This is a genomic window from Dysgonomonas sp. 25 (genome assembly GCF_010501075.1).
Classification (GTDB): domain Bacteria; phylum Bacteroidota; class Bacteroidia; order Bacteroidales; family Dysgonomonadaceae; genus Dysgonomonas.
On sequence record NZ_QVMN01000007.1, the window covers coordinates 1 to 115,343 of the forward strand.

Sequence of the window (115,343 nt, forward strand, 5' to 3'; positions counted from 1 at the left end):
GAAAAGAGATAGATTTAAGCGTGTAGTACAGATTGTTTGTATTTCGGTATAAATAATCGACAAGTATCAATTCTTAAAAGGATAAAAGAACCAGAGCCAATCAAAGGATTAAGAAAAAAGTAAAATATACAAAGAAGAGTTTGATCCTGGCTCAGGATGAACGCTAGCGACAGGCCTAACACATGCAAGTCGAGGGGCATCAGGGAAGTAGCTTGCTACTTTTGCTGGCGACCGGCGCACGGGTGAGTAACACGTATGCAACCTACCCACTACAGGGAGATAGCCCGTTGAAAGACGGATTAATATCCCATAATACAGGGACTCCGCATGGAGATATTTGTTAAAGAATTTCGGTAGTGAATGGGCATGCGTTCCATTAGCCAGTTGGTGAGGTAACGGCTCACCAAAGCAACGATGGATAGGGGAACTGAGAGGTTTATCCCCCACACTGGAACTGAGACACGGACCAGACTCCTACGGGAGGCAGCAGTGAGGAATATTGGTCAATGGTCGGGAGACTGAACCAGCCAAGTCGCGTGAAGGAAGACGGTCCTACGGATTGTAAACTTCTTTTATACAGGGGTAAAAAAGGGGACGTGTCCCCTCTTGCAAGTACTGTATGAATAAGCATCGGCTAACTCCGTGCCAGCAGCCGCGGTAATACGGAGGATGCGAGCGTTATCCGGATTTATTGGGTTTAAAGGGTGCGCAGGCGGGAAATTAAGTCAGTGGTGAAATTCCGACGCTCAACGTCGGCCCTGCCATTGAAACTGATTTTCTTGAATATGGATGAAGTAGGCGGAACTCGTTGTGTAGCGGTGAAATGCATAGATATAACGAAGAACCCCGATTGCGTAGGCAGCTTACTAAACCATTATTGACGCTCAGGCACGAAAGCGTGGGTATCAAACAGGATTAGATACCCTGGTAGTCCACGCCGTAAACGATGATTACTAGTTGTTTGGGATTCATTTCAAGTAACCAAGAGAAATCGATAAGTAATCCACCTGGGGAGTACGCCGGCAACGGTGAAACTCAAAGGAATTGACGGGGGCCCGCACAAGCGGAGGAACATGTGGTTTAATTCGATGATACGCGAGGAACCTTACCCGGGCTTGAAATGCATCTGAATAACTTGGAAACAGGTTAGCTAGCAATAGCAGATGTGTAGGTGCTGCATGGTTGTCGTCAGCTCGTGCCGTGAGGTGTCGGCTTAAGTGCCATAACGAGCGCAACCCCTATCGTTAGTTACTAACAGGTTAAGCTGAGGACTCTAGCGAGACTGCCCGCGCAAGCGGCGAGGAAGGCGGGGATGACGTCAAATCAGCACGGCCCTTACGTCCGGGGCGACACACGTGTTACAATGGGAGGTACAAAGGGCAGCTACCTGGCGACAGGATGCCAATCTCTAAAACCTCTCCCAGTTCGGATTGGAGTCTGCAACCCGACTCCATGAAGCTGGATTCGCTAGTAATCGCGCATCAGCCATGGCGCGGTGAATACGTTCCCGGGCCTTGTACACACCGCCCGTCAAGCCATGGAAGCCGGGGGTATCTGAAGTACGTAACCGTTAAGGAGCGTCCTAGGGTAAAACTGGTGACTGGGGCTAAGTCGTAACAAGGTAGCCGTACCGGAAGGTGCGGCTGGAACACCTCCTTTCTGGAGATGACTCTGGTCGAGATACTTGAGTACTACACACTTGCTTAAATCAACTATTTCTTTAACTAATATGACGATATAAAAGAAAGTCTGTAATTCTAACGAGTTACAGACTTTTTTTGTTTCTGATTTCTTAAAACGGATAACCTATCCCGAAGTGCCATGCCATGCGCGACCATGCCGGACGGTGTATCACAAGGCGGTCGCCTATTTCGCGCGAAGGGTCGTAAGCCCTGACACCCGTATCTAAGCGGAGCAGGAGGAAGCCTAAATCGAAGCGTATCCCCAAGCCGTAGGCAACGGCTATCTCTTTGTAGAAGTTGCTGAATTTGAAATGTCCGTTTGGCTGTTCCTCGTAATCCTTTACAGTCCAGATGTTACCGGCATCCACAAAGCCTGCCAGTTCGAACATACTGCCTAACTTGTGGCGGGATTCGATGCTCGTTAAAAATAGGATATCCCCCGTTTGATTGACAAAATCGTTCGTTACCCCGTTCCTTTTGCGGTACGAACCCGGTCCGAGTGAGCGAGTGTTCCACCCCCGGATGCTGTTTGCTCCCCCTGCAAAGAACCTGCGTTCGTATGGCAGGATATTCGAATTGCCGTAAGGATAGGCAAAGCCGATTCCGATATGGTAGGCGACTGTATGGCTGCGCGAAACTGGCAGCGTTTGCGAGAAGTCGGCTGTTCCCTTTACATACTCGGCATAGGAGACGCCGAATAATTTTTTGCTTCCGTCGTCATCCCTTTTCGCACCATTTATATCTGTTATCAGTCGCGGAAAAGCTCCGGCCACTTCTATCGATGCTCTTGCTCCCGTCGAACGAGGACTTTTTCTGAAGCGTTGCCTGCCAAAGTAGGAAATAGTATACGTCGTTCCGGCAATCAACTGGTCTTTATAGCTTTCGCGCAATAATTGGTTCGGGTAATTCCCTGTAGAATCCGGCTCTATGTACATCTCCTTGAATTTGTCCGACATCCACGGCATACGTACATAATTGACATTTATCAGGTCGAGGTTGTGATGGAAAATCCTTCCTTTAGTGTCCCATCCATAGCCGACTGCCCCGCTAAAGAACTGCCGGGTATACTCCGGGCGGTGCTGGTTGTTTAGCCCGAGCGAAAATTTAGTCGAAGCGCCGGTTTGTTCCCTCCATCTCTTTTTCAACCAAGGGAAAAGGAATTGAGGAAATGTCAGGCTTGTTTCTGTACCATATTCGTAATAGTTCTGGTTGAGCAGGTCGGTACTCTTGCTTCCGGTGATGAATTCGTAAGCTCCTTTGAGCGTTACGGAGAATATCTCGCCTCCATTGAATAAATTCTGATGTTGGTAGGAGACCGACGGAGCAATACCTATATCCCCCGCCGAATTTGTCCCTTCGAGGCTCGCTTTGAACCAATGCGCATTGGCAGGCGACAGGATGATGGTGACATTTAATAGGTTGGCACTATCCTTTTTTATCGGGACGATTTGGATATTTGTTTGCTGTATAGCTCCCAGATTATTGAAATTCTCGTAGGTACGGGAATAAAGGTAGTCGGAATAATTCATCCCTTTCCACAAATAATTATTTCGCTTCAATGTGCTGTTGCGCAGGAAAGGACGATTCTTATTCTTTATAATACGCATCCCGCTGATATAAGTTGTGTCGGGATGCCTGAAATATTGTCCGGCAGGTATTGTATCCCTCACCCTGAATCCTGAAACCACTGTCACATCATTTATCTTGTAACGGGCATGGGGGAGGCTGTCCGGCGCAGGATAAACATTCAGGTACAAATCAGCCTGATGCGAATTGAGGGTGGTGTCGACTTTGAAATAAACAAAATCCTTCGAAAAGTTATAATATCCCACATTACGCAAGATATTATTGATGTTTACCCGTTCATTTTCGAGCATCTCCTGATTATAGAGGTCACCTTCGTGCAATAGGGAGATAGACGATGCTATACGCTTTGTTATACGGTTCAGTGTGGTATCTTCCACCGTATTGGCGTAGTTGCGTATACGATAAGGTATCCCCGTGGTGATGTTGTAAGTGACTATCGCTTTCTTTTTTTTGAATTGCTGGGTAGTATCTACTTTTGCCTCCAGATAACCGATATTTTGCATGGCAATCCGTATCTGTTCGGCAGACTTCGCTGCCTGCTTGGGATTGTAAATAACGGGCTCGCTCCCAATCTTGCGGATAGTGCGGTTTATCCATTTGGTCGTATCTTTCCCTGCCAGGCTGTGCACTTTCAGCCCTACCTTACCGATGAGTGGCAGGCTTCCGTTCGGTTGCTGTCGAACGTAATCCTCCAACTCGGGAGAAGTTTCTATCTTATTATCACTTTTTATTTTTATCTCGTCGAGCAGGTATTTGCCATCAGGGACGTTCTTGGTTGTACTACATGCGCCCAAGATAAAAATCAGAAAAATGAATATAAAATATTTAATGCTTCTCATACTTAATTAATGAAACGCAAAATAACAATAAAAAGTTTGAGAGTCAACTTAAATTTGCGCTAAAATTTTCAGTCAGACTCTGGCAAAAGGTTTGGCCGCGACAATAAATTTTTTCTGGTGATTCTGCTGCCTATGGCTTTTTCTTATTGTCTACCTTTTGCCGGTCGATCCCCAGTGCATTCGGGACATAGATAACCGCATGGTTCGTGCCGTGCGTTTTTTTAACATTTAATTTTATTTTCTTTCCTCAGGCGGTTCAAGGCTGACGCTCGTCCCCCAAGAAAGAGCGGAAAGGCTTGAATGCGCCGTTGTCTGAAATCCTGCTCTTTTTCTCTTTCTTTTTTCTTTTATTTATTTTCTTTTTTCTTTCTCTTTTTTGGAAACGAAAGAACAAGAAAATATTTCTTTCTTTTGCTACTTTTCTTTCTTTACCGGGTGGCGCATGAAAAATATTTTTGTTAAAAAATTAATTATTCCCAACCAAAATTATCTATGCTTCGGAAGCGGGATATATCCGCGTAATTATGTATCTTCGCAATGATTTTGGATGATATGACAAAGACGATTTCGATCAACGGCGTAAATGTCCGCTACAAAGAAACTGGCGAGGGACAACCCATTGTGTTGCTGCATGGATGGGGCTGTTCGCTGGATATTTTTGCCCGGATGCAGAAAATGCTCGAGCACGATTTCAAAGTCTATTCGTTGGATTTTCCGGGATTCGGACAAAGCGACGAGCCGCCTGTGGCATGGGGCATGGAGGAATATACGCAACTGTTCGAATCGTTTGTCAGGGAGTTGAAAATCGAAAATCCTATCTTGCTGGGACACTCGTTTGGCGGGCGCGTATCGATTATTTATGCTTCGCGGAACAAGGTACACAAGGTGGTTTTGGTGGATGCGGCAGGCGTAAAACCGTCGCGCAGCCTGAAATATTACCTGAAAGTTTATTCGTTTAAGCTCTATAAAAAATTGTTGCCACTATTGGTTGGTAAGCGAAAAGCAAATCAAAAAATTGAGGCGTACCGCAACAAAGCCGGTTCGTCCGACTACAACTCCGCATCGCCGATGATGAAAAAGGTGCTGATAAAGGTTGTGAATGAAGATTTGAGGCATTTTATGCCGAAGATAGAAGCGCCTACGCTTTTGCTTTGGGGCGAAAACGATACGGCAACCCCCGTAAAAGATGCGCAGAAGATGGAAAAGCTGATTAAAGGTTCGGGCTTGGTTGTTTTCAAAGGAGCAGGACATTATAGTTTTCTGGATGCAGCTTTCCAGTTCGATGCGGTGCTGAATAGTTTTTTAGAAAAAGATAAACAAAAGAAATAAAGAAAAAAATGTCTCTTCTGTATTTTTTATATCCCTTCTTATTGATTATTGTATTTGTATTTTACTCGCTTGTTGCGCTAAAATATGAATTGCACATGATGCAGCAGAACTCATACCGTAACGAACGCTACTTGAAGTGGTTGAAGCGGGATTTTTTCAGTTTTAGCCGTATAATGGATTTTGTTTGCTTGATTCTATTATTTTCCGCTGAATTTTTCCTTTCCTCATCCATCTATATGATAATGGCAGGGACGATAGGCGCAATCTTATTGGTGAAAGCAATTATTATATTGAAGCGTAAGTCGAAGAAGCCTTTAGTTTTCACTGCCCGTGCAAAACGTTTGTATATTGCCGCCTGCGTATTGCTTTTAGTTATAGATTATATTTTATCTATTCCTTTCCGCTCGAATGTTTTTTTTGCATTAATGTTGATGGCTTGGCTTTCGTTTGCCGTCATCATGCTGGCAGTCATTGTGATGCAGCCGATAGAATCGTCTATCAACAGAGGCTACTACAACGATGCCAAACGCATCCTTGCCGGAATGCCCGACCTGAAAATAATCGGCATCACAGGCAGTTATGGCAAGACAAGCACGAAACACTATCTGTATCGCATGCTTTCGGAGAAATACAATGTACTGATGACGCCGGGTAATTTCAATACTACGTTAGGCGTAATCCGCACGGTGCGCGAACATATGAAGCCCTATCACAATGTTTTCATCTGTGAGATGGGGGCGAAGCAGTTGAACGATATCAAAGAGATTTGCGACTTGGTGAATCCGCATATCGGTATCATCACGGCAGTAGGCGAGCAACATTTGGAGTCGTTCAAGACGATAGAAAATATCCAAAAAACGAAATTCGAATTGGTTGACGCCTTGCCGAAAGACGGCTTAGCTGTTTTGAATGCCGATTTCCCATATGTAGCCAATCGCCCCGTATCGAATGTAGACAAGGTTGCTTACTATTCGATGGAAGAAAATAATCCGAAAGCTGAATATTGGATAGCCAATGTTTCGTACAGCGCCGAAGCTACCCGCTTCGACATCAAAAACAAATCGGGCGATTCCGAGACATTCGAGACGAAACTGATAGGCAGCTACAACCTTTCCAACTTGCTGGCGGGCTATATCGTTTCCAAAGAGCTGGGACTAACCACGCAGGAGATAAAGTACGCCATGGCTCAGATAGAGCAGGTAGAACACCGCCTCAGCCTGAAATATACGGCCGCCGGATTTACTATCCTCGACGATGCTTATAATTCTAACCCATATGGCGCGCGCATGGCGATGGAAGTTATCAAAAGCTTCACGACAGGTAAGCGGATTGTGGTTACACCCGGTTTTATCGAATTGGGTGATAAGCAGTACGAACTCAACTACGAGCTGGGCAAACAGATGGCTTCGTCGTGCGATTTTGCTATCGTGGTGGGTGAGTATAATCGCGCAGCACTGACCAACGGTTTGAAAGATGCCGGATTTGCAATCGAAAATCTTTACGAAGCTCCGACATTCAATGATGCAACATTGAAATTGCAGACAATAATTACACGCGGCGATGTGGTCTTGTACGAGAACGATTTGCCGGATGTGTTTAAATAATATTAGGGTAGTCTGCTATCTAATAAACTACCCAATAAACTACCCTGATTGGAAATAATTGCTATCTTTGTAAAGCTATGGCATATATTCCTCCTTATCAAATAACACCCAGAATAATCGACCTCGTTTCGCAGATAAGTGAGGCTATCGGCAGTTTCTACGGGCAGGAAGATTTACGCTTACATCGGGTAAACAGGATAAAAACCATTCAAGGCTCTCTTGCTATTGAAGGGAATACCTTGACTACCGACCAAATCACTGCTATTCTGGAAGGAAAGCCGGTTATCGCTCCGATAAATGAGGTGCAGGAAGTAAGAAATGCTATTAAAGCCTATCAATTACTCGACGAGCTGAATCCGTATTGTGTAGACGACTTGCTAAAAGTTCATCTGGCTATGGAAGCCGGATTGATTGATGATGCAGGGCACTTCCGTGCGAAAGGCGTCGGTGTGGCGTCGGGCGACGATATTATCCATTATGCTCCACCGGCAGAACGGGTGCCGCAACTGATACAAGATTTGTTCGATTGGTTGAGCAGAACGGATGAGCATCCGCTGATAAAAAGCTGTGTATTTCATTATGAGTTCGAATTTATCCATCCTTTTTCGGATGGTAACGGGCGAACGGGGCGGCTTTGGCAAACGCTTATTCTTAGCCGGTGGCGTGCTATTTTCAAGGATCTACCTATCGAAAATATTGTTTATAAATACCGTAAAGAGTATTATGAAGCAATTGCTATCAGTGGCGGAGAAAGTGGTTGTACACCGTTTATTGAATTTATTCTGGAAGTCATTAACGAGACGTTAGCCATGGAAAAAGCGATTCCTCACACCACTCGCGATAGGATATTGGCGCAAATGCGTAATAATCCTAAAATCACCCGCAACGAGTTGGCCGCTATATTGAATTTAACAGCAGACGGTATTAAGTATCATTTGCAAAAAATGACCAAAGAAGGCCTTATTATCCATCGCGGATCGCCCCGAAATGGATATTGGGAGGTCGTAAATGATTTGCCGTAATGATATTTCTATCTTTTTAGGGCTGCTTTCATCTCTTTAAATATTACTTTTGCAAAAGCGTTTAAGAAACGAACAATTATTAAAAGGAATATATAAACAAACAATTATATGAAAACGAATGTAGGCGTATTTTTCGGTGGATGTTCGGTCGAACACGAAATATCGATAATCTCTGCTTTGCAGGCAATCAATGCTTTCGATACGGCAAAATATACGGTGACACCTGTATATATGACCAAAAAGGGTACATGGTACACCGGCCCGGCATTGCTCGAAGTGGATAATTACCGCGATACCGAGGCTTTGCTCAAGAAATGTACGCAAGTCTACCTCCGCCCCGAACTGGGGAACGGAACACTCTACACCGCTAAAAAGAAACTGTTCGGTTCGGACGAATATGCCCGATTGGATATAATCTTCCCGGTATTGCATGGTACAAATGGCGAGGACGGTTCTTTCCAGGGATTGTTGGAACTGATTGGCCTGCCGTATGTCGGTTGCCCGCCGTTGGCTTCGGTGAACGGGATGGATAAAATCACGATGAAAATGATTCTGCGCGAATGTAATATTCCCGTTGTCGATTTTCAGTGGTTTACCGATAAACAGTGGTTTACACACAAAGACGAACTGATAGCGAAGATAGAAGATACATTAGGCTATCCCGTTATTGTGAAGCCTGCCAATTTGGGTTCGAGTGTCGGCATTTCGCGGGCACAAGACCGCACGGCGCTGATCAAAGCGGTGGATATGGCCGTTAAATTTTCGGCGCGTATCATTGTAGAGCATATGGTTGTCGATTTGAAGGAGATTAACTGTTCAGTATTGGGCAACAACTTCGAATGCATCACTTCGGTATGCGAAGAGCCGGTGAAGACGGACGAAATATTGAGCTATACGGATAAGTATATGGGTGGCAGCAAAAACTCCGGCCCATCCAAAGGGATGCAAAGTACACAGCGTAAGATTCCTGCCGATCTTTCATCCGAAATGTCGGAAACCATTCGCAGCTATGCCGCCGAAACTTTCCGCGTATTGTCGTGCGACGGCGTTTCGCGTATCGACTTCATCGTGGACGAAAAGACCAACGATATCTATGTGAACGAAATCAATACAATACCCGGTTCGCTTTCTTTCTATCTGTGGGAGGCTACCGGATTGAGCTTCGATAAACTGATGGATAAGCTGATAGATTTAGCGCTCAAGCGCAATCGCGATGCTTCGCTGAAAACGACAAGCTACGATGCCAATATCTTCAACCTGAAAGGGGGCGCCAAAGGCGGCAAGTTCGGAGCGAAGAGATAATAAAAAAAATCCGGCCTTTCGAGCCGGATTCTTTGTTTATCGTCATTTGTCAATCGTTTTCATGTTCTGTATCGGTGACATTACCTTTCATATCGAAATATACTGTCGCTTTCTTTTTGCGGTCGTCTTTGTCCTGCACAACCATGAATAACGTATTTTCGGCATCTTCGTCCTTCTCCATTTTAAAGCTTTGCACATAGCATTTATCTTCGGCATAGCCCGATGCTTCAATGGCTTTCTTATACATATTTTCGAATTCCGAGAACGGAGGCATTTCGCTTTGCTTGAAGAGGTACTCTTTGTACTCGTCGTATGCCAGGTCTTTGCGTCCGCCTCTGCCTGTATGCTCGTAGATAGTGATTTCGCTCGGGCTACCCCAACCCGTTTCGAAATTGTAGTAGTACTCAGCCATCTTATCTACACTTTTCGATGTGCGCAAGGTGATCTCGAAAGTGGAAGTACCTGTGTAGCCTTCGTAGCTTCCCGGCTTGAAAGTACCCGACATTTCGTATATTTCGGGATCTTCTACGCCGCAAGTCTTAGATATTTGCTCGAAAAGTAGCTGGTAATCTTTGCCCGGAGGGATGCTGTAGTGTTCTTTTGTTACTCCATTACACGATTGAAGTGCTAAAATGCTCAGGGTAATAATTGCTAATTTAAATAGTGTCTTTTTCATACAACGTTAATGTTTAATAATTTGTAAATGAATTTTAATTTAACAAAGATAAAAAAACTCTTTGACAGGTACAATGATAAATCGAAATTAACAGAGAAAAAAGTAGTATCGGCAGTGTGTCGTTTGGTCTTGCAAATAATAGGGATCTTTACCCTATCGAAAGGTTAAAAATTATAAATGCCTTTTCCCCTTTTATCACCCCCGGATCGTTTATTTTACCAAGAATTAATACTTGAAAAAAGGCATCAAAAAAAATGTTAATAATTAGAGCAAAGTTGTACTTATTATAAGTATGCTTATTATATTTGCAGTCAATTTTAGATAAACGTATAGAAACGATGACAGACGAATTACGGAAGATATGCGAACTGGCAAAAGAAGATGAGGTTTCGAACCTTGCGCGGAAGGTATTGAAACTATGGCAGCGGGTAATTCATCGTTGTATCGACGACTTGAATGTGACTGTTCCCCAGCTCGAGTTGATGGGGGCGATTATTCAACTGAAAACAGACAACATCGAAACAACGCAGATTGCTCTATCTCAAGAAACCGGAATCGATCCGATGACAACTTCGACTATCATCCGGAATTTGCAGAAAAAAAAGCTGATAACCCGCAAGGAAAGCAAAACGGATACGCGTGCGCGCATCGTGGAGCTGACCAAAGAAGGCAGCGATATTATGCTGAAAGCTGCTACCCGTATACGCACACTGCATGACGAAATGATACAAAACGGAGTAGACCGTGAGGTCATGCGCGAACAGTTAAGCATATTATACAATAATATGAAAAATATAAAATAATCACTTAAACAACAATTAATAAAAGGTATGAAGTTAAAAAGGTTAAGTATTGGTTTTCTCTCGTTATTATTATTAGCCTCCTGCAGTGGTGACCAGGGGCCAAAAGAGACTGTGATACCCGAGTATGAAACGCTGGCTGTCACAAAACAAAGTGTAGAATTATTATCTACCTATCCGGTTACCATAAAAGGGCGGGAAGATGTTGAAATCCGTCCGCGTATCGATGGCTTTATCGATAAAATATATATCGACGAAGGATCGGTCGTAAGAGCAGGGCAAACACTCTTCAAAATCAATTCTCCGTCGAGTGAACAAGCTCTGACTACCGCCAAAGCCGCAGTAGAAAGCGCGAAAGCAACTGTTAATACCGCTAAACTGAATGTAGATCGTTTCCGCCCGTTGGCAGAAAAGGGTATCGTCAGTAAGGTACAACTCGATACATACGAAAACTCATACCAGTCTGCTCTGGCATCTTTGGCTCAGGCTGAAGCTCAATTGAAAAATGCTCAGGCAACAATGAGTTGGACAGAAGTGTCGAGCCCTGTGAATGGTGTGGTAGGACAAGTATCGTTCCGTTTGGGTAGCTTGGTGAGCAAAGAAAATGTGCTGACAACTGTTGCCAATACAGGGAATGTTTTTGCCTATTTCTCGCTGAATGAGAGAGATGTGATGTCTTTCCTTTCGAATGTAGAAGGAAAAACACAGGCCGAAAAAATCAAAAATATGCCTCCTGTACGATTGACGCTCTCTAATGGAGAACAATACGCTGAAGAAGGAAAGATAGAAACGATCAGTGGAACGATTAATGTCGTTACCGGTACAGCCAACTTCCGTGCAGAGTTCCCGAACAAAAACGGTATACTGCGCAGCGGAACAAGCGGACGCATTTCTATCCCTAAACAAATGGATGATGTTGTTGTTATCCCTCAAAAAACAACCCGTTCGTTGCAGGATAAAATAATAGCCTTCAAAGTACAAGGTGATACAGTGGCAGTGCAAACAATTATTTCGGTTATCCCTACACCTGACGGACAAAGTTATGTAGTGACCGACGGATTGTCTCAGGGAGATAAGATTGTCTCTAACGGATTGTTGACAATCCAGGATAAGATGAGAATCCAGCCTAAATAATAGAAATCGTTTGCACATAAGGAAAAATATAAAATAAGACAAAAATGTTAAAAACATTCATAGAAAGACCGGTATTATCTACCGTTATATCCGTATTCATTGTCGTGCTGGGGATAATAGGGATGTTTTCGTTACCTATCGAACAATATCCTGATATTGCTCCGCCTACCGTGCAGGTGAGTGCCAATTACCCGGGTGCGAATGCTGATGTGGTAATGAATAGTGTAATTATCCCACTCGAAGAACAAATAAACGGGGTGGAAGGGATGACTTACATGACCTCCAAAGCCATGAGTAATGGTTCGGCTCAGATACAAGTATTCTTCCAGCAAGGTATCAATCCCGATATTGCTGCCGTGAACGTGCAGAACCTTGCAGCAAGAGCCAACCCTTTATTGCCGAGCGAGGTTACCCAGACAGGGGTTACCGTTCAGAAACAGCAAACCAGTACCATTCTGGGTTTGACGCTCTCTACGACCAACCCCGATTATGACGGACAGTTCTTGCAGAACTACGCCAACATCAATATCATACCTCAAATCAAACGTGTATATGGGGTAGGGGATGCAGCCGTATATGGAGCGAAAGACTACTCGATGCGTATCTGGTTGAAACCGCAGGTATTAGCAACCTATAAAATATCAGTAGGAGAAGTTATTGCTGCCCTGCGAGATCAGAATATTGAAGCTGCTCCCGGTGAGCTGGGACAAAACTCGGGTCAGACTTTCCAGTATATCCTGAAATATACAGGACGTCTCAAAACAGACGAGCAGTTCGGTAACATCATTGTACGTTCCAACAATGGACAAATCGTACGTGTAAAAGATATTGCCGATGTCGAACTCGGTTCGTTGAACTATAGTGTAGGTTCCAGATATACAGATGAAAAAGGAAAAGCCGAGTCGGTCTTTATGGGTATCAGCCAGACGGCAGGTTCCAATGCGACACAGGTTATCGATGATGTGAAGAAAGTGCTGGACGATGCTGAGAGATCTTTACCTGATGGCGTATCCATTAACTATGTGATGGACTCCAGTGAGTTCTTGGGTGCATCTATTAACAAGGTGATTTCTACGCTGTTGGAAGCGTTCCTGTTGGTGTTTATTGTAGTGTTTGTCTTCCTGCAAGACTTCCGTTCGACACTGATTCCGGCTATTGCCGTTCCGGTGGCGATTGTCGGTACATTCTTTTTCTTGCTGGTGTTCGGATTCTCTATTAACATCCTGACACTCTTTGCCCTCGTGTTGGCAATCGGTATTGTGGTGGATGACGCCATCGTCGTCGTCGAGGCCGTCCATGCCCAATTGGATGCCGGAGAGAAAGACCCGAAAACGGCCACCATCAATGCGATGAAGGAAATTGCGCCTGCTATCGTTTCCATCACACTCGTTATGGCATCGGTATTTATTCCGGTCAGCTTTATCGGGGGAACATCAGGTATCTTCTTCAAACAGTTCGGTCTTACGCTGGCTGTATCCATCCTCATTTCGGCTGTCAATGCCTTGACGTTGAGTCCCGCACTTTGTGCCCTCTTCCTCAAAGGCCATAGCGACGAACACGGAAAGAAGAAAAACTTCCTGCAACGCTTCTATTATGGATTCAACGTGCTGTTTAACTCGGCAACACAAAAATATAAAAAGAGCCTGCACTTCCTTGGGAAGAAAGGTCACCGCTGGATAACAGCAGCAATCATTATTTTTGCTTCAATCGTATTGTATGCTATTACATCCTTTATACCAAAAGGTTTTGTGCCGAATGAAGATAGTGGTGCCGTGATGGGATTCGTTACCATGCCTCCGGGAACTTCGTTGGAAAGAACAGAAGAAATCATGTCCGAAGTTGTTGCCATAGCAGAAGGAATCGAAGGAGTATATAGTGTAACCAACCTTTCCGGTTACAGCTTCATGGCGGGAGCCGGTAGCTCGTACGGTACGGTTATCATCAAGATGATTCCGTGGAAAGACCGTAAGATAAAAACAGATGAGGTTTCGACACAAATGACGCAGAAAACAGCCAAAATGCAAGATGCAAAATTCATGTTTATGGCTACTCCGACCTTGCAAGGATTCGGTCTGGGTACAGGGGTGTCGCTTCAGATTCAGGACCGTATGGGTGGCGATATTCACGAGTTTTATGCTATAACAACCAACCTGATTAAGAAATTGCAGGAGCGTGATGAGGTGATGGTGGCGATGACTACATTCGACCCTAACTTTACGCAATATCAGGTCGAAGCGGATATGCCGAAAATAAAAGATGCAGGCCTCACGCTGACGGATATAATGACTAATTTGCAGGTATATATCGGTAGTTACTATGCATCCAACTTTAACCTGTTTGGTAAACAATTCAGGGTAATGATTCAGGCATCTCCCGAATATCGTGCCCAATTGGACGACCTCAATGGCATATATGTGAAAACGGGCAGTGGCGAAATGGCTCCTATAACAGAGTTTATCAAGCTCGAAAAAGTGATGGGACCTCAGACATTGACGCGTTTCAATATGTATCAGGCAATGGACTTGACTGTTATTCAGAATTTCCAGGGAGGATATTCTACCGGGGATATTATGAAAGTGATCGACGAAGAGTTTGCGCATGACAAATCTATCTTCCCTGACGGATACAGCTACGAATATTCGGGTATGAGCCGCGAGGAATCGGGTAGTGCCGACCAGACAACTATTATCTTTGGTATCTGTTTGATCTTCGTTTACCTTTTGCTTTCAGCTCTTTACGAAAGTTACTTGCTGCCATTGGCCGTGTTACTTTCATTACCTGTCGGTTTGGCCGGAGTGTATATCTTCCTCTTACTGTTCGGTGTTAGCCAAGGTATTGTAAACAACATCTATGTGCAGATATCAATGGTGATGCTCATCGGGTTGCTTGCGAAGAATGCCATTCTGATTGTGGAATATGCCGTGCAGCGGCGCGAACAGGGTATGAGTATCGTGGAAGCTGCTGTCAACGGAGCCGTAGCGCGTCTACGTCCTATCCTCATGACATCTTTCGCCTTCATTGCAGGTCTGTTCCCACTGGCTATTGCTACAGGTGCAGGTGCCGTAGGTAACCGCTCCATCGGTCTGAGTGCCGTAGGAGGTATGTTCATCGGTACGATGATTGGGGTACTTGTGATACCGACCTTGTATATCATTTTCCAAAGTTTGCAAGAGCGTTTCAGCGGAAAAGATCCGAGAGCTAAAAAAGAAGTAACAGAATAGTATTTAAATAATTATGAATAAAATATATACAAAAGGAATCGTATTATTGGGGCTTATAGCCTCAATGATACTCCCGTCCTGCCAATTGGTGAATGGCTATAAAACGCCGGAAGTAGATACCGAAGGGCTGTTTCGCGACGAGAATCCGACAGATACAACTACTATAGCATCTATTCCGTGGCGTCAATACTTCAGCGATCCGATATTGCAAGGATTAATAGAAGAAGGACTGACAAACAACTTCGACCTGTTGATGGCCGAATCGCGCATCAAACAAGCCGAAGCCAGCCTGACAATGGCACGTGCTTCTTATTTCCCGAGCGTGGCGCTGGTCGGACAGGTAGATCAAACCCGTTTGAGTGCCGCTGATCCGCTTACAGGAGCTTCGCGTCCACGCAACAGCTTGGCCTATCATAAAGAAACTTATACATTAGGTGTTTCTGCCAGCTGGGAATTGGATGTATGGGGAAAATTGAACCGTGAGCATCGTGCTTCTTACGCACAAATGCTGAACAGCAAAGCCGGCAGAAATCTGATACAGACTTCGCTCGTTTCCAATATTGCAACTTCGTACTACTCGCTTCTGGCATTGGACGAGCAATTGCGCATATCTCTCGAAACCATTGAATTGTTGAAGGAAACGACCGTTACGATGCAATATCTGATGGACGCCGGTATGCCGAATGTCAATGCTGCTGCCGTAGAGCAAAGCAAATCGCTCCTTTACAATACCGAAGTCAGCATTCCTGGCTTGAAAAGTAATATTCAGAGCATGGAAAATTCACTGAGCTTATTATTAGGACGTAAGCCGGGACCGATTTTCCGTTCTTCTATGAAGAATCAGCGGATTGTACCTCAATTGGCGCACGGTGTGCCTGCCCAGATGCTGGCTCGCCGCCCGGATGTACAACAAGCCGAATTGAGTTTTCGTAGTGCTTTCGAATTGAAAGTGGCTGCACAAGCCAGTTTCTATCCTTCTATTACACTTTCGTCCGGTCTGCTCGGATATTCGACAGTCAACGGGTTATCTAATTTCTTCAAACCGGAGAATCTGTTTGCCAGCATCGTTGGTGGATTTACACAGCCATTGTTTGCTAAAACGCAATTGATAAGCCAGTTGAATATACGGAAAGCGCAGGAAGAAGAAGCTTACTTAGGATTCCAGAAAGCTGTATTGAGTGCCAGCCAAGAGGTTTCGACTATCCTTTATGGTTACGAGCAATCTCTTTCCAAAAACAATATGCGTGACAAACAAGTGGGCTCGTTGGTGAAAGCTGTCGATTACACACACGAATTGTTGAAGGCAGGCGAGGCTAACTATACGGAAGTATTGACAGCCGAACAAAACCTGTTGCAGGCTCAATTGGGACAAGTATCTGATAAATTGGAGCAATTGCAATACAGCGTGAATTTGTATCGCGCTTTAGGTGGTGGATTAGAATAAGCTGGGCTTATTATTAATTGATATGAAATGTAGAAGGGCTACATCCGTAACAGGATGTAGCTTTTTTTCTTATATTTGATTGGTTTACGATTAATAAATATAGAGAAATGACAGAGAAAGAAAAAATGTTGGCAGGCGAAATATACGATGCCGGAGATGAGGAATTATTGACCCGATGGCATTTGGCCAAAAGTTATGTAAAGCAATATAATGACGCAGATACGACGAATAGAGAGTTGTTAAATGGCATTCTGGATAAACTTTTGGGGACAAGGGGTGAGAATGTTTGGATAACTGCGCCGTTTTTTGTCGATTACGGAGAGAATATACATATCGGGAATAATTGCGAAATCAATATGAATTGCGTTTTTCTTGATTGTAATAAGATAGTCATTGGTGAAAACTCCGGTATAGGGCCCAATGTTCAGATTTATACTGTTACTCACCCCGTTAATCCTGAAGAACGGCTATCTTCGTCTCCTGATGCCGATTTCCCTTTTTGGAAGTCTTACACGGCACCTGTTTATATAGGCAGGAATGTTTGGATAGGTGGTGGTTCTGTTATATTACCCGGAGTGACTATTGGAGATAATTCGGTGATAGGTGCGGGAAGCGTTGTTACTAAATCCATTCCGGCAAACAGTCTTGCGTTGGGAAATCCGGCAAGAGTTGTAAGGGACTTATCTGTCCGTCCGGAAAATTAAATGGGGAACTCCATCGTAGGAGTATTTTCCGTAGCCGCTTCTATATTGTCTCCGAATGCATTCAGCATCTCTTTTTCGCCTGCCAGCCAGAGTATATCGCCTTCCTGAAAGATGAAACGCGCATCAAAATTGGTTATCGATTCGTCATTCCGGTCGATGCCGATTATCATACATTCGGTTTTGTCCCTGATATTCAATTTTATGATTGACTTGCCAATCATGGCAGAACCTTTTTCTACAATATATTGCGAGAGGCTGATGTGGTATGTTGCCGATTCCTCTTCCTTCTCTTCCAAAGCTTTGTTGCGTTCTTCGAGCGATGTGGTGAAGCTTTGTATTTCCTCGTCCGAACCGGCAATTACTATCCTATCGTACGGATAAAGTATTTCTTTGCCGTCGGGGATATTTATTTTCCGTTCGCCACGGATAACGCAGATAATATTGACACCTGTGCGTTGTTTGAAGTTCAATTCGCGCAACGATTTTCCAATTACGTTGGACAAAGGCGATATTTCGACCTCTTCGATGTGAATATCTTTCGAAAGCAAATCGTTTGCAACCTGCGAAGGGATAGCCGCCAGACTTTCGTCGTATTGCTGCTTGCTGTTCAGGTTTTGGATGAAACGGTTTTCAATCATGCGCGATTGCTTCTTGAATGCCTGCGAGAAGGTAATAATGGTGAGGAAAACCAAGGCAATAATGCCTAAAATCGGCGTAGCCGTAGGGAAGAGCGGTATAAGCACCATCAACGTGAGCGCCACACAAATGGCTACCCGTAGTACGATGAGCGAAACGAGCGCTCCCCGGTTGAAGTAGTTATCGCTCCACAAGTTCTTGAAATCCTGCGATTTGTTGCGCTTCATTATAATAGCCCGCATCATCGGAGCCATCAGTAGCAGGGTGAGCGTTGCCGCCAGCACTTTGCCCCATATATTGGGGATGAAGTCTATGATGAACGGTGTTATAAATCGCTGGAAGAGTAGCATGATAGCAATGGATATGGTGAAATAAACAGCCACATTCAGCAGGATGCTTTTCAACAATTTCTTCCATGTATTTTGTTTATTCACACTCTTATAGGAGTTTGCATACCCTGACCGTAGCCTGTTCCATTTATTCGGCAGTTTTTTGTCTACCCAACTCGCAATGGGGTCGGAGACTTTGATGAAATAGGGAGTTGTAAAGGTGGTTATGACCGATACGGCAACAATAATCGGGTACATATCTTCCCTGATAACTTTCAGGCTCATACCCAAGGTGGCAATGATGAACGAGAACTCGCCAATCTGTGCAAGGCTGAATCCTGACTGAACTGCGACTTTGGTTCCCTGTCCTGACGCCACTACCCCCAAGGCGGCAAATATCGGGCGTCCTATGAGGATGACGACGGTGAGCAGGATGATGAGGCCTGCATATTTGACAATAATATCCGGATCGATCATCATGCCGACTGATACGAAAAAGACTGCTCCAAACAGGTTCTTAAGCGGCTCTACCAGATGTTCGATATGCTTGGCCTCTATTGTTTCGGCAAGGATAGAACCCATGATAAATGCGCCTAAGGCTGCCGAAAATCCAACGGCCGATGCAAATAGAACCATTCCCAGACAAAGGCCTACAGCAACTATGAGCAGGGTTTCGTCGTTGAGGTGTTTCTTTAGCTTTTTCAACAAGGTCGGTATCAGATAAATACCTACCACAAACCAGATGAGGATGAAGAATACGAGTTTCAGCATTTCTTCGACTAATTCGCTACCTTCGAATTTCTGGCTGACAGCAAGCGTAGAGAGCAACACCATCATGAGGATGGCGGCTAAATCCTCGACGATGAGCATCCCGAAAACAATTCCCGCAAACTTCTTCTTTTGCAGGTTCATATCGGTAAATGCCTTTATGATGATGGTCGTAGACGACATGGATAGCATGCCGCCGAGGAAAATACTGTCCATAAATCCCCAGCCCAGCAGTTTCCCGATAATATAGCCGATGACAATCATCGAACCCATATTGATGACCGTGGCGATGGACGCCGTTCCGCCGACACTTACCAGCTTCTTAAAGCTAAATTCGAGCCCGAGTGCAAAGAGGAGGAAAATGATACCGATTTCCGACCACACATGAATGTTCGCTGTATCAGTAACAGTTGGAAGGAACGATATATGAGGACTTGCCAATAATCCGGCTACAATGTAACCTAAAACTACCGGCTGTTTGAGCCATTTGAACAGAATAGTGACGATGCCGGCCGATATAAGAATGACAGCCAGATCTATAATAAAATTTGGTAAATGAGCCATTGGCTATTTTGTCTTATTAGGTTCTAATTCGAATCAGATTTTTGATACAGTAAATTTACGAAAAAAAACTCATTTTTCCGTTGTTTTTTCCTGTTCAATTATCTCGCTGTTCTTCAATTTTACGGGTTTGGTCTTTTTTCGCAGCTTCATATTCAAAACTTCGACCATCAGCGAGAAGAATATAGCGAAATAGATATACCCTTTCGGTATTTCGCCTACAGTGGAGCCGAATATGTTGAGGTGTGATAAATGAGCCGATTCGGCGAGAAGCATTACTCCGATCAGGATGAGGAATGCTAAACCTAACATCTGGATAGTCGGGTGTTCGTTCACAAATTTGCTGACAGGGCCGGCAAAAAGCAGCATGACGGAAACAGCAATAATTACTGCCGTAACCATAATCGTCATAGCCTGTATGTAGCCATGCTCGTTGAAGCTGACCATCCCCACGGCAGTGAGTACGCTATCGAAAGAGAATACGATGTCGAGCGCTACGATTTGCAGGATTACACCCCAGAATTTGCTGTGTTTGGCTTTCACCTCTCCGGCTTCGTTCACGCCTTCCAGCTTGTGGTGTATTTCGCTTACGCTTTTGTATAAGAGAAACAACCCTCCGACAAGTATAATCAAACTCTGCCCCGTAATAGAGCCGTCGAGCCATGTCGTATCAAATGTGAAGATTGGCTTTGTCAACTGCATGAGCCACGAAATGCAGAACAGCAGCAATATGCGCATCAGCATGGCAAGGATAAGCCCTGTCCGTCGCGCTTTGGGCTGTTCGTGCGCAGGCAGTTTGGATGATACGATGGAGAGGAATACAATGTTGTCGATACCCAATACAATTTCGAGGAATGTAAGCGTCAGTATAGCTATCCATGCACCGGGCGAAAGGAATGTTTCTAATATTTCGATCATAACTCAGTTTAAACTTTGGACAAAGATAATTGATTTGTACAATTTAAATAACATGTTTTGGGGCGAGATGTTTAAGAAATTATGAGTTAAATAATCTATACGGGCAATATAAGCGATATCGATAAATGTCCTGTTTCGTTTTATTCTTATATTTGCAACGCACACATACTAATTCAAAAACATTGTTTTATACCATGAAAAAAATACTGATAACATTCCTTTTAGTCGCTTCCTGCATATGTTTCCTTCATGCGCAGGATATTGTTGTGGGATCGTATAATATCCGCTACGATAATCAAGGGGATGCGCAGAAAGGAAATGCCTGGCAAAGCCGTTTGCCTGTGATATCGCAGCTGATACTATTCAACGACTTTGATATTCTCGGGACGCAGGAAGTCCTGCATAATCAGTTAGAAGACCTTTCCGCTTCGTTGCCCGGTTATGCTTTCGTAGGAGTCGGACGGGACGATGGCGATACTAAAGGCGAGTATGCCCCGATATTTTATAAGAAAGATCGCTTCGAGTTGCTGAAATCCGGCCACTTCTGGCTATCCGAGCAGACCGGTTTCCCAAATAAGGGCTGGGATGCTGCTCTGCCGCGTATCTGCACCTGGGGCTATTTCAAGGATAAAAAGACAAAGAAAAAGCTTTGGTTCTTCAATCTTCACATGGATCATGTCGGTGTCGAAGCCCGCAGGCATAGCGCCATGCTCGTCCTCGAAAAAATAAAGGAGATGTGCGGAAAAGATTATGTCATCCTTACGGGAGACTTCAACGTAGATCAGACGCACAAAAGTTATGAGTTGCTGGCCGAATCGGGTGTACTATACGATTCGTACGAAAAAGCCCGTATACGCTATGTGCTTAATGGGACATTCAATGCTTTCAAAGGGGACAGGATGACCAATAGCCGGATAGATCATGTTTTTGTGTCGGGCAAATTCCGCGTAGACCGTTACGGTGTCCTGACGGATAGTTACAGAACGCCCAAGGCCGATAGTGAAGAAATGCATGTCGGCGACTTCCCGAAGGAAGTGTTTTCCACAGAAGCCGAAGTGCGCATGCCATCTGACCATTTTCCGCTGAAGGTACTGCTGTTTTACGGGAAATAGCGGGATGTCGAATTTTCGTATTGATAGATTTTGTCAACTTGATAAAAACTGCTATCTTTGCACCGCTTAATTATAAAGCCCGTAGTGTGATGGGAAATAAGGAAGCAAATTAATCCTTAATTTTGAGTAACACATTTATTTAAAAACAAAGAATGAAAACATTTGAACTAACAGGAACCAAACGTTCTGAAATTGGAAAGAAAGCAACAAAAGCGTTGCGTAATGCAGAAGAAATACCTGCTGTAATCTATGGCGGAGATGCTAAAGAAGCAACAGCTTTCTTCGTGAAAGCAAACGAAGTGCGTAAACTGATTTATACACCGGAAATTTTCTTGGTAAACCTTACGCTTGACGGAAAAGTAACAAAAGCTATCCTGAAAGATATCCAGTTTCACCCTGTAACTGACAATGTACTTCACCTCGATTTTCTTCATGTATTGGAGAAAAAGCCTATCGTTATCGACGTACCTGTTGTACTCGACGGCTTGGCAGAAGGTGTACGTGCAGGGGGTAAACTTTCACTCGACCTTCGTAAGTTGAAAGTGAAAGCGATGTATGACAAAGTTCCTGAAAAATTACATATCAATGTGGAAAAACTGGCATTGGGTAAATCTGTTCAGGTTGGCGAACTAAGCTTCGAAGGACTTGAATTGCTTAACGCTAAAAATGCCGTTGTTTGCCGCGTTCAATTGACACGTGCAGCAAGAGGTCTTGCAGCTAAAAATGCTGAATAAGATTGATTGACAAATGAAATACTTGATTGCCGGCTTGGGCAATATTGGTAGCGAATACCACTATACCCGCCACAATATAGGATTCAGAGTATTGGACGCTTTAGCAGAGGCGTCCAATGCTGTTTTTAAAGACAGGCGTTACGGCTTTGTCACCGAGATTCGTGTGAAAAATAAGACACTGGTGTTGTTGAAACCTTCCACTTATATGAATCTTAGCGGCAATGCTATCCGTTACTGGCTGAAAGAGGAGAAAATTCCGGTAGAAAACCTGCTGGTCGTTGTCGACGATTTGGCTTTGCCGTTCGGCACCCTCCGCCTCAAAGGCAAGGGCAGCGATGCAGGGCACAACGGCTTGAAGCATATACAGGATATTCTGAGTACGCAGAACTATGCCCGCCTTCGTTTTGGTGTTGGCAATGATTTCCCGAAAGGCGCGCAGGTGCATTATGTATTAAGCCCTTTCTCGGAAGAAGAAGAAAAGGAATTGCCTGCCAAATTGGAGACTTGCGGCGAGATAATCAAAACATTTTGTCTGGCCGGAATCCAAACAGCAATGAACCAGTATAATAATAAGTAGAAAACGAGTTACAAGTTACTTCGCCCGCCGGGCAGTCACAAGTAAAAGCCGAGAATATGAGCGAAAAGAAAGAAGTCCGCATCGACAAATGGCTTTGGGCAGTACGCTTATTCAAAACGCGTACCATTGCCATCGAAGCATGCAAAAAGGGGCGTATCACCATCAAAGGCGTTACCATAAAGCCTTCGCGTATGATTAAAGTAGGCGAGGTGATAGAAATCCGCAAGCCGCCGATAACCTATTCTTTCGAGGTGTTAGACCTGACCGAGAGGCGTATGGGTGCGAAGCTTGTTCCCGGATTTATAAAAGATGTCACGCCGGCTTCCGAATTGCAGATTCTGGAAATGACCAAGATAAGTGGCTTTGTAGACCGTGCGAGGGGTACGGGGCGTCCGACCAAAAAAGACCGCCGCGAGTTGGACGAATTCTTCGACGATGGATTCGATTTCGATTTTGACTTCGACGGAGAAGATTAAAGCTATTTATTTGTATCTTTGACTCTCACAGAACAAAAAAAATGTCACAACAGACAATAAATATAAAAAACAAACGGGCGACATTCGACTACGAGTTGCTCGAAACCTTTACTGCCGGAATCGTGCTGACCGGGACGGAGATAAAATCTATCCGTCTGGGAAAAGCCAGTCTGGTAGATACTTTCTGTATGCTCGAGAAAGGCGAGATGTGGGTACGCAACATGAATATTTCCGAATATTTCTATGGCTCGTACAACAATCACGCTGCTCGTCGCGACCGCAAACTATTGCTGAACAAGAAGGAGCTGAAAAAGATTGAGCGCATGGTGAAAGAGACTGGCTATACGATTGTTCCTACACGCCTCTTCCTCAACGACAGAGGATTGGCGAAGCTCAATATCGCCGTAGCGCGGGGTAAGAAGCAATACGATAAGCGGCAATCTCTGCGGGAGAAAGACGACAAGCGCCAGATGGACAGGGCAATGAAGCACTAAGGGCTATATAATCAGAACAATAAATATAAGTTGTAAAAAATATTCAGGATGCAAAACATTCGGACAAAAAATAATCTTGCGATAGACAAGCCGAAGCTACTATTATTGGCAGTGATATTAGTAGCTTTTGCGCTTATTTATATATTGAATAAGCTATATCCTCTCTTCGGCGAGGATTGGGATTACGCTTTCTTTTGGATTCCGACCAATGACCATCCCGACAGAATAGGCGGGATAATAGATGTCATAAGATCGCAGTATAATCATTATCTCTACTGGGGCGGACGGAATGTTGCACATGGAATCATTCAATACCTGATGTATCTGGGCGAGGGCTGGAGCGATTTCCTGAATACACTTGTCTTTATAGGCTTGTGCTATACAATATATCGCATTGCCAATATAGGAAAGCAAGCCAATGCGCGGCTTTTCGTCATTGTATTTCTGGCATTGTGGTTTCTGCAAATAATGTTCGTGGTTGATGTTCTGTGGCTGACGCTCAGTTGCAATTATATGTGGACTACCTTTATCATTCTTGCTTTCAGCTATCGGTACTATGCTTATTATAAAACCGGGAAGACAAAAAGCAATATCCTTCTGGCTGTCTTTTACTTCCTTTTCGGGATTGCTGCCGGATGGACGAACGAACATATGGGCGTAGCACTCCTTTTCTTCCTGGTTGTTATACTCTATCTGATCCGGTTTGTGAATAAGGATAAGCTGCCGGCCTGGGCTATCGCCGGCCTTATAGGGACATTCGTCGGCTATCTCATTTTGTTCACGGCGCCAGGCAATTATGTGCGGATGGGTGGTGAGTCCAATCTGTGGAATTTTTTTACGGTTGCAGGCTTTAAGATTGCTATCATATCATTAGGGAAAAATATACTCTGGGGGCTTTCCGTGCCTACTCTCCTGTATATCATATTTCTTTACCTTTTCAAAAAGAAGAATGTTGCAAAAGACAAGCGGAAAGTATTGTATACTTCTCATCTTTTTTTGCTGACGAGTTATGTCAGTATAGCTGCTTTGCTTTTTGCTCCGGGGGCAGCGCGCCATGTGCTGTTTGGGAGTACGGTCTTTGCCATTATAGGAGTTGTTATTTTATATGCTAATATAGATTTCGGGACGCAGATAAGGAAGCGGGTAAACATTGCAGTCTTAGCTGTTTTGCTGGTTGCTTTCGGCTTCGATTATTACCGGAAATATGCATATCTCGATTATGTACACGACTTCTGGGCGAACCGCCTGGAAATTGTGGAACAAGAGAAAGCCAAAGGAAACAAGGACGTTATATTCTACGATTTCCTCGAACGGGATTATTATTACGGCACGACGGATATGTACTATTGCGCCGATTGTTGGATGAATAGAGTATATGCCCGCTATTACGGCTTAAACTCGGTGTTGGTGATGCCACCAAGCAGATGATGATAAAGAATAGATGCAGAAGATACAGGATATATTAAAAGACAGAATACTCATCCTCGATGGGGCGATGGGTTCGTTGATACAGCGTTATAAGCTGACTGAAGAGGATTTTCGCGGCGAGCGTTTTAAGGATTCCGTTATTCTGCAAAAAGGAAATAACGACCTTTTATGCCTTACTCGCCCCGAAGTGATAGAAGCTATCCATCGCGAATATCTGGAAGTCGGTGCCGATATAATCGAAACCAACACCTTCAATGCGCAGGCTATCTCACTCGAAGACTACGATATGGCGCATCTGACGAAAGAAATCAATATCGCTGCCGCCCGCATTGCCCGCAAGATAGCAGATGAATATACGAAGCAGAACCCTGCGAAGCCGCGCTTTGTAGCCGGTTCGATAGGACCGACCAACAAGACGGCGTCGATGAGCCCGCAGGTGGAGAATCCTATCTTCCGTGCAGTGACGTTCGACGACTTGCATGCTGCATACAAAGAGCAAATCGAAGGGTTGATAGACGGAGGCGTCGACCTTTTATTGGTTGAAACGATTTTCGATACCTTGAATGCTAAAGCGGCCTTGTTTGCTGCCGAAGAAGTGCGTAAAGAGCGCAATATCGACCTGCCGATAATGGTTTCCGTTACGCTTTCGGACAAAGGCGGACGAACACTATCGGGGCAGACTATCGGGGCTTTTCTGGCATCTGTCGACCATATCGACTACCTCTCCATCGGGCTGAACTGTTCGTTTGGCGCGTCGGATATGAAGCCTTTCCTCAAAGAACTGGGAAGGTTAGCACCAACCTATATTTCATCGCATCCGAATGCCGGATTGCCGAATCAGTTCGGCGAATATGACGAGACGCCCGAAATAATGGCGAAGCAGTTGAAAGAATTTATCGACGAAGGTCTGGTTAATATTCTCGGAGGATGCTGCGGGACTACCCCTGCCCATATCGCGCAATACGCCAAACTGGTAGAAGGTGCCAAACCGCATGTTCCGGCTAAAAAGACGGATAATATGTGGCTCTCGGGCTTGGAACTGTTAGATGTTTCGCCCGAAATCAATTTTGTCAATATCGGCGAGCGTTGCAATGTTGCCGGTTCGCGCAAATTCTTACGTTTAATCAAAGAAGAAAAATACGAGGAAGCCCTCACCATCGCCCAACAACAGGTCGAGAACGGAGCACAGGTAATCGACATCAACATGGATGACGGATTGCTGGATGCCGTGAAAGAGATGACCACATTCTTGCATTTGCTGGCATCCGATCCCGATGTGTCGCGCGTTCCGTTTATGATTGACTCGTCTAAATGGGAAGTATTGGAAGCCGGATTGAAATGCGTACAGGGCAAACCCATTATCAACTCCATATCCCTCAAAAACGGCGAGAAGGAATTTATCCGTCAGGCGCGATTGATAAAGGCTTACGGAGCAGCCGTTATCGTGATGGCTTTTGACGAAGCCGGTCAGGCCGATACTTTCGACCGTCGCATCGAGATTTGCGGACGGGCATATAAACTGTTAGTCAACGACGGCTTCGAGCCGAAAGATATTATATTCGATCCCAACATCCTCGCCATTGCCACAGGTATCGAGGAGCATCGCAATTATGCAGCCGATTTCTTAGATACTATTACATGGATTAAGAAGAACCTGCCGCATGCCAAAATCAGCGGCGGGGTGAGCAACCTTTCGTTCTCTTTCCGTGGTAACGATTATGTACGCGAGGTGATGCATTCGGTCTTTCTCTACCATGCTATTCAGCGTGGTATGGATATGGGCATTGTCAATCCCGGGCAATCGGTCGTGTATGACGATATATTGCAGGATTTGCGGAACTTGGTCGAAGATGTGATTTTCAACCGCAGGGCTGAAGCCACCGATGAGTTGATCGAATATGCCGAGCGGCTCAAAAACGAGCAGACAGGGCAAAAAGAACAGAAACAGGATGAATGGCGCAAAGGTTCGCTGGAAGAGCGCATCGAATATGCCCTGATAAAGGGAATCAGCGACTATCTCGAAGAAGATTTGACAGAAGCTTTGCAGGTCTATCCCAAGGCGGTGGATATTATCGATAAGCCGCTGATGGGCGGGATGAATAAAGTCGGCGATTTGTTCGGAGCAGGAAAGATGTTCCTGCCGCAAGTGGTGAAAACTGCCCGTACCATGAAGCGTGCGGTAGCTATCCTGCAACCGACACTGGAAGCGCAAAAGGCTTCATCTTCAGGAAGTAATAAGGCAGGAAAGCTGATTATTGCTACCGTGAAAGGCGATGTACACGACATCGGCAAAAATATCGTTTCCATCATTCTGGCTTGTAACAACTACGAAGTCATCGATTTAGGTGTGATGACGCCGCCCGAAGTCATTATTCAGCGGGTGAAAGAGGAGCAGCCTGATATCTTATGTCTTAGCGGGTTGATTACTCCATCGTTAGAGGAAATGACGATTGTAGCCCACGAAATGGAAAAGGCGGGCTTCAACATTCCGCTGATGATTGGCGGAGCGACGACCTCCAAGCTGCATACGGCATTGAAGATAGACCCGAAATATAATAACGGTATGGTTGTGTATGTCAAAGACGCTTCGCAAGCGCCTGTGGCTGCTAATAAGTTGTTGAATCCTACGACGAAAGACGATTATATAAATGAGATAAAAGACGAATATTCCATCCTTAGAGCAAATGCAGGAGATAAAAAGCCCGACTTACTGCCTTATAACGAGGTGCTGACAAAAGGACTGAAAATAGATTGGGCTGCTTACCAAGCCCCTGAACCTAAGGTTAAAGGGAAGCAAATCCTGCGTCATATACCTGTCAATGAGATTGTTCCGTATATCGACTGGAAGTTCTTTTTCCATTCGTGGAACCTCTCGGCTCGTTATGCCACTATCCATACGACGGACGATTGTCCTTCATGTAGGGCGTCGTGGCTGAATGCTTTTGACGAGAGCGAACGCGAAAAGGCTTCGGAAGCCATGAAACTCTATAAAGATGCTAACACGATGCTCGATCGCATGGTGTATGATAAGGTCGATTACATCGGGGCTGTGTTCGGTATCTACGAGGCAAACAGCGAAAACGAATGCATCTATATCGACGGAATACCTTTCCCGATGCTGCGTCAACAGAAGAAGAACGAGCAGGATATTTACCTGTCTTTGTGCGACTTTGTTGCGCCAAAATCGACGGGTAAAAAAGATTATGTCGGCGGCTTCACAGTGAGTGCCGGACTGGGCAAAGCCCATGAGGTGATGATGCGCTATCAGACACAAGGTGAAGAATATCAGGCGCTTTTGATGAAATCGGTATTAGACCGTCTGGCCGAAGCGGCAACCGAATGGCTGCACGCCCGTATCCGCCGCAACTATTGGGGATTTGCTGAAGATGAGCATATCTCTGTGAATGATATGTTTACGCTCAAATACCGGGGTATCCGCCCGGCTGTTGGTTATCCGTCTATTCCCGATCAGTCGATTAACTTCTTATTGAATGATAACCTGTTGCAATCGAATGAGATAGGTGTAGAACTGACCGAGAACGGGGTGATGTTGCCGAATGCCTCGGTGAGCGGCATTATTATCGCACATCCGCAATCGAAGTATTTTGTAATCGGTCATATATCAGACGAACAGGCAGTTGCCTATACCAAAAATAGGGGAGAGGATGCCGAAAAAATCCGTAAATTCTTAGCAGCTAATTTGGGGTAAAAAAAGTGCCTTACAATAAGGCACTTCCGTTTATATTCAATTTAAATTCCAACCCGAAGAACTTGGCAGCTTTGCGGCACAATTTCATACGCGACATAAATATCTCGAAATAATCCATAACAGCCGATATCGTGGTATCGATTGTCAGGTGGAGTGTTATGCTTTTCTTCTCCTTATCTATCTTTAAATCAGTTTCTTCTACGGCATAATTTACGCGGTCGTGTATGTCCGAATCTATCGTCTCACGGTTGCGGACGCGGCTGCGGCGTACATCCGTTTTGTCGGCAATGATAAGGGCTGCTGCAACGGCATTAACAGGGAAGGCCGTTGCCTCGTCGTGATTGCCGATGGCTGTGATGACGGCAGCAATGTCTTCGTAAGGCATACCCATTTTGTCCAATATGCGGAAAGCCATCACAGCACCGCTTTGAGCATGGTCGGCGCGGTTGATAACATTGCCGATGTCGTGCATATAAGCGGCTATCCGGGCTAATTCCACTTCGTTTTCGCTATACCCGAGGTCGCGGAGAAGATCGCCCGCCACTATTGCGCATTTGCTACAATGTGCAAAGCTATGTTCGGTAAAGCCCAGCACTTTGAGCGAAGCGTCGGCTTGCTTGATATATGTTTTTACTTCCTCGGAATTTTTGATGTCTGCAAAGGTTATTTTGTTGCTCATCCCTTATATTGTTGTTTTATGATCTGTACAAAGATAGCTCTTTTCGGAAACAAAAAACATACGCAACCGGACGATTACGTATGTTTCTATATGTATAATTTTTCTATCGGAGATTAGCCTATCACATGCATGGCATCCATTACGATTTTCAGCAGGAAGAGCGCTGCAATAATATATACTGCCACCGATACGTCCTTGAATCGTCCTGCACATACCTTGATAAAGGTGAAGCTAAGCATACCGAATACGATACCTTCGGCAATGCTGTAGGTGAAAGGCATGAACGCAATGGTGATGAATGCCGGCAGGCCTTCTGTGATGTCGCTGAAATCAATCTTGGAAACAGACGAAATCATAAATAATCCCACGATAACCAATGCCGGAGCGGTGGCCGCCGGAGGAACCATGAGGAAGAGAGGCGCGAAGAACAGCGCCAGCGCAAACATCAAGGCTGTCCCTACTGCCGTGAGGCCTGTGCGTCCGCCCGAAGCGACGCCGGATGTACTTTCCACGAAAGAGGTTATCGTACTTGTTCCCAAGATAGCACCCACAGTAGTACCCGCTGCGTCGGCAAACAAGGCTCTCTTCATCTGCGGGAAGTTGCCGTCTTTGTCGGTGATGCCCATTTTGGAAGTAACGCCGATAAGCGTCCCGACCGTATCGAACAGGTTGACGAAGAGGAAAGTAAATACGACTATCAGCATGTCGAACGAAAAGATGTGTTCCCACTCGAATTTGGCGAATATAGGTGCCAGAGACGGAGGCAGGGAAACGACAGCTCCTTTCGGCAACGATACATCGCCTAATATCAACCCGAATATGGTAGATATAATAATACCTATCAGTATAGCCCCATTTACATTTTTAGCGAGCAACACGGCTGTGATGAGTAACCCGAGCATGGCAATCCATACCCCGTGGTCGGAGAAATCGCCGAGTGTCAATAATGTATGTGGATGGTCGACAATAATATTGGCATTCTTCAATCCGATAAGTGTGATAAACAGCCCGATTCCGACGGGTATCGCTTCTTTCAGTACACGGGGGATGCTTCTCACTATCAATTCGCGTACGTTGAAGAAAGTAAGGATAAGGAAAATTATTCCTTCTATGAATACGGCTGTCAAAGCGAATTGCCAGCTATAGCCCATCGTAATGACGACCGAATAGGCAAAGAAGCTGTTCAATCCCATTCCCGGAGCTTGGGCAACCGGCAGATTGGCAAAAAATGCCATAAAGAGCGTGCCGAATACGGCTGCGAGCGCTGTTGCCGTGAACAACGCCTGACGGTCCATTCCTGCATCGGCAAGGATATTCGGGTTCACGGTGAGGATATAAGACATCGTGAGGAAAGTGATAAGCCCTGCTATCAACTCTTTTTTGATGGATGTCCCGTTTTTGCTCAGTCCGAAGAATTTATCTATTGCTTTTTTCATCGAATACTAAAAATCAAAAGTTCCACTTCGCAGCGATTGTCGGGTTGACATACGCTTTGTTGCCATAGAAATTGCTGCTGATTTCGATTTCCGAGCCGAAAGACAGGTTTTTGTCTACATTGTACCAGAACTGCGGTTCGGTGAGTACAATCCATTTTTTTCCACCTTTTCCGGTAGTTCTGTTTTTGTTTTCGGTCCAAAGGTCGAAGAATCCCGATAAAGTTACTTTATCGTTGCATAGGTTCACGCCATAGGTGAATGTCCATTGGAAGTCGTTACTTACTTTTTTGAAAGCGTTGTACTTATATACCAGATATGTCCCGAAGTTTACTTTTCCGAACAGGGTTGTGCTATAAGATGGTCCTACGAGATAGGCATTCGGGATGCTGTAATCGGCATCATTAGCCGGAACAATCCCCCCATTAAACTCGACATGCGCACGGATAGGCAGGTTTCCGAGATTCTGGTCGCGGGAAATCTCCAGATAGGCAAGGCCTATATTTCCTTTGCTGCGGTTGAAGTCTACATCGACAAATCCGAAAGTCGAACCCCATTTGTCGGCTTTGAACATCTCGAATGTGGCAGTGAAATAGTTGCGGTCAAAATCCTTGTGCAATCCACCTCTCGGATCGAAGTGTAATTGCAGGTTTTGTGCAAAAACAGAACCAACTGATACCAATAAACAAAAAATGATAAGTAACTTTTTAGTCATAAGGCAATTGTTTTTTATTAAGATTAATTGTTTTTTGACGGGAGCAAAAATACAATATTATGCTTACATATTTTATAAATTGACAACATAATTTAAAGGTTTGTTCAAAACTAAAAAAGGGATTGCGCCGGGTTGTTTTGTCGCCAAGAAAGCTTACTTTTGTGGTGCATATTTTAAACAATCATCTGATGGATTTTATAGACCTTCTGTCCTACGAATTTTTTCGCAATGCCTTGCTGGGCAGCCTGTTTGCCTCTGTTGCCTGTGGGATAATCGGCACGTATATCGTTATCAGGCGATTGGTTTTTGTGAGTGGCGGCATCACACATGCTTCGATGGGAGGGATAGGCATCGGTTTGTATGCCGGAATCAACCCGATATTAGCCGCTTTATTGTTCTCGGTTTTTTCGGCTTTCGGTATCGAATGGCTGTCGTCTAAACAGGGGATTCGCGAGGATTCGGCTATCGCTACGCTCTGGTCGCTGGGGATGGCTATCGGGATTATCTTTATCTACCTGACGCCCGGTTTTGCGCCGAATATATCCGATTATCTGTTTGGTAATATATTGACAGTGACGAAGATGGATATTCTCTTGCTGGCTATTCTGTCTTTTGTCCTTATCGTTGTTTTTGTCCTCTTTCGCAGGGAAATCCTCTATACCGCTTTCGACCCCGATTTTGCACGCACGCGTAATTTGCCGGTGACATTTATCAAATATGTGATGATGTTTTTTATCGCTGTCACCATTGTGCTGTCTATCCGGTTGGTAGGGATTGTTCTGTTGCTGTCGATACTTACCGTTCCGCAGATGACAGCCAATCTGTTCACTTCCAACTTCAACAAAATGATAGGGTGGTCTGTTTTGATAGGCTTTGCGGGGTGTATCGCAGGGCTACTTCTCTCGGTCGAGCTGGATGTGCCGTCGGGGGTATTTATTATTTTCACCCAGATATTAATCTTCCTCGTAGCACGTATAATCGTCCGCCTTCGCCAGAAAGGCAGGCAGATGAAATCGCTTTAGCAGTCTTTCTTTTTCGATAATATATTCCGAAGTGAGATTTCCCGTACACTTGTTTTGCGGAAAAGCAACGCGCCGATACAGATGCCTATAGCCAGCGTGAACAGCAGCGATGCGGTCAACGTCAGATAGTGTGCCGCATTGATGAGTATAGTAGGATCTTGTTTGGCCTGCTCGAGATCGGTGAGCTTTATTCCCGCCAGCATGGTGCGGTAGGCAAACAATCCCGGTATCATGGTGATGCAGGCAGGCATGGTGAATACAACAGGCGGACTGTCTACCTTGTGGGCGGCAAATATGCCGATGAGCCCGATAGCTACCGACCCGGCAAGGGTTGCCGTGATGAGCCCCATATCACACGCCACCAGAACGAAGCGGATGCAATGTCCCATCCCTCCGAGCAGTCCGGCTACGACCAGAAGGCGTTTGGATGTCCCGAAAAGGATTCCCCAGCCGACAGCCACAATAAAGGCTACGGCAAAGTCGCGAAGGACAGTGAAGACGGTAAAATCCATTTCCATATCAATTGAAATTATTGATTCCTAAAAGCGTGATACATAGGGTCATGCCTGCGGCAATACACAGCAATACAAATCCGGCGAACAATGCCCTGTTGAGTGCCGAAAGCAAATAGCCTTCTATCAGGTCTATCACTGTATTGATGAGCGGAACGCCCGGGATGAGGTAGAGCACGGCGGTTGCCATAGCTGCCTCGGGGTGTATGCCTACGCCGAGCCTGTAGCCGGCACCCGAAATAAGGGTGGTGACGAATGCGGCGGCAGCTATCCCCAGCATCGAGTTGAAGCGGAGATTGTCTATCTTTCTGCGGATAAGAAAGCCTATCGACGCCCCTGCAAAGGCTATGAGTGCATTGTACAGGTCGCCCATCGAAAAAAGGCATAATCCTGCGCAGGACAGGCCGACGGCCAAAGCGATGATAAAGCTGTTGTAGCCTTTTTCTCCTTTGATTTTGGTAAAACGTTTTTCGACCGTCTCTATGGAGAGCTTGTTATCCCATACTTCCCACGAAAGGTGCGATATTTCGGTGATTCCGGCAAAGTGTACGTTGTGCGAAGGGGCATTCCGGTAGCTGGTGACCGAATTAGCGGGGTTGTTCTGGTCTTTGACGGTTATCAATAACCCTTTGAACGACGGATTCATATCTACATCGAAGCCCCACGTAGCAGCCAGACGTCCCAGATTACTGGTTATCCGCCCGCAATGCGCTCCCGAAGCCATCAGGTATGTTCCCATATCCAACAACAAATCGGCAAATCGTTGAGCCGGTATTTTCTCCTCTGGTGTCATTGTTCAGCCTATTATTGAAAATCGTTTCAAAAGTAATGCTTTTATTTATGATAGCATTTTAATTCTTTTTACTTTTGTATGGATATAGATATTTTATCTATACCATAGAAAATACTTAACAAATGAGCTGCCGGATATGTTGGTTTATCATTTGAAAAAGTATTGTGACTAACAAAAGTAACTTTGCGAAGAATGTTCGAAACAAGTAGAGGAATGTTACTTTTTGGGAGTTTTGTCATGCCGAAGTTTGTCTGAGGCATCTCTTTCCGATAGTGTGAGGAAAAAAGATGACACTGAGTTTCACAGAGGTGACAATGAGATACACTGAGAAAAGTAACTCGATAAAAAATACCGAAAATCGATAGAGGTTTGTTACTTTTTTATGACGAAATTTATTAAAGTAGAATAAATATAAATATAATTTATAATGGCATCTACAGGAGGAAAAAACGATAAGCTATCATTCGGTATTACGTTGGTAATATTCGGATTGTTATTTTTGCTGGATAAGGTAGGATTTCTGGCTCAGATTCCTATCCGTTATGACTTTATCAGCGTATCCTGTTTCTTTTTGGTGGCAGGGATTGTGTTTGTCTGCACGCAACCGAAGAGTACGATGAGTTGGGTATTTTTAGCCGTGGGGATATTCCTCAATTTCAACCACCTGTTCGGCTGGCTGAACCAATATTCCAAGTTTTTTATCCCTGTTGCGGTCATCATTGCCGGAATAGCGCTTATCTTTTCTTATAAGAGATGAAAATAATATTCGTCGGGGCTGGAAATGTAGCCACTCATCTGGCGCGCGGACTATCTGATAATCATCAGGTTGTGCAAGTGTATAGCCGCACGGTGGAATCGGCCGAGGCACTGGCATCGTTGGTCGGCGCGGAAGCTACTACCGATATAAAGGCTTTGAGGGCGGATGCGGATATATACATCTTTTCGGTGAAAGATGCTGTATTGCAAGAGCTTATAGCTTCTCTCCCGAAGAATGGCGGTATCTGGCTGCATACAGCGGGAAGCATGCCGATGGCTTTGTTCGAGGGCTATGCCGAGAGATATGGCGTCCTTTATCCGTTTCAGACATTCACCAAAGGGCGCAGTATGGAGTGGAAGGATATACCCTTCTTTATTGAAGCATCGGATAGGGATACATATAATAAAATCAATGAATTAGCTTCTTCTCTGTCCGAAAAGGTAATTGAATTATCTTCGGATAAGCGGAAATATCTTCATCTGACAGGCGTATTTGCTTGTAACTTTGTTAATTACATGTACACCCTTTCGGAAGAAACCCTGCAAGAAGCCGGATTGCCGTTCGATGTGGTGCTGCCACTGATAGACGAGACGTGTGCGAAAGTACATGCCTTGTCGCCCGCCGATGCTCAGACAGGGCCGGCTGTCCGTTTCGACGAGAATGTGATAGATAAGCATCTGTCGCTGATAAGTGATGCTAAGACGAAAGAGCTGTATCGGCTGATAAGCGACAAGATTTACGAAACCCATAAAAACAAATAACATCCATGAGTACAATAAATTACGACCTGACCAAGATAAAAGCATTTATTTTCGACGTAGATGGTGTATTGTCTACCGATTGCATCCCCCTCTCCACAGAAGGCGAACCGTTGCGGATGGTGAATATCAAAGACGGGTATGCTATCAATCTCGCCATAAAACATGGCTATGGGGTGGCTATTATCACGGGTGGCGATACCAATGCGGTGCGTATACGTTTCGAGCGTCTCGGTGTGAAGCATATCTATATGAAATCGAGCATCAAGATACACGACTTGAAGGATTATCTGGAAAAAACAGGGTATAAACCCGAGGAGGTTATTTATGTCGGCGACGATATTCCCGATTATCAAGTGATGCAGATGGTTGGCTTGCCTGTAGCCCCTGCCGATGCCGCTCCCGAAGTGAAAAGTATTGCCAAATATATCTCGCACAAAGAAGGCGGAAAAGGCGTTGCCCGCGATGTTATCGAGCAAGTGCTCAAAGCACAAGGTAACTGGATGGGTGATGAGGCCTTTGGCTGGTAGTTTTCTCTGTCTACTTGTCTACTCGTTTACTTGTCAACTCTTTATAATAACTTTCCCAATTATTATAAAGTGCTTCCATAGACGGAAGGACGATATTGGCTCCGGCATCGCGCAACGATTGTTCGGTCAGCGGGCCTGTGTTGATGGCAATGGTGAAGATGCCTGCTGCAACAGCTGCTTCTATGCCGCGCGGAGCATTTTCTACGACTATCGCCTGATTAGGCTGCAAGTCGCCGGCCTTCTTCAATCCCATTAAGTATGGTTCGGGGTGTGGCTTGCCGTATTTGACGTCCCATGCGGTGACCATCTCGTCGCGCTTGAATAAGCCAGGGAAGTTCGATTCTATCTTTTCCAGCAAAGAGGCTTGTCCCGAGCCGGTTACGACTACACATTCCATGCCTTCGTCGTGAACCATCTTGACAAAATCGTAAGCAAAGGGAATCAGGCTGTTATCGTTGTATTTGAAGAACAGGTCGCTCTTTCGCTTATACATTTCTTTCTTTTCCTCTTCCGTAGCTTCGCGTCCGCGTTCGCGCTTGATAATATGGTTGATGGTATTGAAGCCGACCATGCCTTCGTATTGGTAGAACTCGTCATAAGTACTGTTCAGTCCGTATTCGGTCATGGTTTCGTGCCACGATTTGGCGTGCCACTTCATCGAGTCGTACAATACGCCGTCCATGTCGAATAGCAAGGCTTTCAAGTCGAAGCGCTCGTAATTATGCTTAGCAAGGTAGTCGTTAAATGCTTTTTCCATATCCAATTTTATCAATGTTGCAAAGATAATAAGTATTTGCCCCGGGGCAAGTGATATTTAAATTATATCTTTGTGTATAACCCATGTAAATGAATATTATGAAGCATTCAGGACGACTCTGTTTACTACTGCTCTTGTTTATAATTGCTATTCAGATAAAAGCGCAGGAAAGCAATCCCGCAATAACTTTTATCCTTGAAGAGGTGAGAAATATCGACGAATACGAAAAGAGTGATATGGCAAGGCTTTCCCGTACTTTTGCAGATGGGGTTATATATAATAAAAAGAGATTGTCTAATTTTTTCTTGAAACGAAAGGCAATAGGCAGATTCTTTGAGAATTACCTTGTAAAAGATTCTTCCGTTATAAAATATATTAGGGGAGAGAGAATCTATCAAAAGGACGATGAGACGATAAGCGAGAATCGTATAAAAGCTTTTTACTTCAAAAGCGGAAAATTACTATACTATCAAGAGTCTTTCTATAAAGAAGAAGATGGTTTATCTAAAGAAGCAACCTATGATATTAAGTATTATATCAGTGATGACACCTTATTATGGCATGCAGTTGAAGGCAGTTTCGATAATGACATCTCGAAACATTTTAATAAAATACTTAAAGAAAAAGAAAAATTGATTGGAGATATTGAATCGGTAGAATAAGTGCAGAGGATATAAAAAACTTAAATATTTGTCTTTTTATTTGCTTTTTAGTAAAAAAGGAATAACTTTGTAAGCAATCTGAGCAAAAATAGATTTATATGCAACTATACACGAACCTCATTAGCCTCATTATTCTACTCTGGAGAAATTCGGGAGTGAGACTTGCTGTGTAGTTGCCAAGACAATATAATAAGAGCCTTTCTCACTCATGGACAGAGAAAGGCTTTTTTTTTAACAACCAATATAACAATACAAAAAAGGAGAATAGAAGCATGGAAAAGTTATTCATTTTCGACACGACATTGAGAGACGGTGAACAGGTGCCCGGCTGCCAGTTGAATACAATAGAGAAAATAGAAGTAGCCAAAGCCCTCGAATCGCTCGGCGTGGATGTGATCGAAGCCGGATTCCCTGCTTCCAGTCCGGGAGACTTCAACTCGGTAGTGGAAATATCCAAAGCCGTTACATGGCCTACCATCTGTGCGTTGACACGTGCCGTAGAGAAAGACATCGACACGGCTGCCGAAGCCTTGAAGTATGCCAAGAAAGGGCGTATCCATACAGGAATCGGGACTTCGGAATATCATATCAAATATAAGTTCAATTCTAATCAGGATGAGATAATCGAGCGTGCCATAAAAGCCGTGAAATACGCTAAACGGTACGTCGAGGATGTCGAGTTTTATGCCGAAGATGCGGGACGTACCGATAATGAATATTTGGCTCGGGTAGTACAAGCAGTTGTCAATGCCGGAGCCACTGTTGTAAATATACCCGACACTACGGGCTATTGCCTTCCGACCGAATATGGAGCAAAAATCAAGTACCTGATTGATAACGTAGATATGAAGAATGCTATCTTGTCTACCCATTGTCACCAGGATTTAGGCATGGCTACTGCCAATTCTATTATGGGTGTGTTGAATGGTGCCCGTCAGGTGGAAGTGACGATTAACGGAATCGGCGAACGTGCCGGAAATACTTCGCTCGAAGAAGTGGTAATGGCAATCAGAAGCCACAAGGAGCTGAACATCGAAACCAATATCAATACACAAAAGATATATCCTGTCAGTCGCATGATTTCGAGCCTGATGAATATGCCTGTTCAGCCGAACAAGGCAATCGTAGGGCGCAATGCTTTCGCGCATTCATCGGGTATTCATCAGGACGGGGTACTGAAAAACCTCTCTACTTATGAGATTATCGATCCGAAGGATGTCGGTATCGACGACAATGCTATTGTATTGACAGCCCGCAGCGGCCGTGCGGCATTGAAGAACAGGCTAAACTTGTTGAGTATCGAAGTAGATGATGACCAATTGTCGGAAATCTATCAGCGTTTCCTCGAATTGGCTGACCGCAAGAAAGATATTACCGATGAGGATGTCTTGATATTGGCAGGAAAGCAAACAGATAAGATGCACCGTATCAAGCTCGATTATCTGCAAGTGACGTCGGGCATCGGCATTCGTAATATAGCCAATGTGGGACTGGACATCGCCGGCGAGAAATTCGAATCATCGGCAACGGGCAACGGTCCTGTAGATGCAGCTATCAAGGCCGTGAAAAATATTGTTCGCCGTCAAACGACTATACAGGAGTTTCTTATTCAGGCTATTAACAAAGGTAGCGATGATGTAGGTAAAGTCCACATGCAACTGGAGTACGAGGGGCAAACCTATTATGGATTCTCGGCCAATACGGATATTGTAGCGGCTTCGGTAGAAGCGTTTGTGAATGCCATCAATAAATTTGTGAAGTAAAATCAACTAAAAGAACAAAAATAGAAAGAATGAAGACATTATTCGACAAAATCTGGGACGCACACGTAGTTTCGACGGTGGAAGACGGTCCTACGCAATTGTATATCGACAGGCATTTCTGTCACGAGGTAACCAGTCCGCAAGCCTTCAACGGGTTACGCGCCAGAGGGCTGAAAGTTTTCCGTCCGGAAAAAACAACTATCACAGCCGACCACAATACGCCGACCATTAATCAGGATCAGCCTGTGCAAGATCCCGTGTCTAAAAATCAATTAGATACGTTAGATAAGAATGCAAAAGAATTCAACTTACCATATTATTACCCGCTCGGGAATATCAAGAATGGCGTGGTGCATATCATTGGGCCTGAAAATGGCTTTACCCAGCCGGGCATGACGATCGTCTGCGGCGACAGCCATACCTCTACACATGGGGCGTTCGGTTCGATTGCTTTCGGAATTGGTACAAGCGAAGTTGAAATGGTATTGGCTACCCAATGCGTATTCCAATCGAAGCCGAAAACAATGCGCATCACTTTCAATGGCGAATTGGCGAAAGGCGTGACGGCGAAGGATGTTGCCCTTTACATGATTGCCAAGATGACAACAGGCGGTGCGACAGGCTATTTCGTTGAATATGCTGGCGAAGTTGTCCGCAATATGTCGATGGAAGAACGGATGACGCTTTGCAACCTGAGCATCGAAATGGGTGCTCGTGGCGGTATGATTGCGCCGGATGAAAAGACATTCGAGTACGTCAAAGGGCGTGAATTCGCTCCTAAAGGTGAGGCTTGGGATAAAGCATTGGCATATTGGAAAACACTTTTCACGGATGAGGGGGCTAAATTCGACAAAGAATTGACTTTCGATGCTGCCGACATCAAACCGATGATTACATACGGTACCAATCCGGGTATGGGAATGGCTATCGACGACACAATACCGACATTGGATGAAGTAGATGCTGCCGGAAGGATTTCGTTTGAGAAATCGCTGGATTATATGGGCTTTAAGCCGGGCGAGAAGGTCGAAGGCAAAACAATCGATTATGTTTTCTTGGGCAGTTGTACCAACGGACGCATCGAGGATTTTCGCGCGTTTACTAACTTTGTGAAAGGCAAGAAAAAAGCGGATAACGTAGTTGCATGGCTCGTTCCGGGTAGCTGGATGGTAGAGAAGCAAATCCGCGAAGAAGGGCTATACGACATCCTCGTAGAAGCGGGATTCGAATTGCGCCAACCGGGATGTTCGGCTTGTCTGGCGATGAATGACGATAAAGTTCCTGCAGGAAAGTATGCTGTTTCCACTTCAAATCGTAACTTTGAAGGCCGTCAAGGTCCGGGCGCACGTACGATATTGGCGGGACCATTGGTGGCAGCGGCCGCAGCGGTTACTGGTAAGATTACAGATCCGCGCAAATTCAATTAGCAAATTCGGAAATTAGCAAATGTGTAAATGAAAGAAACCGGGAATGTTATTGTTGATTTGTCTTTTAAGTTTGCTTTGGATATAATATCCTTTGCCGAAGTGCTTGAAGAAAGCCGAAAATTTATTGTAGCGAATCAATTGTTGAAATCCGGGACTTCGATTGGGGCTAATGTGAGAGAAGCTCAAAACGGAGAAAGCAAATCCGACTTTATTCATAAGATGAAGATTGCAGCAAAAGAGGCAGACGAAACAGAATATTGGTTGTTGATTTGCGAAAGTTCGGAAAATTACCCTTTTCATCCACAATTGCTTGAAGATATAAAAGTTATACAAAAGATTATAAACAAAATAATTGGAACATCAAAGTCCAAATAACAGAATTGGCTAATATGCTAATTAGCTAATTTTCAAATTGATTAATTATGGAAAAATTCGAAACATTGACCTCGACATACGTTCCGCTTCCTATCGAGAATGTGGACACAGACCAGATAATCCCTGCTCGCTTCCTGAAAGCGACTACCAAAGTAGGATTCGGTGATAACCTCTTTGCCGACTGGCGATACAATAAAGACGGCAGCCCGAAGAAAGATTTCGTATTGAACAATCCCGTTTACAGCGGGCAAATCCTCGTGGCAGGTAAAAACTTCGGTAGCGGTTCGAGCCGCGAGCATGCTGCGTGGGCAGTAGCCGGATATGGCTTCCGTGCTGTCGTATCGAGCTTCTTTGCCGACATATTCCGCAACAATGCGCTGAACAACGGCCTGTTGCCTGTGGTAGTAACGCCGGTATTCCTTGCCGGAATCTTCGATAGCGTGAGCAAGAATCCGAAAGCGACGCTGACTATCGACCTCGAGAAACAACGCATAACCAACAACGAAACGGGCGAAGCCGAATCGTTCGAAATTAATGCCTACAAAAAAGAATGCCTGCTGAAAGGCCTCGACGATATCGACTATCTCTTGTCTAAAAAAGATGTAATCGAAGAATACGAGAAAGAACATACCCTTTAACCTAAAACCATGAAAACCAAGAATCTCTTAACCCTATTAATAATCCTGTGCTGCACAATCACTTTGTCGGCACAAAAGAAAAACAGTAATGCGGAGAAAGGGCTGACGCCTGTGACCTTCGATAAAGTGACGTTGCAAGACCAATTCTGGAGTAACCGTATAAAGTTGCAGAAAGAAGTGCTTGTACCCGTTGCTTTGGAACGGACACACGGAGCCGTGGAAGATTTGCAGAAAACGGCAAATTACCTCAACGGTATCGAAGGACCACTTCCCGCTCCTCACCGTTTCAATATTTCCGATTTGTTCAAGGTGCTCGAAGGAGCTGCCTATCTACTCAAAATGGAGCGCGATCCGGCATTGGAAAAACAGATAGACGATATTGCCGTTATCTTGGCGCAAGCGCAGGAAAAGGATGGGTATATCTATCCTGCACATACAACCGGAACGGCTAAAGACCACGAACATTGGGGCGGAGCCGGTATGGGCGACAAAAAATATTCGTGGGTGGTGCATAGCCACGAGCTATATAACATCGGACACTTATACGAAGCGGCAGCAGCTTATTATCAGGCTACCGGCAAACGCAATTTGTTGGATATTGCCGAGAAAAGCGCCCGTCACGTAAATAAAGTATTCTTTCACGGAGATCCGGAATATAATGACGGAAAGCCTGTCAATCAAGCACCGGGACATCAGGAGATAGAGATGGCGCTCGTCAAAATGTACCGCGTGACGAACGATACATTGTATCTGAATATGGCAAAACGCTTCGTCGATATACGTGGAATCACCTATGTGCCCGACGGCGAAGGAACTATGTCGCCCGAATATGCCCAGCAACATGCCCCTGTGAGAGACCAGAAAGAGGCTGTAGGACACTCGGTGCGCGCTACATACCTCTATTCGGGCATGGCAGATGTGGGCGCTTTGACCAATGACCCGACGCTGACGCCTGCCTTGCATCGGATTTGGGGCAATATTGTCGATACCCGCATGCATATCACCGGAGGATTGGGTGCCATTCACGGAATCGAAGGTTTCGGACCTGAATACGAGTTGCCGAACAAAGATGCTTATGACGAGACATGTGCTGCCGTAGGCAATGTATTCTTCAACCATCGTATGTTCCTGCTCGAAAAGGACGGAAAATATATGGACGTAGCCGAAGTGGCTTTATTGAACAATGTGTTGGCGGGGGTAAATCTCGGAGGGGATAAGTTCTTCTACGTCAATCCGCTCGAATCGGATGGTATGATCGACCGTTCTTATTGGTTCGGAACGGCGTGCTGCCCGACGAATCTGGCTCGTCTGATACCACAAATTTCGGGGCTCATGTATTCGTATACCGATAAGGATATTTATTGCGCTTTCTATACCAGCAGCGCTGTAGATATACCGTTGAAAGGAGGAGTGGTCAAGCTGAATCAGCAAACAAACTACCCGTTCGACGAAAATATAAAACTGACCGTTAATCCGGCTAAAAAGAACCAGCAGTTTGCCGTTAAGATGCGTATCCCGACCTGGACGGGTTCGCAATTCGTTCCGGGCAAACTGTATCACTATGTCAACGATACCAATCGTCAATGGGAAGTGTATGTGAACGGCAAAAAAGTCGATAATGCTAAAGTCGAAAAAGGCTTTGTATCTATCGACCGTAAATGGAACAGCGGCGATGAAGTAGAACTTCGCTTGCCGATGCCTGTACGTTATACGCATGCTATCGAGCAGGTTAAGGCTGATAACGGACGCGTAGCAATCACACGCGGGCCATTGGTTTATTGTGCCGAAGGCGTTGATAACGAAGGTGAAGCAAACCGCTACTACATAGAGGATTTGTCGGCTAATCCGACGATAAGCGCTGAAACGCAAGGCTTATTAAAAGGCATAGATATTATCAAAAACGTTCCGGCTAAATACTTGGATATAAAAGGACAATCGCATGCTTCTATGCTGACGCTTGTGCCTTATTATGCCTGGAACAACAGAGATGTGTCGACGATGAATATCTGGTTTGCAGAGAGCGAAAGTGTAGCGAAAGAAGGAATTACTATTCTTCCGGTGTTTTGTAAAGACATTCAGGCATCGCACACGCATTCGGGAGATAATCTGCTTGCCATCATCAATGGCAAATATCCTAAACATTCATTCGATACCAGCATCGAGCGATGGACATCTTTCCCGCAAAGAGGAAAGGCACAATACATCGACTTCACTTTTGAGAAGCCGACCGATATCAGTGCGTTCTCGGTTTACTGGTACGACGATAAGGGCGGCGTGCAACTTCCCGTTTCGTGGAACTTGCAATACAAGGACAGCGAAAATGGCGAGTGGAAAGATTTCCCGCTATACACAACCGATTCGTATAGCATATTGAAAGACCAGTTCAATCTGGTACATTCCGACGGGAAATCATTTGTGAAACAATATATACGCTTGAATATGCAGGCTAAGGACGACAGTGCGGTCGGCATATTACAAGTAAAATTCGACACTAAATAAGACGATTAAAATCAGCCTATGATAGAGATAATGGATACCACCCTGCGCGATGGGGAACAGACAGCCGGTGTTTCCTTTTCGGGACAGGAGAAGTTGAATATCGGCCGCCTTTTATTGAATAATCTCGGCGTAAACCGCATCGAGATTGCATCGGCACGTGTATCCGAAGGAGAATTCGAAACCGTCAAGCGGATAACTGCTTCTGCTGTGGATTCGGGCAATATCGACAAATTAGAGATTCTCGGGTTTATTGATAACGGTGCTTCGCTGAAATGGATACAGGATGCGGGCTGCCGCAATATAAACCTGTTGAGTAAAGGCTCGTATCGCCATGTTACGGAGCAGTTGAGGAAAACCCCCGAGCAACATCTCGAAGATATAAAGCGGGAAGTCATACTGGCCGAGAAGATGGGCATTCATGTCAATCTTTACCTCGAAGACTGGTCGAACGGAATTAAAGATTCCGAAGACTATGTTTTCTACCTGATGGATAACCTGAAAGACTTACCTATCAAACGGTTTATGATTCCCGATACGTTGGGCATTCTCAATCCGCATACCACATGGCGCTATTGCCGTAAGATGATAGCCCGTTACCCGAAGTTGCATTTCGATTTTCATGCGCACAACGATTACGACCTTGCCGTGGCCAATACCATGGTTGCCGTGGAAGTCGGCGTGAAAGGAATACACGTGACAGTGAACGGTTTAGGCGAGCGTGCCGGAAATGCTTCTCTGGCCAGTGTTGTGGCTGTATTGCACGACCAGTTGAAAATCAAAACATCTATCAGGGAGAAATATATCAATAAGGTAAGCCGTATCGTAGAAGGATGTTCGGGGCGGTTTGTTGCCGAAAACCAGCCGGTTATCGGCGAAAATGTCTTTACGCAGACAGCCGGAATCCATGCTGATGGCGATAAGAAGAATAACCTGTACCATAATGATTTGCATCCCGAGCGTTTCGGACGTATTCGTTCGTATGCGCTTGGAAAGCTTTCGGGGAAAGCGAATATACATAAGAATATCGAAGCCTTAGGAATCGAACTGACAGAGGCGGAAATGCAGATTATCACGGATAAGGTAATCGAACTGGGCGACAAGAAAGAAATGATTACCCAGAGCGATTTGCCGTTCATCATCAACGATATACTGCATAACTCGAAAGATATTAAAATCAAGATACTCAACTTTGCTTTCAGCCTGACCAAAGGGCTTCGTCCGACAGCTACCGTCAAGGTGCGTGTGAATGGCGAGGAATACGAAGAAACGGCGGCAGGTAAGGGGCAGTATCATGCTTTTTCGAAAGCGATGTGGAAAATCTATTCCAAATTGGGGAAACCGAAGCCCGAACTTGTCAACTATGTGGTGTTTATTCCTCCGGGCGGGCGTACCGACGCTTTGGTGCAGACAACGATTACCTGGAAGTTTAACAATAAAGAGTTCAAAACGATAGGCTTGGATGTCGATCAGACCGAAGCGGCTGTAAAGTCTACCGAAAAGATGTTGAATATAATTGAGGAAATGCAATGCGAATAACTGGCTTATTTTTAGGGCTTTTCATTAGCCTATGTGCTTATGCAGGTGTGAATGATACCATTCAACCGCCACCGCAAGGGGTGACCTTTGCTGTGGATACCGTTGTACCGGCGGAAAGTTATTTGCCCGAAATGCCTATCGACATAGCATTGTACCGTCATACTGAAATGCCTGTACTGACCTTTCCCGACGAACATCGGGATATGGCGGTGGTGGGTACTTATAAGAATTCGCTGATGACGGCTATCAACAGGGCATACAGTGACCATCGCCCGCTGATATTGTCGCCCGATGTTATCTGGTTGGCTATTTGTCAGGGAGTTTCGATACATATAACCGAAAATATAAATACTTTGGAAGACAAACTCTTTGTGAAAGATAAGCCCAAAGTACTGAATGTTTACAGGCCTATATTGAGGGATAACAGCGCCGATTGGCAATTTATTATCGACCGTTTGTCTGCCGAAACCCGCAAATACACGAAGAAAGATTTCCATTCGTATGTTGTGGGCGATTTCTCTACAACTACGCCTGCGAGCCAGATGGCCTACAAAATAACGTTATTGGAGGCATATAAGAAAGTCTTTGCTTATCAGGTGACAACACTTTGTGGCATTCCTTCGGTTACTTTGACCGGGACACGCGAAGATTGGGAAGTAATCTATAACAAGCTCGACTATCTGTCCGAAATCGGTCTCGAAGAATGGGCCGATTGTCTGCGTCCTGTTATACAGGAGTTTATCGATGCTTATGATGGAAAAGTGAATACACAATTCTGGCAAAGTATCTATAAAGACCGTTTCGAGTATGATTCGAATTATTTATCGGGGTGGTGTATTAAGTTCTTTCCCTATTTGAAAAAATGCCGTGATTGTAATGGATATATTCCGAACAGGTTTCTGGAGGGAGATGCTTATTTAATATCGAGAATAAGGACTGAAAATATCCCTGACGGCAATGCCCGTATCGATGTTACAATCTGCGATTACACTGGAACCCGTTTAGGAATGCGCTATGTCTTTGGTGGATTTATGGGCTTGAAGCAATATAACAACAAGGCGATAGAGCCGTTTATCTCGTGGGTTATATGCAGAGAGGAGAAAAAAGGAAAAGGCAAAAAGGAAGAAGATATGACTTCGAATGGAGATGAAGCCCGCCCGGTACGGATGACGCGTGCAAGTATGTTTAGTCCTAATCCGAGGGATAGTTCTTCTAATTGGGACGATTGGATGTCTTGGAGTCCGTCTGTCGAACAGCCTGTTTATGATAAAGGACGCTTCGAAACGCAAGAGGAAAGCTTGAATTATATCAAAGATTACCTCGAAACAGCTATCAGGAAAAATACGGCATTCAAGGAAGAATTGCAAAAGGAAATAGAGGTAGAATTTGTGATTCGCACTACCGGAAAGATGGACGCCATAGGCATAAGGCATAACAATGTATCGAAGGCGCTTCGTGACTTTATCAAAAAGAAACTGAAAGAGCTCCCCGGCGAATGGACGGTTGGGGTAGAGAGTTATAAGAGATACCTGAATCGCGGTTCCCACATCGTAACAATAGAAGGGATGAAAGACTATAATATTCAGGTGAATACCGCTATAAACATCACGATATTCGAACAGAAGAAAACAGATTAATATACTAAATTGCAAAAACAATGAAACTGAACATTGCCGTACTTCCGGGTGACGGAATAGGACCCGAAATCGTAGCACAGGCGCTACGCGTAACAGAAGCTGTATGTGAGAAATTCGGACACGCGCTCGAATACAAATATGGAATTGTCGGTGCATCGGCCATCGACAAGGTAGGGAATCCTTATCCCGACGAAACGCACGAACTTTGTATGGCTTCGGATGCCGTTTTGTTCGGCGCGATAGGCGATCCTAAGTTCGATAATAATCCGGCTGCCAAAGTCCGCCCCGAGCAGGGTTTGCTGGCTATGCGCAAGAAACTGGGACTGTATGCCAATCTGCGTCCGGTAGCTACTTTTCCGTCGTTGATACACAAATCACCTCTCCGTGCCGATTTGGTCGAAGGAGCAGACTTTATGTGTGTGCGCGAGCTGACGGGAGGATTGTATTTCGGTCGTCCGCAAGGTCGTAGCGAAGATGGCGATACGGCATACGATACGTGCGTCTATACGCGCGAGGAAGTGGAGCGTATCCTGCACCTTTCGTACAAATATGCCCGCATGCGCCGCAAAAAACTGACGGTAGTAGACAAAGCCAATGTGCTGTGCACATCGCGCTTGTGGCGCCAGGTAGCGCAGGAGATAGAAACACAGTATCCCGATGTGGAAACCGAATATATGTTTGTTGATAATGCGGCGATGCAGATTATTCAGTGGCCTAAGCGTTTCGATGTATTGGTGACCGAAAACCTGTTCGGTGACATCCTGACGGACGAAGCTTCTGTTATTACAGGTTCGCTGGGGATGCTTCCATCCGCTTCCATCGGTATTCATACATCGGTATTCGAGCCGATTCACGGTTCGTATCCACAGGCGGCAGGCAAAAATATAGCCAATCCGCTGGCTACTATCCTTTCGGCAGCTATGATGTTCGAATATGCTTTCGAATTGAAGGAAGAAGGCGCGCTTATCCGCCGGGCAGTCGATGCATCGATGGATGCCAAGATTGTAACCGAAGACATTGCATCGGGTGGCAAAGCTTATTCGACAAGCGATGTGGGCGACTGGATTGTAAATTATATAAAAGGCTAATAGCCATTTTGATACATAGTATTCATTAAGGGGCTGATTTCTAATTAGTCCCTTGTTTCTTTGCTAAAATCTGGGATTTAGCCAATCGAAATCCGTCGGGAAGTACTATCTTTACATGACTTAAAAAAATAATTATCATTTAATAAAAAAAGAGCAACAATATGCACAATTGGTTTGAATGCAAGGTGTCTTACGAAAAGACATTGGAGAATGGTATGCAGAAAAAAGTTACCGAACCTTATCTGGTAGATGCCTTATCTTTTACCGAGGCCGAAGCCCGTATTATAGAGGAATTGAAGCCTTATATCTCGGGTGAATTTTCAATAGCGGATATCAAGAGGGCTAAATATAACGAATTGTTTTTCAATGATGCAGGCGATCGCTATTACAAGGCGAAAGTACAATTCATTTCGCTGGATGAGAAAAGCGGAACGGAAAAGAAAACGGCTGTGAATATGCTTGCACAGGCTTCGACGCTGAAAGAGGCTTTGGAAGTAGTTGAAAAAGGAATGGCGGGAACGCTTGCCGATTATATTATTGCATCGCTTGCCGAAACAACGATTATGGATATTTTCCCTTATTCGGAGGAAGATAAAAATAAGGTTGTTGTAGCATAATCAGCTTGCGTTATGTCTGTCGCCGATAACTTAATCGCTATAAAGGAAACAATTCCCGAAGGAGTAAAATTGGTTGCCGTGTCGAAGTTCCACCCGGCCGAAGCCATCATGGAGGCTTACGATGCGGGACAACGGGTTTTCGGCGAGAGCCGTATGCAAGAGATCAAGCCTAAGCACGAGCAATTGCCTGCCGATATCGAATGGCATTTTATCGGGCATCTGCAAAGCAAAAAGGCGAAAGATATAGTCTCCTATGTGCATACGATACATAGTGTAGATAGCTGGAAACTTTTGCAAGAGATCGAAAAACGGGCATCCGATGCTCAACGGACGGTAAATTGCCTGCTGGAAATACATATAGCACAAGAAAATAGCAAATTTGGCTTTACTTTCGAAAATTGTCGGCAATTTCTTATGCAGGATGATTGGAAAAAATGTAAATTTGCGCGTATCGTGGGATTAATGGGTATGGCAACCGACACCGAAGATGCTGATATTGTTCGCAAAGAATTCAGAAAACTCAGGCTGTTTTTCGAGGAATTGAAGTCTACTGTTTTTTCGGGTGACAAGCAATTCGACCAGTTATCCATGGGTATGTCACATGATTATAAAATTGCAATTGAAGAAGGGGCGACAATTGTAAGAATAGGTTCATCAATCTTCGGCTCCCGTCAGTATTAGTAGTAACACAAAATTGACTGTATTATGAATATTCAGCAGCTTGAATATATTATCGCAGTAGATAATCATCGCCATTTTGCTAAAGCAGCAGAAGCATCGTTCGTTACCCAACCTACCTTGAGTATGATGATTCAGAAGTTGGAAGATGAAATCGGAGTTAAGATATTCGACCGTAGCCAGTTGCCTGTGCAGCCGACGCCTATCGGGGTGCAAGTGATTAATCAGGCGCGGATTATCGTTTCGCAGGTCAAGCAGATAAAAGAGATAATACAGGAAGAAAAAGGTATTGTACAGGGAGTCTTCAAGCTGGGTATTATCCCTACCATAGCTCCGTATTTGTTGCCTAAGCTGATGAAGCGGCACAACGACAACGGCTATGATATTACGCTCGTGATAGAGGAAATGACCACCGCCCAGATTTGTGAGCGCCTCCTTGACGGAACGCTGGATGGAGCCATTCTGGCAACCCCTCTTAAGAATGAGAAAATCATGGAATATCCTATCTATTATGAGAAATTCTATGCCTATGTTTCGCCGCAGGAAACGTCTTTGTACGCCAAGAAGGAATTGGATGAGGACGACCTGAATGTCAATCGTTTGTGGCTTCTGGAAGAGGTGCATTGCTTCCGTAACCAGATACTGAAATTGTGCAGCACACGCCGCCGCAAGAGCGCACATTCGCTGTTCACGTATGAGGCGGGAAGTATAGATACGCTTATCAATATTGTAGATAATAATAGCGGGTTGACCGTTATCCCTGAAATGACGTTGGACGTACTCAACGAAAAACAAATGAAGCATGTACGCCCGCTGAAAGATATGAACCCGGTGCGGGAAATCAGCCTCGTTACACGGAAAGATTTCTTGCGGGAGAAGATTATCAATATCATCATTTCGGAAGTCAAAGACGTCGTTCCGAAAGAATATTTAGACCCTGAAAGAAAAAAATCGATAGTCGATTTGTAAGCTTTATCTTTTCTTAGGGACAAGGACTTTTAGGCCTTTGGGTATAATCCGCACGTGGATTTCCTTGTCTTCCATGTATGAATCTCCATCGAGGTGCATAGGGCCTTCCTCTTCGCGTTTGATAACGACTTCGGGGGTAAGGATTTCCGTCAGCTTTTTATTCTTGTCCAATGTGCGGTTGAACATCTGGATGGCAATTTTAGGCACATTCAACAGGTTGATGGGTGCAAGCATCGATACGGCCAAAAGCCCGTCCTGTACATCGGCATGGGGCGCGATGTAAGCTCCGTATCCGTATTGTCCGGTATTGGCGCATGTGATGAGGAACTTCCTGTCGTTGAAGCAGCCGTCGGGCGATTCTACCTCGTATTTTTCGGGTTTGTTGCCGAAGAAAGCTTTGGTCATTTCCTTCAGGTACATGATGAATCCGCGCTTCTTTTTTCCAGCTACTTTGTGTGCCACATTAGCGTCGAATCCTACTCCGCAGGTGCAGAAGAAAACGCGATCGTTCGCCATGCCGTAATCCATCGTTATCACATGTTCTTCGTTTATTATTTGCAGGGCTTTCTCTACATTGAGGGAAATATGCAGGTCTCTGGCAAGCCCGTTCCCCGAGCCGAGCGGGATGATGCCCATTGTGGCATTGCTGTTTAGCAGTCCCCGTCCTATATCGTTTACCGTTCCGTCTCCCCCTACGGCAATGACATAATCGGCTCCATTGGCAGCAGCTTGCCGGGCTAATTCGTAGCCATGTCCGGCATATTCGGTTTTCAGAATCTCAATATCGAACTTGTTTTTGTCCAATACCGCTTCGGCCTTGCCCGGAATGTTCTTTTTGTTGGACACTCCCGACACCGGATTTATAATGAAAGCAACTTTCTTCTTGCCTACTGCCATATTTCGTGGTTTTATTTAATAACGAATAAACGCTTTAGATGGTATATAATACTCTTTCGATTAAAATTCTGTGAATATATAAAATTTGCCTCAAAGGAGAGGTGTCAAACAAAAGTATTTCGCTATTATTTCTATATTCGAAAAAAGAATTATCTTTATGGACAAAGTTTACACAAGGAAATCAAAACTATAATAAAATGGATTCGTTCATCACTGTTGTTATTTTCGGTATAATCTATGTCCTTATCGGTTACTTGATCAGAAGTAACCCGAATGTTATCCCCTCCGATATTTCGCGCCACAAGAAAGATGTCGTCTCGATAGAAATTGCCGGCAGGGTAGGGAGTATAATGATTTTCGGAGGATTAACCCTTGCCGTACTGGGCATAGTCTTATTTGCGGCTGGGTTATATAGGGGATATCTATTAGTCGCAGCAATGGCTACATTGTTGTTGTTCATATGCATATCGTTGGCGGTATATTCATCCAAACGTAAATACCAGATACGGTCGAGCGGGCGGATTGTCGCTTCCGTGCTTATTTTCTTCTTCATAGCTATCCCTGTTTCCCTGTTCTTCCTGCTTCGAGCGCCTCAGATTACGATGACAGAAGACGGGATTTCTATCGAGGCTGTCTACGGGCAGCATATAGAGCGGGATGCGATAGAAGATGTACAGCTCATACCTACAATGCCTCCCTGTTTAGCTGTAGATGAAGGTTTCGAATTGCTTGGCGTGAGTAGGGGCGAATTTGTATATGAGGAATGGCAGAATGTATATCTATATTTGCAAACACCGCGTTCCCCATATATCCTGATCAAGACAGCAGAAGGGCGGCGTTATGTCCTCAACTTTTCGCGGCAGGAACAGACAACGGAATGTCATAAAGAGATTTCCCGGTATATGAAAGAATACCGTAACAGTTAGTTTATCGTAGTTGCTCTATCTTTTCCGAAGCCGTTTTGCTTATAGCTTCGTCTTTGTCATTATTTACCTCTATCGCTTTCTTATATAGTTCTTTGGCCTTTTCTTTCTTGCCCCATCGGACATGTATATCGCCCGATTCGATATAGGCAGGTGCATAGGTCGAGTCGGTCTGGATTGCTTTCTCGAAATACTTGTTAGCCTTGTCGAAATCTTCTTTGTTCTTGTATATCAACCCTATATTGTGGTAGACAAAAGTCAGCGAAGAATCGATTGCTATTATCTTGTTGAAGTTTTCGAGCGCAAGGTCGTAATCGCCTTTCCGGGTGTAGAGAATACCCAACGCATTATAAGCATCGATATAATTGGGCGCAATGTTCAACGCTTTGTTGTAATCCTCTATCGCCTGTTTTGAGTTGTCTTTCTCGTTATAGGCATAGCCCCTGTTGTAGTAGGCATATACGTTCAGGGGATTGATTTTGAGCGCCTTGTCCGCATACTTAATTGCCTCGTTATACTTCTCCGTTTTGATATATGCAGTAGATAGGTTGATGTAGTTCTTTTCGTCCTCGGGTAATAGCTTTTCTATAGCGGCATAGTCGGATATGGCATCATTATATTCTTCGTTCTGTATATGCATAAACGCTCTGCTCTCGAATGCAGGAACGAATGTGCGGTCTTTCTGTATTGTCGCCGTATAATTAGCCAAAGCTTGTTTATTATCTCCTTTCAATTGATAGGCATATCCCCGCAGGAAGTAGGCGCGGGCAATGTCTTTGTCGGCTTCCAATATCAGATTGCTCATTTCGATAGACTTATCTATCTCGTTCATATTCAGGTATGCTTCGCTGATATATAAACTGCAGGCATTGAGTGGGGTTGTTTTGAATTTTTTGCTGGGAATGGTCGCTTCTATCTGCGCGATGATATCCTCGAGGTTTTTGATTTTTTCCTGTGGCGTATGGGCAGACTTTATTTCTTCCAGAATTTGTTTGTTATATTCTTCGGCTTGTGCCTTTTCCTGCCTCACTTCTTCGAACAGGCTGCACGAAGGCAGCAACAGCAATGCTGCAACAAGTGATAGATATGCTATTTTTTTGCGAATCATGTTTATGTTAGTTTTCTTTTTCTAAAGTGATATTGATGGTGCTTTTGCTCGGCTTCCACATAGCCCCGCTGGCCGGATCTATAATAGTCATGCCTATAAACCATCCGAAAATAGGAAATGCGAGGTTGACGTAATACACGCCATCCACTTTGTAGTGGATATAGGTAGTCGTGTTTTTATATCCGGGCATGGAAGCAGTGACGTTGTAAAAGGCTTTGCCTAAATCGTCTCCCGCCGGCAGAACCGGTCTGGCAGGCGTAGTGCCTTGGAAGAGAATAGCTCCATTTTGTTTTTTTACGACAATATCGGCACCCTGAGGCTCTGAATTGATTTCGATTGGATATCTGTTCTTGCTGAACATTGTCGCGCAGCTTGACATGGACAGGACGGCAAAAACGAGCAGCACGAGTATTCCTATTGATTTATGATTCATCTTTGATACGATATTAATGGTTATTCCCTGATTAGCGGTAGGGTAGAGCAACGCAACAAGCCTCCCATTTTCGATATTTCGCGATAAGGGATCGTTTCCACGGTCAATCCCCATGCATCTTGCAGATGCTTGTTGAGGCGGGTGAAATGTTCCTCGCTGACAACTACTTCGGGCGAGATGGAAAAGATGTTTGTATTCATCCAGTACATTTCTTCCTGCGTGATTTCGAATATATTGTCCTTGCCAAAAATATCGACAACTGTCTGTATACCTTCCGGTTCAAGGAATCCGTCCGGGTAAAGGATCGCTTTTCCGTTGCCGACAGGCATAAACGTACAATCCAGATGAAGGATGCCTTCTCGTGGATTTGTATCGTTCTTTTTCAGTTCCAGTGGAATAATGGTTTTGTCTGGGAACAACTCTTTGATAAACGAGATAGCATACGAGTTTGTCCGTGCAGTCTTTTTGTTCGGATAATCCTCGCGTGTATATGTCCCGATGAAGATAATATCGTCGTGTAAAACGACGTCTCCCCCTTCTACATGCGCTTTTTCGGGGAGGTTGTATATCTTGTTGAAGGCAATACGGCTATAGATGGGCGCATAGGCCTCTTGCTCGTCGGCGCGGTCGGGTATGATGTTGGATGTGATAATCTTGTCGTCGATGACAAAAGCAACATCTCTCGCAAAGACCTGATTGCTGTTGGGCAAAATCAATGGTCGAAGTACTTCTACATGGTATTTTCTCAACACTTTCTCGAAAGCGTCCATCTCGTTTGCAATATCCTCCTCGGTAGGGTAATTACCGTTGCTTACCGTTTCGTACGATTTGGCATCGTATGTCTCTTCCAATAGCGGGTCTTTGCCCATCGAGTGGGGCTGTCCGAGTACAACAGCTTTCAGTCTGGCCGTCTCATTCTTGATATTTAACTGCATATAGAAAACTTTTGCCCAAAGATACAACCTTTTAAATACATCGCCAAAATGAAGCATATTTATCTCCTTAGCCGATTATTCTTTTGCAACTACAAAAAAAACGAGAAGGCTTACTTTCACAAGTTAGCCTTCCCTGAGTAAATTGCTTTTATATTTGACGGTTACTTAATATAGTGTAATAGTATGAAAACTTAAAGAGTCAGTATAATCTGGTTTTCTTCTGCCATTTTGCGGATATTGAGTATCGCATAACGCATACGGCCCAACGCCGTATTGATGCTCACACCTGTGATGTCAGATATTTCTTTGAAGCTGAGATCCTTGTAATAACGCATCTCCAGCACTTCGCGTTGAGCGTCCGGGAGGTACGAAATCAGCTTGCGGACGTCTGCTGTTATCTGCGACTTAATCAACTGGTCTTCGATGGTTGTATCGCACAAAGAAGGATTGTTGAGCAAATCGATAGAAGTCTCGTCGTTCGAAACGGTATTTTCGTTTTTGAGTTGGCGGAAATGGTCGATAATGAGGTTGTGTGCTATGCGCGAAATCCATGCCTTGAATTTCCCGTTCTCGGTGTAGCGTCCCTGTTTTATATTGATAACGGCTTTGATAAAGGTTTCCTGAAATATATCTTCAGCCAATTCCTTTTTGCGCACAATGAAGTAGATGTAATTATACACCGCCTGTTTGTGACGCTCGAGTAAAATATCAAAAGCTTGATTGTTGCCATCAGAATAACTATACACCAACTGCTCGTCGGTCATTGTTTTCAATGTTCCCATTATCTCTTATATATTTAAAATTCAAAGAGTAATGTTTATTCTATAGGCGTTTATTTTGGAGTTAATTTGAAATAATCTGTTATTTGTAGTTACAAAAAAAGCATATATTTTTGGAATACACAAGCATTCAGCCTTGTTTTAACAATATTAAATATTTTCGCATAACGTTTTTGTTTTATATGCCGATTAAATTTGTCGCTAAAGTGAAAATTTATACTTTAGCAACTATGAAAAGATATCTGTTTATTATATTCTTCTTATCAATAGCATTCAACAGCTATTCTCAGATAATCAATTGCTTCGAATGTGATGTTCGCCTGCTAACAGAAGCAGACCTCGCCGGGAAAAGCTTGGAGGAAATAGCTCTTCTCCGCAATGAGATCTTTGCGCGCAAAGGCTATGTGTTCAATAACGAGCGTTATCAACGTTATTTCGAACGCCAATCATGGTATAAATCGGCCTCATCGAATAATGTGGTTGAGTTATCATCTACCGAGACACAAAATGTTGAGTTCATGAAATCAATCGAGGCTCGCCTGCAAAGAAAAAGGGATGCAGCAATTAGAGACCTCATTCTCTTGAAGAAAGCTTTGAACAATAAAGATAATGTAACTATCGATCGTTTTATGTCTGAATTGAAAGAGCATCAATGGGTAACATATGGTGACTGCTTGGAGGAATTGAGGATGGTACTCAACAACCTCCTTCTCGAAGATATCCACTGGAACAAGGGACGGGCTTATTATAGCAGGAAAATAGATAACGGTTACAATATTTCGGGTGAAAGCATCTATATTCAGGGAAATACCATAACGATTAGTCGCGGCGACTATTCCCATTCCGAGATATTCGGTGATTTTGATGATGGCTATTCCGACTACATGTCCGAAGGCGAATGGTCTGAATTCTGGATTTTCACCATGGGAGAAGATGGCATTAAATTTGATTCGTATCAGGTAGTAGGATAAATAACAAAGATTATGGATAACAATATACTAAACATCGCCATATACGTTTTACTGATAGCCTTGCTTTTAGGAACTTTCTGGTTTATTCAGAAGAAACGCAGGCAGGTAAAGAACGAAGCGTCGAGTGTCGCTACCTTCAACAAGAAGATTCAGGATATTCTCAATAAATTAGAAACGCCCGAGGAAAAGATAGCTGCCCTTGGCTATGCTCTCGAAAAGATAGAGAATAACGAGGAATACAACCGCAATCAGGCATGGAAAAACAGTTTGAAGGTGACTATCTATCTCTATATGACCATCGCATACAATGAGATGGGCGATGATGCTAAGTTATTGGAGACGTATAATACCATTCTGGGGCTGAATACCAAACATGCGATAACCTACTACAATCGCGGATGTATGTACTACCGTAAGCACCAATACGAAGAAGCCCTGTCGGATTTGCAGCAAGTCCTCGATTTAGACAAGAAAGATAAATGGGGGCTGCATGACGAAATAAAAGAAGTTATCGCGGAAATCAAACAGGCTTAATGGCTGTGTTCCGTCAGGAAGTCGGAGGTGATTTTAGTCCACTCTTTCCTGTATGAATTCATATATGTATGATGCCGTGCGTGGGGGAAGATATGTATCTGCTTTGTCGAGCTACCCGAATTGTCGTAGATTCTTTGTGCCTCCTCCGGCGAGATATATTGGTCTTTTCCGCCGAAAAGCAGTAAAGTCGGGACTGTAATAGTTTGTATATCCTCCTCCGGATTGAAGGCGAAAGCATTAAACCCGTTCACTGCACCAAACCAGAAAGTGACAAACTGCGAAGCCGGTGTAGCCGGTATTCCTACTATATCGGCGCGTGCAGCGATGGTTTCTTCTAACCGCCCGAAAGGGGCTTCGATGATGATGCCCGATACATCCATTTCGTAGTCATGTTGCGCTTTTATTATCGCCACCGCCCCCATCGAAAAGCCTCCTAAAAAGATGTTGTCATCCGCATTCCGGTTTTTCAGGTAATCATATACCGACTTCACGTTTTCGGCCTCGTAGTAACCTATCGTACATTGGTTTCCCGAAGAGCCACCCGAACCGATGAAGTCGACAAGCAGCACATCATACCCCATACGTTTGTATGCAAAGGCCTCACGAAGCATCATCGATTTTTCATTCATAAAGCCATGAAAGAGCGCAACGATGCCCTTTCGCCCGGTAGTGGTTTTGACTAGCCATGCTTCCAGATAATCCTTCTCGCCGACGGGTATTTGCCATACTTCGTCCGTTTTGGTCTGGCGCGCCGTTTTGGGTTTGGGTACATCTATTCCGAGAAATAAGGCTTTGATTCTGTTGCTATTGATGGTATCTAATGCCGTAGGAGTAATGACAGCCTGCATTTCGGTGTTGAAGTGCGAAATGCTATAACATTGCAGGGCGATAATTGCATTGCACAAGATGAAGAGCACAAGCAGAATGATACCAGCCTTTTTCAGTTTTTTTTCTCATAGGCTTTACGGGTAATATAGCTTAGGTATGTTGTAATGATTTATACAAATATAACAAAAATATGTAATCAGGCATATTACTTTTATGCAGCTTAGCCGAATAGTATAGATAAAAAAGTTTGTACTATGTTGCGAATTAAGCTAACTTTGCAACCCTGAAAAAGAGACAACGATAAATGAGCGAATTAGATAAAGAAATACATCGCCGGCGGACGTTTGCCATCATCAGCCATCCCGATGCCGGTAAAACGACATTGACCGAGAAACTACTGCTTTTCGGGGGAGCGATACACGTTGCGGGAGCCGTTAAATCGAACAAGATAAAAAAGACGGCTACTTCCGACTGGATGGAAATAGAAAAGCAGCGCGGTATATCGGTTGCCACCTCCGTAATGGGATTCGAATATGACGGTTACAAAGTCAATATTCTCGATACGCCCGGTCACCAGGATTTTGCCGAAGATACTTACCGCACGCTGACAGCTGTGGATAGCGTGATTATCGTTGTCGATTCGGCCAAAGGGGTGGAAGCCCAGACGCGTAAGCTGATGGAGGTCTGCCGTATGCGCAAAACGCCTGTTATGGTGTTTATCAATAAAATGGATCGCGACGGGAAAGATCCGTTCGATTTGCTGGATGAACTGGAAGAAGAACTGAAAATAAACGTATTGCCGCTTAGCTGGCCTATCGATAGCGGTCAGACTTTCAAAGGGGTGTACAATATCTTTCAGGAGAAATTGGATTTATATACACCGAGCAAGCAGACCGTTACCGAGTCTGTCGGATTTAAAGATATATCCAGCCCTGAACTGGAAAACTATATCGGCGATAAACTGGCTGCAAAGCTGCGTGAAGACATAGAACTGATAAGTGGTGTCTATCCCGCTCTGGATGTCGATACCTATCTCAAAGGGGATATTGCTCCCGTTTTCTTTGGGTCGGCATTAAATAACTTTGGGGTGAAAGAGTTGCTCGATTGTTTTGTCCGTATAGCGCCGTCGCCACGTCCTGTGGAAGCGATAGAGCGTATCGTGAAACCCGAAGAGCCTGCCTTTACAGGATTTATATTCAAGATACATGCCAATATGGACCCGAATCATCGTTCGTGTATTGCTTTCGTCAAGATATGTTCGGGCAAATTCGAGCGTAATGCCTATTACAAGCATGTACGGCACAACCGCGAGATGCGTTTTTCTTCTCCGACGGCTTTCATGGCGCAGAAGAAAGAAACAGTAGATGAGGCCTTTGCAGGCGATATTATCGGTTTGCCTGATACGGGAACATTCAAAATCGGTGATACACTGACTTCGGGCGAAAATCTGCACTTCAAAGGTTTGCCGAGCTTCTCGCCGGAGATGTTCAAATATATCGAGAATGATGATCCGATGAAAGCCAAGCAGTTGCAGAAAGGAATCGACCAGCTGATGGACGAGGGCGTTGCGCAATTGTTTGTCAATCAGTTTAATAATCGTAAGATAATCGGTACGGTAGGACAGTTGCAATTCGAAGTAATACAATACCGCTTGCTGCACGAATATGGTGCCAAGTGTCGTTGGGAACCTATCAACCTGTACAAAGCTTGTTGGATCGAAAGCGACAATGCCGACCAATTAGCCGACTTCAAGAGGCGCAAAGCGCAATATATGGCCAAAGATAAAGAGGGTAGGGATGTTTTCCTTGCCGATTCGGGCTATGTGCTGACGATGGCGCAGCAGGATTTCGGTGATATTAAGTTCCACTTTACATCCGAATTCTGATGAAAAAAATGGTAATCAATTCTGAGTATGAGTCATTGAGAAGTTTCGTTGAGGAGCTTCCGGTTTCTTTCGATAATAGGGGGGAGATTATCTATTCGGGCAGAAATGTTGTACGCGACATACCTGTACAGAATATTCATATCAATGTAAAACGTTTCAAAGTTCCTAATTTTATCAATCAGTTGGTATACGGCAACTTTCGCAAATCGAAGGCGAGGCGTTCGTTCGAATATGCCAATATATTGATTCAAAACGGGATAGGAACACCTGATCCAATAGCCTATATCGAACAAAAATCGGGAATATTATTCCGGGATAGTTATTATGTCTCTGTGCATGAGCAATTTGACGGTTTGATGCGTGAGTTTAAATGGGGACAATTAGCCGGACGGGAGAATCTGCTCGATCAGTTTGCCCGCTTCACCGCCTCCATGCACGACAAAGAAATTATGCATATTGATTATTCTCCGGGGAATATCTTGTATAAGGAAGATGCCGGCAACTACACGTTCTACTTAGTCGACCTCAACAGGATGTATTTCGGGCCGGTTTCGATGGAAAAGGGCTGCGAAAACCTTCGCCGCTTATGGGGAAACGAGGAGATGTTGACTTATATTGCTACTAAATATGCCCAATACCGCCAATTTGATGCGGATGAATGCGTAGCGTTGGTTTTGAAATACCATCGCGAGTTCTGGGACGCATTTACGAAGAAACATAAAGACAGAACACCTTATATCGGTTAAAGAAGATATAAGGAAACTTTTTTGAGATATAATCTATTATCGAATACTCCGCATCGGCTGTGTATTACCGGCTGTGACGAGACCAAATCTGTAGCCTAAAATGAATGCAAAATGGAATTCTTTCACCAAAGAGCTTGGTAACCTGTTCTTTTTCTGGATTTTTGGAGTCATATTTTTTACCATATTCAGGATTATTTTCATCCTGATATTCCACGACGAAATAACGACTGATGTGGGCGTCGGAGGTTACTTGTCGGTACTTGGGATGGGATTCAAATTTGATTGTACGGCTGTTTCTTACTTCATCGCTCTGCCCTTGCTGGTTTTGCTTATCAGCTCTATGTTCAATGCATTCAGTCTGAGCCGTACTGTACGGAGGGTGTTTCAATGCCTGTTTGTCATTCTGTCGGTTATCATTTGCGATGTCACTATCAACTACTATATCGAATATAACAGCCAGTTCAATAATTTCGTCTTTTTAGGAGTGGACGATGACAAGGCGGCAGTATGGAAAACGATAGTCGAGTATTACCATCCATATCTCAATATTGCCATTATGCTCATCAGCATCGTAGCCGGAATACTGATATTCAAGCTATTCGAAAAGCGAAATGTTATCGGCCAATTTCTGGGGCGGATCAATCCCCGTGGGGTGAGAATTGTGCTGGTTGTAGTGCTGTTAGGACTTTTTGTTTCAAGTACGAGAGGTACTATTTGGGGTACTATTGCTATACGCAAATGGGCATCGGTGAGTCAAGACCCTTTTCTCAATAAGACAATAATAAATCCTTTCCGCTCATTGAAATATGCCTACGATGATTATAAAGCGCTGAACTTTCTTGAAGGTGAGAATCCTTTCGGAAAGGACGATTTATCGGCTAAATACGGAAAGATGGCTGTAAGCGAAGTTATCAGAAAAGAAGCGCACGGAAATTCTATAGACAAACCGAAGCAAATCTTTTTGGTTATCATGGAAAGCTACGATTCGTGGCCGTTGATGGATAAGTACAGACCGTTCAATCTTTCCACAAATTTGAGCCGGATTGCTGATAACGGGACGCATTATGAGAACTTCCTCCCATCCTATAATGCAACATTTTATGCTTATGGAACGATAACTTCGGGTATTCCTTACTGCGGCATCAATGTCAGCCGCATTGGTACGATGAATGATCCGTATATTACGTCTATATTCAACCAGTTCAAGAAGTTAGGTTATAAGACCTGCCTCTATTACGGCGGATTTCTTTCGTGGGAGAATATCGGCGGATTTTCGTCCTATCACGGCTGCGACGTTATCTATTCGGGTGTGGATATGGGTGGTAAATCCGATTCGGGCGATTGGGGTGTCGAAGATGAGAAGCTGTTCGATCTGGTCTTAGAGAAAACCAATCCCGAAGAATATACCCTGAATGTTATTCTGACTTCGTCTTATCACTCGCCTTACTCGATAGACGTTTGCAGTAAAGGTTTTCCTTATAAGTCAGAGGATGATTTGCCCGCAGAGGTGAAAGAGTATTACAAATCGGGTATGACAATAAACGAACTCGGACATTTGTGGTATGGCGACTGGGCTATCGGGCGGTTTATGAAAAAGGCCGAAGCTGACTATCCGCAGGCTTTGTATGCCTTCACGGGAGACCATTACGGGCGTCGCTTCCTCAACAGAATTCCTAATCTGTACGAATCGTCATCGGTTCCTTTCATCTTGTACGGAAATCAGATAGAGAAACAGAAGTCTTCCGTTCCCGGAAGCCATGTCGATATAATACCTACGCTGATAGAGATGGTTGCCCCTGAAGGATTTACATATTACAGTTTCGGTCAGTCGATGACATCTCCCGGAAAGAACTATGGTATAGGCTTTGAAAAAGCTATCGATTGCGATTCGCTGTATTTTTTCCCTGTTCCTAAAGATGCTCCTGTTGTTTCCATCAATTTGCAGGATATGAAAGAGAACAAACAGGCTGTCAATAAATATCAGCAGCAATATAAAGATATGATGCAGTTGGCATGGTATTATACGGCAAAAGGCGATACAATCAAATGATTCTCGTCTTGTCCTCGTTATATACCGAATAGGATTGGGTGGAGGAATATTCGATAGCTGTTGCTTCTTGATATTGAGTAGACGGTGCGCTTTGTGGAATGGAAAAGCCTTTTCCCCCGGGTATGAAATACAACCAGCCCGAATGAAATTCGGTGTTTTCTATCTCTTTCTCAAAAGGGAATATGCGCTGAATCTTATTTTCAGCATCTAATTCAACAACAACATTTTTCAGGTAAATATCGGGCCAAATAAACGTGTAGTGTGAGTAGAAGCGCAACATTACTTAGCTATTTCTCTTTCGCGTGTACGCAGGCTGTTTTCCGCATCGGTAGACGTAGAGTCTTGATAGCGAATGTGGTATATGAAAACCGGAGACTTTTCAACTGATTTCTTCGATTGTTTGAGGCGAATATAACCGTTAACACCGGTGAGTAACGAATCGGGTAGATTCGGCTTCGTAAAGGCATAATGTGCATCCCGCCCGATGTGTTTCGTCTGGCGGACAGTTGTATCTTTGTAGGTATAGTATATGCCCGCTTCCAGTCTGCTCAACGAATCGGCGCCCAATACATCGAACTGGAACGAGAAAAATTCCCTTCCTACTTTGTCTAAGGTGTGTGTCGGCAATTTGAAGGAATAAGTCGGCGTATTGTCGTTCAGAAAGATACGTTTAGTCATCATATCATTCGACGCATTGCGATAACCATCCAATGCTAATTGCTCGTCTCTTAAAGTGGAAAGTAAAATATTGATTCGTTTCAGGTTGCTGTCGTTCACCTTCCTGTATTCGTCCATATTATCCGAATACCAGGCAATAGACGAATCCAATTGGGCTTGGGTAATACTATGTTTTTGCAACACTCCCGCTAAAATGCGGTTTTTGTATTCCTCTGTCCGTTGCTCGGCCGGTAGATTATGGTTCTCAACAATTGCGTTTGCCATTTGCAGGTCATACATCACATCTGTCATCTTGTCGCGCGAAAGGACATAACTCGGGCGTTTACCGCACGATATGGCGAGTAATACAGTTAGCAGGATGAATGATATGACCGGCTTTAGTTTCATTTCTTCGGATTTTTTTCGAACAATTTACCCAATGACTTGAAATAACCTATCAACAAAATGAATATTCCCACCGTAATAGCCGAATCTGCAATGTTGAACACGGGACTAAAGAAAACATACTTCTCGCCGCTCCAAGTCCATTCTATCAACGGGAAGTAGAGCATATCCACAACCTTTCCGTGCAGCCAGTCGGCATACCCGTCGGTCGTTGTGAAAGTCGATACTGTTCCGGGATAACTGGCAGTGAAGAATTGCCCGTAAAATACCGAGTCGATAATATTCCCGAATGCTCCCGCCCAGATAAGCGCAAAGCAGACAATAAAGCCTTTAGGGTATTTATTCTCTTTGACTAATTTGTACAAGAAATAAGCTATACCTCCTACGGCAATTATGCGGAAAATGGAAAGGAAGAGTTTTCCGATAACTTCCATCCCGAATGCCATCCCGTTATTCTCGATAAAGTAGATTTTGAACCAACTGGTTATTTCTATCATTTCGCCCAACGACATGTGTGTTTTGACCCATATCTTGCTGAACTGGTCGATGACGATAACTAATACGATAACGATGATGGCTAATGTGCCCGAAGATAGTTTTTTCATTGTTTTTTTTATAGCACAAAGAAACAGAAGAAAAGGCAGCAAATTGCTTTTTCTTCCGTTTCTTATGATTCAATATTTTGCTAAATTATCTGACACCTTTGTTCTTGGCTTCGATACTTAGTGTCGCATGTGGTACAGCGCGCAGGCGCTCTTTAGGGATTAGTTTTCCTGTCTCGCGGCAAATGCCGTATGTCTTGTTTTCGATACGGATAAGTGCCGATTGCAGGTTCTGTATAAACTTCATCTGGCGTTGTGCCAAACGTCCGGCCTCTTCTTTTGATAGGGTAGACGCACCTTCTTCCAATACCTTGAATGTCGGCGACGTATCGGTCACGTCATTACCATCGGTATTGGTAATTGCAGCCCTCAAATGGTCGTATTCTTTTTTAGCTGCTTCCAGCTTTTCGAGGATTAACTGGCGGAATTCCTCCAGTTCCTCGTCCGTATATCTTGTTTTTTCTGCCATAATTGTGCTTGTTTATAAGTTAGACAATCCTGTTTCTTGTATGAAGATACTAATTATTCATTAATTCTTCTCTATAAAAACTCTTAAAATATAGTCGTCCATATCTATTTCTACTCCTTCTTTGACATCGGATAGCTCTACGCTATCGGCAAGTGTTTGAGTAGCAATATAATCCTTGTAATCGTTGATCGCTTCGCGCACTTGCTCAATATCCGAAATCTGTACACGTATACGGTCGGTTATCTCGTAACCATTCGATTTACGCAGGTTCTGAATCCGGTTAACCAGCTCACGTGCAATACCTTCCTTACGCAAATCGTCGGTTATGGTGACGTCCAGCGCAACAGTCAGCCGTCCTTCGTTGGCTACAAGCCATCCCGGAATGTCTTCGGAAATGATTTCCACATCCGATAGCTCAATAACAGCATTCTGCCCTTCAATGTTCAGTGCAAAATAACCTTCTTTCTCGAACCGGGCTATATCTTCCTGTGCCATTTCTTGTATAGATGCTGCTAATTGCTTCATTATCTTTCCATAACGAGGGCCGAGCTTTTTGAAGTCGGGTTTTATCTTTTTCACTAAAATTCCTTCTCCGCTGTCGACGAATTTCAGCTCTTTCACGTTCACCTCGTTCAATATCAGGTCGCATACGGCTTTGATGTCCTCCTCTTGCTTCTTGTCTACCACAGGAACCATGATGCGGTTCAACGGTTGGCGGACTTTGATATTCACCTTGCGGCGGAGGGCAAGTATCATCGACGATATGTCCTGTGCTATCTGCATGCGTTCCTCCAATTGGCTGTCTATAACGCTTTCGTTATATACTGGGAAATCGGCGGTGTGTACCGATATGGCATTGTCGCGTCCTGTCACCGAAACCAAATCCATATACAATTTGTCGGCATAGAACGGCGATATAGGCGCCATCAGTTTCGCTACCGTTTCGAGGCAAGTATATAAAGTCTGGTAAGCCGAAAGCTTGTCTTTCGTCATCTCGCCACCCCAAAAACGTTTACGGTTGAGGCGGATGTACCAGTTACTTAAATTGTCGTTCACAAAGTCCGATATGGCACGTCCGGCCTTCGTTGGTTCATAATCTGCCAGACATTCGTCTACATATTTTATCAACGAATTGAGCAGCGATATAATCCATCGGTCTATCTCCGGACGCTCGCTCAACGATATATCTGCTTCGGCGTAAGTGAACTTATCGACATTGGCATATAATGCGAAGAACGAATAGGTATTGTAAAGCGTGCCGAAGAATTTGCGGCGCACTTCTTCTACCCCTTCTATGTCGAATTTCAGATTATCCCACGGCGAAGCGTTGGTTATCATATACCAGCGCAACGGGTCGGAGCCGTATTTCTCGATGGCTTCGAATGGATCGACGCCATTGCCCAGACGTTTCGACATTTTGTTGCCGTTCTTGTCCAATACAAGGCCGTTCGATATAACGTTTTTGAACGATATGCTGTCGCGCACCATAGTCGATATAGCGTGTAGTGTAAAGAACCATCCACGCGTCTGGTCGACACCCTCGGCGATAAAATCGGCCGGATATACTTTTTCGAATTCTTCTTCGCTGATATGCGGATAGAATACCTGTGCAAACGGCATAGCTCCCGAATCGAACCAAACGTCGATAAGGTCTAACTCGCGTTTCATCGGTTTGCCCGAATCCGAAACCAATATGATATTGTCCACATACGGACGGTGCAAGTCTATCTTTTCATAATTCAGCGTATCCAAATCGCTCTCTTGGAAGTCTTTCCAAGGCATTTCTTTCATATAGCCTGCGGCAATTGACTTCCGCATTTCTTCGCAAAGCTCTTTCATTGAGCCGATGCATTTTTCTTCTTTTCCGTCTTCGGTGCGCCAGATAGGAAGCGGTGTGCCCCAGTAGCGGCTGCGGCTGAGATTCCAGTCCTGCAGGTTTTCGAGCCATTTGCCGAAACGTCCCGAACCTGTTGATGCAGGCTTCCAGTTGATAGTGTTATTCAACTCTATCAGGCGGTCGCGGCAAGCGGTGGTTTTGATGAACCAGCTATCGAGCGGATAATACAATACAGGCTTATCCGTACGCCAGCAATGTGGGTAATTGTGCACATGTTTCTCTATGCGGAATGCTCTGTTCTGCTGTTTCAGCATAACGCTGATGTCGACATCCAATGTCGCATCTGCACCCGAAAGGAGGCTGTCGTATTCGTTTTTGACGTAACGTCCTGCGTATACTTTATATAATTCGACGTTGACATTGTTTTTCACAAAGTCAGCATCGAGATCTTCTATCTTGAAATATTTACCTGTGAAATCGACCATCGGGCGCTGATTGCCTTCTTTGTCGAGTAGCATCAATGCCGGAACATTGTTCGCTTTCGCTACGCGGGCATCATCGGCACCGAATGTCGGCGCGATGTGTACGATACCCGTACCGTCTTCGGTGGTAACGAAATCGCCTGTCACTACTCTGAATGCTCCTTCTCCCGGATTCACCCAAGGTATCAGTTGTTCGTATTCCATTCCGGCGAGGTCAGCACCTTTCCATTCGCCTACCACTCTGAATGGTATGAGCTTGTCGCCCAGCTTATAATCTTCCAAAGCTATGTCTTTCGCCTTTTCGTTGAACAGGCTATACATAAGAGATTTAGCGGCTACAACCGTTTCTTTCTCTCCCGTGTATGGATTATACGTTTGTACGGCAACATATTCGATATTCGGTCCTACAGCCAAAGCCGTGTTAGACGGCAACGTCCACGGAGTTGTTGTCCATGCCAGGAAATAAGCTTCGCCGAATTGTGCCATTTCGGGCTTCGGCGCTTTCATTTTGAATTGGACAATAGCCGTCGTGTCTTTTACATCGCGATAGCATCCCGGTTGGTTCAGCTCGTGCGAACTAAGTCCCGTTCCCGCAGCAGGCGAGTAGGGCTGTATGGTGTACCCTTTGTATAGGTAGTCTTTTTTGTATAGCTCTTTCAGCAGATACCAGAGAGTTTCTATATAGCGGTTGTCGTAGGTGATATAGGGATCTTTCATATCCACCCAATATCCCATAATGCGCGTGAGTTCTTCCCACTCGCGGGTATATTTCATTACTTCCTTGCGGCAAGCATCATTATATTCTTCTACAGTGACTTTTTTTCCAATATCTTCTTTGGTGATTCCGAGCATTTTCTCGACGCTCAATTCCACCGGAAGCCCATGCGTATCCCATCCCGCTTTGCGGTTGACAAGAAAACCTTTCATCGTTTTATAGCGGCAGAAAATATCTTTAATCGAGCGAGCCATTACATGGTGAATACCGGGCATGCCATTGGCTGAAGGAGGCCCTTCGTAAAACACAAACGACGGCGCGTCTGCACGTACTTCCAGACTTTTCTGGAAGATATTGTCCTTATCCCATTTTTTCAGGATTTCTTTGTTTATTTCGGACAGGTTAAATTGGTTGTATTCTGCAAATTGCTTACTCATGATATAATTCTTTCTAATCTGCTTTTAAAATTCTTGCAAAGATAATGAAAAATTAGATACAGTATATATTTTCGACTGATAGCGAGTCCTTAATAAAACAGAAAAACCCAATCCGTCTGGAATGGGTTTTCTCTGATTATATAAGAGTGTTTTTATTTTGCTCTGTACATGATGCGGAAGTTAACCATCGGCCAAACTTTTACTTTGTTCAGATAGCTGTTAATGGACAAACTTTCGCTCTGATAGTCTGGTGCTGAAGTTGCTTTTCCATCTTGGCGGATTTCGTATGTCGGCTGGATCAGAATACCTGCATCGCAAGCGAAGCTCCAGTCGCCTTTGTATTTGGCAAAGGGTTTACTATATCCCACACCGATATATGGTTTTACGATTTCTCCTGCACGGATTTTAGCATTGAGGCGTCCGTCATCGATATTCAATCTTTTGCCTTTCAGTTTCAATGTAGGCCAAGTGCCGTTCGGATCTAAAAGGGTCGAGCGCTCTCCGGTAGTCGGATTACGTAGGTAACCTTCAGCGATGAAGTCGCTGTTGCCTATATAAAGTCCCCCTACTACGTGGAAAGGATTGAATTGGTCAGGATACCAGTCTACTAATACGTGACCTGTGAAAGACTTGAATTTGAATTTTACATGATAATCAGGTGCATATCCTACCGACGCCATTAGCGCAGGGTCGTTCACTCGGATATCATCTTTTATGCTGAATGTTTTAGGCATGTAGTTAATCCCGGCACGAAGGAAAAAGTTGTCATTTATAGGTGTGATACCCTCAAATGTTACCCCCATAGTCGTAATACCAGCTCCGACTCCTATTTGATTGAAAAGTTCGAAATTCCTGCGGTTGAACCATCTTTTTGATACAACCTGTGCTTCGGTGTACGAATTAAATAAGAAAATAGAACAAACAGCAATTAGTACAGTAATATAAAGTTTTTGTTTTTTCATATAAGCGTTATAAAAATAGTATACACATATATAAGTTTGCCGCAAGGACGTATATAATATAAAGCTCTTTAAATTTTTAATTTAGCCACAAAGTTAACCCTTATTTTTACATAAAAGTGATTAAAAGAGATATTTTTTTCAAAAAAAAGCATTTTAACAAGTTTCCACCCTCTATATAAACGTGTTGTAAAGATATGTGAAAATAAGGAATGTGCTGCTAATATGCAAATATAGCAGCACATTTTTATGACTAATCTTTATTAATTAACGAAAATAGCTCTTCGGCAGCTTCGCGCGGACCGTCTTTTGCATGTCCGTCGATGGCAAGCGATGTATGTATTTCGCCGATTTCCACGCCTGTGTTCTTCATGTCGGTGAAATATTCGCGTACCAGCTTCTCTGTCGCTCCTCTTTCCTGAACAGGCCCGAACGGATTGGCAAAATAGGATTTTACAAGTCCTTCTTCGGTCGTAGTGCCTTTAGCTTTTCTGGCTCCGGCTTCGAATATGTCTATTGCTTTATCCAAATCGTCGTAGAAAACAATTTTCTTGTCGGCTTCGGCGTAATTGTTTGCATACAACATAATATCGACCTTGTACCCTTTGGAGATGACTTCGTATGTCGAGATAGGGATGGTAACGCGGGCGTTTATTTTGTCGGGATTGGTAAATATCCCTCTGTCCATTTGCTCGTATGCGTATGATGGGTCGAGGTCGTCGATGCGGACAAAAGCGCCGATTTCGGTACCGTACCCTTTGATGACGCCGTTCTCTTTCACGAGGTAGCCCATGTCGTCGAAGATGACGCGCATGTGGCGTATATAGTTCTCGTTGAGTGTGCGGAAGGCTTCGAGGCTTTCGGATTTACCTGCGCCGCTGTCGCCCATGATGATGATATTCGATTCATTACCGTTTCGCAGAACGATGTTGACCATAGCGCCGTGGATCGGCAGGCGTCCTTTTTCGATTTGCTTGACGTTGTGCAATGTCAGCAACATCTTTTTCATGTAGCCGAAATAGTCGATATCGTCGTTGTGGTTGGCATATCCGATGAGGATGTCGTTCTTTTTATCTTTATAGTAGAACGTCCGTTTTTCTTCGTCGCCGTCAGGATAGCCGAAAACGTATATAATATCCGGTTTTTTGCCGATATACTGGTCTTCTGTGGCAATCTCGAACAAGTTAGAAAGCCCGATACCCTGCACCATGAAATCGCGGTGGAAGTATACGAACGTCAGCATATTTCCTACCCACACAGGGAATACAAACCAGTCGTCCTCGCTCAAAACGATGTTGGCAAGCGGATTTTGTTGGTGTTCCTGAAAGATTCCGTCACGCTTGTTGCGTTTGGTGTAGGAGATAAACGGCGGTTGAATAATCACTTTGCTGATGAATGGTATGGCAGCCAGTCCTTTATATTCGACAGGGCAATTCCAGTTTACATCGTTCAGCGTCAATCCGGCATTCGCACCTGCCATGCTCTGACGGAAAATGCGGGTAGGATGCCCGTTTACAGTGCCCTGTATACGTCTTCCCGTGGCAAGGATCAGTTCGTTGAACATCTGGTTGGCCTGAATGAAGCGGACGTTCTGTAAGCCTTCGCTTACGCGGTTGTTGCGTACGATGGCATAGCGTTCGAGGCGTTTCCAGTAAACGAAAAGCAGTTCGGTAATCTCGATGAAGAGGTCTTTGTCTTCGAAAAAGATAGAAAATTTATTGTCGACTTCCAGTACTTCTTCGGTATTGAATACGGTCAGCAATTTAAATACTTCTATCAGCGAATTTATCAGTTCTTCTTCCGATTTGAAGTGGTTGATATAGTAATCATATATCACAACCTCGTCCTTTTTGAGGACTTTCTTGATGAAAGACTGGATAAACCTTCTGAATCCGAAACTGTTGAGTAATTTCTGTTTTGTATCGCAATATTTCATGGAGAAGTTGATCATAACCTTTCCATGTGATAATGTAAACTCATTTAGCATAATGCAATATATATTTTTGTTTTAATTGTTATTGGCTGTTTTTATATGGACAAAACTTGACAAAGATAGCAAAAAATACGAAAAATATGCTGCTTAATACTCCTATTCTTTTGTTATTGATATTTAACAAAACAACAATTGCCCGTCCATTGTTTTATACAAATAGAATAGAAAACCCCTAAAAAGAAAAAGGAGTAGCAGTGTTATGAAAACAGATTTATACCGCGCCTCAACCAGAGGACATTTCGACCATGGCTGGTTAGATACTTATCACACATTTAGTTTTGCGAATTATTATAATCCCGATAGAATCCATTTTGGCGCTTTGCGCGTAATCAACGACGACGTTGTAGCGGGAGGAGAGGGCTTTGGTACGCATCCTCACGACAATATGGAGATTGTTTCGATTCCGCTTTATGGCGAATTGGAACACGAAGATAGTATGGGACATACCGAGGTTATCCATCCGGGCGAAGTGCAGGTGATGAGTGCCGGAAGCGGAATAACTCACAGCGAATACAATTCGAGTAAGGACAAGCCTCTCAACTTTTTTCAGATATGGGTTTTCCCAAAAATACAGAACGTGAAACCCCGTTACGATCAGCGTTCGTTTGATTTTGACGATAAAGGGCGATTTATACAGATTGTGTCGCCCAACAGGGAAGATGATAATCTTTGGGTATATCAGGATGTATGGTTCAGTATCGCGACATTGGATAAAGATACCGAATTGGAATATCAGATAAAGAAAAAAGGCAATGGCGTTTTTGCGATGGTTATCGAAGGCGATTTTATTGTGGCAGGGACGGAGTTGCATCGCAGAGATGGCTTGGGAATATCAGAAACGGAAACGGTAAAGGTAAGGGCGGCATCAGACAATGCCCGTATTTTACTGATTGATGTTCCTATGAAGATTTGATAATTATATATAAAGATACTATTATGAATAAGAAGATTACATCCCTCTTAGGGGATAAGAGCGATTACTTGCTCGGACATACATGTAAGACGATTGATAAGTCGCTGATTCATACAGCCAGCGACGATGTTATTGATAAATTGTGGGTAGATACCGACCGTAACCTGCCTACATTGAACAACTTGCAACGCTTATTCGGTCACGGGCGTCTGGCAAATACCGGATATTTGTCCATCTTGCCCGTCGATCAGGATATAGAACATACTGCGGGAGCTTCTTTCGCTCCCAACCCGATATATTTCGATTCGGAGAATATTCTGAAATTGGCTGTCGAAGGCGGATGTAGTGCTGTGGCTTCTACATTTGGCGTCTTGGGTTCGGTAGCGCGTAAGTATGCGCACAAAATCCCGTTCGTGGTGAAAATTAATCACAATGAGCTGTTGACCTATCCCAACTCTTACGAACAGATTATGTTCGGAACGATCAAGGAAGCTTGGAATATGGGCGCAGCAGCTGTGGGTGCGACTATTTACTTTGGTTCGCCCGATGCCCGCCGCGAGATTGTGGAAATAGCCAAAGCGTTTGAATATGCGCACGAATTGGGTATGGCTACTATTTTGTGGTGTTATCTCCGCAACAGTGATTTCAAAAAAGACGGCGTAGACTATCACGAAGCGGCCGACCTCACCGGGCAGGCAAACCATATAGGAGTGACGATAAAAGCCGACATCGTGAAACAGAAACTTCCGACTAACAATGGCGGTTTCACCGCTATCAACTTCGGAAAGAGCGATCCGCGTATGTATGACAAGTTGAGTTCCGATCACCCTATCGACCTTTGCCGCTATCAGGTGGCTAACGGTTACATGGGGCGCGTGGGGCTTATCAATTCGGGAGGCGAGTCGCACGGAGCGTCCGACCTTGCCGATGCTGTCTACACAGCTGTGGTGAACAAACGCGCCGGAGGTATCGGGCTGATTTGCGGGCGTAAAGCCTTCCAGCGTCCGATGAAAGAGGGGGTAGAGCTTATCAATACCATACAGGATGTGTATCTGGATAAAGATATTACTTTAGCGTAAATAGTGATTGTTATATGAAACGGGGAAGGCAACTCTTAGCAGGGTTGTCTTTCTTTTTTATATATTTACGCATATTTTGCGAGCAAAAGCTTCATAAACAGAAAACATGAATAGACGGAACTTTTTAAATGCCGGAATCGGTTTGTCATTACTTTCGCTGATTCCCAGACGGTTGATTGCAGATAATATATCCTATAATCCTTTGCCCGAAACGGTCAAGCCTCTCAGATTGAAACAGGGCGACAAGGTGGGGCTGGTGGCTCCGGCATGGTTGATAACCGAAAAGGAGTTGCAAGCGTCTGTCGAACGGGTGAAACAGCTTGGTTTAGAGCCCGTTTATCCCAGCAATATACTCGATAAGCATGGCTATTTCAGTGGTACGGACAAGCAGCGTGCCGATAGATTCAATGATATGGTGAAGAATCCGGATATAAAAGGGATTATATTCACCAACGGCGGCTATGGCTGTGCCAGAATCCTCGATTTCATAGACTATGATTTGTTCAAAAAGAATCCGAAAGTAATTATCGGCTTCAGCGATAGCACAGCGCTCCTCAATGCCGTGCATCAAAAGACAGGAGTCGTAACTTTTCACGGGCCTGTTGCGCAAACCATCCATCGCGAATACAATAAGATGCAATTCAGGAATATCGTGATGAACCCGAGTGCAAAATACCTGATAGAGAGTTCCGGGAGCGATCTGGCGAAATCCGCTCAGGATAAAGTGCTGGAACGGTATACGATAACTTCCGGCAGGGTGCAGGGCGAATTGGTTGGCGGCAACCTTACTTTGATTTGTTCTCTGATGGGAACGCCTTATCAGATAGATATGAAAGGTAAAATCGTTATGATAGAAGAAATCGATGAAGAGCCTTATCGTATCGACAGAATGCTTACGCAGTTGATTGCTTCGGGCGAATTAGCCAAAGCCTCGGGTATTGCTTTCGGTGTTTGCCGGAAATGTGATAAATCCGATAAAACGGTTGCTCCCAATTCGTTTACGTTGAGGCAGGTAATAGAGGATAGAATCAAGCCGCTGGATATTCCGTCGGTATATGGATTATCTTTCGGGCACAATCAGTGCAATTTTACCTTTCCCATAGGACTGAAAGCCCAATTGGATACGGATAAGATGACTGTTGAATTGATGGAGAGGGCAGTTTTGTAGCAGCCTTAGTCGCGATAAGTATATTTGCCAATATGTACTTTCTCCCATTGTAGTTTTTCTTCGTCAAAAGGAGAACGTTCCTGTGCTTTATGTCCGATAGCGATGACGGATAATACCTGCAATTGCAATGGTATGTCAAACAATTCTCTGACGTAATCTTCCGACGATGTGTCGTCAGCCGTGAACCGTTCGCGTATCTGTATCCAGCAGCTACCCAAGCCCAGATCTTCGGCTTCGAGCTGGATCAATATCGAAGCGATAGAGGCATCTTCAATCCACACATCACTGGCCAACGGATCGGCCAGTACGATGATTGCTAACGAGCAGCCCTCTATCGGCTTGCTTCCTGCGGGTTTGCATTGCGACAGCTTTTGCAGCTGTTCTTTATCTTCGATAACGACAAATTGCCAAGGAGTTTTGCTCTTCGACGATGGCGACTTCAAAGCGGCTTTCAATATAGCTTCTACCTGTTCGGGGTTTAGTTTTTCTTCCGTAAACTTCCGCGTACTGCGGCGCTTGGTTATTAATTCCTGAAAGCTGTTCATTACTTGTAATCCTCCCTGAATAATTTGTCTATCTCGTCATTGATTTGTTTCGCTTCTTTCACTCCTTCGGTGCTGCTCTTGCGTAGCAGGATGTTCAGCGTCTGCATAATGAGCTTCATATCCAACGCCAACGAATAGCCGTTGATGTAGAGCAGGTCGTATTTCAGTTTGTCGCGTGCAGTGGTATTGTATTTCCCCTGAATCTGTGCTAATCCGGTTAATCCGGCTTTGACACGGTGACGCAGGTCATATTCGGGTATTTCTTTCTTGAATTGCTCAACGAAGTAAGGACGCTCCGGGCGAGGGCCTACAATACTCATATCCCCTTTGAGAATGTTGAATATCTGTGGTATTTCGTCTAAGCGGGTTGCCCGCATGAAGTGTCCGAATCGTGTTATCCGTTTGTCATTTTGTGTAGCCAGCATCGGTCCCGATTTTGCTTCGGCATTCTCTATCATGGTACGGAACTTATAAATCTTGAAGATTTTTCCGTCGCGCGTTACCCGTTCCTGTACGAAGAAGGCTGTTCCGCCGCCGATTTTCAGGAATATGTAGAGGATAATAGCCGGTATGATGAAGACAATAGCACCAATGAAAGCAATGAATACATCCATCATCCGTTTGACGGATTCGTTGCCCGGTTGTATGCCCAGATGCCTCACATTGAGTAGCGGAGCATCGTCTACCTGCAATATGTTGGCGTTGAATAGCAAAATCTCCTTATTGCGAGGCTCGTAGATGGTCATCTTGTTCTTTTCGACACAGTATTTGATAATCTGTTGTTTGCGTTCCTCGTTGATGTCTTCCGTAAGAAAGATAACTTCGCATTCGTCGATATATTTGTTCAGCTTTATATTGGTCGGGCGGCAGATATATTTGATAGCCGACCACATGCTGTCGCCTTCTATCAGTTTGTAGGCCAACGCCCGTCCCCTGTCGTCGCCGATGATTAGTACCGATTTCTTGGCATTGGCACGGCGATACATCTTATTGGTGAAGTAGTGCCAAATGGAGACAAGTAATAACTGAATGAACGAACTGAGGATGAGTACGCTTCGTGGATAAGCAAATTCGCGGGCAAGGAAGCTTAACGCCATTGTTACGCAGAACAACCCGAAAATGGTAAGTGCCGTAGAATAGGCTATGCCAAAGTAGGTGAAGTCTTTAGCCCTGTCTAATTCGAATATATGCGCCAGAACGAGGTATGCCAGCCCGATGTAGGGAGAAATGGATATAAAAGCATAGTAGTTATCGGTGAACGCATCTAATGACTGTCTTAGCAAGAGATAAGACAATATGATAGAAGCGTAAATCAGGATAAGGTCCACAATGGGTACTATTAACCTCAATATTCTGGTATTAAATAACTTATCCATACATTTATTGTTTTATGTTAAAAAAAAATACTTGTGCGAGAATTGCTTATTTCTATTTCTCGTTTGCTTTTTTCTTCGTAGCAGTCGATTTTTTAGTCGACTTGGTAGCAGTGCTCTTTTTAGTTGTCGATTTAGTCTTGGCAGCCGTTTTCTTCTTCGTAGTAGTAGATTTGGCTTTTGTCGTAGACTTTGTCTTCTTCTTTTCTTCCGGACCTATGATCTTCATACAATCATCATACGAAAGTGTCAACGGATCGGCATCTTTCGGCAGGCGATACGATTTTTTGTTATAAGCGATATAAGGTCCCCAGCGTCCTTTCAGGATTTTTACTCCCTCGTTCTCGTCGAAAGTTTTGATAAGCTTTTCCGCTTCTTTCTTCTTCTTATCTTCGATAATCGGGATTGCTTCTTCCAACGTGATGGCATAAGGATCGATTTCTTTCGGCAAAGAAGCAAACAGGTTATTATGTTTGGCATAAGGGCCGAAACGTCCGATACCTATCGTCACTTCTTTTCCTTCGTATTCGCCTAATTTGCGCGGCATGTCGAATAACTTCAACGCCTCGTCCAAAGAGATGGTTGTGATAGATTGGTTCTTCCCTAACGAAGCGAATTTTGGCTTTTCCTCATCTTCGCTGGTCCCTATCTGCACCATTGGCCCGAAGCGTCCGATGCGTACCGATACCTGGCGTCCTGTTTCGGGATCTGTACCTAAAACGCGTTCGCCGACTTTATGTTCGGTTTGTATATTGTTGGTGGCTTCTACAACCGGGTGGAACTTTTTATAGAAATCCCCGATTGTTTTTGTCCAATCCTCTTTTCCTTCGGCAATCTGGTCAAACTCCTGTTCGACGTTGGCCGTGAAGTTATAGTCCAATATATTGGGAAAGAACTCTTGCAGGAAGTCGTTTACTACGAATCCTATATCAGTCGGAATCAGCTTGTTTTTGTCAGCTCCTGTTATTTCGGTTTTTACCTTTTCCGACACCTTGCCTTTCGATAAGGTCAGGACATCGTATTGGCGTTCCGTTCCGTCCAGTTGCGATTTCTCGACATATTCGCGGTTGAGGATAGTCGATATAGTAGGTGCATAAGTCGACGGACGACCGATGCCTAATTCTTCCATTTTACGCACGAGTGCAGCTTCGCTATATCGTGGAGGCTTCTGGGTGAAACGCTCGGTAGCAGTCGTTTCTTTCATATCCAACAGCTCCGCCTTTTTCATCGGTGGCAGCATATTGGCTGCAGCTTCTTCGTCCACGGTTTCGTCCTCGTCGGAACTTTCCATATAAAGGCGAAGGAAACCATCGAATTTAAGCACTTCTCCGCTTACGCTGAAATACATATCGTTGGTAGAAATGCCAATGGTAACCGTTGTGCGGTCGAGCTCGGCATCCGCCATTTGCGAGGCAGCTGTACGCTTCCAGATGAGTTCGTATAATTTCTTTTCCTGCGCCGTACCGGTTACTGTCTGCTGCTCCATATAAGTCGGGCGGATAGCCTCGTGCGCTTCCTGCGCCCCTTTTGCCTTGGTCGTGAATTTGCGGGGTTTAGAATATTCTTTCCCGTAAAGCGACTCGATAGCATTCCGCGAGGTATTGATAGCCAATGCCGAAAGGTTTACGGAGTCGGTACGCATATAGGTGATTTTTCCCGATTCGTATAGCTTTTGTGCTATCATCATTGTCAATGATACGGGAAAACTCAATTTGCGCGAAGCTTCCTGTTGCAGGGTAGACGTAGTGAACGGGGGAGCCGGTGATTTTTTTACAGGCTTGGTTTCTACCTTTTCTACGGTGAAAGTTGCTTCTTTCAGTTTTTCGAGGAAAGCCAGTGCTTCTTCTTTCGTTTTGAGGCGTTTATTCAGCTCTGCTTTTATTTCGTATTTCGTTCCGTTTTCTTCCTTCGTGAAGATGGCTACTACCCGGTACGAAGCTTCGGCTGTGAAAGCCATTATTTCTTTTTCGCGCTCTACTATCAATCGTACGGCAACAGATTGTACGCGTCCGGCTGATAATGACGGTTTTATCTTTTTCCATAGGATAGGGGAGAGTTCGAACCCTACGATGCGGTCTAATACACGGCGTGCTTGCTGTGCATCTACGAGATTGTTATCGATTTGACGCGGATTTTCGATTGCATGCAGAATGGCGTCTTTCGTAATCTCGTGGAAAGCAATACGTTTGGTGTCTTTTTTGTCTAATCCTAATGCCTGATACAAGTGCCACGAAATAGCTTCTCCTTCGCGGTCTTCATCGGAAGCGAGCCATACGGTTTCGGCATTTTTAGCGGCTTTTTTCAGTTCGTCGACAACCTTTTTTTTGTCGGCCGGTACTTCGTATACAGGGGTGAAGTTATGATTGATATCTATTCCTAAGTCTTTCTTTTTCAGGTCGCGGATATGGCCGTAACTGGACATGACCTTGAAATCTTTTCCAAGAAATTTTTCTATTGTTTTGGCTTTCGCCGGTGATTCGACTATCACTAAGTTTTTCTGCATGCTTATATTGTATAATCTTAAGATTCTGCTTTATAGAGAATATCCCTCTTCTCTTGTTATTATTTTTCGAGGGCAAAAGTAATGAAATTGTTTTAATGTTCTTTAATAAAAGCCTTCAAATATTCCATTCTCTTTATTTATAGGTATTTACAATCAGAGGGATATTAATTCGTCTCAATATCCCTCTTTTTGTTGTCTCATATAACGTTATTTTTAGTCTTTTAGTTCAAAAGGCTTCGAGCCTATTCTGTTGCCATCGGCAAAAATATCGACTCTGTATTTACCCGGCATCAGGTATTCCTCTACATCCCAATAGAGGGTGACAAGGATTTCCTCTCCGCCATATTCTACAATACGTTTCATCGAATAGTTGATTTCCTTGTTTTCGTATTGGAAAACATTCGAACGGCTTTTGGTCAGCACATCATCGTCGGGTTTCATAATGCGCACGTAGATAGTACGTTCGCCCGGTTCGGCAGTGATGTTCTTTGTTATGGTGAAATTGACAACGAATTGTTCTATTTTCTTGATTTTTTTCTGGACTTTCCCTTTTTTATTTGTCCCTTGGATGGTTATGTTTGTAGCATCGAGCTTGGATGCTAAAGTTACTTTCTGCTCGAGGTCGTCTTTTGCCTGAGAGACCTGATTCAGGGTTTGGGTAGCCTGATTATATTTTGCTGCGATTTCGGCTTTGTCTTTCTTTAATTGCTCATTCACTTTGTTCAATGAATCAATCTGAACAATATATGATTTCATCACTTGGCGAAGAGTAGATAATTCTTTGTTGAGGCGGTTGATTTCGGCACGGTCGTTTGCTTTTACTGTACGGAGTTCTTCTAACAAGCGTTGTACTTTGGCTTGTTCGTTGTTTAGTTGGTGAAGCAGCGAGTCGTTTTTGATGTTGTACTTCATTGTCTCGTACTGAATCGTCAACCCTTCGTAGTCATCTTCGAGTTCTTGTTTCTTCAGATCGAGTTCCTGCTCGGTTTCGTCACTCTTTTGTTTGTAATGCCATAAGAAGTAGCCCGAACCTAAAAGTCCCACAATAAGTATAATGATAACAACTATTAGTATTTTGTTTTTATCCATAGTAGCATTAGCTGATTTTCTTCCGGCTACAAATATATATGTTTTTAAATATACTTGATTGATTTATACCTTTCCTTTCGCTTTTTTTAATAATTAGGCTGTTTTTTCCTCGAATGTCTATTTTTTTATTGAGAATAAGCATGTACATTTGCTATCTCCTTACAAAAAGATAGAGAGAGTACAACAATTTACTATATAATTAAACTATAAACTAATAAAATTAAAGTATCATGTCTAAAGTAACAGTGGTGGGTGCCGGAAATGTAGGTGCTACATGTGCTAATGTTTTAGCCTTCAATGAAGTGGCTGACGAAATCGTTATGCTGGATGTAAAAGAGGGAGTATCGGAAGGTAAAGCTATCGATATGAATCAGACAGCTCAGTTGCTTGGTTTCGATTCGCGTATCAAAGGTGTGACAAACGATTATGCTGCTACAGCTAACTCGGATGTTGTAGTTATCACTTCGGGTATTCCGCGTAAGCCGGGTATGACACGCGAAGAGCTGATAGGAGTGAATGCCGGTATCGTGAAATCGGTAGCGGAAAGTATCTTGAAGCATTCGCCTAACGCGATTCTGGTTATTATTTCCAACCCGATGGATACGATGACTTATCTGGCATCTAAAATCACAGGACTTCCTAAACACCGTATCATCGGTATGGGAGGAGCTTTGGACAGTTCGCGTTTCAAATATTACCTGAGCGAAGCGCTCGGCTGCAACCCGAACGAAGTGGAAGGTATGGTTATCGGCGGACATGGCGATACGACTATGATTCCGGTAGTGCGTCTGGCTACTTACAAAGGTATCCCGGTTACGGAATTGCTCTCGAAAGAGGTATTGGATAAAGTGGTTGCCGACACAATGGTCGGTGGTGCTACACTCACAGGCCTTTTGGGTACGTCGGCATGGTATGCGCCGGGTGCAGCGGGAGCTTATGTGGTAGAATCTATCATCCACAACCAGAAGAAAGTTATTCCATGCTGCGTTACGTTGGAAGGTGAATACGGACAGAACGATATTTGTATCGGTGTGCCTGTGGTATTGGGCAACAAAGGTTGGGAAAAGATTATCGACCTGAAACTGAATGCTGAGGAGAAAGAGAAATTTGCTGCTTCGGCTGCTGCCGTTCACAAAACAAACAATGTATTGAGAGAATCGAACTTGGTGTAAACCGATTTGGATATGTATATAATTAAGGCAGCTCCACAGGAGCTGCCTTATTTGTTTATTTACTATTTAATCAGTTCTGTGCTTCGCTTGATGAAATTGCTTAACGCTTCACCTTTCAACATACCATTCGAGAGCAGAGCTAAGTCGATTAGCTGGTGTACGGTATCACTGCCGGAAGCGTATTGGCTGACAGCATCTTTGTCTTTTCCATCGACATCGCCCATAATTTGCTTAATAAGCGGATGTTCGACATTCAAGACCAGATTGTAGTAGTTGGGCATTTCACCGTAGAAGGACATGCCCGATTGCATAGCCGACATTTCTTTCATGCGGCGCATCATCTCGTTTTGAGTGATTTGCACGGGTTGCCCCTTCTCGCCTAATGTAGCGTAGTCGATTGTGAACTCTGTTTTGTCGAGTTTGGGCAGCTGGGAAGTAAATGTTTCGCTCAGCTCCTCTTTCTGCTTGTCGGTCAACTCTACCTTGTTCGAATCGTCTTTCTTGATAAGGTTGTCGATGGTGTCACTATCGACACGGACAATGCGTGTTTTCTCGAGCTTACGTTCCAGCAAGCCGGTCATGTGGATGTCTAATTGTCCATCCAGCAACAAGACGCTATAGCCCTTATCCTTGGCAGCGCTGATATAAGCATACTGCTCGTCTTTGTTAGAGGCATATAAATAGACGAGGTTGCCATCTTTGTCGGTTTGGTTAGCCTCTACCAATGTTTTGTATTCGTCGAGGGTGAACATTTTACCATCCGCATCCTTCAATAGAAAGAATTTGGTTGCCCTGTCATAGAACTTGTCGTCGGTGAGCATGCCATAGTCGATAAACAGGCTGAGGCTGTTCCATTTTTCTTCGAATTGCTTACGGTCTTCATTGAAAATTTCATCCAGTCTTTCAGCCACTTTACGGGTGATATAACCCGAAATCTTTTTCACATTCTGATCGCTTTGCAGATAGGAACGCGAAACGTTGAGCGGGATGTCCGGCGAATCGATGATTCCGTGCAATAGTGTCAGGAATTCGGGTACAATGCCCTCGACCGAGTCGGTCACGAATACCTGGTTGCTATATAATTGTATCTTGTTGCGGTTGAGGTCTAAATTATTCTTGACCTGCGGGAAATATAAAATTCCTGTCAGTTTGAACGGATAATCCACATTCAGGTGTATCCAGAACATCGGATCGTCTGAAAAAGGATATAATTCTTTATAGAATTTCACATAATCCTCATCCGTCAGATCAGCAGGCTTGCGCGTCCATAGCGGGTTGGTGTCGTTGATGACATTGTCTTCGTCCGTATCGACCGATTTACCGTCTTTCCATTCCGTTTTTTTACCGAATACAATCGGTACAGGCAAGAAGCGGCAATACTTTTTCAATAATCCTTCGATAGTACTGTCTTCGAGGAAGTTTTTGTTTTCATCGTCTATGTATAGTATGATGTCTGTCCCTCGTTCTTCCTTGTCAGCAGCAGATATAGTGTATTCGGGCGAACCGTCGCAGCTCCATTTTACGGCTTTGGCTCCCTCTTTGAAGGATTTGGTGATGACTTCGACTTTCTTTGCCACCATAAAAGCCGAATAGAATCCCAAGCCAAAATGTCCGATGATGGCATTGGCGTCAGTCTTGTATTTGTCGAGGAATTCATTTGCCGAAGAAAAGGCTATCTGGTTGATATACTTGTCTATTTCCTCTTCGGTCATACCAATCCCGTGGTCGGATATAGTTATTGTCCCGTTTTCTTTGTTGACAGCAATCCTGACAGAAATGTCACCCAATTCGCCTTTAAACTCTCCAAGAGAGGCGAAAGTTTTTAACTTTTGCGTGGCATCTACTGCATTCGATACCAATTCGCGGAGGAAAATTTCGTGGTCGCTGTACAAAAACTTCTTGATAATGGGGAAAATATTGTCTGTCGTTACCCCGATTTTACCTTTTTGTTCCATTTTTATTTTTCTGTTTATATATTGTTGATTTATTACTATTTCTTTTTCATTTTCTATAAGCAAATAAAATGCCAGTTTTCATGTGTGTCAAATTGACGTAATTTTTTATTTTTTTCTTTCAAAATGAGTGTCAAAAAAGGAATAATAGATATAATATATCTACTATAGATTTATTCTTATCTTGCTGATTAATAGCGTGTTTTTGTCTTTTCCTGCCCGAGAAAACTTACTTTACAATTTAATAACTGAAGAAAACTTTTTTAATGTAAAATAAAGCATAACTTTGTATTAGAAGAATGAGACACTGGTATGGCGACCCAAAGCGTTGAGTAAAGTATCCGACGTTCTTTAAAAAGAAATGAAGAAATTCAAAAACTTTTATCTCTTTAGAATGTTATAATGATATTAAGGCTTTTATCTACAGAATAAAAAACTTGTTATCATTCACTGTCATTAAGAAAAAAGATATATAAGTCTAAAGGTCTATCAAAAAAGAAGGTATTATTGAGTTATTAAACTTAAAACAGGACTCGTTATGGAAAATGGAAAGGAATTTGAAAGAAAGCTTGTCGATTTGCAGAACAATATGCTAAACTTTGCATTTACTTTGACGTCAAATCGCGAAGATGCACAGGATCTTTTGCAAGAGACAACTCTGCGGGCGCTCAACAATAAGGAAAAGTATTACGAAAACGTAAACTTCAAAGGTTGGGTATTTACAATTATGCACAATATATTTGTGAATAATTACCGCCGTGTGGTACGTAGCCAGACAATTATCGACCAAACAGATAATCTCTATCACTTAAATATGCCTCAGGATTCGGGGTTCGCTTCACCTGAAGGATCATACACGACGACAGAGATTACAAGGGTTATCAATAGTTTCTCGGACGATTACAAAGTGCCATTTAACATGCACCTTCAAGGATTCAAGTATGAAGAAATCGCGCAGGAACTAGGATTGCCTATCGGTACGGTAAAAAGTCGTATCTTCTTTGCCCGTCGTCGCTTACAAGAACTTTTGAGCGACTATAAATATGCAGACAGACAATAGTAATGAGCTAAATATAATATTTTGAGGTCAGCCTTTCACAGGCTGGCCTTTTTTGTGTGGGTATATTCTTTCGGAGGTATGGGTAATAAAAATAGGATTGCCGGAGCTACCGGCAATCCTAATTCTACTTAACTTCACTATTATTGAAACTTATTTATTTTACTTCTTCGAAATCGACATCCGTAACATTGTCGTCGCCGTTGCTATTTGGCTGGCTTCCGTCTGCTTGTCCGGCATCTGCACCCGGTTGTTGTCCGGCATTGTACATTTGCTGGCTCATCTCGTGAAGGAGCTTGTTCAATTCCTCCGTTGCACTGTCGATAGCAGCAAGATCCTGCGCCTTATGTGCATCCTTCAGTTTGTTAAGCACTTCTTCGATAGGAGCCTTTTTATCAGCCGGAATCTTATCTCCCAATTCGTTTAATTGTTTTTCTGTCTGGAAGATTAAAGCATCAGCATGGTTCAGCTTGTCGATACGTTCTTTTTCTTTCTGGTCGGCTTCGGCATTTGCAGCAGCTTCCTCTTTCATGCGCTTGATTTCATCATCGCTCAATCCCGATGAAGCCTCGATACGGATTGTTTGCTCCTTACCGGTTGCTTTATCTTTTGCCGAAACGCTCAATATACCATTGGCATCGATGTCGAAAGTTACTTCGATCTGCGGAACTCCACGAGGAGCAGCAGGGATACCATCCAGATTGAATACGCCGATTTGTTTATTATCTCTTGCCATCGGACGCTCACCTTGCAATACATTGATTTGCACCGAAGGTTGATTGTCGGATGCCGTAGAGAATGTCTCGCTCTTGCGTGTCGGGATAGTGGTATTTGATTCGATTAATTTAGTCATCACACCGCCCATTGTTTCGATACCCAACGAAAGTGGTGTAACATCCAGCAATAATACATCTTTAACTTCCCCGGTCAATACCGCACCTTGGATAGCTGCACCTACGGCAACTACTTCGTCAGGGTTAACTCCTTTTGAAGGTGCTTTCCCGAAGAATTTTTCTACTTCAGCCTGTACCGCAGGGATACGGGTCGAACCACCTACCAAGATAACTTCGTCGATATCCGAACCGCTCATTTTAGCATCCTTCAATGCCTGACGGCAAGGTTCGATACACTTACGGATAAGGCTATCGGCCAATTGCTCGAACTTAGCTCGTGACAATGATTTCACCAAGTGTTTAGGCACACCGTTTACAGGCATGATATATGGCAAGTTGATTTCGGTAGAGGTAGTGCTCGAAAGCTCGATTTTAGCTTTTTCGGCAGCTTCTTTCAGACGTTGCAAAGCCATAGGGTCTTTGCGCAAATCAACGCCTTCCTCTTTTTGGAATTCTTCGGCTAACCAGTTGATGATTACATTGTCGAAATCGTCACCACCGAGGTGAGTATCACCATTAGTCGATTTCACTTCAAATACGCCGTCGCCTAATTCGAGGATGGAGATATCGAATGTACCACCACCGAGGTCGAATACGGCAATTTTCATGTCTTTGTTCGATTTGTCCAAACCGTATGCCAATGCAGCCGCAGTAGGTTCGTTTACGATACGCTCTACTTTTAAGCCTGCAATTTCGCCGGCTTCTTTAGTTGCCTGGCGCTGTGCGTCATTGAAGTAGGCCGGAACAGTAATAACTGCTTGCGTAACTTCCAGACCTAAATAATCTTCGGCAGTCTTCTTCATTTTTTGAAGAATCATAGCCGAAATTTCCTGCGGAGTGTACAAACGTCCGTCTATATCCACGCGTGGAGTATTGTTATCTCCTTTTACTACTTTATATGGTACACGTTTAGTTTCTTCTGCCGATTGGTCCCATGTTTCACCCATGAAACGCTTGATAGAATAAATCGTTTTTTCAGGATTGGTGATAGCCTGGCGTTTAGCCGGATCACCCACCTTGCGCTCGCCACCTTCGATGAAAGCGACTACTGAAGGCGTTGTGCGCTTACCTTCATTGTTGGCGATAACGATAGGTTCGTTACCTTCCATTACGGCAACACAAGAGTTTGTGGTACCTAAGTCTATTCCTATAATTTTTCCCATAATGTGTTATATAATTTATTTGTTGTTTTAATTTTCAATTCTGTTACCCGACGCCATTTCCGCGCCGGCATATTCTAAATATCAAATGCTGTGCCAAAAATGATAGGGCTAATCCACGTGACAGGTATCTGACGAATTGACAGTCTGCCTTGTTTGATTGTCTACATTATAATAAAACACACGGAAGTAAGATATTGTTTAGAAGTTGCTGACAGCTAACCAGATGGATTTTATGCTCGCATTGTTGTAGGAATATCATTTTCTCTTTTTACATCGAAATACTGAACTTCAATTCTTCGAATATTCTTTCCTTGATGCTTTTTTTCGCAAGAAGTAACCCCAAGAGTACTAATTGGCAATATGCTAATTAATAGATATTTGCAATGTCTGTATGGAAGTACTTATTTTTATTCTACTTTGATAAATAATTGAATGTTAAAAAAGTAAGACTTTCTGCAATTTTATGCTAAAGATAAAAAACCGATTTAAAATAGCCCTTAAGCTTTGCTTATTAGTTTTTTTAACTTAAATTTGCATTTGCGAGGTGCTTTAATATTTGAAAAACAAACAATACAATAGCTACAAAATAATATAACTAATATGCGCTATCTATCACCAGTACGTTTCTACTCCTATTGTGGAGTCGATTTGAACGACACTTCAACTATTGATAAAAATACTTTAGTTGCACTAATCTCGGATAAACTGTCAGAATCAGAAAATGGAGTTATATCAATCGAAAATCATGAATATGATGTCCACGATTTGCTCCATGCTATGGATACCCCAGCTTGGGAAAAAGAATTGAGCTATCACCTATTGATATGGAACCATCCTACATTCCTCAACTTTCTGGAGGCTGACGTGGCAGATATACCTTTCATCCGCAAAGAATGGGCGAGACTGGATCAGGATGAGGATTTTGTTGACTTTGTGTCGCCATATTTTGCCGGATCTTTCAACAATCTGATGCGTTCTTATCTCGACTCGGTAGACTTTGATGAGGCTATCACGTGGATTAACTATCTCAAATTTGTTAGACCGCAAGATTATGATTCAGCAATGGTTTCGACGATGAATTTCTTGGAAGAATCCATTCAGCTGTTTAAGAGTATAGAACTAACGACTTATGAGGTTAGCAAACCTTTACTAAAGCCTTGGACTGATACGTCATGGTATTTGTTTATCAATAATCTGCCGGTAAATTTGCAAGCTTATAAAGACGAACTGGCCGAACTAATATTAGACTTTACAATTAAACTGTATTCTGTAGACCTTACTGTAGCATACATGCTAAGTGTACGTCTATCCCAACTCCAAGGACTAAACTTCTCACGGAAAGATATTATTCAGAAAAATCATGAAAACCTTTCTGCACAATATAGCGGTCCGGTCGGAACTATAGAAGAAAGTGGATCTTCCCGTTCGTCTGCGTGGAATCTGCTGTGGGGAGCAATAGTTGTTGTGAAAATTATTATTTTAATTGCAAAATGTTCATAACTCTTTTGCCTCTCTCCTCACCACTTTAAGCATTCTTTTTCGTATCTTTGGTTTATAAGAATCGAATATATGAGTCAGCCATTAGCCGAGCGATTACGTCCGCAGTCGCTCGATGAATATATCGGACAAAAGCATCTTGTAGGGAAGGGGGCTATCCTGCGCAAAATGATTGAGGCAGGCAGGGTGTCGTCTTTTATCCTTTGGGGGCCTCCCGGGGTGGGGAAGACAACCTTGGCCAAGATTATTGCCAATACCCTCGAAACGCCTTTCTATACGTTGAGTGCTATCAATTCGGGAGTAAAGGATGTCCGCGAAGTGATAGAGCAGGCAAAGAGAGGACAGTTTTTCGGTACGGTCAGCCCTATTCTGTTTATAGATGAAATCCACCGTTTCTCCAAGTCGCAACAGGATTCATTGCTCGGAGCTGTAGAAACGGGTGTGATAACCCTGATTGGCGCGACCACCGAGAACCCTTCGTTCGAAGTTATTCGCCCGCTTCTGTCACGATGTCAGGTGTATGTGTTGAAATCGTTAGATAAGGCAGACTTAGAAGAGCTTATCCAACGCGCGCTGACGCAGGATTCGATACTGAAAGAGAAGAATATACAACTGGAAGAAACAGCTGCTTTGCTACGTTTCTCCGGGGGAGATGCCCGCAAACTGTTGAACATCCTCGATCTGGTTATAGAAGCTGATCTAAGCGATAAGATCATTATCAACGATAAGATCGTCACCGAACGCTTGCAGGAGAATCCTGCCGCTTACGATAAGGGCGGAGAGATGCACTACGACATCATTTCGGCTTTTATCAAGTCTATCCGAGGGAGCGATCCCGATGCAGCTATCTATTGGCTGGCACGGATGGTGGAAGGGGGAGAAGACCCTAAATTCATTGCCCGCCGATTGGTTATTTCGGCAGCCGAAGATATTGGGCTTGCCAACCCCAATGCTTTACTATTGGCAAACGCTTGCTTCGATGCCTTGCAGAAAATAGGCTGGCCCGAAGGGCGGATATTGTTGGCCGAAACCACTATCTATCTGGCTACCTCGCCGAAGAGTAATTCGGCCTATATGTCGATAGATGCTGCCATTGCTTTGGTACGCGAAACAGGCAATCTGCCAGTGCCATTGCATCTTCGCAATGCGCCTACCAAGCTGATGAAGGAGTTGAATTATGGCAAGGACTATAAATACGCTCACAGCTTCGAGAATAACTTTGTAGAGCAGGATTATGTTCCGCCCGAAATCAGGAACAAACGTTTCTGGGAGCCACAACCGAATGCTTCCGAGGCAAAGATAGTAGAGCTTCTTCGGAAATTGTGGAAAGACAGATATTAAGACTATACCTGGATAATACTTATATACTGATATGAAAGACATTGTACAATTAGAATCGGAATTATCCTCCTATCTGGATAAGGACGAGAAACTGTTATGGATAGGGCAACCCAAGCAGGGCTTCATTCTCAAGTCGACAGACTTATTCTTATTCCCTTTTTTAGCTATCTGGGTTGTAGTGATTATCTTCTTTGCTTTGAGTCCTCATTTCATGGCTGTATTTGAACTCTTTACGAAAATATGGCTCTGTCTTGCGGTGACTATGGTCATCTCTTTCCTTGTAGCGCGTTTCTGGGGTGACAGTTACAAGCGGAAGAAGACTGTGTATGCCCTTACGGATAAACGGGCAATCGTTAAAGCGGGAATCTTCTCACAGGAAATCTCTTCATACGACCTGACTTCCCTGACAAGCATCAGCTACACCGAGAAAGGCAATGGCAGCGGAACGGTTACCTTCGGCGAGCCTCCTGCCACCCTTTGGACAATGAGAGGCTCGAATAAGACGTTGTTTGACAATTACAAAGAGACTCCGGCATACCTGTATATTATGGATGCCCGCGCCGTATATACGATGTTGATGGAAGCCAGAAAAGCAATGAGTTGAAAGCGATATATCTTATATTACCCTTGTTGCTGCTCTCACTCCTTTCATGCCGGTACGAGCGGAAAGAGTGTCCTTTACCCGATGAGACGAGTAAGGCAATCGATACGATGACAATCGTAATGCAGCCTTTCGATGATTTCCCTGCCTATCTGGCTGATTCACTCTTTAAGCAGTTGAAGGCTGTCAATCCCAAGGTTGTTTTGTACGAACCTATCCCTTTGCCCGAAGAGGCTTACTATAAGCCTCGTAACCGCTATAGGGCAGATTCGCTGAACCGTTTTCTATGGCAGATGGCTACCACTAAGTCGGTTGTCATAGGGTTGACGACGAAGGATATCAGCGTAACAAACGGCAGCATAGAGGATTGGGGTGTGATGGGATTGGCGTATATGCCGGGGCACTCTTGTGTCATTTCTACTTTCCGCTTATCGAAAAAGAATCTACAGGAGCAGCTCTTTAAGGTTGCCATACATGAGTTGGGGCATACACAGGGATTACCCCATTGCGACTTCGATAAATCCTGCTATATGCGCGATGCAGCAGGAAAGAACCCTTTGGATGAGGAAACCCATTTTTGCCCTTCTTGCAGGCTGTTTCTGGAAGAGAAAGGCTGGAAGTTGACTTCTTAGTTGCAGCAATCGCAACCCTCGTGCTTGTCGAGTACACGGTGAGGGAGGTTACCATGCCCGAGAATCTCGATAGGGCAGGAGTATGATTTTTCGAGCCATTCGGTAGTAATATCCGCCCCTGCGTGGTAGTGCAATCCTTCGTTTACGCAGGCGATGTTCTTCACCATAGACAGGACAGTACCCACATCGTGCGAAACAAGGATGATAGCCGTGTTTTCGTTTATGCTTTCCAATAGCTTGTAGAAGTCACTTTCGAATTGCTTGTCTACATATGAGTTTGGTTCGTCCAGAACGAGCAACTTTGGACTGTCCACAATGGCTCTGCCCAACAGTGCCCGCTGAATCTGCCCGCCCGAAAGCTCGCCGATGGATTTCTTCAGTTGCTTTGTCAATCCCATTTGTCCGGCAACCTCTTTGGCGCGTTCTTTTTGTGCGGCGGAATATGAAACCTTGAATCTATTAGTCAGAGCCATTCCCGAGAGGATGACATCGAAAACCGAGATAGGGAAATTTTTGTCTATCTTATTGATTTGAGGCAGATAGCCGATATTGAACCGCGAAACGGCTTTGTCCCCTTCATAAAAGCGGATGCTCCCCCTGATAGGCTTTATCAGCCCGAGGATTGTTTTCAGCAGGGTTGTTTTCCCTCCGCCGTTTGGCCCGATGATTCCGAGGAAATCGTTCTCGAATACGCTCAGATTTACATCTTTGAGTACCAATGGATTCTCGTCGTACCCGACTGTAATATGTTCTATGTCAAGTATTTTATTCATGGGCTAAGGCTTGCGCTATTTTTGTTAGTTCACTGTTCCAGTCGTAACTTAGAAGGTTGATAACGTATGTTTTAGCACCTATCTCGTTGGCTAATGTTTCGGCATTCTTGGCATCGAATTCTTGTTGGATAAATACCACTTTTATATGTTCAGCTTTGGATTTGTCTACCAGTTTAGCCAGATAGGCGGGCGACGGTGTTTTCCCATCATGCTCGATAGTCAACTGATGTAGTCCATATTCTTCGGCAAAATAGCTAAGAGCAGGGTGATAGATGATGAAACTCCTGTTAGTCGCTTTCGCCAGATATGCTTTAATTTGTTCGTCTGTTTTGTCTATCTCGGCTGACAATGCGGCATAATTGGCCTCGTAGAAGTCCTTGTTGGCAGCGTCCATCTTGACTAATTCCTCATACATATTCTTTGCGATGATGCGCGCCGTAGAAGGGCTGCTCCATATATGCGGATCGCCTTGCTCGTGTGCCGAGTGAAATTCGCAATGATGGTGGTGGTCGTTGTCGAGCAATGCTACTCCCGATGAGCAGTCTACAATCCTCAACTCTTTGTTGTAACCTTTTACCTTCTCCACAAATACGCGTTCGGAAGTTAACGTGCCGACAGCAAAGTAGGCCTTGCTTTTACTGATATTTACCAGCTGCGACGGGGTAGGGTCGAACGCTTCGGGATTAGCGCCCGAAGGGATAGCACAATGAACGGTATATTTATCTCCGGCCAACTGTTCGAGGAAGTACTTTTGCGGCTCTATCGAGACAGTCAATACAGCTTTCTCTTCGGAAGTGCTTTTAGGCTTGCACGCAAGGAAAAGGAAAACGGGGAGTATAAATAAGATTGGCTTTAGTCTCATTTCCTTTTACCTTTAGTTAAATCGTATATCTTGCGTATTTTGCTCAATTCTTTTTCCATATCTATTTCGAGGTCGATGAGCGAACCGTCGTGCAGGTCGTATATCCAACCCACCACGCGCGGGTAGCCTGTTTCGTAATAAGACTTTTGCACTTCGGCTGTTTTCAGCACATTCAGACACTGTTCGTACGTATTGACCTCCACAAAACGGCGGTAGCGTTTATTCTTATCTTCTATTGCATCCAATTCGTCCTGATGGAGACGATAAACGTCGCGTATACAACGCAGCCAAGGGTTGAGGATGCCATAATCGAGGTTCTCCATAGCAGCTTTCACCCCTCCGCAATTGTAGTGCCCGCAGACGATGATGTATTTGACATTGAGGTACTCGACACCGTAATTGATGACCGACAAAGCATTGAGGTCGGTATTGATAACCATATTGGCGATATTGCGGTGAACAAAGACCTGTCCGTTTTTCAATCCCATGATTTCATTGGCATGCACGCGGCTGTCGGAGCAACCGATATACAGATATTCGGGGTGCTGGCCATCGGCTATCTGGGTGAAAAAGTCCGGTTCTTTCTTGGTCTGTTCGGCAACCCACTTTTTGTTGGATTCGAGTATCTTATTATAGAGCTCTTTGCTTTGCATCTTCCTTTATTTTTTTATGTGAATCGTTTTAATTGTTATACCCTCCCAAAAAGCCTCTAAAGTGTCGCTTTTTTGTACCACTTTTTGTCCCAGTAGTTACTTTCTTATTTACTCATTATGAGTGTATTGGTTCGATTTTCCGGTATAATAAAATAGTTTTTTTTGCAATATCACTTTTTATCACTTAATCACAAACAACGTTCGAGGAGCATAGGCGACTCAAAGAACACCAAGATTCTACACTAAGTTCACCAAGTTTTTTTAAGAACACTTTCTCTCAAAAAGTAACACAAGTATACTTATTTTCGAGCTTTTTATTGAGTTACTTTTTTCTTTGAGAACTCCGTGAAAAACTCAGTGGAACTCTGTGGTAAAAAATAACAACTCGTAACTATAGATAATTAAACTATCTTTTTATACTACTTTTTAAAGACTTAATTATCTCCAACGCTTGCTCGATGAGCGAGTGCCGGTCGTCTGCCATGATAACAAAATCGGACAATTTCACTTTCTCCTCGTCACTCATTTGGGCGTTTATCCTTTCGCGCGCCTTTTCTACGCTCGTATTGTCGCGTCTTACGATGCGCCTGATACGTGTTTCGACAGGTGCGTATATGGTAATCATCTTATCTGCCAGTTTGTTGAATCCCGATTCGAACATAATAGCTGCTTCGGTCGCCAGAATCGGATAGTCGTTTTTTCTCTCCTCTACCCATCTCAAAAGGTCTTTCCTTACTTCGGGGTGGATGATGCTGTTCACCATTTCGAGCTTTTTCTTATCACTAAAGATTATCGAGGCCAGTAACGGTTTGTTCAGCTTGCCGCCTTCGTATAGCGATTCCCCGAATAAGGCGGTTAACTTTTCGCGGATGACAGGCGAAGTATCTGTCAATCGCTTGCTCTCATCATCTGCAATATAAACAGGAATCCCGCATAGTTTGAATATCTCCGAAACAGACGATTTTCCACTGCCTATGCCTCCCGTAATGCCTATAATCTGCATGTTATTCTTTTTCGAGTATGAATTCCACTTCTGCCGGTTCTATTACCAGATTCCGTACAAAATCGGGGTGTTTGGTCAGACGTACCGGGATGGTCATTTCCTTGTTGTCCTTCAGTTCGTTGTAATCGACCAAAATAGAAAAATCCTTTTCGGTGATGTCTTTGTATTTCTTTATAGCCACAGCGAAAGAAACCTTTATGCTCGAAGGGAAGAATTTAACGGACAAATCTTTTGGCAGGTTCGGGCATATAATGGGCACAGATACATCTTTCGTGTTGAACTTGTCTACTGTGACGCCGATTCTTACCGAGTCGGGAGAGAAGCGCATTCCCTTCATTTTCTGTAAGGGAATAACGAGCTCCTGGCTTTTATCCAAGTCGTACACCGTATCGGCTACAGTATGTACAAATGTTGTGGTATCTAAAATAGCTTTGCTTGAATATACCGTAATCTCCTCGGGAGAGAACGTTATATCTCCGTCGAGGATGTAACCTTGGGCAAGGTTGATGTATCCGTCGTATATGACAGGAACAGTCTTTTTCTCTACCAACGCATACTGGGTAGATATGATTGACGGAGAATAGCTGACAAGTTCGGTTCCCGTATATAATTTGCTGCGGACTAATTGTACGATATTTTCGCTCGGGACAGTAAATCTCTGCGACGATTTCCGGCTGTTGATTGCATCCCTGACGTCGACAATTACACTGTCGTTCATCTTCGAGAAGTAGTAACGGAAAAATGCCGAACCGTCATCTTTGATTACTGCATGAATATCTTTGGGCAGATTATCCTCGAATATAATGCTATCGGGGATATTGGTGTACTTGATAGGTATGACGTAGTCCACCTCGAAGCGTTCGCGGTAGACCTGTGCTATCCAGAATACAGCGGATAACAACAGGAAAAAGAGAAAAGTCAGACCGTTTCTCCAAGAAATGTTTTTGAGAAAAGACCTGACTTCCTGTTTTGTTTTTGGTCCAGTATTACCCATAAGTCATACCAGAATCTGGCAAAATGATTAATTTACCTGTTTCTTATTTTTGTTGAGCATCGCCAGCCTGCGATTCGGCCGATGCATAGACTGATGTCTTTTCTATTTTGATTTTGACACCATCGGCAATTTCAACGATAAAATATGTATCGCCTACATCTTTTATTTTTCCGTGAAGTCCTCCGGCTGTCACCACCTTATCTCCTGTTTTTATCGCATTACGAGCTTCCTGCAATGCTTTTTGTTTTTTCTGTTGCGGACGTATCATGAAGAAATACATGATAGCAAACAATGCTACCATCATCAGGATCATGCTGCCTGAACCGCCTAATCCTAAGAATCCTCCTCCTCCTTCGCCACCTTTAGCAGCTTCTTCAGCAGCCACTTGTCCGGCTTCAGTACTTACTTGCAACAAAATAGTCAATAAATTCATAACGTCAATAGATTTCTGATATAATTAATTAAATGATATTTAAACTCAAATCTTTACAAAGATAGGAGAATTTTTAAGAAATAGGGATAAGGCTTTCTTAGTAAACCTTAATTATTGCTTAAATATTTTCTGTTCGCTTTTCAGCTCCTTCACAATGGCATCCAATATACCGTTGATAAACGAGGCACTTTTGGTTGTGCTGTATGCCTTAGCGATATTGATGTATTCGTTCAGGGTGACGCTGGTAGGGATGGAGACGAAATTCATGATTTCGGCTATCGCTATCTGCATGATAACCATATCCATGCTGGCGATACGTTCCGATTCCCAGTTTTTGGTGTATTTGTCGACCAACTCCTGATATTCTCCGGCATTCAACAGCGTATAATGTAGCAATTTTACGGCAAATTCGCGATCGGTATCGTCCCTGAACATCGGCAACAATTCCTGCTCCTCGCCGTTTTGCGGGTCAAATCGTTTGATAGTCTTCAACACGAACGAAACAACGATGTCTATATCATCGTTCCAGTAGAGGCTTTCATCCTCGAGGAAGTTGAACAAGTCCTCCGTCTGTGTGATGATATTCTTCAACACCTTTCTCCAGAATTCGCGATCGGTGTCGTAGCTGTCATTGGCGTCGTCCAGATATTCTTTGTAGATGTCCGAGGCCAATATCGCATCCAGCGTAGTGCGCAGGAAAGTGTCGTTGTCGTTCCAGTGGAAAGGCCTGTCGGTCAGATATTTTTGGAGTGTTTTGTTTTTTCTCAATTGAGATACAAAACGGTTGTCGGTAAGTCTTGTATTGGGATTGACATCTTCTTCGGTAGGGAGCAGCTTTGCCTTTCGGTTATCGATGCGATGTTGATACAGATCGGTGAGTTCGATAAACAACGAAAGTAAATAATGATATAAATCGTATGATTTTTGCAGACTAAAAAGGAGTTCATTCTCCGCTTTTTTCAGATCTGTTTCTTTACTCTCGAAACAAGCAAATAATATTTGTACCACTCTGATACGTATAAGAACGCGGTTTATCATTTTCTCGAAGATGAAAATTAATTGTTAGAGTGCAAAAATAGCCAAATTTTGTGTATTACAAAAATGCTGTCCATTTATTTTCTGTCATCTCGTCCGAAAACGGATATAAAAATGCAAAAGTAAGAAAAAGTCCCTCTCCGATTGGAGAGGGATATAGGGTGAGGTGGGTTAATCTTTCTTGCAGCGAACGGAGTATTGATAATCACGACTAAAAGAGTTTCGATAGACTGCTCTATTACCACCACCACCATTGATAAATTCTATTGCGCGGAACCATGCCCCTCCTGTGCCATTTCCACTTGATGTCCAAAGATAGCCAAAATTATCATAGGTAAGCATTGAGCCACTTCTGCTTGCACCTGCAAGCATCCAGTTCATACCTGGTAATACAGCCATAGAGATGATGTTCGAGGCACCCTCAGGTAAAGTTGAAATATCTGGAACAGAACAAGGATCTTTCATCGCTTTCCCATGTCCATGGTTTCCACCTCCACGATAACCAACAAAGCCGGTGGAAATAAGATTACTTGGAGTTGTTAGTCCACTATATTTTCCTACATTGGAACGTATTTCCAATTCCAGTGTTGTAAATTCTTTATCGCTTGGCAAATGCCATCCATTAGGGCAAATGCCTTGCACTTTATTATGGTTTTCTCCTGCGCTTGTTTCACCTTCTGTAAAACTGGCATTACCTGCACTACCTCCTTTTTTCATGGTCGCTGCCGGCCAATTATAAAGGCGGCCCAGACGTTGCGATTTGTTATATTCTGTAGGAGAAGTCGCATTTGTAGAACCAACGACATTTGGATAACCCATCAAAGGATCAGTGCTATTGCTAGCATATGATTCAGTTATTACATTGGGGGAAATAACTGTTGTGCCATCAGTACGTCCGGTAGCTGCATAGTTTGTAGCTCTTACATTATGAAGCATCCAGCGACCTGCTGTTGCGCCGAAATCACCCGAAAGAAAAAGATTGCCGTTCTGGTCGCGGTGTAGTTGAATTCCGGTTGTAGTATTAATAGCAGACGAACCGGCCTGAGCATCGGTGACAGCAGCGATTTCGGAGGAACTAAACCCTGCTCGTCCTGCCCATTCTTCTATTGTAGGTTCGCTTCCTGTCCCTTGACAATTTACTACAGAAACGGTAATGTCCTTGCTGCGCCTTATAGTTGCGGTATCTTGAAATGTTATACTGGATATATCATAAGGGGCACTTGCCGCTATATTATAGGTCACGTTGGTCGCATTATACGAACTGTTCTTTAGGTCTACCCCTCCGGATGAAGGGGCTACTGTAGACATGCCAGATGTACCTGTAATAACCGCATTCCATGCAGTATTACTGTGAACTGCAAATGAACCTGTGGCAGTTGATGTAATAATAATCTGGCTATTGGTAAACTGATTATTTACTCTAAATGCATAATTTGTTTGATTAAAGGTAACCTTTTTTGTTTGTCCGCATTCAGAATATATAAAGGTAAGCTCGCTTTCTTTACTATACCACGGATTTAAAGGAACAGCACCCAGAAGATCGGGTAATAAGGTCATCGTTGTAGGCGACGTTGTTAACGTTGTTGGTGTAATCGGATTCCCGGTAAAGGAAATGGCATTGAGTCCTGCAGCAGCAGCTGATGACCATGTAGGTGGAATTCCACCTGTCCAGCTAATTTCGAGATTTTGCGCTGTCAATGCACGGGCGTCTTGTCCACTTGGTAGGTCAAAGTATTCCTGATTGAAATTTAATCCTGCCACTACAGGTTTGTGTAGTGGTTGCCATTCGCTACCATTCCATACATACAAGCCCTTTCCATCCATTGTACATTTGTCGTTGTGGTAAACGATTAGTCCAGTATGGGCAGCATCCTCGCTGGCTGCATACCCATTTGCAAGCATAGGGTAGAGCTTATCTTTGTCGGTTAGTGTCACTCTGGGCATCGCTAACCCTTTGGTCGACATTCCTTGATTATCCATTTTCAGGTCGAGTAGTGCGCCTTTGTTAGGTGCTTCGGGGCTTCCGATAGAGACTTGTGCATGTAGGCTGCTTGTTGTAACGATTAAGGCTAATATAATAATAGCCTGTGCTAAAATTTTTTGCTTCATAAACATGTTAATTAATTAGTGTATTGTAAGTGATATCTTAATTGTGTTTTTGTTGCATGCATATACTGAACCTGCTTCTCCATCTTTGCTGAGAAGATGCAAATATCTCATTCTTCTAAAGGAATAGGATGCTTTTGCATAAGGTCTGACACGATAAGGATTTATTGCTTGTTTTTAAGTTACTCATTGTTAAATGTCCTAAATAAATCTTGCCTGTTTTTTGTAAATTTACCCAATATAAGTAAATTATTAAGTTGATAATGAATGTTATACCGAGTACGTGTTTGTAAATGTATGAAAACTATATACAAAGAAAAGCAATTTATCTAAAAACGCAAACGAAATGCAGCTTAATTTGCAATGTTTGTTAATAAACGAATACTTCTATTAACCGAAATCACCATCGGATTAGACAAGTATTTTCTTATCTTTGTGCCTTGTTCTATGCAATATGCTATACACCAGAAGCGAATGAAGAAGATAACAATAGCAGTCGACGGTTTCTCGTCATGCGGAAAAAGCACAATGGCCAAAGGTTTGGCGCACGAAATAGGGTATATTTATATCGATAGTGGAGCCATGTACCGGGCTGTAACATACTATTGCCTGCAAAACGGCCTTTTCGATGACAAAGTATTAGATGCAGCGGGCTTGAAAAAGCAGCTGGATAATATCAACATATCTTTTCGGCTGAATGAAGAGACTGCTTTACCCGAAACGTATCTGAACGGGGTGAATGTAGAGCAGGAAATCCGTAATATGGACGTATCTTCGCGGGTAAGCATTGTGAGCGCCATCCCCGAAGTCCGCCATGCGATGGTTGCCCTTCAACAGGAAATGGGCAGGCAAAAAGGAATCGTAATGGATGGACGCGATATCGGGACGGTCGTTTTCCCCGATGCTGAACTAAAGATATTCGTCACCGCCGATCCTAAGATACGTGCCGAACGCCGTTTGCTCGAACTTCGTAGCAAAGGGGATGAACAAACAACATTCGAAGAGGTATTGCAAAACCTGAAAGAGCGCGATCATCTGGATCAAACCCGTGCCGAAAGCCCCTTGAAGCAGGCGGACGATGCATTGGTGCTGGATAATTCGCACTTGACGCGCGACGAGCAAATGCAGTGGTTGGTAGAACAATACAACAAAGTAGTCGATTCATTGTAATATACGGATAGTAATGGCAAATAAGAAAATAGAAATTGATCAGCGCTCGGGCTTTTGTTTCGGGGTGGTGAATGCCATTAAGAAAGCAGAAGAGGAATTGGCCAAAGGAGAAATCCTTTACTGCTTGGGCGATATTGTACATAACAATCAGGAAGTGGAACGTCTCGAGAAATTAGGCTTGAGAACGATCAACCATGAGCAATTTGCCGGGCTGCACAATGTGAAGGTCCTGTTGCGGGCACATGGAGAACCGCCTTCGACGTACGAAATTGCCAAGCGGAATAATATCGAAATCATCGATGCCTCGTGTCCCGTAGTGCTGCGTTTGCAGAAAAAGATATACGACAAATACGAGAATGAGTTGCCTAATAACACCCAAATCGTTATTTATGGTAAGCAGGGACATGCCGAAGTAAACGGCCTGATAGGGCAAACGGCAGGAAATGCTATTGTCGTGGAAAAGAAAGAAGATCTCGAAAAACTCGATTATACTCGAAATATTTGCTTATTTTCGCAGACGACAAAACCGTTAGACGGCTTTCAGGAAATGATAGATATCATCCAGAGCCGCATGATAGGCGATGCGACATTCGAATATAACGATACGATTTGCCGTCAGGTATCGAACCGTATCCCCAATATTAAGGAATTTGCTACCAATCACGATATTGTCTTTTTTGTCGCAGGGCAAAAGAGTTCGAACGGGAAAGTCCTTTTTGCCGAATGTAAGAAATATAACGAGCGTTCGTACTTTGTCTCGGCGCCTTCGGATATAGATCCTGCAGTTATCGACAACGATTCGTCGATAGGCATTTGCGGAGCCACATCCACGCCTAAATGGCAGATGGAAGAAGTGGAAGCATACGTACAAAAAATCAGAGAACGTTTGAAGTAGCGAGAGCTGAAACAAAGCTTGCTTTGATTATGCCGAGTCACACCAAACGACTAATGAAATTGAGCAATTAGCTTGAAAAAGCACAAGATAACCTTTATAATTAACCTGTAATTAATGAATGTCAAAAAGTAGGCAAATCTCCTTTTTTTGCATTATTTAACTATGATAGTCTTCTATGTCTATGGTTTTAGACGTAGATTTGCGGCTGTCATTAGGCTAACCTGAACGAGATTAACTAAAACCTCTAATATCAGCTAAAAACATGAAAAGAAACTTGCTCCTCTTCTTGCTATTGCTTTGCTCAATAGCAATGTACTCCCAAACGGGCAATGTAACCGTAAAAGGCTTACTTGTCGATTCACTTACGAGCGAACCGGTTGCATATGCGACTATACGTATTTCGGCCAAAGAAACCCCCGATGTAATGTTGAAAGGATTTGCCACCGATGACAATGGCAAATTCAGCTTTGTCTTGAATAAAGCCGGAAACTACATCATGAAAATACAATACATGGGGAAGAAGGATATCGTAGAGAATCTGACGATTGGGGATAAAAAAACAATAGATTTTGCCACACTCCTCATGCCCGATAACGATGATATGTTGGGCGAAGTTGTCGTTACCGCCCAAAAGCCGCTGGTGCAGGTGGATCTGGACAAGATAACATACGACATGCAGGAAGATCCCGAATCCAAGACAAGCAATCTGCTGGATATGTTAAAGAAAGTGCCGCTGGTGACCGTCGACGGCGAAGATAATATTCAGCTGAAAGGCTCGTCCAGTTATAAAATCTATATGGATGGCAAACCGTCGAGCATGATAGCCAGCAACCCCAAAGATGTTTTGCGCAGTATGCCTGCATCTTCTATCAAAAATATCGAAGTCATAACCGACCCCGGAGCAAAATACGATGCCGAAGGGGTTGCAGGGATTATCAATATCATCACCAATAAGGAATCGAAATTGGGAGGATATACAGCGACACTGAATGCGGGTGTAGATAATCAGGGTAGCTTCAATGCGGGTGCATATTTATCGCTCAAATACGGGAAAATAGGATTCACGGGTAGCGGCTCCTATTACAACTACAATAATCCCGAAGGTCGCTTTGCTTCAATGCGCGAAACTTTTAATTCGCTGGGAGTACCTACTTCTTTCTTAGGACAGACAGCAAAACGCAAGAATCATGGCGACGGACAATACGGTTCGGGCGAATTAAGTATAGAACTCGATACTCTGAATCTGATAACAATCGGTTTCAACCGCTACGGAGGTGACTATAGCAGCCGGAGTAATGGAGAAACGGCTTTGTATGATGGAAGTATGGTAGGACAATATTACTTCGGGCAGAGTGGGAAATCAACAGGCACATATGGCAATACATCGGTCAATGCCGACTATCAACGCACTTTCTCCAAGAAGGACCAGTTACTGACCTTCTCTTACCGCTTCAACTTCAACCCCGACGATAGCCATTCCAGTACGAACATCGGAAATTCTATGGGCATATTGCCTCCCGATGCTGTCTCCAATTATCAGTACACAGATGCGAATATGAAAGAGCATACATTTCAGGGAGATTTTACCACTCCATTCGGGAAAGTGCATAATCTCGAAGCGGGATTGAAGTATATTATCCGCAACAATAAGAGCAACAGTGCCCGCTACAACTGGGATACCGGGACAAACGACTGGGTGCATGTGCCCAACCTGATGAATGATAAGTTCCGCCACGAAACAGATATCTTCGCCGCCTATGCAGGCTATAGCGCCAAGGTAGATAAATGGGGATTCAAGACGGGGCTGCGCTTTGAATCGACCGATTTGGATGTGAAATTCCCGCAGTTGTCGACAAGCAACTTCAAGACGGATTATACCAATGTAGTTCCTTCGGCAACAATTACTTATCAGCTGAAACCGAGCCAAACGCTGCGTGGAGGCTACAATATGCGTATCTGGCGTCCGGGAATATGGCAGCTGAACCCTTACGAAAACACTTCGAACCCGAACTATATAACTAAAGGGAATCCGAATCTGGATGCTGTAAAGAACCACTCTTTCAACCTGAACTACATGTTCTTTAACCCGAAAATCAATATCAATCTGAATACCTCATACTCTTTCGAGAACAATGCTATCGAGCAATATACGACCGTACAAAGCGGGGTGAGTACGACGACTTATGACAATATTGGTAAAAACAGACGTTTTCAGGCATCTACCTATATCAACTGGACAGGCATCCCTAAATTGAGAGTGATGGCTAACCTATGGGGAGGATACGTAGACATCAAAGCCAACAACAATTCGGGAGATGCCAATAACGGCTTCACCGGCGGTGGTTACTCCAACATCCAATATACTTTACCTATGAATTTTAACATAGGAGTTAATGGAGGCTATTTCTCACCCAATGTAGGCTTACAATCCAAAGGCTCTGATTATTATCATTACGGGCTTAACTTGCGCAAAAGCTTTTTGTCGGATAAGCTGAATGTAAATGTCTGGGCGAGAAGTATATTCCAAACAGATAGAAAATACAAAAATAGAATGGAAGCAGACACCTTCCGTTACAAATCGTTTAACGAAAATCGTGCCCGTCGTTTCGGGGTTTATATATCCTATCGCTTCGGCGAGATGAAGGCGCAGATAAAGAAAGCTAAACGCTCCATCAGTAACGATGATATGATTTCCGGCGGTGGTGGCGGTGGCCAACAGGGGGGCGGCGGCGAATAAGCCCGTGCAAACCTCTTGCAATGCATTGATGTAAAAAGGAAAAATTAAATGGAAATAATAAGTGGAACAACCGGCTATGCGCGCGATATATACGACATAGCCGAGCAGGCATGGGCTGATACATACGGCCATATTTTGTCGCAGGAACAGATAGATTACATGTTGGATATGATGTATAGCCCGCAGGCGATAGACGACCAGATAAATAAGCGGGGACACCATTTCTACCTTATCCGGGAGGATGCCTCGGCATGCTGGCAGGGCTTTGTTTCGTACGAATACGATTATCAAGGCGCTCATAAAACCAAGCTGCACAAATTGTACGTCCTGCCTTCGTGTCATGGGCTGGGTTTCGGGCGGATACTGATAGAAAAGGTTTGCGAAGATGCCCGCAAGCATGGAAATAAATCGGTGCTGCTGAATATGAATCGTAATAATGCCACTCTCGGTTTCTACAAACACATGGGATTTGAAATAATAGGCGAAGAAGACATCGACATCGGCAACGGTTTTCTGATGGAAGATTATATCTTCGAAAAACAGCTTTGAATCCTATAAATTCCTATCTTTGTATCAAACCCTAACGATTTGATATGATACCATTCCTGCGCAATGTTGCACAAGTCTATTACCATAAATACGGGCAGGCGGTCAGCCGTTTTGCCTTTGTGTTTCCCAACAGGCGTGCAGGAATTTTCTTCCAGAAATATTTAGCCGAGATTGCAGGAAAACCGCTTTTCTCGCCGCAGATATTTACCATTGCCGACCTTTTCGAGCAATTGAGCGACTACCATAAGGCCGACCGCATCGAGATGCTTTTCCTGTTGTATGATATATACAAAGAGGTGAGCAATTCCGCCGAAACATTCGACGAGTTCCTTTATTGGGGCGATATGCTGCTGAACGACTTCGACGATGTAGACAAATACCTGGTCGATGCCAAGCAGCTTTTCCGCAATATATACGACCTCAAGGAGATAGACGCTGATTTCGATTTCCTGTCACCCGAACAGGTAGAAGCTATCCGTCGTTTCTGGGACAACTTTTTGCCGATAGGGGATAATGACAAGAAACAAGACTTCCTCGAAATGTGGGAAGTGTTGAATGAATTATACACACGCTTGCGTAAGCGATTAGTAGATAAAGGTTTGGCATACGAAGGGATGATGTTCCGCGAGATAGCGGAGAAAGCCAAACGCAAAGAAGAACTGCCTTTGCCGAGTGAGCGGATTATCTTCATTGGGCTGAACGGGCATAGCAAATCCGAAGAAGAACTACTCAAATACCTGCAAAAGAAAGGCATTGCCGACTTCTATTGGGATTATAGTTCGCCGTTGGTACGCGACAAAGATAATAGGGCATCGCACTTTATCGACAGGAACAAAATGCTGTTCCCCTCGCAACTTCCTTTACTGCCCGAAGAGCAGACGATGGACAAGCCTGTTATCGAAGCCATCGGCATCCCTTCGGCAGTGGGGCAAGCCAAATATGTGCATAGCATTATCCGCTCGCTGATGGAAGAACAGCAAATCTCCTCTCCCGATAAGGCTTTGAACACAGCCGTTATCCTGCCGGACGAGAATTTGTTGCTGCCGACATTGTATTCCATCCCTCAAGAGATAGACAAAATAAATGTGACGATGGGGTATAACCTGTCCAATTCGTCCGTAGCTGGATTGATGGAGTATATCTTTGAGATACAGCGCAATGTGCGAAATGCTGCGGATGGTTTTGGCTTTTACTTCCGCCCGGTGATGTCAATACTGAATCATCGCTATATAGCCACCCTTATCGGTGAAGAAGTGAAAGCGCTGAAAGACAGTATTATCCGCTTCAATAAAATCATTGTTCCTGCCGGAGACTTACACATTCATCCCCTTCTGCGGCTGATATTCGTTCCTGTGGAATCGTGGGAAGCCATCCCCGATTATCTGCGGAATATTCTGGCTGCTTTGCAGACTGCCCTTTCGACAAAACGCAACGATGAGGACACCAATGACGAGACCGTCCGTTCGTTGGATATAGAATGCGAATTTATCATCGAATACTATAAAACGATAAACCGTCTGGATGAGACTTTTACAACGCGAGTACCTCAAATGACGGTAGAGACTTACTTTAAACTGCTGAAAAAACTGATAACAGGCATCAGCATTCCTTTTACGGGCGAACCGTTGTCGGGTTTGCAGATAATGGGAGTATTGGAAACGCGGTCGCTCGATTTCGACAACCTGATAATCCTGTCGATGAATGAAGGCATCTTCCCGATGAAACGTGCGGCTAACTCGTTTATACCCTATAATTTGCGTCGGGGCTTCGAGCTGCCGACCTACGAGCATCAGGACAGCATCTTTGCCTATCACTTCTATCGCCTGATAAATCGCGCCAAACGCATATACCTGCTCTACGATACCCGTACCGAAGGCTTGCAGAGTGGGGAGATAAGCCGCTATTTCAACCAGATAAAATATTTATATCCCGATTCTTTCGATATACACGAAAAGCTGGCCGTCTATAAAGTATCGGCGTCCGAGAGCCTCTCTATCTCTATCAGGAAAACGCCGTATATTATGGAGCAGCTTTCCGCCTTCCTCGAAGGAGGAGAACGGAGCCTCTCGGCGAGCGCTATCAATACCTACCTCAATTGCCCTTTGCAGTTCTATTTTTCGGTAGTGGAGGGGATGGAAGAAGAAGACGAAATATCCGAAACGATAGAATCGAGCATGTTTGGTACGCTCTTTCATACCATCATGGAGCTGATATACAATCCGTTGGAGGGTAAGATGGTGACAGCCGACCTGTTGCATAAAATGCGGAAGAATGATGCCGAATTGACGCAATATATCGAACAATCCTTTGCCGAGAACTACTTCAAGACGGAACGGGTAAAACGCCTGACCGGGCAAAACTACCTGACAGGCGAGGTTTTGCGCAAATATGTGAAGCGGGTTTTGCTGACGGATGCTAAGCAAACGCCTTTTGTATATACCAAATCGGAGATGAGGATGAATATGTCTTACCTACTTCCGTCCGGCAAACCGGTGATGCTCAAAGGTTTCATCGACCGTGTGGATGCAGTGAAAGGGCATACCCGAATCATTGATTACAAAACGGGAAAGGGCGAATTGGTTTTTCGCTCGATGGACGATTTGTTCGATAAAGAGATGAAAAACAGGCCGAAAGCTGTTATGCAGGTTTTCATGTATGCGCATTTATACCTGATAGAACATCCGGACGAAATCTTGGAGCCGGGCATCTATTACCTGCGCGAGCTTTTTGACGATAAATTCAATCCCGATGTCACCTACCAACCGGCTACCGGAAGCAAGGTGCATGTGACCGATTTCAATCAGTACCGTCAGGACTTCAAAGAACACTTCGAAAACTGCCTCGAAGAGATATTTGACCCGCAAATTCCTTTCGGACAGACACCTACGGGTGAAGCCTGCCGGTGGTGCTTATTTACTAATATTTGTAAAAGGTGAAAATGTCGCCTTTTTTGACCAAAATGTTATATTCGTTTTACCTTAAAAATGACTATATTTATACTCCTTTTTTGAAAAGGCTTTGAATCAACCGGCAAAACCGCCACAAATGAGTTAACAATTTTATGAACGTAAATAAATAAAAACTGTACCATGGACGTAAAACAATTACAAGAAAAATTCAACTCTCTTTATGGTTCCGAAGGAGCCGTTTATACTTCACCCGGCCGTATCAACCTGATTGGCGAGCATACCGATTACAATGGCGGATTCGTTCTTCCGGGAGCGATAGACAAAGCGATGTATTGTGTTATCAAGCCTAACGGGACGCCCGACCGCATCCGTGCTTATGCAATGGACCTGTCCGAAATGGACGAATTCGGTCTGGACGATATTCCAATCAAAGGATGGGCAAAATACATCTTTGGTGTTTGCACCGAAATGATTAAGCGCGGAGCCAAAGTACAAGGTTTCGATACCGTTTTTGCAGGCGATGTGCCTCTCGGGGCAGGTATGTCTTCGTCGGCAGCCCTAGAAAGCTGTTTCGGTTTCGCTATCAACGATATGTACAACTTAGGATTCGACCGCTTCGAGCTGGCTAAAATCGGTCAGGCTACCGAGCACAACTATGTAGGAGTGAAATGCGGTATCATGGATCAGTTTGCTTCATGCTTCGGTAAAGAAGGCTCTTTAATCCGCCTCGATTGCCGTTCGCTCGAATACGAATATGTGCCGTTCAACCCGCAAGGCTATCGCTTGGTGTTGTTGAATACCTGTGTAGCCCACGAACTGGCGTCTTCGGCATATAACCGCCGTCGCGAATCGTGCGAGAATGCAGCGTCGTATATCCGCAAATACCATCCTGAAGTAGAATTGCTTCGCGATGCTACCATAGAAATGCTGAAAGAAGTAGCCAACGAGGTAAGCGCCGAAGACTATATGCGCGCCGAGTTCGTAATCGAAGAGATTGCCCGCATGACAGAGGCTTGCGATGCGTTGAAGGCAGGCGACTACGAAACAGTAGGAAAGAAAATGTACGAAACGCATATCGGGCTTAGCCGCAAATACGAAGTTAGCTGCGAAGAACTCGACTTCCTCAATAACATTGCGCGCGAGTGTGGCGTAACAGGTTCGCGTATGATGGGTGGAGGCTTCGGCGGTTGTACTATCAACTTGGTGAAGAACGAATTGCACGACGGCTTTGTGAAACGTGCGACAGAAGCTTACGAAGCTAAATTCAAAATTAAGCCTAAAGTGTACGATGTCGTTATCAAAGACGGAGCACGCAAGTTAAGCTAAATTATATAGTTATTTAATCGTGAAAGAGGTTGTACTCCGGTGCAATCTCTTTTCTTTTGTCTTATATTTTCCTATCTTTGGCAAAAAAGAAATGAGATGAAACATATTTATGTCCTACTTTTACTAATATTAATCTGTTCATTCAACTGTATGTGTTCACAAGAGAAAAACAATTATCTGCTGATAAAGACGTCTATGGGCGACATTAAAGTCAAGTTGTACGATGAAACACCGCTTCATCGCGACCAGTATCTGAAACTCGTAGACGAAGGCTTTTTCAAAGACCGTATTTTCCACCGGGTAATCGAAGACTTTATGATTCAGGGCGGCGAAGCCCAAACCAAGACCGGCGAAGAAGAACCACCGCTTATTCCGGCAGAGTTTTGTTTCCCGCAACACTATCATAAGCGTGGCGTGCTGGCTGCTGCCCGTATGGGAGATAATGTAAACCCCGAGAAAAAGTCGGACGGATGCCAGTTCTATATCGTTACAGGTAAAAAGTTTGTACCGAGCCAGATAGCTGACATCGAAAAACAGCGCTACGAACAGCTCAAACAACAAATATTCAACCGCTTGCGGAAAGAGAATACCGAAGCTATCAAAACCCTTTACCGCGAAGGAGACAAGGAAGGCATGGCAGCCTTGCAGGAGAAACTTATCCAACAGATGGAGACCGAGGCAGAATCGCGCAAAGCCGAATCCCTCTACTCGGACGAGCAGAAAGAAGCTTACACATCGTTGGGCGGAACACCTCATCTGGATGGCGAATATACCGTATTCGGCGAGGTAGTCGAAGGCATGGATGTGGTGGCCAAGATAGAGGCTGTTCAAACCGCTGGACAAGACCGTCCACTGACGCCGGTCACTTTTAGCATCGTGCGGGCAGACTAATACATCTTTCCTGTTTTGCGCATTGGAGGAATTGCATTACCTTTGCGCTTCGTTTAAACAAAAGGATTAAGATGTTAATAGTAGACAGCTTGAAAGTAGAACTGGGTGACCGCATCCTGTTCGATAATATCAGTTATATCATCAACGATAAAGACAAAATTGCACTCGTCGGCAAGAACGGGGCAGGTAAATCGACCATGCTCAAGATTCTGGCGGGTGTCAATACGCATTATAAAGGGACGATTTCCTGTCCCGACGGAACGATAATCGGCTATCTGCCCCAGATAATGAAAGTGGCGGACGAACGCACCGTTCGCGAAGAAGCCTCGCAGGCATTCAATCATATCTTCAAGTTGCAGGAGCGCATCGAGGAGATGAACAAGCAAATCGAAACCCGCACCGATTACGAATCGGACGACTATGCCAAACTGATCGATGACTTTGCGCAGGCGCACGAACGGCTGGCTGCTATCGAGAATGTCAACTTCGACGGGGAAGTCGAAAAAGCATTGCTCGGATTAGGCTTCAAGCGCGGCGACCTCGATCGCCCTACCAATGAATTCAGCGGAGGGTGGCGCATGCGTATCGAACTGGCTAAACTGTTGTTGCAAAACCCTGATGTGTTGCTCTTGGATGAGCCGACTAACCACCTCGACATCGAGTCTATCGGTTGGCTCGAGGATTTCATCAAGACGCAGGCGAAAGCGGTTGTACTCATCTCGCACGACCGTGCTTTTATCGATGCAGTCACTACCCGTACCATCGAATTAACACTTGGCCGTATCTACGATTACAAGGTCAATTATACCAAATACCTCGAACTCCGTCAGGAGCGCCGCCAGCAGCAGATACATGCTTGGGAGGCTCAACAGAAGCAGATACAGGAGATGGAAGAGTTTATCGAACGCTTCCGTGCACAGGCAGCTAAGGCTGTATTGGTGCAGAGCCGTGTGCGCCAGTTGGAGAAGATGGAGCGTGTAGAGATAGACGAAGAAGACAAGTCGCATATCCGTATCCGTTTTCAGCAGGGCGTTCGCCCGGGAAGCTATCCGCTGACGGTGGAGAGTGTGACCAAACGATATGATGACCAGTTGATATTCGAAAATGCCAACCTGATGATTTCCCGCGGCGAGAAAGTCGCTTTGGCAGGACGAAACGGGGAAGGTAAATCCACCTTTGTCAAATGCGTAATGGGCGAAACCCCTTACGAGGGAAATATCATGCTCGGGCACAATGTGCAGATAGGCTATTTTGCTCAGAATCAGGCACAATTGCTGGATGAGGATTTGACCGTATTCGAGACGATTGACCGCGTTGCCGAAGGCGATATCCGTACCCAGATACGCAATATATTAGGTGCTTTCATGTTCAACCGCGACGATTCGGAGAAGAAGGTGCGCGTACTATCGGGAGGAGAGCGTACACGTCTGGCAATGATTAAGTTACTGCTCGAACCCGTGAACTTCCTTATTCTGGATGAGCCGACCAACCACCTCGATCTCCGCACCAAAGAGATATTGAAGCAGGCTATCCTTGACTATGACGGAACGGTTATCCTTGTTTCGCACGACCGCGACTTCTTAGACGGCTTGGTGACTAAAGTCTATGAGGTTGGCGATAAGCGCGTTACCGAACATATCGGTGGCATCAAAGAATTCTTAGCCAAGAAAAAGGCTGAAGCTCAATTGACTTTGTAATAGCTGCGCAGGATGGCAGCATACCATTTGGCGGGCAGGTATCGTTTGACGTAGATAGACAATACCTGTTCGAATTTTCCCACCGGCACACGGAACGGCGGATTTTTGCGCCGGATAACTTTTTCTATCACCTTAGCCAGCCGGGTAGGAGAGCTTCCGTTAGTTTCCTCCTTTACGATGATTTCCAATGCCCTTTTGGCCGTTTCGGCATAATCGGCTTCGTTCAACGTCGCTTCCGATATTATCCTGTTCGCCGTGAAGCCTGTATTGAAGTCGCCCGGCTCGATGAGTGTTACCTTTACCCCGAAGCGGTGAAGTTCGAGCGAAAGCGCCTCGCTATACCCTTCGACAGCGAATTTGGATGCCGAGTAGAACCCTTGAAACGGTAATCCCATCACTCCACCTACCGAGCTGATATTGATTATCTTACCCGAACGCTGACGGCGCATATAAGGGAGAACAGCCGAACAAACATTCACCACGCCATGAAAATTTGTTTCCATCTGTTGGCGGATTTCGGCTTCGGTGGCCAATTCCAAAGCCCCCAGAATACCCATGCCCGCATTGTTTATCACTGCGTCTATCTTGCCTTGCTCCGCTATAATATGCTGAATACCCGCATCGATAGAGGCAGGCGAAGTCACATCCATTTGCAGGAACGTGAAATGGGGAATCTCCGATTGCAATGCCTTCCGGCTTGTTCCGTAGACGCAATACCCCTTTGCTGCAAGGTATTCGGCGCAAGCCTTTCCAATGCCCGACGATGCTCCTGTGATGAGTATGACTTGTTTCATAGATTGCGATATTAGCTTCACACAAAGATAGAATAAAAAGTAAGATTAAAAAATCCCCCAAAAAGCCACAAATGTGTCGCTTTTTTGTCACCCTCGTGTTACTTTTGTACACTTCATATTATACTCACTGTAAGCATGTTAAACAAAAAAGGTAGACAAAAAGTATATATACCCTGTGCATTTTTTATTGTAGTTACTTTTTTATTACTTAACCACCAAGAACACAAAGTTTTTTAAGAACGCTTTCCCAAAAAAGTAACATATCTCTACTTTTTTTCAGTGTTTTTTATCAAGTTACTTTTTCTCAGTGTCACTCAGCGATTCCTCTGTGAAACTCAGTGTTACTTTTTCTTCCTCACGCTATCGGAAAGAGATGCCTCACTACGTTTCGGCATGACAGTAAAAAGCAACACATCTCTACTTCTTTCGGGCATTTTTTTTCGAGTTACTTTTTCTCTTGTAACTTGTAACTGCCCGAAGGGCGGAGTAACTCGTAACTAATCATTGATAAACTCTTTCACATAAATAACACTTCTTTTAGTACATTATTAGCTTATTTTTATAGATTTGTAATAGAAACAAAAATCTACGCCTTATGAGACGGATTTTATTCTTGCTGCTGCTTTCTCTGTCCTCATTCTCCCTCTATGCACAGGAAGAGACCCCGAAAGATAGCATACATGTGACAGGTACAGGCGAAAAGCCGCTGATGCAAGGCACTATCGGCAACGAAGGACAATCGCTGTCGAAAGGCGAGATTATGTATAATACCTGTTTCACGGACGATACCAATACAATCGAACTGGAACTTCCACCCTTATTCTATTACGCGGGTCCCCAATTGGAAGACCGTGAAACGCGCCATCCGATGGCAAACGATTATACTCACGCGGGGGCTGTCAATATTGGCTGGAGCCGGCATATATCAGGTGGTTCGATGCAACGGACTTATATGGGTAGCGGGCGGATGCAAACGGCAACCATCAACTATAGCCGCCTCATCGACGACCAGTGGACGGCATCGGCCGGACTTACCATCAACAAGCAAACTTTAGACCGCATCGGGGCGAATACGTCGCTCTATTCCGAAGCTGTTCTTTCGGGCGAAATAGGTTATCAGATCAACGACCGCATGAATCTCTCGCTCTCGGGAGACTATTCGATATACCGCACAGGCAGAAGCGATGGCACGAGCCCGGGTAGCCTCATGGGCAATTATTTCCCCGAAGATCCGGGAGTTTTCTCTTATGGCTTCCGCCCCGTTTACTGGACGGAACTGCAATTCGGCTATCAGGTCACCGACTGGCTCTATGTCGCTCCGGGTATGTATTCGTCCCGCCATGAGTTTTATAACAATCATTTCAATGATTACGGCTTCAACGGAATGGTCGGTTTGAGAGTTCACGAGCGGGTTAAATTCAACCTTTACGGCAAAAAATCCTTACGCGGAACCAATTACAGTTTTGGGCCGAGAGGATTGCATCCGCAGGACATGTATGGTGGAGGTATCGAGCTGAAAATCAATGAAAATTTCAGTGTCGAATCGGGGATAATCCGCGAGATTAACCCATGGAATGGTAAATGGGAGACGAAACCGTACGTCAGGCCTGTATTTCACATCAAATAGTTATTGCGCCACTTTTCCCGATTTTGCAAGTAAACTCACTTACTTGCCGCTTTTTTGTGCCGATATGAAGGAATCGTATAACATATTTTAATATGTACACTTACTTAAATTAAACTAAATATTCAATAATTTATTTATCTTTGCAGCTATTCATAACTCGTTATATTTATGGAGGATAAAAGATTCATTCCTTTACTGAGAAACAGTATTCGTAACAATTGGAACTTGCCTGCACTTTCTGATTATAATGACGAACCCTTCTATTATTACAAAGATGTAGCCCGCGAAATAGTAAAGTTGCACATGCTCTTTGATGCGATGAATCTGCAAAAAGGCGACCGGGTGGCAATCTGTGGACGCAACTCCTCACATTGGGCAATTACATTCTTTGCCACAATGACTTACGGTGCAATACCTACCTCTATCCTGCACGATTTCAGTGGCGAAAATATTCAAAATATAGTCAATCATAGCGAAGCGCGTATATTGGTGGCGGCAGAACAGGTATGGACGAAAGTCGATCCGATGATGATGCCTGCCGTCGAAACAATCCTCTTGATGGAAGACTTTTCCATCCAAAAAGCTAATTCGGCGGAACTGATTCAAATCCGCTCGGAATGGAAGACTATCCTGAACGAGAAATATCCGCAGGGATTAACAGCTGATGATGTCTACTTCCACGAAGAGAAAGCCGACGATTTGGTTGTACTCAACTATACATCCGGCACGACCAGTACACCGAAGGGAGTTATGCTGCCATCGCGCAGCCTTTGGTCGAATATACAGCTCACCTTCGACCGCATGCCGTTTATCAAACCCGGAGACAGCATTGTATCGATGCTCCCGATGGCGCACATGTATGGGCTGACGGTGGAAATATTGATGGGCTTCTCGATGGGATGCCATGTCCATTTTCTACCGCGCATACCTTCTCCGCAAGTGATATTGGAGGCATTTGCCAAATACAACCCAATAGTAGCTATATCGGTTCCGTTGATAATCGAAAAAATCGTACAAAGCAAGGTATTCCCCGAATTGAAGAAGCAGCCGGCTAAATTCTTATTGTCGATGTCTTTTACCCGTAAAAGAGTGTTGAAGAAGATAAAAGAAAAGCTCCTGCCGTTGTTCGGTACCAATCTGAATCAGGTCATAATCGGAGGCGCGGCCTTGAACAAAGAAGTAGGGCGCTTTCTGACGGAGATAGGATTCCCTTACACCGTGGGGTATGGCATGACCGAATGTGGCCCGCTGATAACATTTATTTCGTGGGAGAAATTCAAGCCCGAATCATGCGGACAGATAGTGGATAGGATGGAGGCGAAAGTGGATTCGCCCGATCCGGAGAATGTAGAGGGAGAACTCATCGTCCGCGGAGACAATACAATGCTCGGATATTTCAAGAACCAAGAACAGACCGACGCTATTATGACCGAAGACGGATGGCTTCATACGGGCGATTTGGTAACGATGGATAAGGACAATTTCGTCTTTATCAAAGGACGGTGCAAGTCGGTGATACTCGGGCCTTCGGGGCAGAACATCTATCCCGAGGAGATAGAAGACCTGCTGAATAATTCGCCTTATGTTGCCGAGGCTTTGATTATCGAGGAGAACAGGAAATTGATAGCGCTGATTTATCCCGATAAGGAATATCTGGAAAAGCAGAATACAAAAGAAAAGAACATTCATTCGGTATTTGCTTCCGAGATAAAATCGGTTAACAAACGCCTCCCCGATTTCAGCCGGATAGCTAATTTCCGCTTGCAGAAAGAGGAGTTCGAGAAAACACCGAAACGGAGTATCAAACGTTTCCTTTATCAGCGGTAAGAAATATAACAAGAATACAAATTTTACAAACACCTAAATAATATTATTATGAAACATTTAATTATTGCGCTTACTGCTATCTTTGCATTGGCGTCGTGTTCGAGCCAGAGTGAAGAAGATAAAGGAGTTATCAAATACGCGAAAGAAGCGGGATTTACGATCAATGGTAACGATGTGAAAAAGTCTGATCCTGCTATTTTGTTTTGCTATGCGAATCACTTATTCGAAGAAGGGAAACAAGACGAAGCTGTCTTCTGGTACTATGTGGCACAATACCGTTATCGATTCATGTCGAGTTGCTCGGAGCATCTCAAAGCAGGTTCGCTGACCGAAGCACAGGGCAAAAAAATATTGGTAAAAACAGGTGTTTACACCGAGGATAGAATAGGCAGCCTGCATCTGATTGGCGGAATATACCGGATAGAGCTGTATGAAACGATACAGGCTATGCTCGGGCGAAAGATTAACGGCTATGCTTATGGCGATCTGGAACAGCTGAAAGCGACTA

Annotated in this window: 96 protein-coding genes and 1 rRNA gene (1 of these 97 running past the window's edge); 59 read left to right on the forward strand and 38 right to left on the reverse strand. The window is 44.2% G+C overall.

The window, feature by feature from the left end:
- Positions 1-128: 128 nt before the first annotated feature.
- Positions 129-1,659 (forward strand): 16S ribosomal RNA (locus tag D0T66_RS11285).
- A gap of 133 nt (positions 1,660-1,792) precedes the next feature.
- Here D0T66_RS11285 and D0T66_RS11290 read toward each other — a convergent pair.
- A complete protein-coding gene (locus D0T66_RS11290) occupies positions 1,793-4,108 on the reverse strand; it encodes a BamA/TamA family outer membrane protein (RefSeq protein ID WP_163357404.1) in 2,316 nt (771 codons plus the stop codon).
- A 552-nt stretch (positions 4,109-4,660) separates the two neighbouring features.
- Between D0T66_RS11290 and D0T66_RS11295 the strand changes: the two genes are divergently transcribed.
- The 4 genes from D0T66_RS11295 to D0T66_RS11310 all read left to right on the forward strand — a co-directional run bounded on the left by D0T66_RS11295 (position 4,661) and on the right by D0T66_RS11310 (position 9,365).
- Positions 4,661-5,437: an alpha/beta fold hydrolase gene (locus tag D0T66_RS11295; protein ID WP_163357405.1), complete on the forward strand. Its 777-nt coding sequence runs from the start codon at positions 4,661-4,663 to the stop codon at positions 5,435-5,437.
- 95 nt (positions 5,438-5,532) lie between these two features.
- Positions 5,533-7,041 carry a UDP-N-acetylmuramoyl-tripeptide--D-alanyl-D-alanine ligase gene (locus D0T66_RS11300; protein WP_163357406.1) on the forward strand — a complete coding sequence of 503 codons (1,509 nt, stop codon included), beginning with the start codon at positions 5,533-5,535 and terminating at the stop codon, positions 7,039-7,041.
- Positions 7,042-7,118: 77 nt separating this feature from the next.
- Complete coding sequence (locus tag D0T66_RS11305) at positions 7,119-8,063, forward strand: Fic family protein (RefSeq protein WP_163357407.1); 945 nt, start codon at positions 7,119-7,121, stop codon at positions 8,061-8,063.
- Between the two features lie 108 nt (positions 8,064-8,171).
- Positions 8,172-9,365 (forward strand): D-alanine--D-alanine ligase family protein, encoded by a 1,194-nt coding sequence (locus tag D0T66_RS11310; RefSeq protein WP_163357408.1) that lies wholly within the window; start codon positions 8,172-8,174, stop codon positions 9,363-9,365.
- A 49-nt stretch (positions 9,366-9,414) separates the two neighbouring features.
- Here the strand turns inward: D0T66_RS11310 and D0T66_RS11315 are convergent, their stop codons facing one another.
- On the reverse strand, positions 9,415-10,041 hold the full coding sequence (locus D0T66_RS11315) for a hypothetical protein (RefSeq protein ID WP_163357409.1): 627 nt from the start codon (positions 10,039-10,041) through the stop codon (positions 9,415-9,417).
- 338 nt (positions 10,042-10,379) lie between these two features.
- Here D0T66_RS11315 and D0T66_RS11320 point away from each other — a divergent pair, with 338 nt between their 5' ends.
- The 5 genes from D0T66_RS11320 (at position 10,380) to D0T66_RS11340 (ending at position 17,344) form a co-directional block, all read left to right on the forward strand.
- Positions 10,380-10,844, forward strand: coding sequence for a MarR family winged helix-turn-helix transcriptional regulator (locus D0T66_RS11320; RefSeq protein WP_163357410.1), 465 nt, complete (start codon positions 10,380-10,382; stop codon positions 10,842-10,844).
- Between the two features lie 27 nt (positions 10,845-10,871).
- Positions 10,872-11,975 carry an efflux RND transporter periplasmic adaptor subunit gene (locus tag D0T66_RS11325; protein WP_163357411.1) on the forward strand — a complete coding sequence of 368 codons (1,104 nt, stop codon included), beginning with the start codon at positions 10,872-10,874 and terminating at the stop codon, positions 11,973-11,975.
- Between the two features lie 44 nt (positions 11,976-12,019).
- The gene (locus tag D0T66_RS11330) at positions 12,020-15,196 is read left to right on the forward strand and encodes an efflux RND transporter permease subunit (protein WP_163357412.1); all 3,177 of its coding nucleotides are present in this window, start codon (positions 12,020-12,022) and stop codon (positions 15,194-15,196) included.
- Positions 15,197-15,209: 13 nt separating this feature from the next.
- Positions 15,210-16,640 (forward strand): efflux transporter outer membrane subunit, encoded by a 1,431-nt coding sequence (locus tag D0T66_RS11335; RefSeq protein WP_163357413.1) that lies wholly within the window; start codon positions 15,210-15,212, stop codon positions 16,638-16,640.
- A gap of 107 nt (positions 16,641-16,747) precedes the next feature.
- Entirely contained in the window at positions 16,748-17,344 is a 597-nt protein-coding gene (locus D0T66_RS11340) for a sugar O-acetyltransferase (RefSeq protein WP_163357414.1), read from the forward strand.
- Here D0T66_RS11340 and D0T66_RS11345 read toward each other — a convergent pair.
- Positions 17,341-19,641, reverse strand: coding sequence for a cation:proton antiporter (locus D0T66_RS11345; RefSeq protein ID WP_163357415.1), 2,301 nt, complete (start codon positions 19,639-19,641; stop codon positions 17,341-17,343). The genes D0T66_RS11340 and D0T66_RS11345 overlap by 4 nt on opposite strands.
- Before the next feature lie 69 nt (positions 19,642-19,710).
- On the reverse strand, positions 19,711-20,556 hold the full coding sequence (locus tag D0T66_RS11350) for a TerC family protein (RefSeq protein ID WP_221412218.1): 846 nt from the start codon (positions 20,554-20,556) through the stop codon (positions 19,711-19,713).
- A gap of 194 nt (positions 20,557-20,750) precedes the next feature.
- On the opposite strand from D0T66_RS11350, the gene D0T66_RS11355 reads away from it, so the two are divergent.
- The 7 genes from D0T66_RS11355 (at position 20,751) to metH (ending at position 29,086) form a co-directional block, all read left to right on the forward strand.
- On the forward strand, positions 20,751-21,668 hold the full coding sequence (locus D0T66_RS11355; RefSeq protein WP_163357416.1) for an endonuclease/exonuclease/phosphatase family protein: 918 nt from the start codon (positions 20,751-20,753) through the stop codon (positions 21,666-21,668).
- Between the two features lie 152 nt (positions 21,669-21,820).
- On the forward strand, positions 21,821-22,402 hold the full coding sequence (locus tag D0T66_RS11360; protein ID WP_163357417.1) for a 50S ribosomal protein L25/general stress protein Ctc: 582 nt from the start codon (positions 21,821-21,823) through the stop codon (positions 22,400-22,402).
- 13 nt (positions 22,403-22,415) lie between these two features.
- Positions 22,416-22,979, forward strand: a complete 564-nt coding sequence (gene pth, locus D0T66_RS11365) for an aminoacyl-tRNA hydrolase (RefSeq protein ID WP_163357418.1) — start codon at positions 22,416-22,418, stop codon at positions 22,977-22,979.
- Between the two features lie 56 nt (positions 22,980-23,035).
- Positions 23,036-23,455: an RNA-binding S4 domain-containing protein gene (locus D0T66_RS11370; protein ID WP_163357419.1), complete on the forward strand. Its 420-nt coding sequence runs from the start codon at positions 23,036-23,038 to the stop codon at positions 23,453-23,455.
- Positions 23,456-23,496: 41 nt separating this feature from the next.
- On the forward strand, positions 23,497-23,949 hold the full coding sequence (gene smpB, locus D0T66_RS11375) for an SsrA-binding protein SmpB (RefSeq protein WP_163357420.1): 453 nt from the start codon (positions 23,497-23,499) through the stop codon (positions 23,947-23,949).
- Between the two features lie 48 nt (positions 23,950-23,997).
- Complete coding sequence (locus tag D0T66_RS11380) at positions 23,998-25,377, forward strand: DUF6056 family protein (protein WP_163357421.1); 1,380 nt, start codon at positions 23,998-24,000, stop codon at positions 25,375-25,377.
- A gap of 13 nt (positions 25,378-25,390) precedes the next feature.
- The gene (gene metH / locus D0T66_RS11385; protein ID WP_163357422.1) at positions 25,391-29,086 is read left to right on the forward strand and encodes a methionine synthase; all 3,696 of its coding nucleotides are present in this window, start codon (positions 25,391-25,393) and stop codon (positions 29,084-29,086) included.
- A gap of 10 nt (positions 29,087-29,096) precedes the next feature.
- Here metH and D0T66_RS11390 read toward each other — a convergent pair whose 3' ends face one another.
- The 3 genes from D0T66_RS11390 to D0T66_RS11400 all read right to left on the reverse strand — a co-directional run bounded on the left by D0T66_RS11390 (position 29,097) and on the right by D0T66_RS11400 (position 31,913).
- Complete coding sequence (locus D0T66_RS11390) at positions 29,097-29,765, reverse strand: HD domain-containing protein (RefSeq protein WP_163357423.1); 669 nt, start codon at positions 29,763-29,765, stop codon at positions 29,097-29,099.
- Positions 29,766-29,878: 113 nt separating this feature from the next.
- Positions 29,879-31,201, reverse strand: coding sequence for an NCS2 family permease (locus tag D0T66_RS11395; RefSeq protein WP_163357424.1), 1,323 nt, complete (start codon positions 31,199-31,201; stop codon positions 29,879-29,881).
- Between the two features lie 13 nt (positions 31,202-31,214).
- Positions 31,215-31,913, reverse strand: coding sequence for a DUF5020 family protein (locus tag D0T66_RS11400; protein ID WP_163357425.1), 699 nt, complete (start codon positions 31,911-31,913; stop codon positions 31,215-31,217).
- 188 nt (positions 31,914-32,101) lie between these two features.
- Between D0T66_RS11400 and D0T66_RS11405 the strand changes: the two genes are divergently transcribed.
- On the forward strand, positions 32,102-32,935 hold the full coding sequence (locus D0T66_RS11405) for a metal ABC transporter permease (protein ID WP_163357426.1): 834 nt from the start codon (positions 32,102-32,104) through the stop codon (positions 32,933-32,935).
- Here the strand turns inward: D0T66_RS11405 and D0T66_RS11410 are convergent.
- Both D0T66_RS11410 and D0T66_RS11415 read right to left on the reverse strand, forming a co-directional pair.
- Entirely contained in the window at positions 32,932-33,453 is a 522-nt protein-coding gene (locus tag D0T66_RS11410) for a threonine/serine exporter family protein (RefSeq protein ID WP_163357427.1), read from the reverse strand. The genes D0T66_RS11405 and D0T66_RS11410 overlap by 4 nt on opposite strands.
- Position 33,454: 1 nt before the next feature.
- Positions 33,455-34,240 carry a threonine/serine exporter ThrE family protein gene (locus D0T66_RS11415; RefSeq protein WP_163357428.1) on the reverse strand — a complete coding sequence of 262 codons (786 nt, stop codon included), beginning with the start codon at positions 34,238-34,240 and terminating at the stop codon, positions 33,455-33,457.
- A gap of 427 nt (positions 34,241-34,667) precedes the next feature.
- Here D0T66_RS11415 and D0T66_RS11420 point away from each other — a divergent pair, with 427 nt between their 5' ends.
- From D0T66_RS11420 to D0T66_RS11430, 3 genes are read left to right on the forward strand one after another with little or no spacing between them, the layout of a single operon-like run.
- Entirely contained in the window at positions 34,668-34,997 is a 330-nt protein-coding gene (locus D0T66_RS11420; protein WP_163357429.1) for a hypothetical protein, read from the forward strand.
- Positions 34,994-35,758: a Rossmann-like and DUF2520 domain-containing protein gene (locus D0T66_RS11425; protein WP_163357430.1), complete on the forward strand. Its 765-nt coding sequence runs from the start codon at positions 34,994-34,996 to the stop codon at positions 35,756-35,758. Before D0T66_RS11420 ends, D0T66_RS11425 begins: the two co-directional genes overlap by 4 nt.
- Before the next feature lie 5 nt (positions 35,759-35,763).
- A complete protein-coding gene (locus tag D0T66_RS11430) occupies positions 35,764-36,285 on the forward strand; it encodes an HAD family hydrolase (RefSeq protein ID WP_163357431.1) in 522 nt (173 codons plus the stop codon).
- 10 nt (positions 36,286-36,295) lie between these two features.
- Here the strand turns inward: D0T66_RS11430 and D0T66_RS11435 are convergent, their stop codons facing one another.
- Positions 36,296-37,042, reverse strand: coding sequence for an HAD family phosphatase (locus tag D0T66_RS11435; RefSeq protein ID WP_163357432.1), 747 nt, complete (start codon positions 37,040-37,042; stop codon positions 36,296-36,298).
- A gap of 89 nt (positions 37,043-37,131) precedes the next feature.
- On the opposite strand from D0T66_RS11435, the gene D0T66_RS11440 reads away from it, so the two are divergent.
- The 12 genes from D0T66_RS11440 (at position 37,132) to D0T66_RS11495 (ending at position 50,931) form a co-directional block, all read left to right on the forward strand.
- Positions 37,132-37,704, forward strand: a complete 573-nt coding sequence (locus D0T66_RS11440) for a hypothetical protein (RefSeq protein WP_163357433.1) — start codon at positions 37,132-37,134, stop codon at positions 37,702-37,704.
- 272 nt (positions 37,705-37,976) lie between these two features.
- Positions 37,977-39,467, forward strand: coding sequence for a 2-isopropylmalate synthase (locus D0T66_RS11445; RefSeq protein ID WP_163357434.1), 1,491 nt, complete (start codon positions 37,977-37,979; stop codon positions 39,465-39,467).
- A 29-nt stretch (positions 39,468-39,496) separates the two neighbouring features.
- Positions 39,497-40,894, forward strand: coding sequence for a 3-isopropylmalate dehydratase large subunit (gene leuC, locus D0T66_RS11450; protein WP_163357435.1), 1,398 nt, complete (start codon positions 39,497-39,499; stop codon positions 40,892-40,894).
- A gap of 27 nt (positions 40,895-40,921) precedes the next feature.
- On the forward strand, positions 40,922-41,269 hold the full coding sequence (locus D0T66_RS11455) for a four helix bundle protein (protein ID WP_163357436.1): 348 nt from the start codon (positions 40,922-40,924) through the stop codon (positions 41,267-41,269).
- A gap of 47 nt (positions 41,270-41,316) precedes the next feature.
- The gene (leuD, locus tag D0T66_RS11460; protein WP_163357437.1) at positions 41,317-41,907 is read left to right on the forward strand and encodes a 3-isopropylmalate dehydratase small subunit; all 591 of its coding nucleotides are present in this window, start codon (positions 41,317-41,319) and stop codon (positions 41,905-41,907) included.
- A gap of 9 nt (positions 41,908-41,916) precedes the next feature.
- Complete coding sequence (locus D0T66_RS11465) at positions 41,917-44,406, forward strand: glycoside hydrolase family 127 protein (protein ID WP_163357438.1); 2,490 nt, start codon at positions 41,917-41,919, stop codon at positions 44,404-44,406.
- An 18-nt stretch (positions 44,407-44,424) separates the two neighbouring features.
- Positions 44,425-45,942, forward strand: coding sequence for an alpha-isopropylmalate synthase regulatory domain-containing protein (locus D0T66_RS11470; RefSeq protein ID WP_163357439.1), 1,518 nt, complete (start codon positions 44,425-44,427; stop codon positions 45,940-45,942).
- Positions 45,933-47,579, forward strand: a complete 1,647-nt coding sequence (locus D0T66_RS11475) for a DUF4419 domain-containing protein (protein ID WP_163357440.1) — start codon at positions 45,933-45,935, stop codon at positions 47,577-47,579. Before D0T66_RS11470 ends, D0T66_RS11475 begins: the two co-directional genes overlap by 10 nt.
- Before the next feature lie 20 nt (positions 47,580-47,599).
- Positions 47,600-48,667 (forward strand): 3-isopropylmalate dehydrogenase, encoded by a 1,068-nt coding sequence (gene leuB / locus D0T66_RS11480; RefSeq protein WP_163357441.1) that lies wholly within the window; start codon positions 47,600-47,602, stop codon positions 48,665-48,667.
- Between the two features lie 161 nt (positions 48,668-48,828).
- Positions 48,829-49,284 carry a DUF4494 domain-containing protein gene (locus D0T66_RS11485; RefSeq protein WP_163357442.1) on the forward strand — a complete coding sequence of 152 codons (456 nt, stop codon included), beginning with the start codon at positions 48,829-48,831 and terminating at the stop codon, positions 49,282-49,284.
- A 12-nt stretch (positions 49,285-49,296) separates the two neighbouring features.
- The gene (locus D0T66_RS11490; protein ID WP_163357443.1) at positions 49,297-49,965 is read left to right on the forward strand and encodes a YggS family pyridoxal phosphate-dependent enzyme; all 669 of its coding nucleotides are present in this window, start codon (positions 49,297-49,299) and stop codon (positions 49,963-49,965) included.
- A gap of 24 nt (positions 49,966-49,989) precedes the next feature.
- Positions 49,990-50,931: a hydrogen peroxide-inducible genes activator gene (locus D0T66_RS11495; RefSeq protein ID WP_163357444.1), complete on the forward strand. Its 942-nt coding sequence runs from the start codon at positions 49,990-49,992 to the stop codon at positions 50,929-50,931.
- Positions 50,932-50,934: 3 nt separating this feature from the next.
- Here the strand turns inward: D0T66_RS11495 and D0T66_RS11500 are convergent, their stop codons facing one another.
- Positions 50,935-51,828 (reverse strand): diacylglycerol kinase family protein, encoded by an 894-nt coding sequence (locus D0T66_RS11500; protein WP_163357445.1) that lies wholly within the window; start codon positions 51,826-51,828, stop codon positions 50,935-50,937.
- 197 nt (positions 51,829-52,025) lie between these two features.
- On the opposite strand from D0T66_RS11500, the gene D0T66_RS11505 reads away from it, so the two are divergent.
- Entirely contained in the window at positions 52,026-52,754 is a 729-nt protein-coding gene (locus D0T66_RS11505; protein WP_163357446.1) for a hypothetical protein, read from the forward strand.
- 1 nt (position 52,755) lies between these two features.
- Here the strand turns inward: D0T66_RS11505 and D0T66_RS11510 are convergent, their stop codons facing one another.
- The 4 genes from D0T66_RS11510 to D0T66_RS11525 all read right to left on the reverse strand — a co-directional run bounded on the left by D0T66_RS11510 (position 52,756) and on the right by D0T66_RS11525 (position 56,009).
- On the reverse strand, positions 52,756-53,859 hold the full coding sequence (locus D0T66_RS11510) for a lipopolysaccharide assembly protein LapB (protein ID WP_163357447.1): 1,104 nt from the start codon (positions 53,857-53,859) through the stop codon (positions 52,756-52,758).
- A gap of 7 nt (positions 53,860-53,866) precedes the next feature.
- Positions 53,867-54,292, reverse strand: coding sequence for a hypothetical protein (locus D0T66_RS11515; protein ID WP_163357448.1), 426 nt, complete (start codon positions 54,290-54,292; stop codon positions 53,867-53,869).
- A 20-nt stretch (positions 54,293-54,312) separates the two neighbouring features.
- Entirely contained in the window at positions 54,313-55,227 is a 915-nt protein-coding gene (locus D0T66_RS11520; RefSeq protein WP_163357449.1) for a dimethylarginine dimethylaminohydrolase family protein, read from the reverse strand.
- 191 nt (positions 55,228-55,418) lie between these two features.
- Positions 55,419-56,009, reverse strand: coding sequence for an RNA polymerase sigma factor (locus D0T66_RS11525; protein ID WP_163357450.1), 591 nt, complete (start codon positions 56,007-56,009; stop codon positions 55,419-55,421).
- A gap of 227 nt (positions 56,010-56,236) precedes the next feature.
- Here D0T66_RS11525 and D0T66_RS11530 point away from each other — a divergent pair, with 227 nt between their 5' ends.
- Together D0T66_RS11530 and D0T66_RS11535 are read left to right on the forward strand one after the other, a co-directional pair.
- Positions 56,237-56,977, forward strand: a complete 741-nt coding sequence (locus D0T66_RS11530) for a YARHG domain-containing protein (RefSeq protein WP_163357451.1) — start codon at positions 56,237-56,239, stop codon at positions 56,975-56,977.
- Positions 56,978-56,989: 12 nt separating this feature from the next.
- On the forward strand, positions 56,990-57,511 hold the full coding sequence (locus tag D0T66_RS11535; RefSeq protein ID WP_163357452.1) for a tetratricopeptide repeat protein: 522 nt from the start codon (positions 56,990-56,992) through the stop codon (positions 57,509-57,511).
- On the opposite strand, the gene D0T66_RS11540 is transcribed toward D0T66_RS11535, so the two are convergent.
- Positions 57,508-58,428 carry an alpha/beta fold hydrolase gene (locus tag D0T66_RS11540; protein WP_163357453.1) on the reverse strand — a complete coding sequence of 307 codons (921 nt, stop codon included), beginning with the start codon at positions 58,426-58,428 and terminating at the stop codon, positions 57,508-57,510. The genes D0T66_RS11535 and D0T66_RS11540 overlap by 4 nt on opposite strands.
- Positions 58,429-58,643: 215 nt before the next feature.
- Between D0T66_RS11540 and D0T66_RS11545 the strand changes: the two genes are divergently transcribed.
- The 3 genes from D0T66_RS11545 (at position 58,644) to D0T66_RS11555 (ending at position 63,020) form a co-directional block, all read left to right on the forward strand.
- Entirely contained in the window at positions 58,644-60,224 is a 1,581-nt protein-coding gene (locus D0T66_RS11545; RefSeq protein WP_163357454.1) for a peptide chain release factor 3, read from the forward strand.
- Positions 60,224-60,970 (forward strand): lipopolysaccharide kinase InaA family protein, encoded by a 747-nt coding sequence (locus D0T66_RS11550; RefSeq protein ID WP_163357455.1) that lies wholly within the window; start codon positions 60,224-60,226, stop codon positions 60,968-60,970. The genes D0T66_RS11545 and D0T66_RS11550 overlap by 1 nt, the downstream gene beginning before the upstream one ends.
- Positions 60,971-61,070: 100 nt before the next feature.
- Positions 61,071-63,020 carry an LTA synthase family protein gene (locus tag D0T66_RS11555; protein WP_163357456.1) on the forward strand — a complete coding sequence of 650 codons (1,950 nt, stop codon included), beginning with the start codon at positions 61,071-61,073 and terminating at the stop codon, positions 63,018-63,020.
- On the opposite strand, the gene D0T66_RS11560 is transcribed toward D0T66_RS11555, so the two are convergent.
- From D0T66_RS11560 to D0T66_RS11590, 7 genes are all read right to left on the reverse strand, one after another.
- Positions 63,013-63,300, reverse strand: coding sequence for a hypothetical protein (locus D0T66_RS11560; RefSeq protein ID WP_163357457.1), 288 nt, complete (start codon positions 63,298-63,300; stop codon positions 63,013-63,015). The genes D0T66_RS11555 and D0T66_RS11560 overlap by 8 nt on opposite strands.
- Positions 63,300-64,085: a DUF4296 domain-containing protein gene (locus D0T66_RS11565; protein WP_163357458.1), complete on the reverse strand. Its 786-nt coding sequence runs from the start codon at positions 64,083-64,085 to the stop codon at positions 63,300-63,302. The genes D0T66_RS11560 and D0T66_RS11565 overlap by 1 nt, the downstream gene beginning before the upstream one ends.
- Positions 64,082-64,687, reverse strand: a complete 606-nt coding sequence (locus tag D0T66_RS11570) for a lipoprotein signal peptidase (protein ID WP_163357459.1) — start codon at positions 64,685-64,687, stop codon at positions 64,082-64,084. Before D0T66_RS11570 ends, D0T66_RS11565 begins: the two co-directional genes overlap by 4 nt.
- An 85-nt stretch (positions 64,688-64,772) precedes the next feature.
- Complete coding sequence (locus D0T66_RS11575; protein WP_163357460.1) at positions 64,773-65,153, reverse strand: TraR/DksA C4-type zinc finger protein; 381 nt, start codon at positions 65,151-65,153, stop codon at positions 64,773-64,775.
- A gap of 60 nt (positions 65,154-65,213) precedes the next feature.
- Positions 65,214-68,624, reverse strand: a complete 3,411-nt coding sequence (gene ileS, locus D0T66_RS11580) for an isoleucine--tRNA ligase (RefSeq protein ID WP_163357461.1) — start codon at positions 68,622-68,624, stop codon at positions 65,214-65,216.
- Positions 68,625-68,776: 152 nt separating this feature from the next.
- The gene (locus D0T66_RS11585) at positions 68,777-69,586 is read right to left on the reverse strand and encodes a hypothetical protein (RefSeq protein WP_163357462.1); all 810 of its coding nucleotides are present in this window, start codon (positions 69,584-69,586) and stop codon (positions 68,777-68,779) included.
- A gap of 250 nt (positions 69,587-69,836) precedes the next feature.
- A complete protein-coding gene (locus tag D0T66_RS11590; protein ID WP_163357463.1) occupies positions 69,837-71,570 on the reverse strand; it encodes a phosphoenolpyruvate carboxykinase in 1,734 nt (577 codons plus the stop codon).
- A gap of 205 nt (positions 71,571-71,775) precedes the next feature.
- Here D0T66_RS11590 and D0T66_RS11595 point away from each other — a divergent pair, with 205 nt between their 5' ends.
- The 3 genes from D0T66_RS11595 (at position 71,776) to D0T66_RS11605 (ending at position 74,736) form a co-directional block, all read left to right on the forward strand.
- Complete coding sequence (locus tag D0T66_RS11595; protein ID WP_163357464.1) at positions 71,776-72,489, forward strand: pirin family protein; 714 nt, start codon at positions 71,776-71,778, stop codon at positions 72,487-72,489.
- A gap of 23 nt (positions 72,490-72,512) precedes the next feature.
- On the forward strand, positions 72,513-73,568 hold the full coding sequence (locus D0T66_RS11600; RefSeq protein ID WP_185154837.1) for a class I fructose-bisphosphate aldolase: 1,056 nt from the start codon (positions 72,513-72,515) through the stop codon (positions 73,566-73,568).
- A 106-nt stretch (positions 73,569-73,674) separates the two neighbouring features.
- On the forward strand, positions 73,675-74,736 hold the full coding sequence (locus D0T66_RS11605; protein WP_163357465.1) for an LD-carboxypeptidase: 1,062 nt from the start codon (positions 73,675-73,677) through the stop codon (positions 74,734-74,736).
- Positions 74,737-74,741: 5 nt separating this feature from the next.
- On the opposite strand, the gene D0T66_RS11610 is transcribed toward D0T66_RS11605, so the two are convergent.
- From D0T66_RS11610 to D0T66_RS11625, 4 genes are all read right to left on the reverse strand, one after another.
- Complete coding sequence (locus D0T66_RS11610; RefSeq protein ID WP_163357466.1) at positions 74,742-75,281, reverse strand: nitroreductase family protein; 540 nt, start codon at positions 75,279-75,281, stop codon at positions 74,742-74,744.
- The gene (locus D0T66_RS11615; protein WP_163357467.1) at positions 75,281-76,657 is read right to left on the reverse strand and encodes a sugar transferase; all 1,377 of its coding nucleotides are present in this window, start codon (positions 76,655-76,657) and stop codon (positions 75,281-75,283) included. The genes D0T66_RS11610 and D0T66_RS11615 overlap by 1 nt, the downstream gene beginning before the upstream one ends.
- 52 nt (positions 76,658-76,709) lie before the next feature.
- Positions 76,710-79,157, reverse strand: coding sequence for a type I DNA topoisomerase (topA, locus tag D0T66_RS11620; protein WP_163357468.1), 2,448 nt, complete (start codon positions 79,155-79,157; stop codon positions 76,710-76,712).
- A 213-nt stretch (positions 79,158-79,370) separates the two neighbouring features.
- Positions 79,371-80,246, reverse strand: coding sequence for a hypothetical protein (locus D0T66_RS11625; protein ID WP_163357469.1), 876 nt, complete (start codon positions 80,244-80,246; stop codon positions 79,371-79,373).
- A 230-nt stretch (positions 80,247-80,476) separates the two neighbouring features.
- On the opposite strand from D0T66_RS11625, the gene mdh reads away from it, so the two are divergent.
- Positions 80,477-81,418, forward strand: a complete 942-nt coding sequence (mdh, locus tag D0T66_RS11630; RefSeq protein ID WP_163357470.1) for a malate dehydrogenase — start codon at positions 80,477-80,479, stop codon at positions 81,416-81,418.
- 62 nt (positions 81,419-81,480) lie between these two features.
- Here mdh and htpG read toward each other — a convergent pair whose 3' ends face one another.
- Positions 81,481-83,373 carry a molecular chaperone HtpG gene (gene htpG, locus D0T66_RS11635; RefSeq protein ID WP_163357471.1) on the reverse strand — a complete coding sequence of 631 codons (1,893 nt, stop codon included), beginning with the start codon at positions 83,371-83,373 and terminating at the stop codon, positions 81,481-81,483.
- A 535-nt stretch (positions 83,374-83,908) separates the two neighbouring features.
- Here htpG and D0T66_RS11640 point away from each other — a divergent pair.
- Positions 83,909-84,430: an RNA polymerase sigma factor gene (locus D0T66_RS11640; RefSeq protein WP_163357472.1), complete on the forward strand. Its 522-nt coding sequence runs from the start codon at positions 83,909-83,911 to the stop codon at positions 84,428-84,430.
- Positions 84,431-84,584: 154 nt separating this feature from the next.
- Here the strand turns inward: D0T66_RS11640 and dnaK are convergent, their stop codons facing one another.
- A complete protein-coding gene (gene dnaK, locus D0T66_RS11645; RefSeq protein WP_163357473.1) occupies positions 84,585-86,483 on the reverse strand; it encodes a molecular chaperone DnaK in 1,899 nt (632 codons plus the stop codon).
- 777 nt (positions 86,484-87,260) lie between these two features.
- On the opposite strand from dnaK, the gene D0T66_RS11650 reads away from it, so the two are divergent.
- The 4 genes from D0T66_RS11650 (at position 87,261) to D0T66_RS11665 (ending at position 90,554) form a co-directional block, all read left to right on the forward strand.
- On the forward strand, positions 87,261-87,983 hold the full coding sequence (locus D0T66_RS11650) for a hypothetical protein (protein WP_163357474.1): 723 nt from the start codon (positions 87,261-87,263) through the stop codon (positions 87,981-87,983).
- Positions 87,984-88,052: 69 nt separating this feature from the next.
- Positions 88,053-89,321, forward strand: a complete 1,269-nt coding sequence (locus D0T66_RS11655) for a replication-associated recombination protein A (protein ID WP_163357475.1) — start codon at positions 88,053-88,055, stop codon at positions 89,319-89,321.
- A gap of 31 nt (positions 89,322-89,352) precedes the next feature.
- Positions 89,353-89,925 carry a hypothetical protein gene (locus D0T66_RS11660; RefSeq protein ID WP_163357476.1) on the forward strand — a complete coding sequence of 191 codons (573 nt, stop codon included), beginning with the start codon at positions 89,353-89,355 and terminating at the stop codon, positions 89,923-89,925.
- Positions 89,922-90,554 carry a Zn-dependent protease gene (locus D0T66_RS11665; protein WP_163357477.1) on the forward strand — a complete coding sequence of 211 codons (633 nt, stop codon included), beginning with the start codon at positions 89,922-89,924 and terminating at the stop codon, positions 90,552-90,554. The genes D0T66_RS11660 and D0T66_RS11665 overlap by 4 nt, the downstream gene beginning before the upstream one ends.
- On the opposite strand, the gene D0T66_RS11670 is transcribed toward D0T66_RS11665, so the two are convergent.
- The 8 genes from D0T66_RS11670 to D0T66_RS11705 form a co-directional block, all read right to left on the reverse strand.
- On the reverse strand, positions 90,551-91,327 hold the full coding sequence (locus tag D0T66_RS11670; RefSeq protein ID WP_163357478.1) for a metal ABC transporter ATP-binding protein: 777 nt from the start codon (positions 91,325-91,327) through the stop codon (positions 90,551-90,553). The genes D0T66_RS11665 and D0T66_RS11670 overlap by 4 nt on opposite strands.
- The gene (locus D0T66_RS11675; RefSeq protein ID WP_163357479.1) at positions 91,320-92,189 is read right to left on the reverse strand and encodes a metal ABC transporter solute-binding protein, Zn/Mn family; all 870 of its coding nucleotides are present in this window, start codon (positions 92,187-92,189) and stop codon (positions 91,320-91,322) included. Before D0T66_RS11675 ends, D0T66_RS11670 begins: the two co-directional genes overlap by 8 nt.
- Positions 92,186-92,842 carry a carbonic anhydrase gene (locus D0T66_RS11680; RefSeq protein ID WP_163357480.1) on the reverse strand — a complete coding sequence of 219 codons (657 nt, stop codon included), beginning with the start codon at positions 92,840-92,842 and terminating at the stop codon, positions 92,186-92,188. Before D0T66_RS11680 ends, D0T66_RS11675 begins: the two co-directional genes overlap by 4 nt.
- A gap of 406 nt (positions 92,843-93,248) precedes the next feature.
- Positions 93,249-93,845 (reverse strand): dephospho-CoA kinase, encoded by a 597-nt coding sequence (coaE, locus tag D0T66_RS11685; protein ID WP_163357481.1) that lies wholly within the window; start codon positions 93,843-93,845, stop codon positions 93,249-93,251.
- 1 nt (position 93,846) lies between these two features.
- On the reverse strand, positions 93,847-94,839 hold the full coding sequence (locus tag D0T66_RS11690) for a CdaR family protein (protein ID WP_163357482.1): 993 nt from the start codon (positions 94,837-94,839) through the stop codon (positions 93,847-93,849).
- 43 nt (positions 94,840-94,882) lie between these two features.
- The gene (gene yajC / locus D0T66_RS11695) at positions 94,883-95,272 is read right to left on the reverse strand and encodes a preprotein translocase subunit YajC (protein WP_185154838.1); all 390 of its coding nucleotides are present in this window, start codon (positions 95,270-95,272) and stop codon (positions 94,883-94,885) included.
- Between the two features lie 111 nt (positions 95,273-95,383).
- Positions 95,384-96,310, reverse strand: a complete 927-nt coding sequence (nusB, locus tag D0T66_RS11700) for a transcription antitermination factor NusB (RefSeq protein WP_163357483.1) — start codon at positions 96,308-96,310, stop codon at positions 95,384-95,386.
- A gap of 168 nt (positions 96,311-96,478) precedes the next feature.
- On the reverse strand, positions 96,479-98,422 hold the full coding sequence (locus D0T66_RS11705) for an FISUMP domain-containing protein (RefSeq protein ID WP_163357484.1): 1,944 nt from the start codon (positions 98,420-98,422) through the stop codon (positions 96,479-96,481).
- 465 nt (positions 98,423-98,887) lie between these two features.
- Between D0T66_RS11705 and cmk the strand changes: the two genes are divergently transcribed.
- From cmk to D0T66_RS11745, 8 genes are all read left to right on the forward strand, one after another.
- Positions 98,888-99,583, forward strand: a complete 696-nt coding sequence (gene cmk / locus D0T66_RS11710; RefSeq protein WP_163357485.1) for a (d)CMP kinase — start codon at positions 98,888-98,890, stop codon at positions 99,581-99,583.
- 13 nt (positions 99,584-99,596) lie between these two features.
- Positions 99,597-100,478, forward strand: coding sequence for a 4-hydroxy-3-methylbut-2-enyl diphosphate reductase (locus tag D0T66_RS11715; protein ID WP_163357486.1), 882 nt, complete (start codon positions 99,597-99,599; stop codon positions 100,476-100,478).
- Positions 100,479-100,740: 262 nt separating this feature from the next.
- Complete coding sequence (locus tag D0T66_RS11720; protein ID WP_163357487.1) at positions 100,741-103,215, forward strand: TonB-dependent receptor domain-containing protein; 2,475 nt, start codon at positions 100,741-100,743, stop codon at positions 103,213-103,215.
- Positions 103,216-103,263: 48 nt separating this feature from the next.
- Positions 103,264-103,764, forward strand: a complete 501-nt coding sequence (locus tag D0T66_RS11725) for a GNAT family N-acetyltransferase (protein ID WP_163357488.1) — start codon at positions 103,264-103,266, stop codon at positions 103,762-103,764.
- A 44-nt stretch (positions 103,765-103,808) separates the two neighbouring features.
- Complete coding sequence (locus D0T66_RS11730) at positions 103,809-106,700, forward strand: PD-(D/E)XK nuclease family protein (protein ID WP_163357489.1); 2,892 nt, start codon at positions 103,809-103,811, stop codon at positions 106,698-106,700.
- Between the two features lie 153 nt (positions 106,701-106,853).
- The gene (gene galK, locus D0T66_RS11735; RefSeq protein ID WP_163357490.1) at positions 106,854-107,999 is read left to right on the forward strand and encodes a galactokinase; all 1,146 of its coding nucleotides are present in this window, start codon (positions 106,854-106,856) and stop codon (positions 107,997-107,999) included.
- A 96-nt stretch (positions 108,000-108,095) separates the two neighbouring features.
- Positions 108,096-108,890 carry a peptidylprolyl isomerase gene (locus tag D0T66_RS11740; RefSeq protein ID WP_163357491.1) on the forward strand — a complete coding sequence of 265 codons (795 nt, stop codon included), beginning with the start codon at positions 108,096-108,098 and terminating at the stop codon, positions 108,888-108,890.
- Positions 108,891-108,961: 71 nt separating this feature from the next.
- On the forward strand, positions 108,962-110,587 hold the full coding sequence (locus tag D0T66_RS11745) for an ABC-F family ATP-binding cassette domain-containing protein (RefSeq protein WP_163357492.1): 1,626 nt from the start codon (positions 108,962-108,964) through the stop codon (positions 110,585-110,587).
- On the opposite strand, the gene D0T66_RS11750 is transcribed toward D0T66_RS11745, so the two are convergent.
- A complete protein-coding gene (locus D0T66_RS11750; protein ID WP_163357493.1) occupies positions 110,572-111,381 on the reverse strand; it encodes an SDR family oxidoreductase in 810 nt (269 codons plus the stop codon). The genes D0T66_RS11745 and D0T66_RS11750 overlap by 16 nt on opposite strands.
- A 595-nt stretch (positions 111,382-111,976) precedes the next feature.
- Between D0T66_RS11750 and D0T66_RS11755 the strand changes: the two genes are divergently transcribed.
- From D0T66_RS11755 to D0T66_RS11765, 3 genes are all read left to right on the forward strand, one after another.
- Positions 111,977-113,008, forward strand: a complete 1,032-nt coding sequence (locus D0T66_RS11755) for a hypothetical protein (protein ID WP_163357494.1) — start codon at positions 111,977-111,979, stop codon at positions 113,006-113,008.
- A gap of 168 nt (positions 113,009-113,176) precedes the next feature.
- Entirely contained in the window at positions 113,177-114,835 is a 1,659-nt protein-coding gene (locus D0T66_RS11760; protein ID WP_163357495.1) for an AMP-binding protein, read from the forward strand.
- Positions 114,836-114,883: 48 nt separating this feature from the next.
- Positions 114,884-115,343, forward strand: partial view of a hypothetical protein gene (locus tag D0T66_RS11765; protein ID WP_163357496.1) — the 5' portion only. Its footprint extends 206 nt past the window's final position; the window shows 460 of its 666 coding nt (coding positions 1-460); it begins with the start codon at positions 114,884-114,886; the stop codon falls past the right edge of the window.

Bases quoted from the DNA above. Each gene is read 5' to 3' on its own strand.
- D0T66_RS11290 (WP_163357404.1), bottom strand. From the start codon at position 4,108: ATGAGAAGCATTAAATATTTTATATTCATTTTTCTGATTTTTATCTTG.
- D0T66_RS11295 (WP_163357405.1), top strand. From the start codon at position 4,661: ATGACAAAGACGATTTCGATCAACGGCGTAAATGTCCGCTACAAAGAA.
- D0T66_RS11300 (WP_163357406.1), top strand. From the start codon at position 5,533: ATGATGCAGCAGAACTCATACCGTAACGAACGCTACTTGAAGTGGTTG.
- D0T66_RS11305 (WP_163357407.1), top strand. From the start codon at position 7,119: ATGGCATATATTCCTCCTTATCAAATAACACCCAGAATAATCGACCTC.
- D0T66_RS11310 (WP_163357408.1), top strand. From the start codon at position 8,172: ATGAAAACGAATGTAGGCGTATTTTTCGGTGGATGTTCGGTCGAACAC.
- D0T66_RS11315 (WP_163357409.1), bottom strand. From the start codon at position 10,041: ATGAAAAAGACACTATTTAAATTAGCAATTATTACCCTGAGCATTTTA.
- D0T66_RS11320 (WP_163357410.1), top strand. From the start codon at position 10,380: ATGACAGACGAATTACGGAAGATATGCGAACTGGCAAAAGAAGATGAG.
- D0T66_RS11325 (WP_163357411.1), top strand. From the start codon at position 10,872: ATGAAGTTAAAAAGGTTAAGTATTGGTTTTCTCTCGTTATTATTATTA.
- D0T66_RS11330 (WP_163357412.1), top strand. From the start codon at position 12,020: ATGTTAAAAACATTCATAGAAAGACCGGTATTATCTACCGTTATATCC.
- D0T66_RS11335 (WP_163357413.1), top strand. From the start codon at position 15,210: ATGAATAAAATATATACAAAAGGAATCGTATTATTGGGGCTTATAGCC.
- D0T66_RS11340 (WP_163357414.1), top strand. From the start codon at position 16,748: ATGACAGAGAAAGAAAAAATGTTGGCAGGCGAAATATACGATGCCGGA.
- D0T66_RS11345 (WP_163357415.1), bottom strand. From the start codon at position 19,641: ATGGCTCATTTACCAAATTTTATTATAGATCTGGCTGTCATTCTTATA.
- D0T66_RS11350 (WP_221412218.1), bottom strand. From the start codon at position 20,556: ATGATCGAAATATTAGAAACATTCCTTTCGCCCGGTGCATGGATAGCT.
- D0T66_RS11355 (WP_163357416.1), top strand. From the start codon at position 20,751: ATGAAAAAAATACTGATAACATTCCTTTTAGTCGCTTCCTGCATATGT.
- D0T66_RS11360 (WP_163357417.1), top strand. From the start codon at position 21,821: ATGAAAACATTTGAACTAACAGGAACCAAACGTTCTGAAATTGGAAAG.
- pth (WP_163357418.1), top strand. From the start codon at position 22,416: ATGAAATACTTGATTGCCGGCTTGGGCAATATTGGTAGCGAATACCAC.
- D0T66_RS11370 (WP_163357419.1), top strand. From the start codon at position 23,036: ATGAGCGAAAAGAAAGAAGTCCGCATCGACAAATGGCTTTGGGCAGTA.
- smpB (WP_163357420.1), top strand. From the start codon at position 23,497: ATGTCACAACAGACAATAAATATAAAAAACAAACGGGCGACATTCGAC.
- D0T66_RS11380 (WP_163357421.1), top strand. From the start codon at position 23,998: ATGCAAAACATTCGGACAAAAAATAATCTTGCGATAGACAAGCCGAAG.
- metH (WP_163357422.1), top strand. From the start codon at position 25,391: ATGCAGAAGATACAGGATATATTAAAAGACAGAATACTCATCCTCGAT.
- D0T66_RS11390 (WP_163357423.1), bottom strand. From the start codon at position 29,765: ATGAGCAACAAAATAACCTTTGCAGACATCAAAAATTCCGAGGAAGTA.
- D0T66_RS11395 (WP_163357424.1), bottom strand. From the start codon at position 31,201: ATGAAAAAAGCAATAGATAAATTCTTCGGACTGAGCAAAAACGGGACA.
- D0T66_RS11400 (WP_163357425.1), bottom strand. From the start codon at position 31,913: ATGACTAAAAAGTTACTTATCATTTTTTGTTTATTGGTATCAGTTGGT.
- D0T66_RS11405 (WP_163357426.1), top strand. From the start codon at position 32,102: ATGGATTTTATAGACCTTCTGTCCTACGAATTTTTTCGCAATGCCTTG.
- D0T66_RS11410 (WP_163357427.1), bottom strand. From the start codon at position 33,453: ATGGAAATGGATTTTACCGTCTTCACTGTCCTTCGCGACTTTGCCGTA.
- D0T66_RS11415 (WP_163357428.1), bottom strand. From the start codon at position 34,240: ATGACACCAGAGGAGAAAATACCGGCTCAACGATTTGCCGATTTGTTG.
- D0T66_RS11420 (WP_163357429.1), top strand. From the start codon at position 34,668: ATGGCATCTACAGGAGGAAAAAACGATAAGCTATCATTCGGTATTACG.
- D0T66_RS11425 (WP_163357430.1), top strand. From the start codon at position 34,994: ATGAAAATAATATTCGTCGGGGCTGGAAATGTAGCCACTCATCTGGCG.
- D0T66_RS11430 (WP_163357431.1), top strand. From the start codon at position 35,764: ATGAGTACAATAAATTACGACCTGACCAAGATAAAAGCATTTATTTTC.
- D0T66_RS11435 (WP_163357432.1), bottom strand. From the start codon at position 37,042: ATGGAAAAAGCATTTAACGACTACCTTGCTAAGCATAATTACGAGCGC.
- D0T66_RS11440 (WP_163357433.1), top strand. From the start codon at position 37,132: ATGAATATTATGAAGCATTCAGGACGACTCTGTTTACTACTGCTCTTG.
- D0T66_RS11445 (WP_163357434.1), top strand. From the start codon at position 37,977: ATGGAAAAGTTATTCATTTTCGACACGACATTGAGAGACGGTGAACAG.
- leuC (WP_163357435.1), top strand. From the start codon at position 39,497: ATGAAGACATTATTCGACAAAATCTGGGACGCACACGTAGTTTCGACG.
- D0T66_RS11455 (WP_163357436.1), top strand. From the start codon at position 40,922: ATGAAAGAAACCGGGAATGTTATTGTTGATTTGTCTTTTAAGTTTGCT.
- leuD (WP_163357437.1), top strand. From the start codon at position 41,317: ATGGAAAAATTCGAAACATTGACCTCGACATACGTTCCGCTTCCTATC.
- D0T66_RS11465 (WP_163357438.1), top strand. From the start codon at position 41,917: ATGAAAACCAAGAATCTCTTAACCCTATTAATAATCCTGTGCTGCACA.
- D0T66_RS11470 (WP_163357439.1), top strand. From the start codon at position 44,425: ATGATAGAGATAATGGATACCACCCTGCGCGATGGGGAACAGACAGCC.
- D0T66_RS11475 (WP_163357440.1), top strand. From the start codon at position 45,933: ATGCGAATAACTGGCTTATTTTTAGGGCTTTTCATTAGCCTATGTGCT.
- leuB (WP_163357441.1), top strand. From the start codon at position 47,600: ATGAAACTGAACATTGCCGTACTTCCGGGTGACGGAATAGGACCCGAA.
- D0T66_RS11485 (WP_163357442.1), top strand. From the start codon at position 48,829: ATGCACAATTGGTTTGAATGCAAGGTGTCTTACGAAAAGACATTGGAG.
- D0T66_RS11490 (WP_163357443.1), top strand. From the start codon at position 49,297: ATGTCTGTCGCCGATAACTTAATCGCTATAAAGGAAACAATTCCCGAA.
- D0T66_RS11495 (WP_163357444.1), top strand. From the start codon at position 49,990: ATGAATATTCAGCAGCTTGAATATATTATCGCAGTAGATAATCATCGC.
- D0T66_RS11500 (WP_163357445.1), bottom strand. From the start codon at position 51,828: ATGGCAGTAGGCAAGAAGAAAGTTGCTTTCATTATAAATCCGGTGTCG.
- D0T66_RS11505 (WP_163357446.1), top strand. From the start codon at position 52,026: ATGGATTCGTTCATCACTGTTGTTATTTTCGGTATAATCTATGTCCTT.
- D0T66_RS11510 (WP_163357447.1), bottom strand. From the start codon at position 53,859: ATGATTCGCAAAAAAATAGCATATCTATCACTTGTTGCAGCATTGCTG.
- D0T66_RS11515 (WP_163357448.1), bottom strand. From the start codon at position 54,292: ATGAATCATAAATCAATAGGAATACTCGTGCTGCTCGTTTTTGCCGTC.
- D0T66_RS11520 (WP_163357449.1), bottom strand. From the start codon at position 55,227: ATGCAGTTAAATATCAAGAATGAGACGGCCAGACTGAAAGCTGTTGTA.
- D0T66_RS11525 (WP_163357450.1), bottom strand. From the start codon at position 56,009: ATGGGAACATTGAAAACAATGACCGACGAGCAGTTGGTGTATAGTTAT.
- D0T66_RS11530 (WP_163357451.1), top strand. From the start codon at position 56,237: ATGAAAAGATATCTGTTTATTATATTCTTCTTATCAATAGCATTCAAC.
- D0T66_RS11535 (WP_163357452.1), top strand. From the start codon at position 56,990: ATGGATAACAATATACTAAACATCGCCATATACGTTTTACTGATAGCC.
- D0T66_RS11545 (WP_163357454.1), top strand. From the start codon at position 58,644: ATGAGCGAATTAGATAAAGAAATACATCGCCGGCGGACGTTTGCCATC.
- D0T66_RS11550 (WP_163357455.1), top strand. From the start codon at position 60,224: ATGAAAAAAATGGTAATCAATTCTGAGTATGAGTCATTGAGAAGTTTC.
- D0T66_RS11555 (WP_163357456.1), top strand. From the start codon at position 61,071: ATGAATGCAAAATGGAATTCTTTCACCAAAGAGCTTGGTAACCTGTTC.
- D0T66_RS11560 (WP_163357457.1), bottom strand. From the start codon at position 63,300: ATGTTGCGCTTCTACTCACACTACACGTTTATTTGGCCCGATATTTAC.
- D0T66_RS11565 (WP_163357458.1), bottom strand. From the start codon at position 64,085: ATGAAACTAAAGCCGGTCATATCATTCATCCTGCTAACTGTATTACTC.
- D0T66_RS11570 (WP_163357459.1), bottom strand. From the start codon at position 64,687: ATGAAAAAACTATCTTCGGGCACATTAGCCATCATCGTTATCGTATTA.
- D0T66_RS11575 (WP_163357460.1), bottom strand. From the start codon at position 65,153: ATGGCAGAAAAAACAAGATATACGGACGAGGAACTGGAGGAATTCCGC.
- ileS (WP_163357461.1), bottom strand. From the start codon at position 68,624: ATGAGTAAGCAATTTGCAGAATACAACCAATTTAACCTGTCCGAAATA.
- D0T66_RS11585 (WP_163357462.1), bottom strand. From the start codon at position 69,586: ATGAAAAAACAAAAACTTTATATTACTGTACTAATTGCTGTTTGTTCT.
- D0T66_RS11590 (WP_163357463.1), bottom strand. From the start codon at position 71,570: ATGCTAAATGAGTTTACATTATCACATGGAAAGGTTATGATCAACTTC.
- D0T66_RS11595 (WP_163357464.1), top strand. From the start codon at position 71,776: ATGAAAACAGATTTATACCGCGCCTCAACCAGAGGACATTTCGACCAT.
- D0T66_RS11600 (WP_185154837.1), top strand. From the start codon at position 72,513: ATGAATAAGAAGATTACATCCCTCTTAGGGGATAAGAGCGATTACTTG.
- D0T66_RS11605 (WP_163357465.1), top strand. From the start codon at position 73,675: ATGAATAGACGGAACTTTTTAAATGCCGGAATCGGTTTGTCATTACTT.
- D0T66_RS11610 (WP_163357466.1), bottom strand. From the start codon at position 75,281: ATGAACAGCTTTCAGGAATTAATAACCAAGCGCCGCAGTACGCGGAAG.
- D0T66_RS11615 (WP_163357467.1), bottom strand. From the start codon at position 76,657: ATGGATAAGTTATTTAATACCAGAATATTGAGGTTAATAGTACCCATT.
- topA (WP_163357468.1), bottom strand. From the start codon at position 79,157: ATGCAGAAAAACTTAGTGATAGTCGAATCACCGGCGAAAGCCAAAACA.
- D0T66_RS11625 (WP_163357469.1), bottom strand. From the start codon at position 80,246: ATGGATAAAAACAAAATACTAATAGTTGTTATCATTATACTTATTGTG.
- mdh (WP_163357470.1), top strand. From the start codon at position 80,477: ATGTCTAAAGTAACAGTGGTGGGTGCCGGAAATGTAGGTGCTACATGT.
- htpG (WP_163357471.1), bottom strand. From the start codon at position 83,373: ATGGAACAAAAAGGTAAAATCGGGGTAACGACAGACAATATTTTCCCC.
- D0T66_RS11640 (WP_163357472.1), top strand. From the start codon at position 83,909: ATGGAAAATGGAAAGGAATTTGAAAGAAAGCTTGTCGATTTGCAGAAC.
- dnaK (WP_163357473.1), bottom strand. From the start codon at position 86,483: ATGGGAAAAATTATAGGAATAGACTTAGGTACCACAAACTCTTGTGTT.
- D0T66_RS11650 (WP_163357474.1), top strand. From the start codon at position 87,261: ATGGATACCCCAGCTTGGGAAAAAGAATTGAGCTATCACCTATTGATA.
- D0T66_RS11655 (WP_163357475.1), top strand. From the start codon at position 88,053: ATGAGTCAGCCATTAGCCGAGCGATTACGTCCGCAGTCGCTCGATGAA.
- D0T66_RS11660 (WP_163357476.1), top strand. From the start codon at position 89,353: ATGAAAGACATTGTACAATTAGAATCGGAATTATCCTCCTATCTGGAT.
- D0T66_RS11670 (WP_163357478.1), bottom strand. From the start codon at position 91,327: ATGAATAAAATACTTGACATAGAACATATTACAGTCGGGTACGACGAG.
- D0T66_RS11675 (WP_163357479.1), bottom strand. From the start codon at position 92,189: ATGAGACTAAAGCCAATCTTATTTATACTCCCCGTTTTCCTTTTCCTT.
- D0T66_RS11680 (WP_163357480.1), bottom strand. From the start codon at position 92,842: ATGCAAAGCAAAGAGCTCTATAATAAGATACTCGAATCCAACAAAAAG.
- coaE (WP_163357481.1), bottom strand. From the start codon at position 93,845: ATGCAGATTATAGGCATTACGGGAGGCATAGGCAGTGGAAAATCGTCT.
- D0T66_RS11690 (WP_163357482.1), bottom strand. From the start codon at position 94,839: ATGGGTAATACTGGACCAAAAACAAAACAGGAAGTCAGGTCTTTTCTC.
- yajC (WP_185154838.1), bottom strand. From the start codon at position 95,272: ATGAATTTATTGACTATTTTGTTGCAAGTAAGTACTGAAGCCGGACAA.
- nusB (WP_163357483.1), bottom strand. From the start codon at position 96,310: ATGATAAACCGCGTTCTTATACGTATCAGAGTGGTACAAATATTATTT.
- D0T66_RS11705 (WP_163357484.1), bottom strand. From the start codon at position 98,422: ATGTTTATGAAGCAAAAAATTTTAGCACAGGCTATTATTATATTAGCC.
- cmk (WP_163357485.1), top strand. From the start codon at position 98,888: ATGAAGAAGATAACAATAGCAGTCGACGGTTTCTCGTCATGCGGAAAA.
- D0T66_RS11715 (WP_163357486.1), top strand. From the start codon at position 99,597: ATGGCAAATAAGAAAATAGAAATTGATCAGCGCTCGGGCTTTTGTTTC.
- D0T66_RS11720 (WP_163357487.1), top strand. From the start codon at position 100,741: ATGAAAAGAAACTTGCTCCTCTTCTTGCTATTGCTTTGCTCAATAGCA.
- D0T66_RS11725 (WP_163357488.1), top strand. From the start codon at position 103,264: ATGGAAATAATAAGTGGAACAACCGGCTATGCGCGCGATATATACGAC.
- D0T66_RS11730 (WP_163357489.1), top strand. From the start codon at position 103,809: ATGATACCATTCCTGCGCAATGTTGCACAAGTCTATTACCATAAATAC.
- galK (WP_163357490.1), top strand. From the start codon at position 106,854: ATGGACGTAAAACAATTACAAGAAAAATTCAACTCTCTTTATGGTTCC.
- D0T66_RS11740 (WP_163357491.1), top strand. From the start codon at position 108,096: ATGAAACATATTTATGTCCTACTTTTACTAATATTAATCTGTTCATTC.
- D0T66_RS11745 (WP_163357492.1), top strand. From the start codon at position 108,962: ATGTTAATAGTAGACAGCTTGAAAGTAGAACTGGGTGACCGCATCCTG.
- D0T66_RS11750 (WP_163357493.1), bottom strand. From the start codon at position 111,381: ATGAAACAAGTCATACTCATCACAGGAGCATCGTCGGGCATTGGAAAG.
- D0T66_RS11755 (WP_163357494.1), top strand. From the start codon at position 111,977: ATGAGACGGATTTTATTCTTGCTGCTGCTTTCTCTGTCCTCATTCTCC.
- D0T66_RS11760 (WP_163357495.1), top strand. From the start codon at position 113,177: ATGGAGGATAAAAGATTCATTCCTTTACTGAGAAACAGTATTCGTAAC.